Annotated in this window: 92 protein-coding genes, 1 tRNA gene and 2 pseudogenes (2 of these 95 cut by a window edge); 44 read left to right on the top strand and 51 right to left on the bottom strand. The window is 46.5% G+C overall.

What is annotated here, in order from left to right:
• Together H8S65_RS00700 and H8S65_RS00695 are read left to right on the top strand one after the other, a co-directional pair.
• Positions 1–239, top strand: the 3' end of a protein-coding gene (locus H8S65_RS00700; RefSeq protein WP_186928042.1) for a polysaccharide deacetylase family protein. Its footprint begins 562 nt before the window's first position; the window shows 239 of its 801 coding nt (coding positions 563–801); its start codon lies off the left edge, out of view; its stop codon occupies positions 237–239.
• 28 nt (positions 240–267) lie between these two features.
• Positions 268–6,585, top strand: a complete 6,318-nt coding sequence (locus H8S65_RS00695) for a glycoside hydrolase family 2 TIM barrel-domain containing protein (RefSeq protein WP_186928041.1) — start codon at positions 268–270, stop codon at positions 6,583–6,585.
• Here the strand turns inward: H8S65_RS00695 and H8S65_RS00690 are convergent.
• Complete coding sequence (locus H8S65_RS00690; RefSeq protein WP_186928040.1) at positions 6,575–7,999, bottom strand: methyltransferase RsmF C-terminal domain-like protein; 1,425 nt, start codon at positions 7,997–7,999, stop codon at positions 6,575–6,577. The two genes, H8S65_RS00695 and H8S65_RS00690, sit on opposite strands and share 11 nt — an antisense overlap.
• A 67-nt stretch (positions 8,000–8,066) precedes the next feature.
• Between H8S65_RS00690 and H8S65_RS00685 the strand changes: the two genes are divergently transcribed.
• Positions 8,067–8,768 carry an SAM-dependent methyltransferase gene (locus tag H8S65_RS00685; RefSeq protein ID WP_186928039.1) on the top strand — a complete coding sequence of 234 codons (702 nt, stop codon included), beginning with the start codon at positions 8,067–8,069 and terminating at the stop codon, positions 8,766–8,768.
• Positions 8,769–9,344, top strand: coding sequence for an acyltransferase (locus H8S65_RS00680; protein WP_186928038.1), 576 nt, complete (start codon positions 8,769–8,771; stop codon positions 9,342–9,344).
• Between the two features lie 158 nt (positions 9,345–9,502).
• On the opposite strand, the gene H8S65_RS20985 is transcribed toward H8S65_RS00680, so the two are convergent.
• The 3 genes from H8S65_RS20985 to H8S65_RS00665 all read right to left on the bottom strand — a co-directional run bounded on the left by H8S65_RS20985 (position 9,503) and on the right by H8S65_RS00665 (position 11,081).
• Positions 9,503–9,760: a DUF6722 family protein gene (locus tag H8S65_RS20985; RefSeq protein ID WP_255488994.1), complete on the bottom strand. Its 258-nt coding sequence runs from the start codon at positions 9,758–9,760 to the stop codon at positions 9,503–9,505.
• Between the two features lie 81 nt (positions 9,761–9,841).
• Positions 9,842–10,699, bottom strand: a complete 858-nt coding sequence (nadC, locus tag H8S65_RS00670; RefSeq protein WP_186928037.1) for a carboxylating nicotinate-nucleotide diphosphorylase — start codon at positions 10,697–10,699, stop codon at positions 9,842–9,844.
• 10 nt (positions 10,700–10,709) lie between these two features.
• Positions 10,710–11,081, bottom strand: coding sequence for a DUF4783 domain-containing protein (locus H8S65_RS00665; RefSeq protein WP_186928036.1), 372 nt, complete (start codon positions 11,079–11,081; stop codon positions 10,710–10,712).
• 90 nt (positions 11,082–11,171) lie between these two features.
• Here H8S65_RS00665 and rlmH point away from each other — a divergent pair, with 90 nt between their 5' ends.
• Positions 11,172–11,645: a 23S rRNA (pseudouridine(1915)-N(3))-methyltransferase RlmH gene (gene rlmH, locus H8S65_RS00660; protein WP_186928035.1), complete on the top strand. Its 474-nt coding sequence runs from the start codon at positions 11,172–11,174 to the stop codon at positions 11,643–11,645.
• Positions 11,646–11,687: 42 nt separating this feature from the next.
• On the opposite strand, the gene aroC is transcribed toward rlmH, so the two are convergent.
• The 7 genes and pseudogenes from aroC to H8S65_RS00625 form a co-directional block, all read right to left on the bottom strand.
• Positions 11,688–12,758: a chorismate synthase gene (aroC, locus tag H8S65_RS00655; protein ID WP_186928177.1), complete on the bottom strand. Its 1,071-nt coding sequence runs from the start codon at positions 12,756–12,758 to the stop codon at positions 11,688–11,690.
• Positions 12,755–13,333: an FKBP-type peptidyl-prolyl cis-trans isomerase gene (locus H8S65_RS00650; protein ID WP_186928034.1), complete on the bottom strand. Its 579-nt coding sequence runs from the start codon at positions 13,331–13,333 to the stop codon at positions 12,755–12,757. The genes aroC and H8S65_RS00650 overlap by 4 nt, the downstream gene beginning before the upstream one ends.
• A 74-nt stretch (positions 13,334–13,407) precedes the next feature.
• Positions 13,408–14,583, bottom strand: a complete 1,176-nt coding sequence (locus H8S65_RS00645; protein WP_186928033.1) for a MalY/PatB family protein — start codon at positions 14,581–14,583, stop codon at positions 13,408–13,410.
• Between the two features lie 138 nt (positions 14,584–14,721).
• Complete coding sequence (locus H8S65_RS00640) at positions 14,722–15,408, bottom strand: outer membrane beta-barrel protein (RefSeq protein WP_186928032.1); 687 nt, start codon at positions 15,406–15,408, stop codon at positions 14,722–14,724.
• Between the two features lie 167 nt (positions 15,409–15,575).
• Positions 15,576–16,679: a hypothetical protein gene (locus H8S65_RS00635; protein ID WP_186928031.1), complete on the bottom strand. Its 1,104-nt coding sequence runs from the start codon at positions 16,677–16,679 to the stop codon at positions 15,576–15,578.
• A 16-nt stretch (positions 16,680–16,695) separates the two neighbouring features.
• Positions 16,696–16,977 (bottom strand): annotated as a pseudogene (locus H8S65_RS21275) (DUF3244 domain-containing protein); the annotation flags it as partial.
• A 279-nt stretch (positions 16,978–17,256) separates the two neighbouring features.
• Positions 17,257–18,900 carry a tetratricopeptide repeat protein gene (locus H8S65_RS00625; protein ID WP_186928030.1) on the bottom strand — a complete coding sequence of 548 codons (1,644 nt, stop codon included), beginning with the start codon at positions 18,898–18,900 and terminating at the stop codon, positions 17,257–17,259.
• 986 nt (positions 18,901–19,886) lie between these two features.
• Between H8S65_RS00625 and H8S65_RS00620 the strand changes: the two genes are divergently transcribed.
• Positions 19,887–20,144 carry a hypothetical protein gene (locus H8S65_RS00620; protein ID WP_255488992.1) on the top strand — a complete coding sequence of 86 codons (258 nt, stop codon included), beginning with the start codon at positions 19,887–19,889 and terminating at the stop codon, positions 20,142–20,144.
• 94 nt (positions 20,145–20,238) lie between these two features.
• Here H8S65_RS00620 and H8S65_RS00615 read toward each other — a convergent pair whose 3' ends face one another.
• The 7 genes from H8S65_RS00615 to H8S65_RS00585 all read right to left on the bottom strand — a co-directional run bounded on the left by H8S65_RS00615 (position 20,239) and on the right by H8S65_RS00585 (position 27,257).
• Complete coding sequence (locus H8S65_RS00615; protein WP_186928028.1) at positions 20,239–22,683, bottom strand: FAD-dependent oxidoreductase; 2,445 nt, start codon at positions 22,681–22,683, stop codon at positions 20,239–20,241.
• A gap of 65 nt (positions 22,684–22,748) precedes the next feature.
• Positions 22,749–23,114: a MarR family winged helix-turn-helix transcriptional regulator gene (locus H8S65_RS00610; protein ID WP_186928027.1), complete on the bottom strand. Its 366-nt coding sequence runs from the start codon at positions 23,112–23,114 to the stop codon at positions 22,749–22,751.
• Positions 23,115–23,292: 178 nt separating this feature from the next.
• A complete protein-coding gene (locus tag H8S65_RS00605) occupies positions 23,293–24,270 on the bottom strand; it encodes a dihydroorotate dehydrogenase-like protein (protein ID WP_186928026.1) in 978 nt (325 codons plus the stop codon).
• Between the two features lie 85 nt (positions 24,271–24,355).
• Positions 24,356–25,024: a YggS family pyridoxal phosphate-dependent enzyme gene (locus H8S65_RS00600; RefSeq protein ID WP_186928025.1), complete on the bottom strand. Its 669-nt coding sequence runs from the start codon at positions 25,022–25,024 to the stop codon at positions 24,356–24,358.
• Entirely contained in the window at positions 25,021–25,527 is a 507-nt protein-coding gene (locus H8S65_RS00595) for a DUF4494 domain-containing protein (protein ID WP_186928024.1), read from the bottom strand. The genes H8S65_RS00600 and H8S65_RS00595 overlap by 4 nt, the downstream gene beginning before the upstream one ends.
• A gap of 288 nt (positions 25,528–25,815) precedes the next feature.
• A complete protein-coding gene (gene ndk / locus H8S65_RS00590; RefSeq protein WP_186928023.1) occupies positions 25,816–26,277 on the bottom strand; it encodes a nucleoside-diphosphate kinase in 462 nt (153 codons plus the stop codon).
• A 356-nt stretch (positions 26,278–26,633) separates the two neighbouring features.
• Positions 26,634–27,257 carry a master DNA invertase Mpi family serine-type recombinase gene (locus H8S65_RS00585; RefSeq protein ID WP_186928022.1) on the bottom strand — a complete coding sequence of 208 codons (624 nt, stop codon included), beginning with the start codon at positions 27,255–27,257 and terminating at the stop codon, positions 26,634–26,636.
• Between the two features lie 228 nt (positions 27,258–27,485).
• On the opposite strand from H8S65_RS00585, the gene H8S65_RS00580 reads away from it, so the two are divergent.
• Positions 27,486–30,332, top strand: coding sequence for a bifunctional fucokinase/fucose-1-phosphate guanylyltransferase (locus H8S65_RS00580; RefSeq protein ID WP_186928021.1), 2,847 nt, complete (start codon positions 27,486–27,488; stop codon positions 30,330–30,332).
• Between the two features lie 408 nt (positions 30,333–30,740).
• On the opposite strand, the gene H8S65_RS00575 is transcribed toward H8S65_RS00580, so the two are convergent.
• The gene (locus tag H8S65_RS00575; RefSeq protein WP_186928020.1) at positions 30,741–31,583 is read right to left on the bottom strand and encodes a CvfB family protein; all 843 of its coding nucleotides are present in this window, start codon (positions 31,581–31,583) and stop codon (positions 30,741–30,743) included.
• A 191-nt stretch (positions 31,584–31,774) separates the two neighbouring features.
• Between H8S65_RS00575 and H8S65_RS00570 the strand changes: the two genes are divergently transcribed.
• The 13 genes from H8S65_RS00570 to H8S65_RS00510 all read left to right on the top strand — a co-directional run bounded on the left by H8S65_RS00570 (position 31,775) and on the right by H8S65_RS00510 (position 45,390).
• Positions 31,775–32,584 (top strand): polysaccharide biosynthesis/export family protein, encoded by an 810-nt coding sequence (locus H8S65_RS00570; protein WP_186928176.1) that lies wholly within the window; start codon positions 31,775–31,777, stop codon positions 32,582–32,584.
• 8 nt (positions 32,585–32,592) lie between these two features.
• Entirely contained in the window at positions 32,593–34,191 is a 1,599-nt protein-coding gene (locus H8S65_RS00565; RefSeq protein ID WP_186928019.1) for a GumC family protein, read from the top strand.
• A gap of 3 nt (positions 34,192–34,194) precedes the next feature.
• On the top strand, positions 34,195–35,172 hold the full coding sequence (locus H8S65_RS00560) for an NAD-dependent 4,6-dehydratase LegB (protein ID WP_186928018.1): 978 nt from the start codon (positions 34,195–34,197) through the stop codon (positions 35,170–35,172).
• The gene (locus H8S65_RS00555; protein WP_148480344.1) at positions 35,165–36,304 is read left to right on the top strand and encodes a LegC family aminotransferase; all 1,140 of its coding nucleotides are present in this window, start codon (positions 35,165–35,167) and stop codon (positions 36,302–36,304) included. Before H8S65_RS00560 ends, H8S65_RS00555 begins: the two co-directional genes overlap by 8 nt.
• Positions 36,301–36,942, top strand: coding sequence for an acetyltransferase (locus tag H8S65_RS00550; RefSeq protein ID WP_186928017.1), 642 nt, complete (start codon positions 36,301–36,303; stop codon positions 36,940–36,942). Before H8S65_RS00555 ends, H8S65_RS00550 begins: the two co-directional genes overlap by 4 nt.
• Before the next feature lie 3 nt (positions 36,943–36,945).
• Positions 36,946–37,953 carry an N-acetylneuraminate synthase gene (gene neuB / locus H8S65_RS00545; protein WP_186928016.1) on the top strand — a complete coding sequence of 336 codons (1,008 nt, stop codon included), beginning with the start codon at positions 36,946–36,948 and terminating at the stop codon, positions 37,951–37,953.
• On the top strand, positions 37,950–39,104 hold the full coding sequence (gene neuC, locus H8S65_RS00540; protein ID WP_186928015.1) for a UDP-N-acetylglucosamine 2-epimerase: 1,155 nt from the start codon (positions 37,950–37,952) through the stop codon (positions 39,102–39,104). Before neuB ends, neuC begins: the two co-directional genes overlap by 4 nt.
• Position 39,105: 1 nt before the next feature.
• A complete protein-coding gene (locus H8S65_RS00535) occupies positions 39,106–40,146 on the top strand; it encodes a nucleotidyltransferase family protein (RefSeq protein ID WP_186928014.1) in 1,041 nt (346 codons plus the stop codon).
• Between the two features lie 7 nt (positions 40,147–40,153).
• Positions 40,154–40,840, top strand: a complete 687-nt coding sequence (locus tag H8S65_RS00530) for an acylneuraminate cytidylyltransferase family protein (RefSeq protein WP_186928013.1) — start codon at positions 40,154–40,156, stop codon at positions 40,838–40,840.
• A gap of 1 nt (position 40,841) precedes the next feature.
• Positions 40,842–42,101, top strand: a complete 1,260-nt coding sequence (locus H8S65_RS00525) for an oligosaccharide flippase family protein (protein WP_186928012.1) — start codon at positions 40,842–40,844, stop codon at positions 42,099–42,101.
• Positions 42,102–42,107: 6 nt separating this feature from the next.
• On the top strand, positions 42,108–43,217 hold the full coding sequence (locus H8S65_RS00520) for a hypothetical protein (protein ID WP_186928011.1): 1,110 nt from the start codon (positions 42,108–42,110) through the stop codon (positions 43,215–43,217).
• A gap of 4 nt (positions 43,218–43,221) precedes the next feature.
• On the top strand, positions 43,222–44,220 hold the full coding sequence (locus tag H8S65_RS00515) for a glycosyltransferase (RefSeq protein ID WP_186928010.1): 999 nt from the start codon (positions 43,222–43,224) through the stop codon (positions 44,218–44,220).
• A 66-nt stretch (positions 44,221–44,286) separates the two neighbouring features.
• The gene (locus tag H8S65_RS00510) at positions 44,287–45,390 is read left to right on the top strand and encodes a sialidase family protein (protein WP_186928009.1); all 1,104 of its coding nucleotides are present in this window, start codon (positions 44,287–44,289) and stop codon (positions 45,388–45,390) included.
• Positions 45,391–45,480: 90 nt separating this feature from the next.
• Here the strand turns inward: H8S65_RS00510 and H8S65_RS00505 are convergent, their stop codons facing one another.
• The 9 genes from H8S65_RS00505 to H8S65_RS00465 form a co-directional block, all read right to left on the bottom strand.
• Positions 45,481–46,560 carry a glycosyltransferase family 4 protein gene (locus H8S65_RS00505; RefSeq protein ID WP_186928008.1) on the bottom strand — a complete coding sequence of 360 codons (1,080 nt, stop codon included), beginning with the start codon at positions 46,558–46,560 and terminating at the stop codon, positions 45,481–45,483.
• Between the two features lie 7 nt (positions 46,561–46,567).
• Complete coding sequence (locus H8S65_RS00500; RefSeq protein ID WP_186928007.1) at positions 46,568–47,776, bottom strand: glycosyltransferase family 4 protein; 1,209 nt, start codon at positions 47,774–47,776, stop codon at positions 46,568–46,570.
• On the bottom strand, positions 47,757–48,560 hold the full coding sequence (locus H8S65_RS00495; RefSeq protein ID WP_255488991.1) for an O-antigen ligase family protein: 804 nt from the start codon (positions 48,558–48,560) through the stop codon (positions 47,757–47,759). Before H8S65_RS00495 ends, H8S65_RS00500 begins: the two co-directional genes overlap by 20 nt.
• Positions 48,561–49,255: 695 nt before the next feature.
• Positions 49,256–50,626 (bottom strand): GntT/GntP/DsdX family permease, encoded by a 1,371-nt coding sequence (locus H8S65_RS00490; RefSeq protein ID WP_186928005.1) that lies wholly within the window; start codon positions 50,624–50,626, stop codon positions 49,256–49,258.
• Entirely contained in the window at positions 50,619–52,349 is a 1,731-nt protein-coding gene (gene ilvD, locus H8S65_RS00485) for a dihydroxy-acid dehydratase (protein WP_186928004.1), read from the bottom strand. Before ilvD ends, H8S65_RS00490 begins: the two co-directional genes overlap by 8 nt.
• Before the next feature lie 59 nt (positions 52,350–52,408).
• Positions 52,409–52,975 (bottom strand): manganese efflux pump MntP, encoded by a 567-nt coding sequence (locus H8S65_RS00480; protein WP_186928003.1) that lies wholly within the window; start codon positions 52,973–52,975, stop codon positions 52,409–52,411.
• 15 nt (positions 52,976–52,990) lie between these two features.
• Positions 52,991–53,944 carry a glycosyltransferase family 2 protein gene (locus tag H8S65_RS00475; RefSeq protein WP_186928002.1) on the bottom strand — a complete coding sequence of 318 codons (954 nt, stop codon included), beginning with the start codon at positions 53,942–53,944 and terminating at the stop codon, positions 52,991–52,993.
• Positions 53,945–53,964: 20 nt separating this feature from the next.
• Positions 53,965–54,495 (bottom strand): DUF4199 domain-containing protein, encoded by a 531-nt coding sequence (locus tag H8S65_RS00470; RefSeq protein WP_186928001.1) that lies wholly within the window; start codon positions 54,493–54,495, stop codon positions 53,965–53,967.
• Positions 54,496–54,638: 143 nt separating this feature from the next.
• A tRNA-Thr gene (locus tag H8S65_RS00465) sits at positions 54,639–54,712 on the bottom strand.
• Positions 54,713–55,039: 327 nt separating this feature from the next.
• Between H8S65_RS00465 and H8S65_RS00460 the strand changes: the two genes are divergently transcribed.
• From H8S65_RS00460 to H8S65_RS00445, 4 genes are all read left to right on the top strand, one after another.
• Complete coding sequence (locus H8S65_RS00460; protein ID WP_186928000.1) at positions 55,040–56,446, top strand: amidophosphoribosyltransferase; 1,407 nt, start codon at positions 55,040–55,042, stop codon at positions 56,444–56,446.
• A gap of 112 nt (positions 56,447–56,558) precedes the next feature.
• Entirely contained in the window at positions 56,559–57,788 is a 1,230-nt protein-coding gene (pepT, locus tag H8S65_RS00455; protein ID WP_186927999.1) for a peptidase T, read from the top strand.
• Between the two features lie 17 nt (positions 57,789–57,805).
• A complete protein-coding gene (gene gcvT / locus H8S65_RS00450) occupies positions 57,806–58,891 on the top strand; it encodes a glycine cleavage system aminomethyltransferase GcvT (RefSeq protein ID WP_186927998.1) in 1,086 nt (361 codons plus the stop codon).
• Positions 58,892–59,056: 165 nt separating this feature from the next.
• On the top strand, positions 59,057–60,025 hold the full coding sequence (locus H8S65_RS00445; RefSeq protein ID WP_186927997.1) for a transporter: 969 nt from the start codon (positions 59,057–59,059) through the stop codon (positions 60,023–60,025).
• Here H8S65_RS00445 and H8S65_RS00440 read toward each other — a convergent pair.
• Together H8S65_RS00440 and H8S65_RS00435 are read right to left on the bottom strand one after the other, a co-directional pair.
• On the bottom strand, positions 59,961–60,473 hold the full coding sequence (locus tag H8S65_RS00440) for a GNAT family N-acetyltransferase (RefSeq protein WP_186927996.1): 513 nt from the start codon (positions 60,471–60,473) through the stop codon (positions 59,961–59,963). The two genes, H8S65_RS00445 and H8S65_RS00440, sit on opposite strands and share 65 nt — an antisense overlap.
• Position 60,474: 1 nt before the next feature.
• Positions 60,475–60,903, bottom strand: coding sequence for a GNAT family N-acetyltransferase (locus H8S65_RS00435; protein ID WP_186928175.1), 429 nt, complete (start codon positions 60,901–60,903; stop codon positions 60,475–60,477).
• 139 nt (positions 60,904–61,042) lie between these two features.
• Here H8S65_RS00435 and H8S65_RS00430 point away from each other — a divergent pair.
• A pseudogene (locus tag H8S65_RS00430) lies at positions 61,043–61,195 on the top strand (MmcQ/YjbR family DNA-binding protein); the annotation flags it as partial.
• Positions 61,196–61,236: 41 nt separating this feature from the next.
• Here H8S65_RS00430 and H8S65_RS00425 read toward each other — a convergent pair.
• Positions 61,237–61,734 (bottom strand): GNAT family N-acetyltransferase, encoded by a 498-nt coding sequence (locus H8S65_RS00425; RefSeq protein ID WP_186927994.1) that lies wholly within the window; start codon positions 61,732–61,734, stop codon positions 61,237–61,239.
• 85 nt (positions 61,735–61,819) lie between these two features.
• On the opposite strand from H8S65_RS00425, the gene H8S65_RS00420 reads away from it, so the two are divergent.
• Entirely contained in the window at positions 61,820–62,257 is a 438-nt protein-coding gene (locus H8S65_RS00420) for a DUF695 domain-containing protein (RefSeq protein ID WP_186927993.1), read from the top strand.
• A gap of 87 nt (positions 62,258–62,344) precedes the next feature.
• On the opposite strand, the gene H8S65_RS00415 is transcribed toward H8S65_RS00420, so the two are convergent.
• The gene (locus H8S65_RS00415) at positions 62,345–62,704 is read right to left on the bottom strand and encodes a DUF5856 family protein (RefSeq protein ID WP_255488989.1); all 360 of its coding nucleotides are present in this window, start codon (positions 62,702–62,704) and stop codon (positions 62,345–62,347) included.
• Positions 62,705–62,922: 218 nt separating this feature from the next.
• Here H8S65_RS00415 and H8S65_RS00410 point away from each other — a divergent pair, with 218 nt between their 5' ends.
• Positions 62,923–63,279, top strand: coding sequence for a DUF488 domain-containing protein (locus H8S65_RS00410; protein WP_186927991.1), 357 nt, complete (start codon positions 62,923–62,925; stop codon positions 63,277–63,279).
• A 217-nt stretch (positions 63,280–63,496) separates the two neighbouring features.
• Here the strand turns inward: H8S65_RS00410 and thrC are convergent, their stop codons facing one another.
• Genes thrC through thrA form a run of 3 tightly spaced genes read right to left on the bottom strand, consistent with a single transcriptional unit; the run spans position 63,497 to position 68,451 of the window.
• Complete coding sequence (thrC, locus tag H8S65_RS00405; protein ID WP_186927990.1) at positions 63,497–64,810, bottom strand: threonine synthase; 1,314 nt, start codon at positions 64,808–64,810, stop codon at positions 63,497–63,499.
• Complete coding sequence (locus tag H8S65_RS00400; RefSeq protein WP_186927989.1) at positions 64,807–66,009, bottom strand: cofactor-independent phosphoglycerate mutase; 1,203 nt, start codon at positions 66,007–66,009, stop codon at positions 64,807–64,809. Before H8S65_RS00400 ends, thrC begins: the two co-directional genes overlap by 4 nt.
• Before the next feature lie 3 nt (positions 66,010–66,012).
• Positions 66,013–68,451, bottom strand: a complete 2,439-nt coding sequence (thrA, locus tag H8S65_RS00395; RefSeq protein WP_186927988.1) for a bifunctional aspartate kinase/homoserine dehydrogenase I — start codon at positions 68,449–68,451, stop codon at positions 66,013–66,015.
• Between the two features lie 784 nt (positions 68,452–69,235).
• On the opposite strand from thrA, the gene H8S65_RS00390 reads away from it, so the two are divergent.
• The 3 genes from H8S65_RS00390 (at position 69,236) to H8S65_RS00380 (ending at position 74,205) form a co-directional block, all read left to right on the top strand.
• The gene (locus H8S65_RS00390) at positions 69,236–72,340 is read left to right on the top strand and encodes a SusC/RagA family TonB-linked outer membrane protein (RefSeq protein WP_186927987.1); all 3,105 of its coding nucleotides are present in this window, start codon (positions 69,236–69,238) and stop codon (positions 72,338–72,340) included.
• A 28-nt stretch (positions 72,341–72,368) separates the two neighbouring features.
• The gene (locus tag H8S65_RS00385) at positions 72,369–73,868 is read left to right on the top strand and encodes a RagB/SusD family nutrient uptake outer membrane protein (protein WP_186927986.1); all 1,500 of its coding nucleotides are present in this window, start codon (positions 72,369–72,371) and stop codon (positions 73,866–73,868) included.
• A gap of 148 nt (positions 73,869–74,016) precedes the next feature.
• Positions 74,017–74,205 carry a T9SS type A sorting domain-containing protein gene (locus tag H8S65_RS00380; RefSeq protein WP_186927985.1) on the top strand — a complete coding sequence of 63 codons (189 nt, stop codon included), beginning with the start codon at positions 74,017–74,019 and terminating at the stop codon, positions 74,203–74,205.
• A 427-nt stretch (positions 74,206–74,632) separates the two neighbouring features.
• Here the strand turns inward: H8S65_RS00380 and H8S65_RS00375 are convergent, their stop codons facing one another.
• On the bottom strand, positions 74,633–74,884 hold the full coding sequence (locus H8S65_RS00375; protein ID WP_186927984.1) for a hypothetical protein: 252 nt from the start codon (positions 74,882–74,884) through the stop codon (positions 74,633–74,635).
• Positions 74,885–76,586: 1,702 nt separating this feature from the next.
• Here H8S65_RS00375 and H8S65_RS00370 point away from each other — a divergent pair.
• Positions 76,587–79,838: a SusC/RagA family TonB-linked outer membrane protein gene (locus H8S65_RS00370; RefSeq protein WP_186927983.1), complete on the top strand. Its 3,252-nt coding sequence runs from the start codon at positions 76,587–76,589 to the stop codon at positions 79,836–79,838.
• 18 nt (positions 79,839–79,856) lie between these two features.
• Positions 79,857–81,356, top strand: coding sequence for a SusD/RagB family nutrient-binding outer membrane lipoprotein (locus H8S65_RS00365; protein ID WP_186927982.1), 1,500 nt, complete (start codon positions 79,857–79,859; stop codon positions 81,354–81,356).
• A gap of 88 nt (positions 81,357–81,444) precedes the next feature.
• On the opposite strand, the gene H8S65_RS00360 is transcribed toward H8S65_RS00365, so the two are convergent.
• The 5 genes from H8S65_RS00360 to H8S65_RS00340 are packed head-to-tail and all read right to left on the bottom strand — an operon-like array spanning position 81,445 to position 87,155.
• On the bottom strand, positions 81,445–82,365 hold the full coding sequence (locus H8S65_RS00360) for a DMT family transporter (protein WP_186927981.1): 921 nt from the start codon (positions 82,363–82,365) through the stop codon (positions 81,445–81,447).
• A gap of 11 nt (positions 82,366–82,376) precedes the next feature.
• On the bottom strand, positions 82,377–84,374 hold the full coding sequence (locus tag H8S65_RS00355) for a fructose-1,6-bisphosphatase (protein WP_186927980.1): 1,998 nt from the start codon (positions 84,372–84,374) through the stop codon (positions 82,377–82,379).
• A 3-nt stretch (positions 84,375–84,377) separates the two neighbouring features.
• A complete protein-coding gene (locus H8S65_RS00350) occupies positions 84,378–85,715 on the bottom strand; it encodes an MATE family efflux transporter (RefSeq protein ID WP_186927979.1) in 1,338 nt (445 codons plus the stop codon).
• Positions 85,712–86,473 (bottom strand): peptidylprolyl isomerase, encoded by a 762-nt coding sequence (locus tag H8S65_RS00345; protein ID WP_186927978.1) that lies wholly within the window; start codon positions 86,471–86,473, stop codon positions 85,712–85,714. The genes H8S65_RS00350 and H8S65_RS00345 overlap by 4 nt, the downstream gene beginning before the upstream one ends.
• 10 nt (positions 86,474–86,483) lie before the next feature.
• Positions 86,484–87,155, bottom strand: coding sequence for a peptidylprolyl isomerase (locus H8S65_RS00340; RefSeq protein ID WP_186927977.1), 672 nt, complete (start codon positions 87,153–87,155; stop codon positions 86,484–86,486).
• 127 nt (positions 87,156–87,282) lie between these two features.
• On the opposite strand from H8S65_RS00340, the gene H8S65_RS00335 reads away from it, so the two are divergent.
• The 3 genes from H8S65_RS00335 (at position 87,283) to H8S65_RS00325 (ending at position 93,409) form a co-directional block, all read left to right on the top strand.
• Positions 87,283–88,569, top strand: coding sequence for a DcaP family trimeric outer membrane transporter (locus H8S65_RS00335; RefSeq protein WP_186927976.1), 1,287 nt, complete (start codon positions 87,283–87,285; stop codon positions 88,567–88,569).
• Between the two features lie 138 nt (positions 88,570–88,707).
• The gene (locus H8S65_RS00330; protein WP_186927975.1) at positions 88,708–91,809 is read left to right on the top strand and encodes a SusC/RagA family TonB-linked outer membrane protein; all 3,102 of its coding nucleotides are present in this window, start codon (positions 88,708–88,710) and stop codon (positions 91,807–91,809) included.
• A 10-nt stretch (positions 91,810–91,819) separates the two neighbouring features.
• Positions 91,820–93,409 carry a SusD/RagB family nutrient-binding outer membrane lipoprotein gene (locus tag H8S65_RS00325; protein WP_186927974.1) on the top strand — a complete coding sequence of 530 codons (1,590 nt, stop codon included), beginning with the start codon at positions 91,820–91,822 and terminating at the stop codon, positions 93,407–93,409.
• A 70-nt stretch (positions 93,410–93,479) separates the two neighbouring features.
• On the opposite strand, the gene H8S65_RS00320 is transcribed toward H8S65_RS00325, so the two are convergent.
• The 4 genes from H8S65_RS00320 to H8S65_RS00305 form a co-directional block, all read right to left on the bottom strand.
• A complete protein-coding gene (locus H8S65_RS00320; RefSeq protein ID WP_186927973.1) occupies positions 93,480–94,391 on the bottom strand; it encodes a nucleotidyltransferase family protein in 912 nt (303 codons plus the stop codon).
• Positions 94,392–94,473: 82 nt separating this feature from the next.
• Complete coding sequence (locus tag H8S65_RS00315) at positions 94,474–96,012, bottom strand: alpha-N-arabinofuranosidase (RefSeq protein ID WP_186927972.1); 1,539 nt, start codon at positions 96,010–96,012, stop codon at positions 94,474–94,476.
• A gap of 103 nt (positions 96,013–96,115) precedes the next feature.
• Positions 96,116–97,537 carry a glycoside hydrolase family 30 protein gene (locus H8S65_RS00310; protein ID WP_186927971.1) on the bottom strand — a complete coding sequence of 474 codons (1,422 nt, stop codon included), beginning with the start codon at positions 97,535–97,537 and terminating at the stop codon, positions 96,116–96,118.
• Positions 97,538–97,547: 10 nt separating this feature from the next.
• The gene (locus tag H8S65_RS00305; RefSeq protein WP_186927970.1) at positions 97,548–99,887 is read right to left on the bottom strand and encodes a beta-galactosidase; all 2,340 of its coding nucleotides are present in this window, start codon (positions 99,885–99,887) and stop codon (positions 97,548–97,550) included.
• A gap of 158 nt (positions 99,888–100,045) precedes the next feature.
• On the opposite strand from H8S65_RS00305, the gene H8S65_RS00300 reads away from it, so the two are divergent.
• From H8S65_RS00300 to H8S65_RS00285, 5 genes are all read left to right on the top strand, one after another.
• A complete protein-coding gene (locus tag H8S65_RS00300; protein WP_186927969.1) occupies positions 100,046–102,091 on the top strand; it encodes a M13 family metallopeptidase in 2,046 nt (681 codons plus the stop codon).
• 52 nt (positions 102,092–102,143) lie between these two features.
• A complete protein-coding gene (locus tag H8S65_RS00295) occupies positions 102,144–103,100 on the top strand; it encodes a tyrosine-type recombinase/integrase (RefSeq protein WP_186927968.1) in 957 nt (318 codons plus the stop codon).
• Positions 103,101–103,773: 673 nt separating this feature from the next.
• Positions 103,774–104,109 (top strand): DNA-binding domain-containing protein, encoded by a 336-nt coding sequence (locus H8S65_RS20980; protein WP_255488987.1) that lies wholly within the window; start codon positions 103,774–103,776, stop codon positions 104,107–104,109.
• Positions 104,072–104,530: a DUF4469 domain-containing protein gene (locus H8S65_RS20975; RefSeq protein WP_255488986.1), complete on the top strand. Its 459-nt coding sequence runs from the start codon at positions 104,072–104,074 to the stop codon at positions 104,528–104,530. The genes H8S65_RS20980 and H8S65_RS20975 overlap by 38 nt, the downstream gene beginning before the upstream one ends.
• A 160-nt stretch (positions 104,531–104,690) precedes the next feature.
• A complete protein-coding gene (locus H8S65_RS00285; protein WP_186927967.1) occupies positions 104,691–107,966 on the top strand; it encodes a putative Ig domain-containing protein in 3,276 nt (1,091 codons plus the stop codon).
• A 104-nt stretch (positions 107,967–108,070) separates the two neighbouring features.
• Here H8S65_RS00285 and H8S65_RS00280 read toward each other — a convergent pair whose 3' ends face one another.
• Complete coding sequence (locus tag H8S65_RS00280) at positions 108,071–108,292, bottom strand: hypothetical protein (RefSeq protein ID WP_186927966.1); 222 nt, start codon at positions 108,290–108,292, stop codon at positions 108,071–108,073.
• Positions 108,293–108,394: 102 nt separating this feature from the next.
• On the opposite strand from H8S65_RS00280, the gene H8S65_RS00275 reads away from it, so the two are divergent.
• Positions 108,395–109,111: a nucleoside-specific channel-forming Tsx family protein gene (locus H8S65_RS00275; RefSeq protein WP_186927965.1), complete on the top strand. Its 717-nt coding sequence runs from the start codon at positions 108,395–108,397 to the stop codon at positions 109,109–109,111.
• Between the two features lie 31 nt (positions 109,112–109,142).
• Here the strand turns inward: H8S65_RS00275 and H8S65_RS00270 are convergent, their stop codons facing one another.
• The 4 genes from H8S65_RS00270 to H8S65_RS00255 form a co-directional block, all read right to left on the bottom strand.
• The gene (locus tag H8S65_RS00270; RefSeq protein WP_186927964.1) at positions 109,143–110,081 is read right to left on the bottom strand and encodes a calcium/sodium antiporter; all 939 of its coding nucleotides are present in this window, start codon (positions 110,079–110,081) and stop codon (positions 109,143–109,145) included.
• A gap of 200 nt (positions 110,082–110,281) precedes the next feature.
• Positions 110,282–110,491: a hypothetical protein gene (locus tag H8S65_RS00265; protein WP_186927963.1), complete on the bottom strand. Its 210-nt coding sequence runs from the start codon at positions 110,489–110,491 to the stop codon at positions 110,282–110,284.
• A 37-nt stretch (positions 110,492–110,528) separates the two neighbouring features.
• Positions 110,529–110,735, bottom strand: a complete 207-nt coding sequence (locus H8S65_RS00260) for a hypothetical protein (RefSeq protein WP_186927962.1) — start codon at positions 110,733–110,735, stop codon at positions 110,529–110,531.
• A 112-nt stretch (positions 110,736–110,847) separates the two neighbouring features.
• Positions 110,848–111,252 (bottom strand): hypothetical protein, encoded by a 405-nt coding sequence (locus tag H8S65_RS00255; protein ID WP_186927961.1) that lies wholly within the window; start codon positions 111,250–111,252, stop codon positions 110,848–110,850.
• 89 nt (positions 111,253–111,341) lie between these two features.
• Here H8S65_RS00255 and menA point away from each other — a divergent pair, with 89 nt between their 5' ends.
• Positions 111,342–112,241: a 1,4-dihydroxy-2-naphthoate octaprenyltransferase gene (menA, locus tag H8S65_RS00250; RefSeq protein ID WP_186927960.1), complete on the top strand. Its 900-nt coding sequence runs from the start codon at positions 111,342–111,344 to the stop codon at positions 112,239–112,241.
• Positions 112,242–112,250: 9 nt separating this feature from the next.
• On the opposite strand, the gene H8S65_RS00245 is transcribed toward menA, so the two are convergent.
• On the bottom strand, positions 112,251–113,192 hold the full coding sequence (locus tag H8S65_RS00245) for a DMT family transporter (RefSeq protein ID WP_186927959.1): 942 nt from the start codon (positions 113,190–113,192) through the stop codon (positions 112,251–112,253).
• A gap of 753 nt (positions 113,193–113,945) precedes the next feature.
• Here H8S65_RS00245 and H8S65_RS00240 point away from each other — a divergent pair.
• Together H8S65_RS00240 and H8S65_RS00235 are read left to right on the top strand one after the other, a co-directional pair.
• Complete coding sequence (locus H8S65_RS00240; protein ID WP_186927958.1) at positions 113,946–115,004, top strand: hypothetical protein; 1,059 nt, start codon at positions 113,946–113,948, stop codon at positions 115,002–115,004.
• Positions 115,001–115,343, top strand: partial view of a DUF4934 domain-containing protein gene (locus H8S65_RS00235; protein WP_186927957.1) — the start only. It continues 776 nt past the right edge of the window; the window shows 343 of its 1,119 coding nt (coding positions 1–343); it begins with the start codon at positions 115,001–115,003; the stop codon falls past the right edge of the window. Before H8S65_RS00240 ends, H8S65_RS00235 begins: the two co-directional genes overlap by 4 nt.

Genomic DNA, 115,343 nt, shown 5'->3' with positions numbered 1-115,343 from the left:
CGACCCTGCCCGCAATGACCGGATGCAAGGCCGGTGATCTGATCCGGTATGTACAGGATGCACTCGACAAACATGGATTAGGGATTATCGTATTCCACGGTGTAGGAGGCGATTACCTGACGGTCGATGCTGCCGAACATCAGAAGTTGGTAGACTTTTTGGCTGCCCATTCCGACGAAATTTGGGTTGGAACATTCTCTGAAGTGCTCGATTATGTAGCTGCTCAAGCGAAAAAGTAGAATTCTGTTTTTAATCTTGAAAAAACCAATGTATATACGATTATTCCTAATAATAGCAACCTTGTTGTATCCTGTTTTCCTACCGGGTTTCCGGGTATATGCTTCGGTCATAAGGATAACGGAAGAGATGGTAACGGACGAATCCGGGTCCGGCGAGTTTATGTCCTGGTTCGACGAGCAGGATTTGAATAAAACCCCTGTCACCCGTTGGATGACTTCGGGCAATGTGAACTGTTGGCCGGCAGGACTGGTCATTGACCTGAAACGGATGTACCGTATCGAAGCCGTTTATGTGTTCGACGCCCCGAAATCCTACCGGGTGGAAGGCGGCTACCTGAAGGTTTCGGGCGGGCGGCCTTTTGAATGGTGTGACTCGGTGGTGCAACCTCTCCGTAATACGGGGAAGTGGGTGAAGATAAACTGTCCGCTGAGGACACGCTATATCCGGTTGCAGAAGAACGCGACAGTCATGTGTAATCTGGATGGCCGGTATCCGGAGAATTGTGACCTGGCTATCAACGAGGTTTTGATAGAAGGGGAGCCGGATGGAGCGGTCGAGCCTGTTGTGAAGTCGGTCGGTAAGCGTCCCGATCCCTGTCCGATGGATCTTTTCATCGGTATGAATGCCTATATCGATACGCCCGACAAGGCACACGAAGCCGTAGGCTGCGTCCGTGAATACCGCCCTTGGGGGTGGAATGGCGTGACGGATCTTCAAACACCTGTTTCATGGGAGACCTTGCGGGATGGTAACAGCGATGACTATTACCGCAAACTGAAAGACATGGGTGTCGATTGCATTCCTTGCATACACCGCCACGTCGACGCTAAAAACGAGGGCGAACGCATCCCCGCTTTCGGGGGTGACCCCACGAAGCCGGAGACCTATCGCGTCATGGCCGATTACTCTTTCCAGTATGCTGCACGCTACGGTTCTCGAAAGATCCCCGACCGCCTGTTGCGCACTACCGAAGCTGCTCCGAAGAAGAGCGGCCTCGGCCTGATCCGTTATTTTGAGAACTGGAACGAAGGGAACCGGGAATGGGGCGATCCGCAGGAGCATTTCAATCCTTATGTCTTTTCCGCCTTTTGCAGTGCTTCGTATGACGGGCATTTGGGGACGATGGGAGAGGGTTTTGGCGTGAAACAGGCTGACCCGGATATGAAGTTTGTGTTCGGTGGTCTGGCCGGTTTGTCCCTTAGTTATATACAGGCGATGAAACTGTGGTCCGACTACTACCGCAACGGCTCCTTTCCTGCCGATGTCATCAATGTGCATCACTACTGTAACACGCGCGGCAGGCAACATCCCAAGGAAATCGCTTATGGGATCAGCCCTGAGGAAGACGGCTTGAAGGAGAAATTAGAGAAGCTGGTGAAATGGCGGAACGCCAATCTTCCCGACAAGGAGATCTGGCTCACCGAAATCGGTTGGGATACCGATCCGAACACCTACCAGTCCGCGGCAAAAGGGCATAAGCGCTATCCCGATGGTATCACGATGAACGAGATACAGGGACAATGGCTCGTCAGAGCTTTCCTGGCCGGTTCGGCTGCCGGACTGGACCGGATGATGATGTTCCTTGCCAACGATATAAAAGGATATACCTTAGGTGTGTATGGGAGCTGTGGATTCTTTACGGTGGACGGTGAGTATAAACCTTCCTGGTATTATGTGAAGACCATGAAGACGGCTCTTGCCGGCATGGTGTTCGATACCGAATCTCCTTCCGGCGATAAGGATGTCCGTATCTATCGCTATAAAGACCGGAATACGGGAAAGCTGGCCTATGCCCTTTGGTGTCCGACAAGCGATGGGACACGGAAAGACCGCTACCTGCTTCGCCTCGACTATCCGTCTGTCCGGGAAGTTCTTCGGATCACTCTTGAAGATAAGAAAGATTTTGGAGTGAAGGAGGTGCTCCCCGTGAAGGATGGAGTCGTAGAGGTGGCCGTAAGCGAACGTCCTGTCTTTATCGTTGTGGATCGTCCGGAAGAAGAGGCTCCTTTGGTAAAGGTGGATATGTCGGGCGATTTTATCACCTATCTCTCCCCGTATTATGCTCTTTCCTGGGCAAAAGATTTTCCGATGATGTCCTACTTCAACGTCGAGTCGGGTGGAAGAAACCGGCGTTATCAGGATAAGTCCTTGCTTCGTCCGGGCAAGGGAGGTTGCCTGGTCGGAAGGGGAGAAAGTTCTTTCGGTATGGCTTCGCCTGCCGTTTGCGATGGCTGGAAGACCGTTTATGAAGATGTCCCTTTCACGGAAGGAGGCCGGATGGACTGCATGGTGTCTCCTTCCGGTGACCGTAAGTTCAATGTTTCTGTCCGGAGCCGTTCGGAAGGTATCGAAGGTGAGTTTTTTCGCATTCATACCGCTCCGGATATATCGCCCGTTTCCGTATGGGCCGGAAAAACAACCCAGGAACCGTCCGCACAATATGACACGCCGGTTACACCCTTTACCCCCAGGATCGTAAAGGCGTCTTTCCGTCTCCCTGCCGTTTTGCATTTCCCCGACTGCGGACTGGTGAAAGTGGAGGCTGATGTTCCGGAAGTCTATCTACAGGAACATTTTGTTCCCGATTACGAGAATACCGGGCTATTGCTCGGTCCGTTCAACCGGGGAGGGCATGTCTGGCGTAAATCGATCCACATGGGTTCGGTTATCCTCTCTTTTCATACGGACAGACCGCTGAAAGAGGCCGGACTCACCTTTACGGTCTTAGAAGAAAACTATCCGCAGATTCCCGGCTGCGACTTCTCGGATTCCCGGTTTGACGGGTTGAAGCGTTGTTGGCAGAATGCTTTTACCGTCAACCCTGTTCATCAGACGATGGGCGACAATATCCTTCTCGAAGGCATCGGTCACCTGGCATTGGCGTTTAAGGCGGATATGATTCCCTTCACACCGCCGTTGTCCGGCACTTACTCCATGCGTGAAGCCTTGCGCACCTCCATCGAAGTCGCTTTGCGGGAACGGATCGGCGACAATGACCGGATAAAGGATTACGGGTGGGAGAGTACCGAAGTGACGCTCATCTCCCTCTATGATTACTTGCTGGCAACGAACGACTGGGCTTTTGTCCGCCGTTACCAGGAGGAAATTTGTCGCCTCGTACGTGGTGTTCTGGCGACAGATACGGATGGGGACGGTATTTTCGAATCCCCTTTCCACGGGAATTACATGGACCCGAAGCGCGAAAGCCTCAACTGGTGGGACGACTTCGCTTTCGGCCATAAAGATGCCTATGTCAATTTGCAGGCTTATCGCGGCTTGACGGGAATGCAAAAAGTCCTGACGCTGCTCGGCTTGCCGGAAGAGGCTGCGGCTGTCGGTTTGCAACTCGATAGGTTTCGTTCGGCTTTCGATGCTACCTTCTACAATCCGCATACCGGTATGTATGCCGGATGGGTGAGTCGCGACGGCAGGATGCATGATTATCAGTTTACGTTTATCAGTTCGATGGCGATCAACGAAGGACTGGTTGCCGGCAAACGTGCCCGCAGGATTCTTCGGAAGATGTTGAAGAAGCTCGAAGAGGAAGGATATGATTATGTCTACGGCATACCCGGCCCGCTCGTCCCCGTTGCCAAGGAAGACAAAGGCTCTTGGGAAGAAATGACTCGCTGGGGACGGTATGAGAACGGTGGCCTTTGCGGCCAGGCTGCTTATCATTTCATCCAGGCATTGTATAACGCAGGAATGCGTAGCGAAGCAGATAAAATCCTGTTCACGATGATGGCGACTTACGAACGCGAATACACTCATTCCGGCGTTTTCCCCGGTTACCTGCAAAGTGTGGACTGGCGGACGAAAGGGGGTGCTCCGACCGGTTATAACTATTTGGCGGATAATTATTATTTCCTGCTTGCCGCCGTTACCGGACATTACGGAATCGAATATCCGGAACTGAAAGCTCCGTCCACCGATCCCGCGTATGCCGCTGCTCTCTATGCCGACCGTCTGTTCGATGAAGGATGGAAGTTCTGTGAAGAGGCTCCGGCTGATGCCCTGGACGTCTCTTTTGACGATTCCTCCTGGCGGACACTCACTCTTCCGCATGATTTCAGTATCGAGCGGCGCTACCCGGACAACGGCAACTCGGCCGGCCCTTTCGTGAAGGGGCTTAAAGATTCGATCTCCACCGGGAATCTGCCAGGCGGGACAGGCTGGTATCGCAAACGTTTCACATTGGACGAATGGACTTCCCGCCAGCGGGTAGGTGTTTGCTTCGACGGGGTTATGGAGCGGTCGGATGTCTGGATCAACGGACATCATCTTGGGTTTCATCCGAATGGCTATATGCCTTTCAGTTATGACCTGACTCCTTTCCTGAATCCTGCCGGAAAGGAGAATGTGATGGTGGTCCGTGCGTTCAATCCCGGCGACAACAGTCGTTGGTATCCCGGATCGGGTATTTACCGCCATGTTCGGCTGACCGTTTCCGGCAACCTTTTCATCCCGGATGAGGAGGTACAGGTACAGACTCCTGTTGTCACGCCTGGACAGGCAAAGGTCGAGATTATCCTTCCCGTCCGCAATCGGATGGCTGTGGAAGCCGGTGTGACGGTTCGACTGACCTTGGTTCGTCCTGACGGTACGGCCATTGTGACGAAAGAATGTTCCGGTAACGTAGCCGCGGGCGGTTCTCATACGTTCCGGCTTTCTGCCGATGTCGGGCAGCCGGAACTCTGGTCGGTCGATCACCCGGATCTTTATGAGGCGCATGTCAGGTTGGTCTCAGCCGGTGAAATAACCGATTACTATCGGACCACCTTCGGCATCCGATCGCTTGAGTTTTCGGTAGGCAGGGGATTCCTGCTGAATGGTAGTCCCGTTAAACTGAAAGGCGCTTGTCTGCATCATGATAATGGCTTGTTGGGAGCGGCCGCTTATGACGGGGCGGAGGAACGCAAGGTGCGTCTTCTGAAAGAGAATGGTTTCAATGCCGTTCGCACCAGCCATAACCCGCCGTCCAGGCAGTTCCTCGATGCCTGCGACCGTTTGGGAATGTTGGTGATCGATGAGGCTTTCGATATGTGGGAACATCCCAAGCGCGATCAGGATTATCATCTTTTCTTCCCGGAACATGCCGTGTCCGATATGGCGGCATTTGTAAAACGTGACCGCAACCATCCCTCTGTCATCATCTGGAGCATCGGCAACGAGATTTACGAACGTGCCGACACTGCCGGGCTACGGATTGGCCGGGAACTGGTCTCTGTGGTCAAGTCTCTTGACGCTACCCGCCCTGTCACCCAGGCAATCTGTGCCTTTTGGGAACAGAAAGGACGTGCATGGGAGGAATCCGCACCGGCTTATGCCTTGTTGGATTTAGGTGGCTACAACTACGAAACGAAGCAGTATCTCTCCGATCACAAGGCATATCCCGACCGCATTATGGTCGGAACCGAAAGTTTCCCTCTCGAGACGCTCGAAAACTGGAAGGCGGCAAATCTCTATCCTTTCGTATTGGGAGACTTTGTCTGGACTGGGATGGATTATATTGGGGAGGTCGGAATCGGAAACTTCAGCTACGTTGATGACGACAGGCCGTATTCGACTCCGACCCGTTCATGGCCCTGGTTCCTGTCCAATTGCGGAGACTTGGATATGAACGGAGGCAAGAAACCGCAGTCGCTTTTCCGCGATGTGGTGTGGGGAAGGAGCGAACTGGAACTGCTTGTCCATGCCCCCGTTCCCGCAGGCAAGCGCGAGGTGCTTAGCAAATGGGGCTGGCCCGACGAACATCCGCATTGGAACTGGAAGGGGCATGAAGGGGAGACGCTAACAGTTCGTGCTTATTCCCGTTGTGATTCGGTCCGGCTTTATCTGAACGGAGAATGTCTGGGTACGAAAATTGTGTCTGCCCGGCTTGCCGCTGACTTCGAAGTGCCGTTCTCGGTCGGTTGCCTTATGGCCGTCGGTATAAGGGATGGTCGGGAGGTGGCTCATAAATCCCTGCAAACAACCGGACGACCGTGCCGTTTGGTCTTGCTTCCGGAAAAACAGATTGTGTCTGCTGATCCGAATGATCTGGCTTATGTCAAGGTCTGTGTGGCGGATGAGGAGGGGCGGATCGTACCTGACGCCACTGTCCGGTTAAAGATGACTGTCGAAGGGGATGGCATCCTGTTGGCTTCCGGCAATGCCGCTCCTGATGATATGCGAAGTTTCCGGAATCCGGCTTGCAGTACCCATCAGGGCAAGTGCCTCGCCATCCTCCAACCTGGTACAAAAAGTGGCACGATGCTGCTGAAGGTCGTGGCTGAAGGAATGCCTGCCGTGGAGACGGAGATCCGGATTGCTTCTGTGAAGTATGAACCGGCATTTATTCATTGAAACCGTGTGTTCTGTAGAAGGTGGAAAATGTCTTCACCTTCTCCGGAACATACCCGCTCCGGATGCGCCATTCCTGCGGATAAAGGTTGTTGGCGCGGTTGCCGAGATGTTTGGCGAAACCGAGCGGGAAACCTTTATGACAGACCAGGACGTAGCCTTTTTCCGTGCCATCGGGGAGGAGAAGGGCCTCTTTTTTCAGATATTTGATGGCATCCTCCCAATCGAGGTCTACCGTAGGAAAAGCCTCCCGGCTGAGAGCCGTGCTGAGTGCCAGCTCTTCGGCGGGGATGAAATCCTTCCCTTTCGCTTCGCCCATACAGATTCCGGCCGAAAGAATGCGCAGATGCTCGCGAAGCAGGGGATACACATCTTGGACGGGTTTAGGGTGCATCCGGAGGCGGCTTCCGTCCCATTCGGGTGCGAAAGAAGAGGTGTCCGACAGATAAGATTTGACAGCTTCCGGGATGGCAGGAGTTGTTTTCCCCTTTTCTTTTTTATTCTTGTTTTTGAACCGGATTTCCTCCGTCTCGCCCTCCGCTTTGCGCAGGGCGGCGAGGAAGAAACCTTCGCCCTTGGTCTTGTGCGGGAAAAAGCGGTAGACCGGATGGTCATATTTTAGCGGGCCGGTGATCTGCCATTCATCCTTTACGGGGATGGGTAATGCTTCGGCTTCCAATTCTTCCGTTATATAATGGATGTTCTCTTCGTCCTCCTCCGTGTTGTAGGTGCAGGTGCTGTAGATCAGCAGGCCGCCGGGCTTCAGCGCGTTCCAGATATCGTGGATGATGCGGCGCCCGCGCCCGGCACAGAGCGCGACGTTCGCAACACTCCATTCGCCTGTGCTGTCGGTATCTTTGCGGAACATGCCTTCGCCGGAACAGGGCACATCCGCGACGATCACATCAAAGAAATGCGTCAGGCGACCGATCTCTTCCGGATCGTTGCCTGTCACGATGCAATTCGGATTTCCCCATTTGGCGATATTCTCGGCCAGTATATGGCTCCGGCTCCGGATCACCTCATTGCTGACCAGCAGACTTCCTTCCGGCAGGCAAGCCGCCAGATGGGTCGATTTGCCTCCCGGAGCGGCACATAGGTCGAGACACCGGACAGGCGTTTTCACGTGACTGCGGATCGCCTGTTCAAGAAACATAGAGGATGCTTCCTGCACGTAGTAAGCACCGGCGTGGAAGAGCGGGTCGAAGGTGAACGAAAGCCTTTCGGGCAGGTAATAGCCAGTATCGCACCAGGCCACCCGGCTACCCGGCGCACCGGCAACAGGAGCAGGAGTGCCTTTTTTCTCGTTTATACGGATACTGACGGGAACATCGGCCTGCAACGCCGCCTCGAAACTGTCGAACTCATTTCCCAGCAATGCACGGGTACGTGTGATAAAATCTATCGGAAGTGCCATCTTATTAGCTTGTTTTCGGCAAAAATACTACTTTTGCGTAATCAATTATCAATTGTCAATAAAAAATATGTCCGCTCTCTACCTCATTCCCGTCACGCTTGGCGACGTCGAACATCGCCGGGTGCTTCCCGAATATAACCGGGAAGTCATCCTTTCCATCCGTCATTTCATTGTCGAAAATGTGCGTACGGCGCGCCGTTTCCTGAAAAAGACAGAGCCTTCCATCGTGATAGACGATCTTGTCTTTTATGAATTGAACAAACATACGTCGCCCGAAGCCGTTGCCGCTTATCTGGCTCCTTTGGCGAAAGGCGAGTCGGTCGGGGTGATCTCGGAGGCCGGTTGTCCGGCTGTTGCCGATCCGGGTGCGGATGTGGTGGCGATCGCACAGCGTAAAAATTACAAGGTGGTTCCGCTGGTCGGCCCTTCTTCGATCCTGATGTCGGTGATGGGTTCCGGTTTTAACGGGCAGAGCTTTGCTTTTCATGGCTATCTGCCGATCGACGCTTCGGAACGTACGAATACGATCAAGAAGTTAGAAGGGCGCATTTATTCGGAGAACCAGACACAGCTGTTCATCGAAACGCCTTACCGCAATAATAAATTGGCGGAGGAGTTGATCCGCACGTGCCGCCCTTCGACCAAATTGTGTATTGCTTCGAATATCACCTGCGAAGACGAATATATCCACACGCGTCCCGTCAAGGAATGGGCCGGAAAGGTTCCCGATCTGAGCAAGAAACCGACAATCTTCTTAATATATAAGTAAATGGCAGCATACGAAGCACACGGAACAGCCGTTATCGATCCCGGATGCACGATAGGCGACGGCACACGCATCTGGCATTTTTCCCATATTATGCCGGGGTGCACAATCGGCCGGAATTGCAATATCGGGCAGAATGTCGTGATCTCTCCGCAAGTGGTTTTAGGAAATAATGTGAAGGTGCAGAACAATGTTTCCGTCTATACCGGCGTGACTTGCGGGGATGACGTCTTTTTAGGGCCCAGCTGCGTTTTTACGAATGTGGTCAATCCCCGCAGTGCCGTTTCCCGTAAAGACCGATATTTGAAAACGCATGTCGGCAAAGGTGCTTCTATCGGTGCGAATGCAACGATCGTTTGCGGGCATACGATCGGCGAATATGCCATGATCGGTGCAGGGGCCGTAGTCATCAAAGATATTCCGCCTTATGCTTTGGTAGTCGGCAACCCTTCCAGCCAGATCGGCTGGGTGAGCGAATACGGACATCGCCTCTCCTTCAATGAAAAAGGTATCGCCACATGCCCGGAGAGCAATCAGCAATACCTGTTAGAGGGTGGCGTCGTAACGCGTATTTCGTAGGGGCGAGGTCGCTTGCCCCGGAATATGTATGATGGAGGTTTAATATTCTCCGTTGAACCATCTCTTTCCTTTCGGAGTCCGGATAAAGATGAGGAAAATAATCCCTGCCAATGACATAACACCGAATAGACCTGCTAATAAATAACTTTCTATCATAATTATTCCTTTCCTTTTTTGTATAGGATAAATCCTATTATTGTTAATACTATAATAGATATACATCCAATTGCAAATGTAATGATTCTATTTATATCTGCATTTGTGATCATTGTTAATATTACCCCGCCAAAGATTAATTTGGAGAGATCCAATGTGTATTGTCCAGCTTCTATATAGATTGCTTTTAACACTTTGGGAGAGATTCCTTTCGGCTGTTTCTTCTTGTGGGAAGAGGGGTTTTTTGGTAATTGTTTCATAGTTGTTCTGATTAGATATAATAATGGCGTAAAGATAAGTAAAAATCCTTACGCCATCTATTTTGTCGGAAGAAAATATCTTTAGCAAGCCTTGAAGCTCATATCCAACCCCTTGACAGAGTGTGTCAGTGCGCCGACCGAGATATAATCCACACCGCATTCCGCATAATCGCGAAGCGTGGCAAAAGTGATACCCCCGGAAGATTCCAGCTCATAACGTCCGGCAACCATTTCGACAGCTTTCTTTGTGTTCTCGATGTTGAAGTTGTCCAGCATGATACGGTCGATACCGCCGACACGCATCGCTTCCTGCAGCTCGTCGAAGTTGCGGACCTCGATTTCGATTTTCAAATCCTTGTTTTTCTCTTTCAGGTACTGGTGGCAACGTGTGATGGCCGATTCGATACCGCCGGCAAAGTCCACATGGTTGTCCTTCAGCAAAATCATATCGAACAACCCGATACGATGGTTGACGCCGCCACCGATTCTGACCGCTTCTTTCTCGATCATGCGCAGGCCCGGAGTCGTTTTGCGCGTATCCAGCACGTGCGTTTTCGTCCCTTCCAATGCCTTGACATATTTGCGTGTCGTGGTTGCAATACCGCTCATACGCTGCATGACGTTGAGCATCAGGCGTTCTGTTTGCAACAAAGACTGTACCTTGCCTTCGACAACGAAAGCGATATCGCCTTTCTTCACTTCGGCCCCGTCATGGATGAATGTCGTCATTTTCAGATCCGGATCGAATGTGTGGAAAATACGTTCAGCCATTTCGACACCGGCCAATACGCCGTCTTCCTTCACGATCAGCTGGCTCTTACCCATTTCCGTAGCCGGAATGCAACATAAAGTCGTATGGTCGCCATCACCTATATCTTCTACAAATGCCAGGCGGATCAGTTCCGCAATCAGTTGTTCTTTTGTTTCTTGTACGTTCATATCTTTTGATTTATTCTATTCTGATAGACTGTATAATCGCTTTGTTTCCTTCTGCACGGTATGTCACGTTTACGCGATATTCACCGGATGAAGTAGGCAGTTTGCCGACAAAGAAACCATTCTCTTTTTTATCAGCATGGTGGACGACTGTGAATCCTGTCGGTTTGTTCCCTCCGAAGAAGGTATTCAGCATTGAAACAGCGTCGTTTGCGTTGCACTTTTTGGATGAACCCGGTAGGGCCATGTCGACTTCCTTGTCCATTGATCCGCTGAGCGACGAGGCGTTGCCTCCTTTAAAAGCGTTCGATATAGGAACTATATCGGCAGCCATTACACTCAGAACCGAGAGAACCAATGCCAACGTCAGAAATAATCGTTTCATAAGCTTTCTCCTCTTTTTGTGAGTATTATCGTGCAAAGGTATGTATTTTTTCCTGTAATTTAGCGTCCTCAATCTCTAAAATGTAAACGAATGAAAATTGCACTGATTGTGATCGGTAAGACGGATGCCGGATATTTTGTGGAAGCGATCAATGAGTACAAGAACCGCTTGGTTCATTATATCCCTTTTGAAATGGAAGTGATCCCTGATATTAAGAACGTCAAAAATCTTTCCGAATCCCAGCAGAAAGAGAAGGAAGGCGAATTGATTCTGAAAACATTACAGCCTGGCGACTATTTGGTTTTGTTGGATGAAAAAGGAAAAGAATTTACCTCGATGCAGTTTTCCGCCTATATAGAAAGAAAGACGCATACGGTTCCGAAGCGCCTGGTTTTTGTTGTCGGTGGCCCGTACGGTTTCAGCGATGCTGTTTATAAAGCCGCCACCGAGAAAATATCCTTAAGCAAAATGACTTTCTCCCACCAGATGATCCGCCTGATCTTTATCGAACAGATCTACCGGGCGATGACGATCCTGAATAACGAACCCTATCACCATGAATAATATTAGGCACGGAAGTCCAAGACTTCCGTGCCTGAAAGAAATTTATTGTCTGACTTTCTGTATCAGTAGATAATCTAACAGCGTCATCGCCGTCATCGATTCGACGATAGGGACAGCCCGGGGTAAAACACACGGGTCATGGCGTCCGCGGGCTTTTAAGATCGTGTCTTCACCTTCCATATTGACGGTTTCCTGTTCCATCAGGATGGTAGCAACCGATTTGAAGGCGACACGGAAATAAATATCCTGCCCGTTCGAGATGCCTCCCTGTATGCCACCGGAATGATTCGTATGGGTGTTGATGTGTCCGTTATCGTTGAAGAAACGGTCGTTCCGTTCCGAACCACGATATAAAGCCGCTTCGAAGCCGTCGCCATACTCGAAACCTTTTACGGCATTGATTGTCAACATCGCATGTCCCAATGCCGCATGTAGCTTTCCGAATACCGGTTCGCCCAAACCAACGGGGACTCCCTGTGCCACACAGGTAATCACGCCGCCGATCGTGTCTCCTTTGGATTTCACCTCGGCGATCAAAGCCTCCATCTCTGCGGCAACAGCCGGGTCCGGACAACGTACGGCGGTGTCTTCCACCTTGCTCAGGTCGTAATCCGTATAAGAACCGTTTAGCTTGATGTTTCCAACCTGCGACGTAAATGCCTGAATCCGGATTCCTTTCTGGCGGAGGGCCAACTTGGCAATTGCCCCCGCCACGCAACGGGCGATCGTCTCACGTGCAGACGAACGTCCACCGCCGCGCGGGTCGCGGATTCCGTATTTGGTCTGGTAGGTATAATCGGCATGGGAAGGGCGATAGACACTCTTCATATTGTCGTAGTCAGCCGAGTGCTGGTTCTTGTTCCAGACGATAAAACCGATCGGAGTACCGGTAGTCTTTCCTTCGTAAATACCGGAAAGGAACTGTACTTCGTCGTCCTCCTTGCGTGGAGTGGTGATTTTGGATTGCCCCGGTTTGCGACGGTTCAGTTCACTTTGGATAAAAGCCGTATCCAATTCGATACCGGCAGGGCATCCATCTATTACGCCTCCGATTCCAGGACCATGCGATTCACCGAAAGAGGTCAGTCTGTATATGTTTCCGAATGTATTCACTTGCATCCTCCGCATCCGCATCCACCTTCGTGGTTGTGGTCGCCGCAATCGCTTCCGCAGTCGTCGCATCCGCAATCGCATCCACCTGCCGGAGCAGAGAGAGCTGCGATTTCTTCAGCAGTCGGTTCGTGCACCTCGATAACTTCACCGCTGAAATGCAGCGTTTCACCAGCCAACGGATGGTTGAAGTCCATCACGACTACATCTTCTTTTACTTCCAAAACAGAACCGTTCATACGGTTGCCGTTCGAATCCATCATCGGGACCGTGTTGCCTTCTTTGATCATTTCTGAGTCGAACTTGCCGTCTACCTCGAAAATATTCTTCGGAAGATCCAGTACGTGTTCTTCCACATACTCGCCATATGCGTCTTCCGGGGTTATGGAGAAGTTGAATTTGTCGCCCACTTCCAATCCTTTCAGTGCGTTTTCAAAGGCGGGGAGCATGGCGCCGGTGCCAAAGATGAACTTCAGAGGGTTCTCGGTTGTTGCTCTTTCCATCAACTCGCGTTTTTCGCCTTCGTCTACGGTCAGATCGTAAGTAACTGCGACGAACTTATTTACTGTAATTTTCATTTGTAATTGTATTTGTGATAAATAAAACGATGACAAATCTACGCATAATTTCCGACTTGTCTGCTTGGAAACTGTTATTTCTTGTCTATAACTTTCTTTAAAGTGTCCAATGCCGAAGACAGGACAGAACGCGGGCAGCCGATGTTCAAACGCATATATCCTTCACCCCCCGGGCCGAACATACTTCCGTCGTTCAGCAGCAAGCCGGCTTTATCCTGGAATAAGCTCACTAACTCCTGTTGGCTTAGTTTCAGGTCACGGCAATCCAGCCATACGAGGAAAGATGCCTGGGGAGGATAAACCTTGATCTTGGGATGTTTGGATTTGCAATATTCATCCACGAAGCGGACATTTTCAGTGATATACATCCGCATTTGTTGCAACCATTCGGCTCCGTATGTATAGGCGGCTTCTGTCGCCGTATAGGCAAAGATCGTTCCGGCATTAAATTCTCCTGCTTCCATGAAGGAATAGAATTTTTCGCGTATTTCCGCATTGGGGATGATCGAATAGGAGGTTACGATTCCGGCAATGTTGAAAGTCTTGCTCGGAGCCATAAAAGTAATGCCGCAATTGGCTGCTGTTTCTGAAACAGTCGCAAACGGATGATGGGTGTATTGCGGATAGGCCATCTCTGCATGGATTTCATCGGAGATAACGAGTATATTGTGTTTGGCGCAAACCTCCGCCAACTTGGCCAGCGTGTCTTTTTTCCAAACGACACCGCCCGGATTATGAGGGTTGCAAAGAATCAGAACCTTGCAATGCTCATCGATAACCGATTCAAGATTCTCAAAATCCATTTCATAAGCGCCATCTACCATTTTAAGCGGATTGTAAACAACCTCGCGGTGCATGCTTTCCGGGACAATACGGAAAGGGTGGTAAACCGGTGGCTGGATAATAACTTTGTCGCCCGGCTTGGTGAAGCATTGCAAAACGAAACCGATTCCCTTTACGATACCGGGGATATAACTAAGCCATTCACGCTGGATTTTCCAGTTATGTTTATAATGTACCCACTCGATAATACTATTATAATAAGAGTCCGAATCGTATGTGTACCCGAAAATCTCGTGTTCACAACGTTTCTTGATCGCATTCACAATAAAGTCCGGTGTCCGGAAATCCATGTCGGCTACCCAAAGAGGCACAAGGTTCTCATTGCCGAAACGTTCTTTCAGGTTGTCGAACTTGACGCAGTTCGTACCCCGGCGCTCGATGATCTCGTCAAAATTGTATTGTTTCATTTGTATATAAGTTCTGAATTGACAGGGGTCAAAGATACAAATTATATTTAGAAACTGTTTTGATTTCCGGTGGGTAGTTCTTGTCTGCAAAATCCGGTCTGTCTTCTTTAATATGCTACCGGACTTTTAATTGTGTTCTCATAACTGAAATTTATAACCGATAGCCAGTGTCGCATTACGGTTTCTTAACTGATGATAAAGTCCTGCATCCATGAATCCTTTCCACATGTCCTTTAAGCCTAAATCATAATTAAACGACATACTGACACGTCCTATTTCGGCATTTAGCCCGAAGCGTAGTCCAGTGTCGAAACGGTTAAATGCATAAGCGAGCTTTCTTTCTGATTCAGCTGTATTATAATAATGAGATTGAAAGGGATTCGACCATTCTGTTTGATTCATGGATTCATTGGGGGTATTGCTTATAGCACTCTTTTCAAACTCCCCGTATCCGTTAACCCCCCATGCAAAATAAGTCCCAATGGAAGGTGTGAGATGAATATTAGATGCTACCGGTATTCGATAGCCGACCATTACCGGCACTTCTAAATAGCCTAATCTGACAAGTATTTCATATCCGAGATCGTCTGCACAAATTGTGTTTGCTCCTTTCATTGTATGAAATACTCCGGTAGACAGATTGATACAGTTCTTGAAAGCATAATCGACCGTCAATCCTCCCTGTGATCCAATCTGCGTATGATTGGTTTTAACGTTAACACTTGACAGGTCAATACCTGCTTCTACTCCCAAACGCCATTGCGCCTTTGCCGGAAAGAAGCAGAGGCTTAGTAATGCAACGATCAATAATTTTGTTACTTTCATAATTTAAAATATTATTGTTTTATACAATGAAGACACGAATTTTAAATAATCCTCTATCGGGCTAAAAAGCATAAAGTTTATTTGAAAAACACGGGATAGTTTGATTGATACTTTCTACAAAAAAAGTAAGTCTCTCATATACCCCGTGTGTGACTACACATTAAAGATTATTTGCTATAAACATTTTGATGAAAAGGACAAATGCTTGAAACTCCCTTAATACAATTTTGCGGTATAATATATTTTCCTTTATAATAATTGTAGCCGACACCTTCAGGACTGGTTCCTCTTGTTTCTGCTTTGAAATGTATACAATCCGGTGCTTTTAAAGGATCTGACATATTACGGACAGAAAAATTCATTAAGTTTTTAGTATAAAATCCCATTTTACCTTCTCCTAATACGACTTTAGCAGGAACATCAAGGTTTATTGTACCATAAGATTTTACGTATCCGTTAGGATATACTTCGGTTGGTATCCCATTAAATATACATTTTATTTGTGATACAGTATAATCTGTTGAATAATGTTTCCATCCGGTAGGACGTTTCTTTTTGCCATCGACTTTTATTTGGAATTGTACCATTATTTGATTAGAACCATGACTGTCTTCAAATGCTGTATTCTTGATCAAATAACATTCGGCATAAGCTCGCTTCGTATTGTCACTTTTTGTGTAGCTGAACAGATCAAAGTTGATTTGTTCACTTCTTTCTTTTGATGAAATCGGATTTAAATAAGCTATTCTCTGGATTGATTTTGAATTATCAGTCGTTGCTAAAGTTATGTATTTACTATCGACAATATTCTTGATACCATTTATATAAAAAATTCCATTTTTATTGATGATGTTTTGATAGGCCCTTGATTGGATAGTGGAATATATAAGGCTATCTTCAGTCATATATACAAATTGTTTATTTTGATTTAATAGTTCAGTGACTTTTGATGGTGCATTGTCTATTGCAGTATAAATAGCTTCAATGATGTTATCTGTAAAAGTTCGGTACGATTCGAAATGGTTTGATGTTTCCCAGTTTCTAAACTCTTTCTCTGATAATTTTGACAAAGAATCAGATATCTCAAAATAATCTTTTGCGGATCTGAAGTTTAATGCACCATCATTTTCTACATGATAGGGTACATCTAATGAAATAGAGGGTGATATGCCAATGTTAGCAGATGTTCCTTCTATTACCTCTGTTTGTTCACATGATGCTAATGCTAATGTACTTGTACAAAACAATAAGATAATGTTTTTACTTTTCATGATTTTGTTTATTAAATTAGTTATTAAAAAGATTACCATAAATAATATTATTCCCATCTGTTATATATATTATATCATCTTCTCGTACATCTTTATTCAAAGAAATAGTAGTAAAAGATGTAGCTTTTGTATCAATAGACTGTTTATGTATCACGTTTCCTGTAAAATTTGTAACGATGACCTCTATTGACCCTAAATTGGATGAAAACTCTAACAATAAATCTTTATTGTTGTCTTCTATCCAGGCTTGGATGGGATATTGAGGAAGGTTAGATCTGAAACTTTTTCCCCATTGTCCTGATAGTGGTACTTTTTTTTAGCAAAGCTGGGCAATGTAAATGCCAGTGCTAATCCTATACACCATAATTTGTTTTTTACCATGATTTGTTCTTTAAAAAATGAATGATGCAAAAGTAGAGGGCTATGTCTTCTTGGCAAAGGGATTGATCGAAATAGGCATGGACAGAGAATATTTTATTGTATGATATTTATGGTTGAAACACAATGTGTTATGTGGATAAAGGATGGACATTGATATATTTTATCAAGACAATGTTGAGCATTAGCTTGTTTAAAATCAATAAGTTATAAGGTGGTCATAAATAGTTGTGTCTTGATTGGTCAAATTGAGCCTTTGGCGGGCTCTTTGCCTGTATTTACTGACAGAATTGGGGGTTATGTTTAACAGGATTGCTTCTGCTTTTACATCGAGTTGCAAGAAGCTGAGGTAACATATCTTTTTTTCTGTATCTGTCAGATTGTATGGGTTTTCTTTTATGAAGGTCGCAACGTTAGGATAAAGCATTTGGATAAGGGCAATTAGGCTGTTCCAATCTTTGTCTGTTAGTTTTTGCTCTTTATCGGGAGTCACATTCTTGCAAAGTTTTTTTATTCGCTTCGTGATTGATGCGGCTTGAAATGTATTGCGTCTTAAGGTACACAACTCTTCTTTCGTTTTTTTTGCTTCTATTTGAAGATCTTTTGTACCTTCGAGACTTGAGCTTTTTTGTTGTATTTCTAATTCCAACTCATTTAGCTTGATCTCCTTTTGCTCTAAAGCTTTCCGTTGATAATTATTTTTTGCTTGATAGAGCAGGTAAATAGTTAGAATTATTATAGCAGAGATGCAAAGCAGGATAATATAGAAGTATTCAGTAATTTCGAGGTCTTTGTATTGCTTGAGTAAAACAGTTAAATTGTGCCGTTTTTCTGCATCAATGATGTCTACTTGCATCTCTTTATTATATAAAGAATCTTTTGCTTCAATATATTGTTCTAAATAATTCAATGCCTTATTTGTATCTTTTGCATCTTTCTCAATTAAATATCCCATATATAAACGATCAATAGGCGTATCTTGATTGGAAGTCGGACAATCCGCTTTTTTTAGATAGTACCGTGCAGAGTCTAACATGTCATTATAATAATATAAAGAACTTAATGCTAAATAGTGAGGCGCAATATTAGTTCTATCCGATACCATTGATTTTAGAAAATATTGCTTTGCTTTCTCTTTCTCTCCTAATATTTCATATATATTTCCTAAATTATTGGCTATTTCTGCTTTTTCTGCTATACTACCGACTTCTGAGATAATAGAATCCGCTTTTAATATGTAATTTAATGCAGTAGAGGAAGAATTATCAAGATAATAAGTTATGCAGATGTCACGTAACGCAAATGCATAACTTCTGATATTCCCGGCCTTTTTGAAATAGTCAGCGGCTTCTTCAAACTTTCGTCTTTCTTCGCTTCTTTGCCCTGTATAGGTGTATAAATCTCCCATGTAGCTACAAATATATCCCGCTACATTATATATATGTCCGTTCAATGCTATTTCCAATGCTTCCGAATAAGCGTTGGTCGCCGGTATGAAAAGTTTGTCTTCTGCATAGGAACGGCCTAAATATAAACCGGTCCAAGCCTGTTGTTTTGTAGTCCCATGCTTGGTGTACCATTGCAAGGCGCGTGAGAGTTGTTCTACATAAGGCATATCTTTATGTAATTTGTCTGCGGTTTTACTCTGTAAAAAACACCAACGGGCAAAAAGTTTGTCATTTAACTTATCGGGCGTTTGTATGCTGTCTAAAAGAACTTGCGCACTGTCAGGTTGCGTTTCGACAAAAGATTCTGCCTGGTCAAGCAGATGGTGAGTTGTTTGATTGTTCCGGCAAGAGAAGAATACGACAAATAGTAGTATGAATAAAAGATTGTTTTTCATATTGAAACATTAGAGTGTGCAAATATACGATTTTATATCGATTGAATGGTCTTTTTTTAGTGGTCTTGATTCTGATTGAACAGAAATAGGGGACAGTTTTTTACTCGCAATAAAGTGCATAAACAGATAGTTGATATTTTTACTGAAACTGTATTGGAAGATTTGTGTCTTGGCAAATATAAACCAATACCTCGTCTCTATTGGTTCAAATCTTCTTAGATTATCCTCTAAATACCCCCTGGTTATTTTATTTAATTAGGGTTCACACTGTTCGGGGGACTCTATAGATCAGCATGTTGCTGTGAACCCTGTGAATGCAAGATAAAAAAAGGCGGGATTGACCGATAGGATTGGCTGATCGTAATCCGGTTTCACAGCCTTCACAACAAATTACTGGCCATTAGTCTTTTACCGCCGTGAACCCTGTTTTTTAGTTTTGTCATATAAGGGCTTGGATTGGCTCCTGTCCCATAAAATATAGGTTATAGGCTAAAAAATACAGCCTTTAGCCTGTCCGGGAAAAGCCTATAGGGTAGCAGGAAAAAGGTAGGCATCTATCCGGCAACCGATGCTTGTCTTTTCGGGAAGCGACAGGCATCTATAGGAACAACTTCACATACGAGGTTTGAGTCTATTAGACTCATATCTTGGCAGATTTGAACCAATTTTAGGCACGGATTACACGGATTTCACGGTTTAAATATGTTTTGAAAAAACTTCTTGCCGTGTAATCCGTGAAATCCGTGCCTAAAATATAGGTTCAGTTATTCTTAAAAACAAATCCCTCTTCTACCCTTATCAGGGCAGGGGGTTATTGTATAATATTGTTTCATTAACAACAAAACACATTCTTTGCAAATAACTGCAAATTCCGGTTCTCCATAGGGGGAAAAGGGCTTTCTTCCATGAGGTGCGCGGTTTTTCACCATGAAGACGGTCGCTATCGCCGTGGGTTGCCGGGGCCATGCACTACGAAGACGGTCGTCATGGCAACGAAGACGGTCGTCGCCGCGATGAAGACGGTCGTCATGCCGGCAAAGGGGCAAATCTCTTTTGGAATATTCAGGCCTGCGTCGACTTTCGTTTGCTACAGACGATTCTCCGGGAGTTTAGTTTTTCCACAATGTCAGGATTTTCTGCTTTCCGGTAACAAAGAAACTTTGTTTTTCCATTTCCTGCCGTCCTCGTTTTACCGGCTGCTTGTTAATCCCGACCTGAAAGAGAGAAACGTCAAACACGAATGATCCGCGATTTCATCCCAAATAGAAAAATGCCCCAATAAGAGTTATTGTCTGTTTTGGCAACCCCTTTGATTGGGAAATTTAGCAAGAAAGTATATCAGATGAACAGGTTCACATTCGCCTCCTCTGCCCGTTCGAGGTAAGAAGCCACACCGCCCAGCGTAACGTTGTCCATCAGTTCTTCTTTTTGCACGCCCATCACATCCATGCTCATGGTGCAGGCGATCATTTCCACGCCGTTGTCTACGGCTTGTCGGATCAGGCTTTCCAGGCTGTCGATCCGCTTTTTCTTCATGATAAGGCGCATCATCCAGCTACCGGCGCCTCCCATATTCATTTTAGACAGCTTGAGTTTTCCGCTGTGTGCCGGAAGCATCCAGCCGAACATCTTGCCGAAAATATCTTTGGAGACAGCCGGCTTGTGCTGTTTTTTGATCACATTCAGTCCCCAAAAAGTAAAGAACATGGTCACTTTCTTGCCGGTCGAAGCCGCTCCATTGGCAATGACAAAGGAGGCCAGTGCCTTGTCCAGGTCATCACTGAAGACGATCAGTGTCTTGTTGTCGGCATTGTTCCGCGAAATCTCGCAGGGAGCTGTTTTCTCCTGCTTGCGGATGGTGGCGGCAACCACCCCGTTTTTGTTTTCCAACGCAACCAACTCTGCGCCCGTCATCTTACACCAGGAAGCGACATCCTTGCCGAAAGCCTGGTCGGTGGCTGTTATCTGAAGTTGTTCGCCTGCCTTCAATGTCTCGTAGTTCTTTTTCAGTTGCATCACAGGTCCGGGGCACATCAGTCCGCAGGCATCCACTTTCAACGGGGCGACCTGGGTAGCGGGGCATCCGCAGCTTGTGCTTCCCGGTGATTCGGGCTTGCAGGGAACGACCTCTTTTACCGGTGCTGTCGCCACGCTCCACGTCTTGTATCCTCCGGACAGGTTGCGCACGTTCTTGAAACCATTCTGCACCAGGATGCGATAGGCTAAGTAGCCACGCAGTCCGACTGCACACGTTACGACGATCGGTTTCTCCTTCGATAGTTCGCCTAAATGTTCGCGTAATTCGTCTACCGGTATGTTTATAAATCCGGGGATCGTACCTAATTTATATTCGTCGCGTGTACGGACATCGATTCGAATCGTGTCGGCTGGAAGTTCAGCAAGTTCGCGCCACTGGATGATCCGGGATTTTTCGCTCAATATATTTTCTGCAACGAATCCTGCCATATTCACCGGATCTTTGGCTGACGAATAGGGAGGAGCATAGGCCTGTTCCAATTCCGCCAGGTCGTAGACTGTCCCGCCTCGCTGTATCACTTGTTCCAGCATCTCGATGCGTTTGTCTACTCCGTCGAAGCCGACAACCTGGGCACCTAACAGCTTGCCGCTTTCCGGAGCGAACAATATCTTGATAGACAATGGAACGGCATCCGGATAATATCCGGCATGCGACACCCCGTGAGTATAGGATGATATATATGCGATATTATTCCGCTTCAACAACTTCGCATTAGCTCCGGCTGCGGCAACCGTCAGGTCGAATACTTTGGCGATGGAAGTTCCTATTGATCCCGGATATTTCTCTTTGTTGCCGAATACGATATTGTCCGCCACGATACGCCCCTGCTTGTTTGCCGGTCCTGCCAGCGGGATGAGGGCCGGTTGCCCGGTTACGAGATGGCGTACTTCGACGGCATCACCGAGAGCATATATATTTGCATCGGAAGTTTGCATATAATCGTTTACCGCAATACCGCCCCGCTCTCCGATGGCGAGCCCTGCTTCTTTTGCCAGTTTGGTTTCCGGGCGTACCCCGATGCTCAGCAACACCATGTCGGTAGCGATCTGTTTGCCGCTGCGAAGGTGTACGGTCACACCACCGTCTTTTTCTTCAAAACGGCTGACGCCGTCTTCCAAGTGTAACCCGACTCCCTTATCGGTCAGTTGCTGGTGTACGATTGCCGCCATCGAAAAGTCCAACGGTGCCATCACTTGGTTTGCCATTTCCACCACGTCGACCTGGATGCCCAGGTCATGCAGGTTTTCCGCCATTTCCAGTCCGATAAAGCCGCCGCCCACAACGATAGCGTGTTTCGGATTCTCCGTATTGACATAATTCTTGATCGTATCGGTGTCCGGCACGTTGCGGAGCGTGAATATCTTTTTGCTTCCGATCCCTTCGATACCCGGCCGGAGCGGTTCGGCTCCCGGCGAAAGAACCAGTTTGTCGTATGTTTCGGCGTATGTCTCGCCTGTGGATAGGTTCTTGACTTCCACCTCTTTTTTATCCGGACGGATGGCGGTTACCTCCTGTTCTGTGCGGATGTCGATCCGGAAGCGTTCTGTGAAACCTTTCACTGTCTGTACGAACAGCTTTTCCCGGTTGTTGATCGTGCCACCTATATAATAAGGTAGGCCACAGTTTGCATACGATACATATTTCCCTCGTTCGAACAGGACGATATTGGCTTTTTCATCCATTCTGCGCAGACGTGCTGCAACGGTAGCTCCTCCGGCTACTCCTCCGATAATCAGGTAGTTCATGTTGTGAAATTTTTATTTGTATTATACATATTTGCTAATAGAAAATATTAGAGTAAAAAAGGGGTTCAACCTTTTTCCATACAAGTTTTCAGTTTCTCGAACAATCCGTCGAAACGTAGTTCTGCATTCATCATCTGCTGTATTTTCTCTTTTCCGCCAGGAGTGAGGGAGAAAAACATCTGCCGTTTATCGTTTTTGTTGATGTTGCGGCGGATATAGCCTTTATTCTCTACGGTTGTGATCACTTTTGAAACACGTGAGTTGGACAGACCTATATATTCGCAGATCATACCTGCGGATTTTGTTTCTCCGTCTTTCAGGCAGCAGAGCAGCATGGCCTCGTTGATCGTAATATCGTGTACTTCCGTAAAGGCTTTCTCGAACTGATATAAAGTTTTATATATATCTTTGATTGCACAAATTGATTCCATATTCTTCTATGTTGTTGATGGGTACAAAGATATATATTATTTTCAATGCAAATAGTGTTTAGTGGAAAATATTTTCGATGAAGAGGGTGCATGCTTTAAAGTAAAAGGATGCATGCTTTCAGAAAATAGCATGCATCCTTTTAAAATAATTTTCGTCGGACGACGGAGTATGGTTTGTTTAATCTCTGTTGGAGAAGTACTTCATGAACTGCGAGCGTTCATACATCGCCGGATTGGGGATGTTGGCATAGTTCAGTTTGCCTTTGAACTGGTCAAGCGACTGGTAATGTGCCTGGTGCATCCATTCTTCGATACAGGTAAGCACCTGCGTGATAATTTCTGCCCCGTGTGTATAGACGGCACTACACATTTGTACGGCATCGGCTCCCGCGAGCAAACATTTGATAACATCTTCCCAATCGTGCACTCCGGTAGAGGAAGCGATACTGATTCCGGGTATCTTGCCTGAAACGATTGCTGTCCAGCGAAGCGTGTCACTCAAGTCGGAATGGTTACTGAAGACGTTGCCTGAGACGATTTGCATATTGTTGATGTCGATATCCGGTTGGTAAAAACGGTTGAAGAGGACGATTCCGTCCGCTCCGTTTACAGTCAGCGTATGGGCGACAGCCGGAATGTTACCGACCATTTTGCTCATTTTGATCATGACAGGGATCGAAACCGTTTCTTTCACTTTACGGATAATACTGACATACAAGTCGCGCATGTTTTCGCTGCTGTATGTGAGGTCTGTTTCCAGGAAGAACACGTTCAGTTCCAAGGCATCTGCTCCTGCCAATTCGATCTGGCGGGCAAATTCTATCCACGCATCCGATTTATAGCAGTTGATACTTGCGATAACCGGGATGGTGCATAGTTCTTTCGTCTTCTGGATCAGTTCCAGATAGCCGTTTATCTGGTTTGCTTTTACATAGCCACGTATGTAATCGGCGGCTTCGGGATAGTCCGAATCCTGCATCAGTACGTCGCTTTGCATTTCAATCTGCTCTTCGAAGAGTGATTTCAGCACGATCGCACCGGCACCGGCTTTTTCAAATTCCTTATTTCGTTCCGCGTTGTTTGTCAAACCGGAACTTCCGACGATAAGCGGGTTACGAAGTGTCAGGCCCGCATATTGTGTTTTAATGTCAATCATGTCAGATTCAATTATGTTCAACGATTACAAAAATAGAGAATTATTTTCTACCTTATCCATTCTTGCTCTTTAAAATGGTTAAAACTCAATATTCCCGTTCTCCGAAAATGCTGGTTCCTATGCGTATCATCGTACTGCCTTCGCTGATGGCGATCGGGTAGTCATGGCTCATTCCCATCGATAATTCGCAAAAATATTCGTCACTCTTGAATACCGAGTTTTTCAGTTCAGTGAAAAGTTCATGGATCTTATGGAACTCATCTTGGATCTGCGCAGTGTCGTCAGTGTTTGTCGCCATCCCCATCAGTCCGCATATCCGGATGTTGGGAAGGGCATCGGTCGACAAACTGTGCAGCAGTTCACGGCATTCGTCGGGGCTGAAACCATGCTTGGCTTCTTCCTGTGCGACATGTATCTCTATCAGGACACGGACGATACGGTCATGTTTGGCCGCTTGCTTGTTGACCTCCTGCAAAAGTTTCAGTGAGTCAATGCTGTGTATCGTGTGGATGAACGGGGCGATATCTTTCACCTTGTTGCTTTGCAATGGACCGATAAAATGCCATTCGATGTCACCGGGCAAGACTTTTTGTTTAGCTGTCAGTTCTTGGGCCCTGCTTTCACCGAATACACGTTGTCCGGCGTTGTAGGCTTCCTGCAAAGCCTCGGCGGGATGGAACTTGGAGACCGCCACCAGCGTGACACCTGCCGGCAGCGATGCTTTCAGTCTTGTTATATTCTCGGTGATGCTCATGCTTCTCTTGTTTCCGCCAGTTTTTTCTGTTCGGCAATCAGTTCTTCCTCGGATTTCTTTTCCGCAGGGACACTGTTGGCGTCAAAGGGGAAGACATCCATTAGCTGGGTCTCTGCGACGGATGCGATGGTATAGTCGGCAAGCGTACCCTTCATGCCGTCTTCCAATACGGCGATGGCATCTTTCAGGTTAGACGCCTGTGCCAGCATTTGTGCGGCAGTTTTCTTTTCGGCTCCGCTCTTTTCGTCGAGGGTGATGAAGTAAACTTTGATCTTATAGAAACGGTCGCCGTTTTCGTTGAAGAACAACTCTGACAAGCGGGCGCGTTTGATGTCTGTCACTGTAAACTCCCCGGAGATGAAGGGACGTATTTCTTCGATAATGCGGGCTTCCGCTTCCGTGAACGACAAGGCGTCTACCAGATAAGGTTCCGTCACTTTCTTTTGCATTCCATTCTCCAAGACTTTTTCGTAGGAGACTTTGCATTCAAACCAGTTATGCATATTTATACGTTTTATAATGTCTGTATTCTTGTTCTAAACAAGGTACAAATATAACGGCAATTCGGGAATTAAACAACCGGAACGGATTTCTTTGTCAATTATTGGAATCGCCGTGAACCTTTTGGCGGGCGCTCCGGTTATATAAGCGTAGTGTGTTTTTTCATGGTATTAGATTTTTAGATTAGTAATTAGGTTGTTTTGTCCGGTTCGGGAGGGATAGGGCAAAGGTTCTAAAATATCAGAGCCGGAGGTATAGGGATTTCCCATACATTCCGGCTCTTTTACGTTTTAAAACTCGTCGTTGGCATAGATAGCCAACAAGTTATTCATTTTGTAGTCGAACAATTCGTCGTCATTGAAAAAACGTTTCAATTCGATGGCTGCCGTTTCGGGCGAATCGGAAGCATGCACGATGTTTTCCTGTACGCTCATGCTGAAGTCGCCGCGGATCGTTCCCGGCTGTGCGTTCCTTCCATTGGTGGCACCTGCCAACTGGCGAACGACGTGTATGGCGTCCACCCCTTCCCAGCAGCATACGATGACGGGACATACCGACATGGCGTCTTTGATGCGTTGGAAGAATGGTTTTTCTTTCAGGTGTGCATAATGTTCACTGAGGATCTTATCTGTCAGCCAGATCATTTTCATGCCTGCCAGTTGCAAGCCCTTTCTCTCGAAGCGGGAGATTATTTCCCCAATCAGTCCTCGCTGAATGGTACAGGGTTTCAGGATAACAAGTGTCTTTTCCATACTGTTTATGTTTATAAGATTCGACGTATCTGCCAAAGATAAAACAATTATTTCTAATAAGTTAATTTGTAGTATAATATTCAATAAAGATTTTGAAACGGAGGGGAGCCGGAAGGGAGACGTGTGGTTCATAGCTGTGTGGAAAAGGGAATATCCGTTTTACCGGAGGAAAGAATAAAGCACACAAAACCTGCCGCACACTGGTGGCACAGTGTGCAGGAGTATTGGATTGTTTAGTATGCGGTTCATCTCGCCCCGTCGGACATGCCGTATTGACTGATAATAAATTACCTCAAAAACAATTTATTAAGGTTACATAGATTAACATTCAGACAATTAAAGCCCTGAAGGTCCGATTACTTAATATATCTATATTTCCTCCAGTCCGGAAATGTATCCCGGAGGAAATCGCGGAGAGTTTGGCGGTTTACTCCGAATTTCTCGGCGATTTCATTCATGGAACATTTCTCATTGATCATTTTCCGGATGATATTTTCTTTTCCGGATAACCTGACCTGCATGGTCTTTTTGCCTTTCGGACGACCGAGTTTCGTGCCTTCCGCTTTTTTACGCGCAAGTGCCTCGCGAGTGCGTTGCGAAATCAGGTTACGTTCGATTTCTGCACTCAGGCTAAAGGCGAAGGCCAGGATTTTACTATTGATATTATTCCCTAATTCATAGCGTTCTTTGACTGTAAGGACGATGATGTCCCGTTCCATGCACTGGTGAAGGAAACTCATGACCTGCATCAAATTACGTCCAAGCCTTGATAGTTCTGTTGTTACAAGTGTGTCACCTTTACGGATTTGTTTTAATAGTCTGCCGAGCTGGCGATCCGATACATTTGTTGTTCCGCTGATTGTTTCGTCTACCCAACGTTCGATACGGAAACCTTTCGCTTTTGAATAGTTTTCAATCTCGAAACGTTGATTCTCAGTACTCTGTTTATCCGTACTGACTCTTACATAACCGTATATCATACCATCTGAATATTAAGTGAATAACTAAAGATACTTCAGAAATAGAAATGAAAAGGCGGGATTAGTATTTACCAACTTTTTTTATTGTCGTATGATTATAAGAGAGCATTCCCTCTACAAAGGTGGATATAATAATTTAAACGAAACAGCCTCTGAAAGTGAAAATTAAATTAAATTTTACGCAGTGAAAGGGGAAAGGAGTACATTTGCCGGAAAGAATTGTGAGATATGAAGAAATTATTGTCGCTGCCGCCTAACCTGGTTGGCAGTTTCCATGAGATAGCGAATGCCGATCCGGCAGACTGGTTTTGTACGTCCGACCCTGTAGGCGCCCGTCTGGGATCAGGCGGAGGAACGACTTGGTTGCTTGAGGCTTGCCGCCGCGATGACGATGCTGCCGGGACGTTGACGACCGGAGAATGGCTGGCGTGTGAAAAACGGATATTACTGCATGCCGGAGGGCAGAGCCGGCGTTTACCTGGGTACGCACCTTCGGGTAAGATATTGACGCCCATCCCGGTGTTCAGGTGGGCGAGGGGACAGAAATTATCTCAAAACCTCCTTTCGCTCCAGCTTCCGCTGTATGAGGAGATCATGCGCAAAGCGCCGGATTCGCTGCATACGCTGATTGCCAGTGGTGACGTTTACTTGCGCAACAGCGAGCCGTTGCAGGAGATTCCTGAGGCCGATGTTGTTTGTTACGGCTTGTGGGTAGATCCCGCACTTGCCACTCGCCACGGAGTGTTCGTGTCGGACCGTAAGTCTCCCGACCAGCTCGATTTCATGCTTCAGAAACCCACTCTCGATGAGTTGGGACGACTGGCGGGCACGCACCTTTTCCTGATGGATATAGGAGTCTGGCTGCTCAGTGACCGGGCGGTGGAACTGCTGATGAAACATTCCTACGACCCGGACGGAAAACAGATGAAGGAATACGACCTGTATTCCGAGTTCGGTCTTGCTCTTGGAGCTCATCCTCGTATAGCCGACGAAGAGTTGAATGCGTTAACCGTTGCTATCCTGCCGTTGCCGGGAGGTGAGTTTTATCATTATGGTACGAGCCGCGAACTGATCTCCTCGACGCTGTCGGTGCAGAACCTTGTACGTGACCAGCGGGCGATCATGCAGCGCAAGGTGAAACCACATCCTGCCATGTTTGTCCAGAACGCCGAAGTTTGTTGTCCGCTGACTTCCGGCAATTCCGAGCTGTGGATCGAAAACAGTTTTGTGGGGAAACGGTGGATACTTGCCGATCGGCATGTAATTACGGGGGTTCCGGTGAACGATTGGGAGTTGCACATTCCTTCCGGTGTATGCATTGATGTCGTGCCTACCGGTGACGAAGGCTGGGTGGCACGCCCGTACGGTTTCAATGATCCTTTCAAAGGAAATACGATGGATGAGTCGACGCTCTTCATGGGGCGTCCCGTTGTGGAATGGGCTGCGGAACGGGGTGTTTGCCTGCCGGAGTGTGCCGACATACAGAATGCGGCCTTGTTCCCTGTCTGCCGGAGTATGGATGAGTTAGGTATTGTGCTGCGCTGGATGGTCTCCGAACCCCATCTGGATGAAGGGCGCAGGGTGTGGGAAGCGGCTGGAAAGATGTCCGCAAACAGGCTTTCCGACTGTGCGGATCTCCGTCGTCTGTTTGCCCAGCGCGAAGCGTTCAGGAAGAAAAACTGGCCGATGCTTGCGGCCAATCATGATAAAAGTATTTTCTATCAGTTGGATCTGGCGGATGCCGCTTCCGAATTTGTTACCGGAGGGATCGCGCTGCCTGAGGCTTTGCCGGCAGAAGCCCCGCTGATGAAGCGCGTGCATGACCATATGTTTCGCGCCCGTGTCCTGCAACTTTCGGGAGATGACCGGGGCATGGTGGAGCAACAGCAGGCATTCTCCCTGTTGCGCGAGGGACTGATCAGTACGATTGCCGATGAGAAGCAGTCGCCCCGCCTCAATGTCTATCGCGACCAGATTGTCTGGGGGCGCAGCCCCGTGCGTATCGATTTGGCAGGAGGGTGGACGGATACGCCTCCTTACTGCATGTATGCCGGTGGCAATGTCGTGAACGTGGCGATCGAATTGAACGGCCAACCTCCCTTGCAGGTCTACGTGAAGCCGGCCCGCGAGTATCGTGTCATTCTTCGTTCCATCGATATCGGGGCGATGGAGAGCATCTCGACTTGGGACGAACTGCGTAACTTTAACAAAGTCGGATCTCCTTTCTCTATCCCCAAGGCGGCACTGGCTCTGGCCGGGTTTGCGCCTGAATTTTCAGCAGGCCGTTATGCTTCGTTGGAAGAACAACTGAAAGCATTCGGCTGCGGGTTGGAAGTGACGTTGCTGGCTGCTATTCCTGCCGGTTCCGGTCTGGGAACCAGTTCGATCCTCGCGGCTACGGTATTGGGCGCATTGTCGGATTTTTGCGGCTTGGCGTGGGATAAGAACGAGATTGGCAACCGGACTCTGATACTCGAACAACTGCTCACGACCGGAGGTGGCTGGCAAGACCAGTACGGAGGCGTGTTGCATGGATTGAAACTGTTGCAGACGGGCGAAGGCTTCCACCAGAACCCGTCGGTGCGCTGGCTGCCGGAATATCTTTTTACCGAACCCGAATATCGCGCTTGCCACCTGCTTTACTACACGGGGATTACCCGTACGGCGAAGGATATCCTTGCTGAAATCGTACGCGGGATGTTCTTGAACAGCAGTACCCATCTTCGTCTGCTCTCTGAAATGAAAGCGCATGCATTGGATATGTACGAGGCTATCCTTCGGGGTGATTTCGCCTCTTATGGCCGGTTGGTCGGCAAAAGTTGGGAACAAAACAAGGCACTTGATGCCGGGACAAATCCGCCTGCTGTGGAACGGCTTATCTCTCGCATCAAAGATTACACGCTGGGCTATAAACTTCCCGGCGCCGGCGGAGGCGGTTACCTTTATATCGTAGCCAAAGACCCGGAAGCCTCTTTGCAGATCCGCCGCCTTCTCACGGCCGACCCGCAGAATGGCAATGCCCGTTTTGTTGAAATGAGCTTGTCGGATAAAGGTTTGCAGGTGAGCCGGTCGTAAGCCGTTGCGATGCTCTGCTATGCGCGTAGGCCGATCCCGGTTCGGGATGGCAGTTTTCGGCTCGAAAAACAGCCGTCCCAACTTGGGACGACCACTTTCAGAAAAAAAGTGCCCGTCCCAAGCTGGGACGACCACTTCTGTGACAAAAAGTACTCGTCCCAAGTTGGGACGACCACTTCTGTGACAAAAAGTAGTCCTCCCAAGTTGGGACGGCTACTTTTGTTACAAAAAGCTGTATTCCCAAGTTGGGACGGCTACTTTTGTTACAAAAAGCTGTATTCCCAAGTTGGGACGACTGTTTTTGTGACAAAAAGATATTCTTCCGGATTACGCTTCAGATTCCGGCGACGGGGTGGTCGCATACTCATTTTAAGTCTGCTGATTTGGCTAAAACGATAACAGTATTTGTTATTTGTCTTTATTGATTAATCGGATTCCTTCAGTTTCGATATCGATTATCTTTTGTTTGTAAAGGGTCCCGATTGCCTGTTTGAATGCTTTCTTGCTACAGCGGAATAGAGAATAAATAAGTTCCGGTTCACTTTTATCATGAACGGCAACGTATCCTCCTTGGGCTTTGAGTGAATCCAGAATTGTCTTGGCAATACCTTCGACCTTTTGATAGCCTAAAGGAGTGAGGCTGACATCTATCTTTTCGTCTTCCCTGACTTCTTTGATGTACCCTTTTAGATGTTCCCCTTTTTCCAGACGTTGAAAAACCTCATTGTGATAGACCAATCCCCAATGAGCATTGTTGATAATTACTTTATACCCTAATTCAGTATCTTCTGCGACCAGCAAATCGACTTCCTGATTAAAGGAATAATTCGGTATTACATTGTCCAGGTATTTTTCGATTCTTGCAGAGGCAACTATACGTCCGGTAACATGATCTACATGCACATATACAAGATACCATTTCCCTTCCCGCATAGGCATTTTTTGTTCTTTAAAAGGGACTAATAAATCTTTCATTAATCCCCATTCGAGGAAAGCGCCAGTATTATTAACTGATTTCACTTCCATAAACTGAAATTCTCCTGCTTGCGCAAGAGGTTTGGCCGTCGTTGCGATCAATCTCCCTTCATTGTCATGATAAATAAAAACCTCGACTTCATCTCCCGGTTTTACATTCTTGGGCACATAACGGGCCGGCAAAAGAATTTCCACTCCGTCTCCACCATCCAGATAAACCCCAAAGTCCAGATCTTTTACGATCCTTAGTGTATTATATTTTCCTATTTCTACCATCTTCCTATTTATTTTAAGGCAAAAGTACGGGAAAATAGCCTAATATCCTATATTTTTTATTTCTCAAGCAGCAATATACCCAAATTTGCATCGTTATAGTTGTAATAGTTTTTATAAGGAGTTTTTAGATGGATGGTTCCTCTGAAAGTTGTATCTTTGCAGTTCTAATTTTTGAAATACTTATTAAAAGCATGAGATTGAAATATTATTTGTTTGCCCTTTTTTGTGGATTGATGTGTGCGTGTTCGGCGCCAAAAGATGTGATTTATTTTCAGGGTATAGATGATTTGACACCAGAGCAATTGGCAAAGATGAGTCAAACATATACTACCAAAATAACAAGTGATGATTTGTTATCTATCAATGTTACTGCATGGGACCCTGCTGCTGTAACCCCCTTTAATCCGCCTGTATATGCCTATTCGGCACAAGGCGAACAACCTCTTGCAGCCTCTCAAAGTTTATATACCTACTTGGTAGATCCCAAAGGGAATATAAATTTCCCGGTTCTTGGTGAAATTCATGTTGCGGGTTTAACCAGGCAAGAAGTTGCAGCCAAAATGGAAAAAATGATATCTAAGTATGTAGAAAACCCGTTAGTAAATGTTCAACTTTTGAATTTTAAGATTACAATGATGGGAGAAATTTCTCGTCCCGGATCTTTCACTATTAAGAATGATAGAATATCAGTTTTGGATGCTATTGGCATGGCTGGAGATTTACCTTTGACAGCGAATAGAAAAAATATATTAGTAATACGGGATAATAATGGCGTAAAAGAAACATATCGGGTGGATATAACAGATCCTGCAATATTTGCATCTCCGGGATTCTATCTGAAACAAAATGATATTGTTTATGTAGAACCAATCAAGAATAAGCAACGTGCTCGTACGAGTTCAGATCGGCAGTTTACGATGTCATTGTTGACTTCAATAATTAGTTCTGTATCAATTATCACAAGTATGGTAATTACAATTGTGAATCTTAATAGAAATTAATATAAGGTATGAATACAATTCAGCACGATAATGAGACGATTAGTCTGAAGAAAATAATAATATATTATATTCGCCATTGGAAATTATTTGTTCTTGCTGCTATTATATCTTTGATACCAGCATTGTTGTATTTGATATTTACACCTCGTACTTATGAAATAGCGGCAAAGATACAATTGATAGAGGATAAGAGTAATTCGAGTAATGGCTTTAATGTCGGGGATGCTTCTGGATTAATGAAGTCCTTTGGTTTAGGTGGAATTGGCGGAGGAAGTATAAATTTGGACGATGAAATGGCTAAGCTCACCTCAAACTCGATATTGAAAGATATGGTATTAAAATTGGGTTTGAATATTTCTTATTATAAGCCATATGCCTTTAAGTATAAGATGTATGAGGATATTCCTCTGATATTGTATGCGGATTCTACTACGGAATGCAATTTGGATTGTACAGTGACCTTTGATGTTGATATAAAGAAAGATGGTAAGATCAAAGTTAAGACAGAAGCTTTAAAAGAAAAAAAAGTATTTGAATTTGCATCTTTGCCTGCAGAAATAAAATTAAAAGAAGGTGATTTTATTTTAGCTTATAGAGATGAGGCGATTAAACCTTTGTCATTGACTTTGGATATTTCTCCTGCAGGTTGGGTCGCAGAAAATATATATCAGGATTTTACATTTGACGAATATTCCAAGAATGCAAATGTTATTGAAATTTCATATGTAGATTATGAAAGGCGCAGAGGACTTAATATGTTAAATACTTTAGTTGATATTTATAACCACCAGGAGGATTCGATTAAGCGAGCCGAAGGAATGAAGTCATTGGCTTTTTTGGAAGAACGCATTCAACATGTAATGACTGATTTGAGCGAAACAGAGGTCTCTATAGAACGTTATAAATTGAAAAATAGAATGACTGATATTGAGGCTGATGTTCAATTTTATGTAGAGCAATTGAAAGAACTACAAAGTAAGATTATTGAATTAGAGGCTCAAGATCGAATAGTTGAAATGTTGAATGTATATATTAAAGAACCTCAAAACATGTATAATTTGATACCCTCCTTGCTTTCTACAGGAGAGGGAGATAAGGCCGGTCCTATAACTACATATAATGAAGCCTTATTGGAGCGAGCTAAATTATTGCAAACAACGAAAGGAAATAATCCTCTTATTGAACAGATAAATAAGCAGGTAGACCAGCTTAGAGGAAGCGTTTTTCTTGCTATCGAAAATTCTCAAAAAGCAATACAGTTTACTTTGAACGATTTAAAGGCAAAAGAAAAACTGATAATGGATAAAATGGGAACAGTTCCATCTTTAGAAAGAGAATATATTGATTATAAGCGTCAACAAGAAATTTATCAAGCTGTTTATTTAATTCTTTTACAAAAAAGAGAAGATATAGCTTTATCTATAGGAGAGTCTAAAGATCGGGCGAGATTTGTGGAAAAGGCATATGTGAAACAATCTCCTATCGGTCCTAGGAAACTTTATGCGGCAATAGGAATGTTGCTTTTTACTTTGATTATTCCGGTTGCATTTTTATTTGGTCGGGAACAATTTAGTGCGTTAAGAAAAGAATATAAAGAAACAAAGTAAGATATGCAAAAGGTATTAGTTACAGGTGCAGATGGTTTTATCGGATCTCATTTGACAGAAATGTTATTGGAGAAAGGTTATGATGTTAAAGCTCTTTCGTATTATAATTCTTTCAATGATTGGGGATGGTTGAATGATATTAAACATCCTAATTTGGAGGTTGTTACAGGTGATGTGCGTGATCCATATTTTTGCAAGCATATAACAAAGGATGTTGAGATAATCTTTCATTTGGCAGCTTTGATTGCCATACCTTATTCCTATGTAGCACCAGACAGTTATGTTGATACCAATATAAAAGGTACATTGAATATTTGTCAAGCAGCGAAGGAAAATGGAGTAAAGAGAGTTCTTGTTACGTCTACTTCCGAAATTTATGGTACTGCTCGTTATGTCCCGATTGATGAGAATCATCCAAAGCAACCGCAATCTCCTTATTCGGCAACAAAAATTGCTGCAGATGCTATAGCAATGAGTTTCTATAATACTTTCAGTTTGCCTGTTGTGCTGGTAAGGCCTTTTAATGCATACGGTCCTCGTCAGTCTGCTCGAGCTATTATTCCTACCATTATAACGCAAATAGCAAATGGGAAAAAAGAAATAAAATTGGGGGATTTGACTCCGACTCGTGATTTTAACTTCGTAAAAGATACATGTAAAGGTTTCATTGAACTGTCTAAGTGTGATGCTGCGATCGGACAAGAAGTTAATGTGTGTAGTAATTCTGAAATTTCAATGCGTGATACTTTACAATTGATTGCAAAATTGATGAATTCAGATGTTAGTTTTATCGAGGATCATGTTCGTATTCGCCCCAAGAATTCAGAAGTTTTTCGTTTATGGGGAGATAACACAAAGATAAAATCATTAACCGGTTATGAACCATCTTATTCATTGGAAGAAGGTTTAAAAGAAACTATAGCTTGGTTTTTGGATAAAGATAATTTGAAGAAATATAAAGCAGATATATATAATGTATAAGCCTGTTGTTGATTTTATACATGGACTATATCATTCGGATGACTTTGTACCCCTTCATGCTCCTTGTTTTATCGGCAATGAAAAGAAATATCTGAATGAGTGCATCGATACAACATTTGTTTCGAGTGTCGGTAAGTTTGTAGATCGGTTTGAGGAGATGGTTGCCGATTATACAGGGGCGGCAAAGGCTGTTGTCTGTGTAAATGGGACAAATGCTCTTCATATGGCTTTGCTATTGGCGGGGGTAGAGCGTGAAGATGAAGTTATATCTCAGGCTTTGACATTTATAGCTACTGCAAATGCAATTAGTTATATAGGTGCTTATCCCGTTTTTATAGATGTAGATCGGGAAACGATGGGCTTGTCTCCCGACAGTTTAAGAAAATGGCTTTCTACATTTGCTGAAATAAAGGATGGCGTTTGCTATAATAAAGAGACAGGGCGGAGAGTGAAAGCTTGTGTTCCGATGCACACGTTCGGGCATCCTGCCAGATTGGCGGAACTTGTACAAATATGTGAACAGTATCATATCGAGTTAATAGAGGATGCTGCTGAAAGTATCGGCAGTTTGTATAAGGGTAGGCATACTGGTACTTTGGCTAAGATTAGTGCGCTAAGTTTTAATGGCAATAAAACGATTACGACCGGGGGAGGTGGTATGTTGTTGTTCCAGGATGCCGAATTGGGCGCTTATGCAAAACATTTAACGACGCAAGCAAAGGTGCCTCATCGTTGGGAGTTTATGCATGACCATATCGGTTATAATTATCGTATGCCTAATATTAATGCGGCGTTAGGTTGTGCACAGATGGAGAATCTGGATCGTTTTATAGAGAATAAGCGTGAAACAGCTGAAAAATATAAGTTCTTTTTCAAGGATACACCAATTGAGTTTTTTTCCGAACCGGAAGATTGTCGTTCCAATTATTGGTTGAATGCGGTTTTATTGCCTGATAAGTCGGCGCGTGACGAATTTCTGACCTATACAAATGATCATGGAGTTATGACACGACCGATTTGGGGATTGATGAATAAGCAACCCATGTTTGCAGGTTGCCAGACAGACGATCTGACGAATACGTATTGGTTTGAGGAACGTGTTGTAAATATTCCAAGTAGCGTTAGGTTATGAGCGATCCCGGTAATATAGTCTTGGTCGGTGGCGGCGGACATTGCAAATCGGTGATAGATGCTGCTGAGAGTGCTGGTTATACGATACTCGGCATACTTGATATGCCGGAATATGTCGGTAGTTCTGTTTTGGGATATCCGGTTGTCGGGACGGATGAAGATCTGGTTAAATATGTCGATAAGGCCTTGTTCCTTGTGACGGTAGGACATATAAAGGATGCAAGTCTGCGAATCCGGTTGCACGAACGTATTCTATCGGTTGGTGGTTGTTTGGCTACGGTTGTGGCTTCTACAGCCCGTGTTTCCCGTCATGCGTCCATTGGCGAAGGAAGTGTGGTGTTACACCATGCAATGGTTAATGCAGACGCCCATATCGGGAAGGGTTGCATAATTAATACATTTGCCAATATAGAGCATGATGCGGTTATTGGTGACTTTTGCCATATTTCCACCGGAGCAATGGTGAATGGTAATTGTACAGTTGGCCAGGGAGTCTTCTTAGGAAGTCAGTCTGTGATGGTGAACGGTGTTGGTATTATGGAATCTTGTGTTATTGCGGCCGGCAGTGTTGTGCGTAAAAATATAGTGAAAAAAGGCATTTATTCCGGAAATCCGGCTTTATTAAAGATAAAATTGTAAGATATGAAACATACTCTTGTTATAGCAGAGGCAGGTGTAAATCATAACGGCTCGCTTGAAATGGCGAAACAGTTGATTGATGTGGCAGCAGAGGCAGGAGTTGATTATGTTAAGTTTCAAACATTTAAAGCAGAGTTGCTGGTATCAAAAAATGCTGTCAAAGCAGAGTATCAACAAAGAAACCTGCATGATGGTAATGATTCCCAATACCAAATGCTGAAGCATTTGGAACTTACTTGGGAACAGCATTTGATATTGATAGACTATTGTAAAAAGAAAGGAGTAAAGTTTTTCTCTACTGCTTTTGATTTGGATAGTATCGATTTCCTTGCAGAACTTCATTTGGGATTGTGGAAAATCCCTTCGGGAGAAATTACTAATTATCCTTATTTAAGGAAGATCGCCCAAAAGGGAGAACCTGTAATCCTGTCTTCAGGAATGAGTGGATACCGGGAAATAGAAGAAGCGTTGGCTGTCCTGGTGGAAAATGGTGTCCGGCGTAATGATATAATAATACTACATTGTAATACCGAATATCCGACCCCAATGGAAGATGTGAATTTGCGGGCTATGCAGTCTATAGCCGAGAGATTTCATGTCAAAGTCGGATATTCCGATCATACAAGAGGTATAGAGGTCCCTGTCGCAGCTGTTGCATTGGGGGCTTCTGTTATAGAAAAGCATTTTACTTTGGATCGGAATTTGGAGGGGCCGGATCATAAAGCCTCTTTGGAGCCGGATGAACTGAAGAGAATGGTTTTATCGATTCGGAATATAGAAAAAGCTTTAGGAGATGCTGAAAAAAGGATAAGCCCTTCGGAAGCTAAAAATATAGAAGTTGCCCGGAAAAGCATTGTTGCGGCATCCAAAATAGAGAAAGGTGAGGTTTTTACAGAACAGAATCTGACTGTAAAACGTCCGGGAAACGGCATTTCTCCCATGAAATGGTTGGATGTGGTAGGGAAAACAGCAACAAGATTATATGAACCGGATGATCTGATTGAATTATGAGAAAGATATGCGTTATAACCGGCAGTCGTGCTGAATATGGCTTACTGAGTGGCCTTATGAAGCAAATAGATGAATCAGAGGATTTAAAACTACAGATCATAGCAACCAATATGCACCTTTCTCCTGAGTTTGGCTTGACGTATAAAGAAATCGAGAAAGATGGTTTTGTTATTGATAAGAGGGTTGAGATGTTGCTTTCGTCGGATACATCAAATGCTACGGCTAAATCCGTAGGATTAGGCATGATTGGTTTTGCTGATGCCTATGAAGACTTGCGTCCTGACTTGATTGTTGTTTTAGGTGACCGATATGAAATTCTGGCAGCCGTTTCCACTGCCTTGTTTTTTAAGATTCCTGTAGCTCATTTACATGGAGGAGAGATAACGGAAGGTGCCTATGACGATGCGATCCGCCATGCGATTACCAAGATGAGCCATTTGCATTTCACCTCGACGGAAGAATATCGGAAAAGGGTGATCCAGTTGGGAGAAAGCCCGGATCGGGTGTTTAATGTAGGGGCTATTGGAGTTGAAAATATAAAAAGAGGTTCTTTCCTATCGAAAGAGGAATTGGAGAATAGTTTGGATTTTAAATTAGGCGACAAGTCTTTGCTTGTCACGTTCCATCCTGTAACTTTGGAAACGTGTACGGCACGGGAACAATGTGACAATTTGTTGGAAGTCTTAGCTAAACATCCGGAATATCGGATCCTTTTTACACTCCCGAATTCAGATACGGACGGGCGTGTCATAATAGACTGTATAAAAGATTTTGTCGCAAAGAATGAAGACCGGGCAATCGCTTTTAAATCTTTAGGCAAGCTCCGTTATCTTTCCGCATTGAAATATGTCTCGGCTGCGATAGGAAATTCATCAAGCGGTATCTTGGAAGTTCCGAGTTTCGGAATACCAACTCTGGATATTGGAGACCGTCAAAAGGGACGTCTTGCTGCAAAAAGCGTGGTGCATTGCGGAACGTCGACGGAAGAAATAGAACAGGGTTTTAGATTAATTTTCTCTGAAGCAATTCAATCAGCTTCAAAATTGCGGAGTAATCCGTATGAAAAGGAGGGAACTACAGACATGATTGTTTCCCAGTTGAAAACTTATCCATTGGAAGACCTGATTCAAAAATCATTTTATAATTTGTAATATGGATGCAAACTCAAAATATATTATAGATGAGAGTCTAAATATCGGGGAGGCTTTAGTTTCATTGAATCAACTATCTAATGATATCTTGACTCTGTTTGTTGTAGATGGCCAGGGAAGAATGGTTGGTTCGTTGACAGATGGAGATATTCGTCGGTGCCTGATTAATGGGGTGAAATTGGATGCCCCTGTTTCTATGGCTATGAATCGAAATTTTCATTATTTACAATATGGCAATATTTCAATTGATGAAATAAAAACGCTAAAATCAAAGAAGATAGTTTTATTGCCCTATTTGGATTGTGATAGGCGTATAATTAAAATATATAACCTTCAGAAACAGAAGTCTATTTTACCGGTAGATGCGGTTTTAATGGCGGGAGGAAAAGGATTGCGTTTACGCCCGTTGACGGAAACAGTTCCTAAGCCTCTGTTGAAGGTTGGCAATAAACCGATTATAGATTATAATATAGATCGTTTAATCGAATACGGCGTTGATCATATTTCAATAACTGTAAATTATTTAAAGGAACAGATTGAATCATATATTGCCGAATCCCGTGTGGATTCTAATATATGTTGTGTTCGTGAACCACAGTATTTAGGAACGATAGGGTCGATCAGATTTGTGGAACATTTTCATCATGATACGGTATTAGTGATGAATTCGGATTTATTTACAAATATAAATTATGAAGATTTCTTCTCTCATTTTTCGGAACATCAGGCCGATATGTCTGTGGCTGCAGTTCCTTACTCTGTCTCAGTGCCGTATGGGATATTTGATTTGGAAGGACGGGAAATTAAAGGCATAAAAGAGAAACCGACGTTCAATTATTATGCTAATGCAGGTATATATTTGATAAAGAAAGATTTATTGAAACTTATTCCTTCAAATACCTTTTTTGATGCAACGGATTTTCTTAATTTGTTAATTTCAAAGGGTTATAAAGTTATACGTTATCCTATTACCGGATATTGGCTGGATATCGGTAAGTTTGAAGATTTCGATAAAGCTCAGGAATTAGTTAACCATTTATAATTGAATAATGAGATTGTTATATTTGATACCGGCGAGAGGGGGAAGTAAAGGTATTCCTCATAAGAACATAAAGCAGTTATCAGGGAAGCCTTTAATTGCCTATTCGATTGATGTGGCTCGTCAATTGACGGACGACAGTAATATTTGTGTATCGACCGATGATGATGAAATTATGCAGGTTGTTACATCTTATGGTCTGACAGTACCGTTTAAAAGGCCTGATTTTCTTGCGACAGATTCAGCCGGTACATACGAGGTTATTTTGCATGCAATCGATTTTTACGAGAACTTAGGGGTTAGCTATGATGCGGTAGTCCTTTTGCAACCGACTTCTCCGTTGCGGACAGCTCGGCAGGTAACGGAAGCGATCGGATTATACGATAAATCTGTTGATGCAGTTGTTTCCGTATGCGAATCTCCTCAGAATCCATATTATAATTTATTCGAGGAAAACAGGGATGGATATCTTCGTATCTCAAAGGGCGATGGCGCTTTTAGGAGACGCCAGGATACTCCTCCTGTCTGGATGTTTAACGGGGCTATTTATGTATTTAACGTAGAATCATTGCGTAAGGGGTATTTTGATAGTTTTAAGAAAATACGCAAGTATGTTATGCCGCTGGATATGTCAGTCGATTTAGATACCCTTACTGATTGGATGTATTTGGAAGCTGTAATGAATAAAAGAAAGTAGCATGTCTTTTGCTTTGATAAATAAGATACGTACTAATACGTTGTTCAGGAATGGAACGCTATTTGCTTTCTTCTCTTTTCTGAATAGCGGTATTGGCTTCTTGCTGTTATTGGTATTAGCCAGTTTTATCCCTCCTTCTGAATATGGTGAGCTGAATTTGTTTAATACGTTTGTGACATTGCTGTCTATTTTTATTTCACTGAATGCAACAGGTATTATTGCTGTCGATTTTTTTTCTGCGGAGAAAACGCAACTTCGGCGGATGTTAAGTACGGTTTTATGCTTGTCTTCCGCTTCATTTCTTATTTTTTCATTACTGCTCTTGTTCTTTTCCGCTTTTTTTGAACGAATAATCGGATTGTCTGCTGAGTATCAATGGTTGGGGCTGTTGGTTTGCTATATGCAAGTCTTTTCCACTGTTAATCTGGATATTTGGCGTTTGGAAGAAAACCCTCTTTCCTATGGAATATATAGTGTCGCAACGGTTCTTGCAAACTTTATCTTGACTTTAATTCTGGTTATTGGTTTCCATTGGGGGTGGTTGGGACGAGTGTATGCACAGGTTGCCGTTAGTATGCTGTTCTTTTTTGTCAGTATCTACTTTCTGATAAGAAGAGGCTATCTCCAAAGACTGATACCAAATAAAGAAACCGTAAAGTCTGCTTTGGCTTTTGGTATCCCCTTGATTCCTCATAGCGCTTCTGCCTGGATTCGTCAAGGCTTGGATCGGTATGTGATTAATTACTTTTATATGGCAACCCAAGTCGGAATATATAGCTTTGCCTACAATTTTGCTAATATTATTCAGATTATAGGCTTGGCTTTTAATGCAACAAATTCGGTGTATATATATAAGAACCTTGCAAATATAGAGGCAGATACATCCAGCCGCTTATTGAAGCAAACTAAAGTCATGACTTTGTTTTTTGCAATCATTACATTATGTGTTTATGTCGGAACTTCTATCTTTATACCGATATTTGTCCCTAAATATGCAGATGCAGTACCCTATTTGTTCCCGTTGTGCATGGGTGCTTTTTTCCAATGTGTATATTATTTGTTTGTGAATTATCTGTTTTATTATAAGAGAACAAAAAAACTAATGTATATAACATTTTCAATGTCTCTTTTTCATGTGTTGCTATCCGTGTTGTTAACACGGTATTCGGTGATGTACACGGCTTATGTAACGATGATTATAAACATGATGATTGTATTGGGAGTTTTTTTGTATAGTCGTCGGGTTTATAAATTAATATAGGTTGGCATGAAAAAAATAGTGATGATTGGCCATGAGCCATTAACTAAAAGGACTAAATCTATATTCTATATAGAAGATTTTATTCAAGCCGGCGTTGAGTTTGAATATTGGGATATTTCTCAGTACATATTTCCTGGTATGCGGTTGATCAAAGAAGTAGAAGCCCCTTATATAAGAAAATTTTCTCAATTGTGGCAGGTCCGACAGCAATTAGTGTCTGCCGATATTGGCAATATAGTGTTTATAATAGAGGTTCGTAAAAATTGGCAGTCGAGGAGGTTTTATAAATTGTTGTCGGATCATCATTGTTTCACGGTGAGAATTGATATGTATGGGAATACGGTATTGAACATTTCTTTATGGCAGAAGTTGAAGAATGTACAGTTGGAGAGGATTGTAAAGATGCTATCAAATAGATTAGAGGAATATGCCTTGAACATCTATAAAACAATAAATAAGGTGAAGGACTTTGATATCGTTTTCTCTTCATCAATTTTATTTCCGGGTAGGATTCCTATCAATCATCCTGATTATGAAAAATATTTTGAAAATCAATTGTCCATAAAGGGGGGATATGCGGTTTTTTTGGATATCTATTATCCTTTGCATCCTGATTTGCTTTATATGATGGGGATGAAAGCAGTTTCTCCTTTATCTTATCAGGAAAGTTTAAGGACTTTTTTTGACAAGGTTGAGGATAAATATGGTATACCGGTGGTAATTGCTGCTCATCCTAAGGCTAAATATGTAGGATCAGAGTTTGGAGATAGGAAGATTGTTCAAGGTGAAACGGATTCTTTAGTAAAGGATGCCAATATGGTATTGTTGCATACAAGTAACTCTGTTTCTTATTGCATTTTATATGACAAACCAATGGCTTTGATCGCGAATAAGGAATATTGTAAAAATCGTGATTTGTCATCAACTCAAAAGAAGTTGTCCATATCATTAAAAATACCGATATTTGATATTGATCATATTGATATGACTGATTTTAATCCTCGAAAATTGAGTCATGAAGAACGGAATGAGTATATATATTCTTATTTGACATCCAAGAATACGGAGATGAAAAGGAATAAGGATATCTTGTTGGATGAGTTGTTAAAGAAGTAATGCTATGAAGGAACTATCGATAATAATACCTGTCTATAATGTCCAAAAATATTTAGAAGATTGCTTGCTTAGCATATACAAGCAATCATTGTCTTTGGAAACATTTGAAGTCATTGCCGTGAATGACGGTTCAACGGATAGCAGTATCGATATTCTTAGGGAATATGGGGAGATATATCCGAATTTGACTATAATATCCCAGGAAAATAAAGGGCAATCGGCGGCCAGAAATAACGGTTTGGCTGTGGCAAGTGGCAAATATGTCTTTTTTATGGATTCCGATGATTTTCTTTGCCTGGATTCATTGGCTTCTCTTTTGTCAAAGGCTGTGGAACATGATCTGGATGTTTTGAGGTTCGACTATAAGTTTGTTGACGAAAAAGGAAATGAATTGGATAAAAAAACGAATCGGGATAAGAGAAAACGATATAGTGATTGGTTGGTAGACGGAAAATTTTTATATGAACATCTTTATCAAGGCGAATTTTTCTGCTTGTCTTTATTAAAGAGAATTTTTTTGCTAAAGTATTCTATCCTATATAAAGAAGGAGTCTTTTTTGAAGATGTGGAATATGCCCTAAAGGTTGCTTATCATGCTAATAAGGTTATATATATAGATTCTTGTATTTATGCCTATCGCCAAAGAGTAACTTCGACAATTTATACAATTGATAAAAAGAAAGTAACGGATATAATAGGAGCTTCTACTTCTATTTTGAAATACGTAAATGATTCTTCTCTTGGTAATGGTTTTAAGTATGTGATAAAAGATACGGTGACAAATCTGATGGTTTTTGCTTTATTGCGTATAGCTGAGTTGAAGGAGAAAGAAGAACAGAAAAGCTTATGTGCTTTAATTCATGAATCCGGTGTCTCTCATTTACAGCCTGGTAGGGAAGTGAAAGAATACATCATATCCTGTGGCTTTAATATCTTGGGTGGATGGCATGTCGTGCGAATTTTGTATCCGGTTGTTTGGTTGAAAAAAAAGTTAAAGGGGTAAGAAATGTTTTTTTTGTGATGTGGTTCTTTTATATTTGATTCCATAACGACAAAATATTCTGTAAAGATGGGAAGGGTTGGTTATTATTATGGAATAGGTGTATTTTTGCTGTTACTGTTCTCCCGCTGTTCTTCTGACGTGGTGGAAGAAGAGATTCTTCCTTATGCATTTAAATCGAGTACATTGTTTGTCGAATCGTCCTTGGATATACCACGAAGGAGCGAGGGGGATATTTTGTTGCTGGCCGATGGAGGGCTGCTGTTGGTCTATACAAAATTTGTGGGAGGATATGAAGACCATAATTATGCCGTGCTAGTGAAGCGTATTTCAACGGATAAGGGACAAACGTGGTCCGATGAAATGGAGTTTATTGATCAAAAAGGTCGGTTAAACGTGATGTCTGCCTCTTTATTGCAATTGAAAGAGGGAGGTTTGGCATTATTCTATTTAGTCAAAAATAGTAATAGAGACTGTTACCCTGTTGTCCGGTTTTCTGCTGATAATGGAGATAGTTGGTCGGAACCTACGGCTTGCATTTCGCCCGGAAGCGGCTATTATATCATGAATAACTCTCGTGCCATTCAGTTGTCTACAGGCCGGATAGTCATACCTGTTTCCCAACATATCGTTGATAAAAATGAAACGTTTTCGGAAAGCGGCATAATTTTTTGCTGTTATTCGGATGATGGCGGGAAGACATGGTATAAAGGGAAATCATTCGTTTCACCGAATCGATCTTTGGTATTGCAAGAACCTGGAATAGTGGAACTGTCTGATGGCAAAATCCTCATGTATATAAGGACAAACAGTGGATATCAATATTATTCTTATTCGGAAAATAGAGGGTATTCATGGGGTAAACTCTCTCAAAGTTCTTTGGAATCCCCATTGGCTCCTGCTTTGATAGAAAGGAATCCTTATACAAAAGCTTTGGTTGTCGTATGGAATAAGAGCAAAAGTGAGCGGATGCCTCTTTGCATAGCTACGTCGACTGATGAGGGGGTGACATGGGGCCATAAAGCTTTATTGGAAAAACTGAATGGCTATTTTGCCTGCTATCCAGCGATAGAATTTTTATCAGCCGATGAGGCGCTTGTTTTATACAGCATCTCGGAAAAGGAGCAATGGGGATTGGGTAGCTTGAAATTAGTACATGTTAAGTCTTATTGATGATTTGTGGGTTTTTGTTAAATCATGTTTTTTAGAAATCTCTCTCCTAATGAAAATAGAAGACAAGAAAAAGAAGTTTCAGACAATATATCATTTAAGTGAGCGATATATCTGTTTAACTTGCAGACCAATATTTTTCCATGTATATTCCTTTAATTGATATTGTTCCTGTTTGAAGCTACAGCATGTTTTTTCTTGAATACATTGGGCTAAATCTAAAACATTACCAACTTTGAAATAATCATTTTCATTTAGTTTTAGCAAAAGATTTGCTTCTATATTGCTGGCTAACAATGGCAACCTATAACTCATTGCTTCAAGAAGGACTAATGGAAAACCTTCGTTATAGGATGGCAATACAAATAATCGGGCGTGTGAATATAATTGCTGTAAATTCTTACCGTCGGTATATCCGGGCATGATGATTTGGTATTGCCTTGCTTTTTGTAGTAATCGTTCTGCATAATCTGATTTATGATCGATTCCTCCGGCAATGACAAGTTTAAGGTTGGGTATTTGTGCTTCTATGAAAGCATCGATCAGATAATCAAACCCCTTTTCTTGAGTGATCCTGCCAACGCAAAGAATATATTCTTGGGGGATGAGTCCCAGTTGTTCTATATATTCTGAATCAGACAAAATAGGCTTTATGTGTACTCCATTCGGGATGTAGGATGATTTTTGTTGTATTGTGTGATTGAAGCGCATCATTTGTTTTTTATTGACAAATATGATGGCAGAAGCAAAGTGGGTAGCCAGCCATTCGCTGAGTTTTAATATTTGTTTTGCCATGTAGTTCCACTTTTTGTGTTCGTAATTTGGGCTGTGATATGTGAGAACTACTTTTAGGCCAAATAGTCTCAATAGGGGGGTGAACATACCAGGTCCGATGTTATGTATATGTACAATATCCGGCCTTTTAATGAGGCAATATAGTGCACACAATAAAGAATGAATAAAAGTTTCAACCCCTTTTACCTTAGTGGAAGGTAAATCAATAAAATGAATCTTGTCAAAATTATCCAAGCAGGTATCTGGAAGATATGATTTTCTTCTGAAGACCGTTATATTATATTGATCGGATAATTCTGTGTATAAATATTCACAATGTTTTTCAACACCTCCTTGGATGCCGGGGAATCCTCTTGTTCCGAATACATATATTTTCATAGAAAATTTAGATGATAGAATTATATACAGACATTAGTTTTTCATAATGTGCATCTTCTGAAAAGTTATTAGAGGCAAAATTAAAAGCTGACTCTACTATTTCCTTATATTTTTCATCTGAAACAGATTGTGCATCGTATAATACTTTTTGCAGACTATCTACAGAACCAGTATTGAATAGAAATCCGCTTCGTGTGTTATCTATTAATTCAGGGATACCACCGATATTACTTCCTATTATAGGTGTTCCTATAGTTGTAGATTCGACAATAGCCATGGGATTGTTCTCATAGCACTCGGATGGAACCACAACATACATTGCATTTTTGATATAGTCTCTTAATTCTTCTCCTTGTTTAAAACCCAAAAATTCGATATTATCTGTTGCTTCTCTCTTTAACGATTCTAATAGAGGTCCTGTTCCTAATACTTTTAATCTAATAAAAGGTGATTTTTTCACAGCTTTGACTAACGTTTCAATTCCTTTTTCTTGTGAAAGTCGGCCAAAATAGATGAAATAATTTCCTCTTTCTTTCTTGCTCTCGCGTTTCATGGGAGTGAAGTTGTATATATATGTTGATTTTTGCTTATATAAAGGATCAATGTCTATGTGTTTGTTTTGTGAAAATTTGCTGACAAAAATAAATTTGTCAACGAGTTTTATTGGCTGATAAAACATTGATCTGAAATAACTATCCATACTTAGTAAAATACTATTTGCAATATTGTTGTTGGAACATTTATGTATTATGCAATTATAATATGAACCTGTACGGCATTTCTCACAAAAGTTACCTTTTCCATCTTTAAAAGTATATGCAGGGCAGACTAATCTATAGTCATGTACTGTCATCACAATAGGAATATTGTAGCGTTTAAGAACTGGAAGAATTGAAACAGACATACTATTAAACATTAAATGTATGTGTGCTATATCCGGCCTCTCTTTGGATAGTAGTTCCTCTAATTGGGATGCCGCTTGTTTATTATAAATGAAATTCGGAATATTTTTGATTTTGGTAAAAAAATTAGATTCAGACAATTCGGGATAATCAACAAAATATTTTTCATATTCCGAAAATAAATTCTTATCGCTTTTTAAACTAAACGGGATAACCTTATGCCCTTTTCTTTCTAAAAGGTCAATAGTGTTAAAAAAGACAGTCTCTGCGCCGCCTTTAAAATAAAAATATTTATCAATTTGTAAGACTTTCATTTTTCAACTCTTTATTGTTAGATATTTTTGTTTCAGATAAAACAAGACCTAAAAACATTAATATAAAAAAACCACGGTGTGTAGTAAATGTAGAATCAGCAATTCCTTCGATTCCCATGAAAGAAACTATCAATAAAGTTAAGATCAGCTGTTTAGCCGATTGTGATTTAAATGATTTTTTTAATATATGAATCCAAAATGCGCTATAGAAATATAAGCCGACTATCCCAAACTGTGCAAGTGAAGGATAGAAAGTATCTGCAATAAAACTATGAGCGTTTTTTGTCATTCCCCATACATTGTCGATACCATATTTGGCATATATATTAGAATAATATTCTCCTGAATAAAATGTACCAAAGCTGGCAAATCCGCTTCCGAATGGAACATAGTCCTTGAATATATCTATAGATGTTGCATATAATACATATCTTGCTATTTCATTTTTATCTAAGTCTCCTACAATTCCTTGCATAAAATAAAGTTCGATTTTATTTCGTGCCACAAAAAGCATGATTCCAAATGTAAAGAAGAGAATTATGATATTTTTAAAATTCAGTTTGATATGGTTTACATTAGAGAAGTATACTATGATAACGATAGCCAAAACAAAAAAACCATAAAATTTGGAACGTCCTGAAATGAGCCCTAATGATAGAAGAATCAAAAAAATACATTTGTCTTTTGTTGTAAAATCGCTACAAAATAGATAGGTCAAAGAGACCGCTATGACTGCTGCAGCAAAATAGGCAGGGACTCCCATGATATCTATCAAGTATTGCATATTGATTAATCCTAATAAGCCTATAGGTAAAAGGCAGAACCATAAGATCAATGATATCTTTTTCAGTAAATCTTTTTGTATCCGAGAAAAGTTTGGAGCCATTGAATAGACACAGAAAAAGGCCAGATAAGGTTTGATCTGGACTGTAAAGTCAGCTAAAATAGCAGTTTTCGAATTGCTATTAATGGCAAAAGAATAGCATAAGTAGAATATAAATATACATATCGTTATTAAGAAAGCTTTGTTTATCCTCCAATCTGGAGTACGGAACATCCAAAAAATGAATAAAATGAATAGAGCTAATGCGCATAACTCATCTGTGTAATCGAACCCTATGAGATCATATAGTATGATTCCGAAGATAAGTGTGAATATTAGCAAGTTGAAAAAGTATTTGTTTACGAATTCTTGTATCATGTTATGTCATTTGTACGTATGAACTAAAAATCCAATATTACCAAACCATGTTGGAGATAAATTTGTAATTTCGAACAAAGATACCATTTTGTCAAGAATCAGGCAAAATAGAAAAGATTAATTGCGGTATTTTTATTGTTGATAGTTTATTTTATCATCTTTACTTCATTCTTTGATTTTTGTTAGGCTATATCCAGACTTGGACATTATTCATACAATGTCCAGTATTGGTAGGGGCAGGCAGACAAGGAAGACTTTATCCTATAAGACTCTTCTATCTATACAAAGAAACTGAACAGCAACGCGAATGCAAACCCGCCGAGCGCAATGATCGTCTCCATGACTGTCCATGATTTTAGTGTTTGGATTTCCGTTAGTCCCAGATATTTGCCTACCAGCCAGAAACCGCTGTCGTTTATGTGGGAGAGGATGGTGGCTCCGGAGGCGATAGATATGACAATCAGTGCACAATGCATATCTGACAGGGCGTAGGCATCCAGTATAGGCCCGACAATCCCTGCCGCCGTGATCATCGAGACTGTGGCGGATCCCAGGATGATACGGACTGCCGCAGCAATGATGAAGGCGAGGATGATCGGAGGGAACTGTGTTTTCGAGATCAGTTGAGCCAGCACGTCGCTTACACCACTGTCGATCAACATCTGCTTAAATGCACCACCCGATCCGATAATCAGGATGATCATACCCGCCGGAGCCAGAGCTTTCGTGCTGATGTCGAGCAGTTCCTTGCGTGTGTATCCCCGTCGTGTGCCTAACAGCCAGGCGGCGATCAGTGTCGCAATGATCAGGGCTGTAAACGGATGGCCGAGGAAAGACGCAACTTCATAGAACGTTCCCTCATGCATATACCCTAATTTGATAAATAACTCGATCATCGACTTGACCACCATCAGGAGCAACGGAATACCGATGATGGAAGATACTATCCAAAAGGAAGGCAACGGATGCGCCTCGTCTGTCTCGTCTCCCTTTGCCAGTTCCTCGGTCACGTGAGGCGGAGGAGAAACTAGTATCCTGTTTCCGATATAAGTGCCGAACAAAGGCCCGGCAATGATCGTAATAGGCAACCCGATAATCGCACCGACCAGGATCACCCATCCCAAGTCGGCCCCTAACATGTCGGCGACCGCCACCGGACCTAGTGTAGGCGGTATGAACGTATGTGTCACGGCCAGTCCTGCCAATAACGGAATGGCATAATATAAAGTAGACTTTTTCGTATCTTTCGCCAGGGCGTAGACCACCGGGACCAAAATGATGAAACCGACATCGAAGAACACCGGTATCGCGATCAGGAAGCCGGCAATCGACAAGCTCCAATGCGCCCTTTTCTTCCCGAACCACTGGATCAGCGTCTTGGCGATAGCCTCTGTGCCCCCCGACGTTTCCAGAATCTGGCCGAAAATACTGCCGATCCCGACAACTGTCGCGACAAATCCCAAAGTTCCGCCTAACCCGTTCTGGATAGCAGCGCTTACCTTTTCCAACGGCATACCCGAAGCAATCCCCAGAAACATAGCGGTGATCAAAAGGGCAAGGAACGGATGCAGTTTGACCCATAGTACTAACATGAGCAACAACCCGATTGCCAGGATGGTGACTAACAAAAGCGTTGCGGGATCAGCCATGACGCGTATCCTCCATATAAGCACCCTTCATTGGCGAAACGCTATTGCGAGTGAAAATACTAAGAATGCCTGTGTTAAAGCGGGGAGCTGGCTTTGTCCAACGCCCGCGCCGTTTGGAGAGTACATCTTCCATCTCTTCGGGACTTTTGGGAATACCGGCTACACCGGTGATGTCAAGCCTGCGTGCCGGAATGTCGATACGGATCAAATCACCGTCTTCAACGAGAGCGATCGGCCCGCCTTCGGAGGCTTCGGGTGAAACGTGCCCGATGGCAGGACCACGTGTGGCTCCGGAAAAGCGACCGTCTGTAATTAGGGCGATAGTCTCAATCAGTTCAGGATCGGAAGCTATGGCTTCTGTCGTATAGAACATTTCGGGCATACCGCTGCCCTTCGGTCCTTCGTAGCGGATGAACACGGCCTCGCCCGGATGAATATGTTTGGTGAGGACAGCCTGGAGCGCCTTTTCTTCGCAGTCGAATACGCGTGCTTTCAGTGTGGCCTGCATCAGTTTGGGGGAGATGGCTGCATGTTTGACAACAGCCCCTTCCGGAGCGAGGTTGCCTTTTAGGATGGCAATGGCTCCTTGTGCCTTGATCGGGCTACCGACTGGTTTGATAATGTCGGACACTTTCATGCCGAGAGTCGGCAGATATTTGCGGCAATGCACGTAAAAACCGTTTTGTTTCAGTTCGTCCAGGTTCTCGCCTAACGTCTTGCCTGTAACGGTCAAAACGTCGAGGTGCAGGAATTCCCGGATTTCTTCCATGATTGCCGGGACACCCCCGGCATACCAGAAATATTCACCCGGCCAAAAGCCACTGGGACGTATGTTCAGCAAGAACGGAATCTTGCGGTGGATTTCGTCGAATAGTTCCGGTGGCAACTGGATGCCCAGTTCGTGGGCGATCGCTGGCAAGTGGAGGAGGCTGTTGCTGGAACCAGCTATGGCGGCATGTACCATGATTGCGTTTTCAAAAGCCTTGATCGTCATTATATCCGATGGCTTAAGTTCCTCTTTCGCCAGTTCCGTAGCCTGGTGACCGGCCTGGCGTGCCATCTCCTTCAGATCCTGGACTTGTGTCGGGATCAGAGCCGAACCCGGCAGGGCGATCCCCAGCGCCTCCGCAATGACCTGCATGGTCGAAGCGGTTCCCATGAACGAACAGGCACCACATTCAGGGCAGGCATCCTGTTTGTAGGCCATAAACTGTTCTTCGCTGATTTCCTTTCGTTCGTACTGTGCACTGTAGGTCCCGATCTGTTCAAGAGTGAGTAAGTTCGGACCCGCTTTCATGATCCCGCCAGGAATGAAAACGGCAGGCATGTCAAGACGGGCAATTGCCATCAAGTGGGCGGGAACGGATTTATCGCAGCTGGCGATATAGATGCCTGCATCGAACGGAGTCGCTTTCACATGGATTTCCATCATGGCGGCCATGATGTCACGGGAGACAAGCGAGAAGTTCATGCCGTCGTGCCCCTGCGCTTCGCCGTCGCAGATATCGGTGACGAAATAGTTGGCAGCCCGTCCACCTCTGTCATTTACCCCCTTGCCGGCTTCGGCAACGAGTTGGTCGAGGTGTGCGCTGCCCGGATGACTGTGTCCGTAGCTGCTTTCCACAATGATCTGCGGTTTGCTGAGTTCTTCGATGCTCCATCCGCTGCCTAACCGTAGCGAATCCAGTTCGGGAGCTAATTTTCGTAATTGTTGGCTTTTCATGGTATGTATTTTTTACAATGTCTAAATAAATTCCACCGGGAATGTGTGTCGCCTGCGACTTATCCGTTAAAATAAAGATGCTCTATCAGAATCTTCGTCCCGATGCCGATCAGGATCAATCCGCCTATCAGGTCCAGTTTGAGATCGATCTTGCGGCCGAAGTGGTTTCCGAAGTAGACTCCGAAAGCCGAGAGAAGGAATGTGACGATCCCTATTGTCAGGGCTTCCAGCGCAATGGCCGATTCGATGCAGGCCAGTGATATGCCGACTGCCAGCGCATCGATGCTTGTCGCAATGCCCAGACCGCACAGTGTCTTGTAGCACAACGGATTTGTCTTGCAATCCTCCTCCTGTTCCTGTGCGCTTTCGTATATCATTTTACCTCCGAGGTAAAGCAACAGCAGGAAAGCGATCCAGTGGTCGAACGCCGTGATGTATTTTTTGAAGCTCATCCCTGCCAGGTAACCCGCTATGGTCATTCCTGCCTGGAAAACCCCCATCACACAGCCGATCTTCAGCATGTGGTGATGTCTGTAGTTTTGTATGAGAGCTCCGCCGGTGACAGAAACTGCGAGACTGTCCATCGACAATCCCACAGCCAGTAACACTATTTCTATAAATGACATATTATATTAGAATGTTCATAATTCCGTTTCGATTTTATATTTGTTTCGATTAGGCGAGTCCCTTGAAATCAGTTCTCCGATGAATCCCGCGAGGAACATCTGCGTCCCGAGGATCATGGCTGTCAGTGAAACATAGAAGTAGGGCGAATTGGTGACCAGCGGCCGCAAATCTCCCGTACAGATGGAAATGAGTTTCGCACTCAGCACGATGATCAGTGCGATGAAACCGATGAAAAACATCACGCTTCCCCATAATCCGAAGAAATGCATCGGCTTCTTGCCGAATTTGGAGGTGAACCAGAGGGTGATCAGGTCCAGATAGCCGTTCACGAAGCGGTTCAGCCCGAACTTGGTCGTCCCGTACTTGCGTGCCTGGTGCTGCACCACCTTTTCGCCGATCTTGCTGAATCCGGCGATCTTGGCGAGGTAGGGGATGTAACGGTGCATATCGTTATAGACTTCTATATTTTTGATAACGATGTTCTTGTAGGCTTTCAGCCCGCAGTTGAAGTCGTGCAGGTTCGTAATGCCGGAGAATTTGCGTGCCGTAGCGTTGAACAGCTTGGTCGGAATGGTTTTCGACAGCGGGTCGTAACGCTTTTTCTTCCAACCGGACACAAGGTCGTAACCGTCTTCGGTGATCATCCTGTACAGTTCGGGGATCTCGTCGGGGCTGTCTTGCAGGTCGGCGTCCATCGTGATGATCACGTCTCCCTTGGCCCGCTGGAAACCGCAGTTCAGGCCGGGGGATTTGCCGTAATTGCGACGGAACTTGACCGCGTGTATCACTTCCGGGTTCTTGCTTTTAAGCGCTTCGATCACTTCCCAGGAGTTGTCCGTGCTCCCGTCATTGATAAAGATTACCTCGTAACTGAAATTATGTTCTTTCATTACCCGCTCTATCCACGCAAACAATTCTGGAAGAGACTCGGCTTCATTGTACAGTGGTATAACTACTGATATGTCCATTATTTGTTTTTATTTTCTTCTTATTTTTCTTCAGGCACGGGGCTTGCTGTTTGTTTGCGGCAAACCAGTGCTGCTACCGGTATGGATAATATGATTCCGTAAAATATATTATTGAAAATACCCTGGATAGCCATGTGGATGGGTGTGAAGTTGGTCCGGCTGATGGCATCGATCACTTCGCTGTTGAAATTAGCACTCTTCAGCGCGGCTATAGCCTGCGTCATCGTGTTACTCAGGAAATCGGGCGGAGCGATAAACTGGAAGAATATGAAATGCTCGATCGAAACGATCAGGGCAGCGAAGAAATACAGCATGATGCCGAACCGCCACGCATGGAAGAAACTGATGCTTCCACCGATCTCCTGCCGGTAACGTTTGGTCAGGTAGTAGGCGATAAAAGGAACGGCGATGCTCAGAACTTCATAAATATAGATAAGCGAGGGGATGGAATACCCGAAAATAAGGAACAGATATTTAATCACCCAATAGATACCCATAGCCAAGCCATAAGACATCGCGCACTTCAACAGTAAACCTTTATTCTCTTCCATGATAATGCTGTTTTTAATGTTCTCATCAGCAAAATTAATCCTTTTGCGAGAATATACAATATTTATAATTGAAAATGGACAATTGAAAATTGATAATTATTCTTTTTCAGCTAATTTTCAATTTCCAATTGTCCATTTTCTTGAGCCTCTTGTCGGATTCGAACCAACGACCCCGAGATTACAAATCACGTGCTCTGGCCAACTGAGCTAAAGAGGCAGGTGGGTAAGCTTACTACATCGCGCCGCTACAACCAAGTACCCTTGCTGCGGTCAAGCCCTGGGGGATTCCGAGGGAGCATGCCGTGTAGGACTTACCCGGGTGCAAAAGTAGATATTATTTTTTACAATGCAAGCGTTTTCTGCCGGTGTGAGCGTTATTTGTTTGTAAGTGGTTGGAAACCTTTTGTTTTTGGGCATGTTAAAAAATGTATGCAATAGCGGAAGATTGGAGGGCAGAGTTTGTTTATAAGGAAGGGATATTTCGGATTTCTAAATAATCTTGTACCTTTGCAACCAAATTCAAAAATCAAAAACACTATTTACAATGGGTGGTTTTTTCGGAACTATTTCTAAGTCGGCCTGTTCAACTGATTTATTCTATGGCACCGACTATAATTCTCATCTGGGGACTCGCCGGGGAGGTATGGCAACATACGATAAGGAAGCCGGTTTTACTCGTTCAATTCACAATCTGGAAAGTTCTTATTTTCGTACGAAGTTTGAGCCTGCTCTCGATAAGTTTGTGGGAAATGCCGGAATCGGTATCATCAGCGATACGGATGCGCAGCCGATCGTCATCAACTCCCATCTCGGCAAGTTCGCTATCGTGACGGTTGCCAAGATCAATAACATCGATGAGTTGGAACGGGATTTGCTGAAGGCGAACATGCACTTTTCCGAACTGAGTTCGGGCAAAACGAACCAGACGGAACTGGTGGCGCTGCTGATCACGCAGGGAAATGATTTTGTCGAAGGAATTGAAAACGTATTCGATCGGATCAAAGGTTCCTGTTCCATGTTGCTGCTGACGGAAGACGGCATCATCGTGGCCCGCGACAAGTGGGGGCGTACACCTATTATTATAGGTAAGAAAGAGGGGGCTTTTGCCGCTACCAGCGAATCGAGCAGTTTGCCTAACCTGGATTATGAAATAGACCGGTTTGTCGGACCGGGTGAAATCCTCCGCTTGCGTGCCGACAGCATCGAGCAGATGCGCCAGCCGAACGAACAGATGCAGGTGTGTTCCTTCCTGTGGGTATATTATGGTTTTCCCGTTTCCTGCTATGAAGGCCGGAATGTCGAGGAAGTCCGTTTCCAAAGCGGCTACAAGATGGGAAAGAAGGATGAGTACGAAGTGGATTGCGTCTGCGGTATTCCTGATTCCGGCGTCGGTATGGCTTTGGGCTATGCCGAGGGGAAAGGAGCGCCTTACCATCGGGCTATTGCCAAATACACGCCGACCTGGCCGCGCAGCTTCACTCCGGCCAACCAGGAAATGCGTTCGCTCGTTGCCAAAATGAAGCTGATCCCCAACCGGGCCATGCTGGAAGGCAAGCGTATCCTGTTTTGTGATGACTCGATCGTACGCGGGACACAGCTCCGCGACAACGTGAAAATATTGTATGACTACGGGGCAAAAGAGGTGCACATGCGTATTGCTTGCCCGCCCCTTATCTACGGCTGCCCGTTCCTCGGCTTTACTTCGTCGAAGAGCGACCTCGAACTGATCACCCGCCGGATCATCAAAGAACTGGAAGGAGATGAGAACAAGAACCTGGACAAATATGCGACGACCGATTCGCCGGAATATCAGAAGATGGTGGATATCATCGCCGAACGTTTCGGCCTGAGTTCGTTAAAGTTCAATACGCTGGAAACACTCGTGGAGGCGATCGGATTGCCGAAATGTAAAGTTTGTACGCATTGTTTCGACGGAAGCAGTTGTTTCTAAAGAGATATGATCTGATGGAATAAGGAAAATCATGTGCAGAAATGCGCATGATTTTTTTGTTGTTAGTGACACTTTGATTACTTTTATGGCTTGTAACATTAATAATAAGCTTATGACTGTAACAGATAGATTTTTGAAGTACGTGACGTTCGACACGCAGTCGAGCGAAACCACGGGTGTGACTCCCAGTACGCCGGGACAGCGTGTGTTTGCCGAAGCATTGGTAAAAGAGTTGGAAGAGGTTGGATTGGAAGACATCACCCTCGATGACAAGTGCTACCTGATGGCTACCCTGCCTGCCAATACGGCGAAGGAAGTTCCGGTGATCGGCTTTATCGCCCATTTGGACACAAGCCCCGATATGTCGGGCAAGGATGTCTCGCCCCGTATCGTGACGTATAAAGGAGGCGACATCGTGTTATGTGCCGAAGAAAACGTGGTGCTCTCGCCGCTCATGTTCCCCGAACTGAACGATTATAAGGAACAGGATATCATCGTGACCAACGGCAAGACCCTGTTGGGGGCGGACGATAAGGGAGGCGTGGCTGCTATCATCGCCGCCATGAAATACCTGAAAGACCATCCTGAAATCGAACACGGCAAGATCCGTATCGGGTTTACGCCCGATGAAGAGATCGGGGCCGGAGCCGACCATTTCGATGTCGAAAAGTTCGGTTGCGAATGGGCTTATACGATTGACGGCGGTCAAATCGGCGAACTGGAATACGAGAACTTCAATGCCGCTGGCGCCAAAGTCCTTTTCAAAGGGCTGAACGTGCATCCGGGGTATGCCAAAGACAAGATGCTGAACGCATCGTTGCTGGCAGTGGAATTTGCCTCCTGGCTGCCTGTCGCACAGCGTCCCGAACATACGACCGGCTATGAAGGGTTTTTCCACCTGACCGGCATGAGCGGAACGGTCGAAGAGGCTTCCCTTTCCTATATTATACGCGACCATGTGCGCACCGCTTTCGAGCAAAAGAAAGAGTTGCTGCACGAATTGGTGAAGCGCATGAACGAAATGCATCCGGGCAGCACGACGCTCGAAATGCGTGACCAGTATTACAATATGCGTGAAGTGGTCGAACCGAAGAAGTTCATCGTGGACTTGGCTTTCGAAGCCATGAAGGAAGCCGGTGTCACACCTCTGGTGAAGCCGATCCGCGGAGGAACGGACGGTGCGCGCCTCTCTTTCATGGGACTGCCTTGCCCGAATATCTTCGCAGGCGGGTTGAACTTCCACGGACGGTATGAATTCCTTCCGGTCAAGTCGCTGGAAAAGAGTATGGAGACAATTATTAAAATAACCGAATTGTTAGTTAAAGGCAATTATAAATCATAAATCACAAATCATAAATCATGAAAACAACTCCGTTTACCGACGTGCACATCGCACTCGGTGCCAAAATGCATGAATTTGCAGGTTTTAACATGCCGATCGAATATACCGGTATTATCGATGAACACATGACCGTTGTGAACGGCGTAGGCGTGTTCGACGTTTCCCACATGGGCGAGTTCTGGGTAAAAGGCCCGAACGCGCTGGCATTCATCCAGAGCGTCACCTCGAACGACGCTTCCGTGTTGCCGATCGGCAAGGCTCAATATACTTGCTTCCCGAATGACAAGGGCGGTATCGTGGACGACCTGCTGGTCTATCATTATGAACCCGAAAAATACCTTTTGGTTGTCAATGCGGGCAACATCGCCAAGGATTGGGACTGGTGCGTAAGCCATAACACGGTAGGTGCGGAACTGGAAAACTCTTCCGACCGTACCGCACAGCTCGCTATCCAGGGCCCTAAAGCCGTTGAGGTTTTGCAACGCCTGACTCCGGTCGACTTGTCTTCCATCCCTTACTATTCGTTTGTGACGGGCGAGTTTGCCGGTTGCAAGAACGTGATCATCTCCAATACGGGATATACCGGAGCCGGTGGTTTCGAACTGTATTTCTACCTGGACGATGCCATGACGATCTGGAATGCCATCTTCGAGGCAGGCAAGCCTGAAGGTATCAAGCCGATCGGCTTGGGTGCACGTGACACGTTGCGTCTGGAAATGGGCTTCTGCCTGTATGGAAATGACCTCGACGACACCACTTCGCCGATCGAAGCCGGTCTGGGTTGGATCACCAAGTTCGCCGAAGGCAAGAACTTCACCAACCGCGCCGAACTGGAACGCCAGAAGAAAGAAGGCGTTACCCGCAAGTTGTGTGCTTTCGAACTGGCCGACAAAGGTATTCCCCGTCACGGCTATGAAATTGCCGATGCCGAAGACAATATCATCGGTGTGGTAACATCCGGAACCATGTCGCCTGTCTTGAAGAAGGGTATCGGTATGGGATATGTGAAACCTGAATTTGCGAAAGTAGGGACGGAAATCTTTATCAAGGTCCGGGGTCGCAATCTGAAAGCTCAGGTCGTAAAAACGCCGTTCCGCAAGTAAGGCGAGATAGATAGGAAAACCCATAGGGTTAGGAGGTGCAAAGCTATGCTTTATGACCCGTAACCCTATGGGTTTTGTTGTGCTTTGGATTTTGTTGTGATTATAGTGGGGGAAGTGGGAGATGTTTTGTAAGTTTGCATCCCGAATAAAAAATAGGATATTTCTATGTTGAATTTTCTGAAAAACTGGACATTGCCTGTTGCGATGCTTGCCGGTGCATTAGGGTATTTTATCTTTGCCAACTTCGCTTTTCTGGGGCCGATAAAACCGTTTATGAATTCTTTTGTTGCCTATCTGACTCCTGCTCTGATCTTTGCGCAACTATTGCTTACGTTTTGTAAGGTGCAACCGCATGAGTTGATGCCTTCTCCCTGGCATGGGTGGCTGTTGTTGTTCCAGCTTGTTTCGGCTTCGCTGGTAGCTGCTTTGTTGATATTTGTACGCATGGATGGTGCTTATAAGGAGGTTTTCGAGGGCGCGATGGTCTGCCTGATCTGCCCGACGGCTACGGCTGCGGCTGTTATCACCGGCAAGTTGGGGGGGAGCGCGTCCAGCCTGACGACTTACACGTTGTTGTCAAACATTTTGGCGGCGATAGTCGTCCCGTTGATGTTCCCGTTGGTAGAGCCTCATGCCGATATAACCTTTATGACCGCTTTCCTGAAGATATTGAGCAAGGTGTTCCCTTTGCTGCTCTGTCCGTTTTTCCTGGCGTTGCTGTTCCGCTATTTCCTGCCGAAGCTGCATCATTTCCTGTTGGGCTTCCGTGATCTTGCTTTCTATCTCTGGGGTGTCGCGCTTGCCATCGTGACGGCCCAGACCGTGAAGTCTCTTGCCGAAAGCAATGCTCCGGTAGGAGTGGAGGTGTTGATAGCCTTAGCCGGATTCGTGACCTGCGCCGTTCAGTTCTATTTAGGTAAACGGATCGGGACCCGTTATTTCGACCGCATCAGTGCCGGGCAGGCACTCGGCCAGAAAAACACCGTACTTGCCATCTGGATGGCCTATACCTATCTGGACCCCCTTTCATCGGTCGGCCCTGGGTCCTACGTCCTCTGGCAAAATATTTTTAACAGTTACCAGCTTTGGAAAAAGAGGAAGAATGATCCCATTCCTTCGCCATCCAAAAATTAGTGAGAGAAAGCTGATTGGCTTTGCGCTTTTGTTCTTCCTCTACTATATAGCCTCTTTTTTCAAAGAATGGGCGGGCTGTTAAACTTACTTCTGATGTGATTCGCGTAATTCCTGCTGTGATAGCATAACGCTCTATGTCATTTAAAAGTATCGTCGCGATACCTTTACCCTGGAAATCCTTATGAACAAACATGGAATGTAAATATCCCTGCGCAGTAATGGATGAAAAACCGACAATCTGTGACAGCCGGTTAGTAGCCACAATAAAATAATGTGTCTGGATCATCTCTTTTATACGAGAGAGATCGTTCCCGCACGATGCCCAATCTTCCACTTCTGCCTGTGAATAATCACGCTTGTTTATTGTGAGAACCGTCTCTCGAAATAAATCTCTGAGTTCAGAGGCGTCAGACAGCCGGGCTGTTCTGATTGTGTAATCTGTTTTCATATCATTCTTTTATCATCGGAATACTCATTATCCCCCTATTAAACGCTCCCTCGCCGACTTTTTTGAAGCCTACGTGTTGGTAGAATGCCTCTCCATACGTTGAAGAGTTGACCGTTATCTTTGTAAAGTTACAATCATTTATCATATGATTGAAAAGTGATTTTCCTATTCCTTGCCGATGATATTTCGGTTGGATGAAAAAGAGTGATATATGTTGCCTTTTTCTATTGATACCGATAACTCCTATCAACAGATTATTATCAAAAGCCCCATATAGATCAAGTTCATTCATTAATGATGTGTCATAGATGAAACTTTTAAAGGTTTCAATGCCTTCTTGGGTAAAGTCGCTGATACCACATTCCATACAGACTTGGTAGGATAAATCTGCGGCATCGTTGTATTCCTCTTTTGCTAATTTCCGTATCATGCTAATATCTTTAAGTAAGATTTGCAAATATAATCTTTTCATTTTTTATTTTGCTATTTTTGTGTCTGAGTAGGAACAAAATAGGTTTCAGCCATACAGAATTTAAAAGAAACGGTGATGAATGTAGAGGAATTTAGAGATAAAGCCGGGATGGCACATGAATAAGCGGCATTGGATAAGTGTTCACTTTAATCAGGATGTTCCCGACAATACGATTAAGGAACTTGTACGGCAATCTTATGATATCGTTTATCGTTCCCTTTCTAAAAAAGAGAAAGATTTATTTCTTTAGAGATTCCGGATTACACCCATTGACGACCGGAACAGCGTCGTTCAGTCGCAGGCCGGAGTCAGCAGAAGTTCGTAGTCTACGACATCCAGCCAGCGGTTGAACTTCAAACCGACCTTTTTGAAGCGGGAAACCTGTTTGAACCCAAGTCTTTCATGTAAGATGTTACTGGCTTCGTTCCCTTCCGTGATGCAGGCAATCAGGGCGCGGTAGCCATTTTCGCGACATGCTTCGATCAGCTTTTGCATCAGGAGCATTCCGATTCCTTTTCCGGTATGTCCGGGAGACAGGTAAACAGTCGTTTCTAACGTATAGCGGTAAGCGGAACGCTCTTTCCACGTATGGGCATAACAATATCCGGCGATTTCCTTGCCCTCCTCATAGATGAAATAAGGAAAGCGGGAAGATATTTCAGCAATCCGGACACGCATCTCCTCTTCCTGCACCGGCTCCGTGTCGAAAGTCGCCACGCTATGCTGCACATATTCGTTGTAAATATCCGTGATCGCTTTCGCATCCTGGAGTTCCACCTGTCTGATCATATCTCTTTTATCTTGTATTCTTGCCGCAAAAATAATGTATTGGTAGGAAAATAATCCCTATTTTTGTAAAATAATTGATATTGATATGAGATTAAGCAACGAGTGGTTTACAGCTCTTTCAGAGAATGAATCCGGACAACTGGTCACCGTTTCCGGTCGTGATGAATTAACCGAATTTATTCAGTCGGGCAAGTTCAAGGAGCGGGTGGAAATCACCTGGAAATATGAAGGTGACGACAAAGGAATGCCTTCCGAAGCGCTTGCCGGAAAGATGGAGGAGGTGCAGGAAGTTCTGCGTAAGGCGATGGAAAAAGACAAACTCTCGATCCTGACCGGGGTTTATACCGGAGGCGAGGAGAGGATATGGGTCTATTATACCCGTACCGTCCGCGTCTTTGGTGAACGGTTGAACGAAGCCCTGGCTCCGTTTGAAATGTTGCCGCTCTCTATCTATACGGAGGTGGACCCCGAATGGGAGGAATACCTGGATATGTACGAGATGAAGGAATGGGCTATTGAATGACGTCTCGCCCGTACGGAAAAAATAAAGGGACTGCCCCGACACTGGGACAGTCCCTTTGCTATAGGTGAAAAAAAGATCAGATATTGTCTATTCCAATCTAACCAGCCTGTAGATCAATTGCTGGATAGCTTCCTGGTAGTCGTCGATGATGGACTGTGAGAAGGCTTCCGGGAAAAGGTCCCTGTGTTTCTCTACATAATTGTAGAACTCGGAAGCATGTTTGTCGATATCGCCCGGAGTTTTTGTTTCGGGGATGGAAATATGCAAATCGCCGACTAAAGCGTAAGTCGTTTCGGTGATTCTGTCGATAATATCCAAAAGGGAAGCGATTGCTTCGTCCAGCGCCATATGTTTGGCATAGCTGCCGGTGCCGGTAACACTCCAGTGATAAAGTTTCAAGCTACTGTTAAAGGAGAAAAGTTCTCCGATAAATGTTGCTATCTCCATGTTTGAAGAATTTGTCATACTCTGTTTCTTCTCAGATTTTTTTACTGTTGCTGTACTCATAGTGAATCTATTTTGTGTTTCTTGTTTCTGTGTTTTAAACAGTTTCTCTTTCCTGAAAGTTTAGAAACCGAATGCTAAATATGTTTATTTTGGAGGGGATAACTATTTGCCGATAGACATTGTTTATATCTGAAAATGGACATATAAATAGGAAAGATATGGTACAGATTAAATTGAAACGTGTTTATGATGATATGGATCCCTCCGACGGTCTGCGTGTTTTTGTAGATCGTTTGTGGCCGAGAGGCATGAAGAAAACGTCTTTCCATTATGATATCTGGGCAAAAGATATCACGCCTTCCCCGGAGTTGCGCACCTGGTTTCATCAGGACCCGGAGAAAAGGTGGGACGAATTTGCTTCCTTGTATAAAAAGGAACTGGCAGGATCGGGGGCTGTGAAAGCCTTTATCGAATCGATCCGTACGCATCCGATCGTGACTTTGTTGTATGCTTCTAAAGAAAAGGAACATAATCACGCAAGAATATTAAAAGAGTTTTTAGATTCGCTTATTTAACAGGCGACAGCAGAATCTTTTGGGGGGATGTGTCAAAATGTACTTGTCCCCGCGTCAAGCGCGGGGCTGCAAAAGAACAGGCCTTATCAATCAGATATTTATACGGCCAGTTTTCATGCGTTCCCGCGTCAAGCGCGGGAACAAGTCTGTTTTGACACCTCCGGTTCCGCCTTGAATTTTTGATTACTTTTAGGTTAAGCCAAAAGTAAAAGACAAATTATTGTTTCATCAGATATGATTTGAAACTTTCGAAGTCCTTTCCCATCCCGACGCTTTGCTTTTCTCCTTGCATGAAGGCTTTCAGTTTGGCGGGGATTTCGATGTCGGCATTTAGGATCTTGTCTACGGTCCCTTTGAACTTCGCAGGATGGGCGGTTTCGAGGAACAGGCCGGTTTCGTTCGGGGCCAGTTTATTCTCGATTAAAGCCTGGTAGCCGCAAGCACCGTGGGGGTCTAACACGTAACCCGTTTCGTTGTAAACCTGCTTCATGGTTGCCCCGATCTCTTCGTCCGTGAAACGGTAGCCGCTGATCAGTTGGCTGATTTCGCCGTGTGGATTGCCGTTCTTGCCGTACAAGTCCAGGATGCGGGCGAAGTTGCTCGGATCGCCGACATCCATAGCATTGGCGATAGTCGGAACGGAAGGACGCGGCGTGTAGACACCCGTGCGCAGGTATTCCAGGAATACGTCGTTGCGGTTGTTGGCAGCCACGAAACGTTTGATCGGCAATCCCATCCGGTGGGCGAACAACCCGGCTGTGATATTGCCGAAGTTCCCGCTGGGGACGGATACGACCAGTTGGTTCGCTTTGCCAGCTTTATCCAATTGTGCATACGCGTTGAAGTAGTAGAAAGATTGCGGCAGGAAACGTGCCACGTTGATGGAGTTGGCAGATGTCAGCTTCATGTGGCGGTTCAGCTCTTTGTCCATAAAAGCGGACTTGACCAATGCCTGGCAATCGTCGAACGTCCCGTCTATTTCCAGCGCCGTGATGTTTTGTCCAAGCGTGGTGAACTGGCATTCCTGGATCGGGCTTACCTTCCCTTTCGGATAGAGCACATACACGTGAATGCCCGGCACGCCAAGGAAGCCGTTTGCAACGGCACTTCCTGTATCACCGGAAGTGGCCACTAATACGTTCACCTGCTTCAACCCCTCTTTTTTGATGAAATAGCCTAACAGGCGGGCCATGAAACGTCCGCCTACATCCTTGAAAGCCAGTGTCGGGCCGTGGAAAAGTTCAAGGCTGTAGATATTGTCGCGTACAAGGACGACCGGTGTCTCGAACGACAGCGTGTCCCGGACGATTGTATCGAGCGTTTCCGGTTCTATATCTTCCCCGAAGAAAGCCCGTGCTACCGTGCAGGCGATTTCATGGAACGATTTGTTTTTGAGACCGGAGATCACATCTTTCTCCAAAGGCCGGATGTGTTCCGGCATATATAAACCTTTGTCACCGGCAAGACCTTTTACGACGGCTTCTTCCAGCGAGGCGAGCGGAGCTTGTTTGTTTGTGCTGTAATATTTCATACTAATTCTTTTATAAATTCGTCTTTTTCTAATATGCCATATTTCCCTTCCAGTACGGAGAACTCGTCGAAACGCGTCACGCTGTCAGGCTCTTGTCCCGGTTTATAGATCAGGAAAGGGACAGGCGTGTTTGTGTGCGTACGGATGGAGCAAGGAGTCGGGTGGTCGGGCAGTACGGCAATCGCTACCGGTTCATCCCATTTCTTCAACTCTTCGAAGATGATGCCGATAGCCCGTTTGTCCAGGTTTTCGATGGTCCGGATCTTCAGGTCGACATCCCCTTCGTGTCCGGCTTCGTCGCTGGCTTCGACATGGAGGTAGACAAAGTCGTTTGTCTTCAAGGCTTCGAGGGCGGCATGCGCTTTTCCTTCGTAGTTCGTGTCGTAGAGCCCGGTAGCCCCTTCGACGTCAATCACTTTCAGCCCGGCATATACGCCTATGCCCCGTATCAGGTCGACGGCCGAGATGACGGAACCCTGCTTGAAGCCATACATTTCCTGCATGGTCTGCATAGCCGGACGATATCCAGGCGACCAGGGCCATATGCTGTTTGCCGGGTCTTTCCCGGCTGCGATGCGCCGGCGGTTGACGGGATGGTCTTTCAGTATCTCCTGCGATTTCAGGATCAGGTCGTTCAGCATATCAGCTGTCTCCTGCGCTTCGGGAACTTCCGGTTTAATCATCAAGGGGCGGAAAGGATGGAGAGGCACATCGTGCGGGGGAGTGCAATCCAGACGTTTGTCGCCTCCTTTCACTACTAACAGGTGGCGGTAAGACACACCGGTATAAAAATGTACGCGATCGGACCCCAGCTGCTCGTTCAGAAAGCGGATCAGTTCGTCTGCCTCCTCCGTGGTGATATGGCCGGAAGAATGGTTCTTCAGGACATCGCCTTCCACGCAGATCAGGTTACAGCGCATGGCCATTTCCCCCGGTTTCAGGTCATATCCGATACTGGCTGCTTCCAGCACGCCCCGCCCTTCGTAGACGGTCGGAAGGTCGTAGCCTAATACTGCCATATTCGCCACTTCGCTACCCGGATGGAAACCGTCGGCAACGGTCTTCATACGTCCGGTAACGCCCAGTTCGGCCAGTTTGTCCATATAGGGAGTGTCTGCATATTGCATCGGTGTCTTGCCGCCCAAAGCCTCTATCGGCTCGTCGGCCATACCGTCTCCCAAGATGATTATACTTTTCATAATTTATCGAATGTTAGCGATCGAAATAATATCAGCGAAGACTCCGGCTGCCGTGACGTCGGCTCCGGCTCCATATCCTTTGATGATCATCGGATACTCGTGGTATCGTTCGGTAGAGATCATGATGATGTTGTTGCTGCCTTCCAGTTCGTAGAACGGGTGGTGCGCATCGACCTCCTGCAAACCGACTTCACACGCCCCGTTTTCCATTTTGGCAACGAAACGGAAACGCTTGTCTTCCGCTTCCAACTGCTGGCGCTTTTCTTCGAACCGGGCATCCAGACCCTGTATGTTACGCCAGAAATCATCCAGCGAGCCTTCGAAGTAGCTTTCGGGAATGAAAAGGTTACGCTTCACATCTTCCTGCTCCACCTTGTAACCGGCTTCGCGTGCCAGGATCACTAATTTGCGTATCACGTCCTTCCCGCTCAGGTCGATACGGGGGTCCGGTTCGGAGTAACCCTCTTCTTTCGCCATCATGATCGCTTTACTGAAAGGAATGTCCGCACTTAGCGTATTGAAGATATAGTTGAGCGTGCCGGAAAGGACAGCCTCTAATTTCAGGATATGGTCGCCGCTGTTGATCAGGTCGTTCATCGTGTTGATGATCGGCAGTCCGGCCCCGACGTTTGTTTCGAACAGGAACTTGATGCCGCGGTGACGGGCCGTTTCTTTCAGCTTGATATAGTTTTCGTATGAAGAAGAGGCGGCGATCTTGTTTGCCGCAACGACCGATACGTTGTTGTTCAACAATTCCTCGTAAAGGTCGGACACCGCCTGGTTGGCCGTGCAATCCACGAATACCGAGTTAAAGATATTCATCTTCAGAATTTCATCTTTCAGATGTTCGGGCGAACTTTCCTGCCCGTTCTTTTTCAGTTCGTCGATACAGGTTTCCAGGTTCAGCCCTTCGCGGCAGAAGATAGCATGCATGCTGTTGGCTATGCCGACAACATTCAGTTTCAGCCCGTTCTGTTGCATCAGTTTCGGTTGTTGGATGCGGATCTGTTCCAACAGGTTTCCTCCGACCGTACCGACACCCGCGATGAAAAGGTTCAACACCTTGTATTGGGAGAGAAAAAAGGAGTCGTGGATCGAGTTCAACGCCTTGCGCAGGTATTTCAGCTTGATGACGAACGAAATATTCGTTTCGGAAGCCCCCTGTGCACAGGCGATCACGCTGATACCTGCGCTGCCCAGGGTCCCGAACAGCTTACCGGCGATACCCGGAGTGCGCTTCATGTTTTCACCTACGATAGCGACGGTAGCCAGGTCCTTTTCCGCCACCGTGTCGCTCATGTCGCCCTGTGCGCGTTCGAGTGCGAATTCTTCGTCCAAGACCTTGACCGCCAGGTCTGCGTCCGCATTTCGGACGGCAAATGTCGTATTGTTTTCCGAACTGGCCTGCGACACCATGAACACGCTGATGCCGTTCTTCGCCAATGTCTTGAAGATACGGTAGTTGACACCGATAACACCCACCATGCCCAAACCTTGCACCGTGATCAGGCAGGTGTCGTTGATGGACGAGATCCCTTTGATGATCGCTTTGCTGTCATCTTGTACCCGTTCTTTGGAGATATAAGTACCCCTTGCGGTCGGGTTGAAGGTGTTCAGGATACGGATCGGTATGTTTTTGTGATAAACCGGGTAGATCGTTGGAGGATAAATCACCTTCGCACCGAAATTACACAGTTCCATCGCTTCCGTAAAGGTCAGCCGGTCGATGACGTAGGCCGAACTGATCACACGCGGATCGGCTGTCATGAAGCCGTCCACATCCGTCCATATCTCCAGCCGGCGTGCACCTAAGGCCGTCGCCAGGATGGAGGCGGTATAGTCGGAACCGCCTCGTCCGAGGTTGGTCACTTCTCCTTCTTTGCTCGAAGAGATGAAACCGGGAACCAACGATACTTTGGGCAGCGGGTCGAATGTCTCTTCGATCAGTTTGTTAGTCGATTCGAAATCGACGATATGCTTGTTGAATTGTTTGACCGTCTTGATGAATTTGCGCGAGTCGAACAGTTTGGCTTCGTTTATCACATTCGAAACGATCAGCGAGGAGATACGCTCGCCATAGCTGACGATCGTGTCGGAAGTCTTGGCCGACAGGTCGTTGATGAGGTACACACCTTTGTAAATATTACCCAGTTCGTCGAGCAAAGCCATCACTTGCTTCTGCACTTCGATCCGCTTTGTTTTGTCGGGGATAACACCTTGTATGACGTCGAGATGGCGGGTTACGATTTCGGAAAACTCTCTTTCGTAGGCTACATCTCCGTTTGTTGCCATCGAGGCTGTCTTCAGCAGTTTGTCCGTGATCCCCCCTAAGGCGGATACTACGACGATTACAGGCTCTTCAATGGCCTCTACTATCTTCTTTACACTCAGAATGCTATCCACGGAACCTACGGATGTTCCGCCGAATTTCAATACTTTCATCGATATGTATTTATTTAGTTGACAATCTACAATCGACAGTTTAAAAACAAAACTGCATACCGGTTTGCGAATGTCAGTTATTTACTAATTATTGATTGATTTGGAAAAAAGAAACGCAAGTGCAATGTGAGAATTGCAACAAAGCGGGACGTGGTCTCCGCACTTGTTTATTTGTATATGCTAAACCCCCCAAGGGGTCATTGTCAGTGCCCAGGTATGATATGTGAAACCTGTTAATGTCATTTGCGATTTTCCTTGTGTTTATATTTACGTCGGCAATATTACGCATTATTTTTCAAATGCAAGCATTTTTTTAGTTGAAAGTTGAAATTTGACAGAAAAAAGTTCGATATCACGCCAAAAAGAAGGACGTAGTTCTAACAGGACTTGGCGGGTTGGTTCCTTTCTGCTAATATTGTTAAATGCGGAAAGGCATTTGCAGCCGGCCTCCCAAGCCGCTGGAACAGGAGAGGCAGAGTCGTATGATTTATATTCTAAGGTATAGACTCGGTAGAAAAAAAACATGAAAACAGTTGTTTCGACCGTCTTATTCTTTTATGATCTGAATATTTTTTAGCCTTTCCGATTAAAAAATATCTTATTTTAGTTTGATTAATTATAAATTTAATATATTTGCGGCTATTAGTGTGTCGAATACAATGTCCTGTTAGAACTACGTCCTTATAATAAGGGATCGTTATTGTTTTATTCACCTTAATTAAAAGGGAACGTTTTTACAGGTCAATGTAGCTCTACTTGAATGTATCATTTAAATCTATTGATTATGAAGAGGTTCTTTTGGATTCTTTTTGTAATGTCCTTATGGGGGCATTTGCTGTTAGCACAAGAAAAGACAGTGTCTGGTATCGTAATTTCTACCGAAGACGGCTTGCCGATGATCGGGGTCGCTGTCGTAGACAAGCAGACGATGAATGGTGTAACCACCAATGAAAAGGGAGAGTTTTCGATGGCAGTCTCTCCACGTACTAAAACACTCCATCTCTCTTATTTAGGGTATAAAACGAAAGAGGTCTCCATTACCGGTCGAAGTATGAAGATTGAAATGGAGCCGGATATGGTTGCGATCGACGAGGTGATGGTTGTTGCCTACGGTACAGGAAAGAAATCGACCTTTACAGGATCGGCCAGCGTGGTCAAGAAAGAATCGCTGGAAAAAATCAAAGCATCCAACATAACCCAGGCTTTGCAGGGGCAGAGCAGCGGTGTGCAGGTGTTGAATAATTCCGGTGAGCCGGGCGAAGATGCGACGATCATGATCCGTGGTATCGGTTCCATGAATGCATCCAGTTCTCCGCTTTATGTGGTGGACGGGACGGCTTACGACGGGTATTTGAATGCGATTAACCCGAACGATATCGAGTCTATGACTATTTTGAAAGACGCTTCGGCTACCGCTTTGTACGGTTCTCGTGCTGCTAATGGCGTCGTGATGATTACAACGCGTAAGGGTTCCAGCGAGAAAGGCCAGATCAATTTCCGCTCGACTTGGGGATTCTCTTCTTTGGCGGTAGGATTACCGGATCAACTGTCGCCGGATCAACTTTCACAATTGACTTGGCGTGCTTTGTATAATGGCTATCTGGATTCAGGTTATCAAGATGAAGATTCCCGTTCCTATGCCTCTTATTATGTAATGGGCGAATTCGGTAATAATCCTTATAGTATCGATATGCCGGTCGGGACAGATGGGAAGATGGATCCCAATGCCAAATTGAATTATTCGGGAGATTGGAGAAACGCTTTGTTGAAATCCCGTTTGCGTCAGGAATATACAATAGACTTCAGCGGTAAGAATAAAAAAGCCGACTACTTTATATCAGCCGGTTACCTGAACGATAAAGGTGTATTTTCTATACAGCGTTTCGAGCGCTATTCTACACGTGCTAACTTGAACTATAGTGTAAACAAATGGTTGAAGGTCGGAACCAACATCAGTTTGTCTCACAGTGTGCGCGAAGGGTCTGCCGGTGATCAGACCGTATGGCTTTTGCGTACGATGCCGACATTGTATCCTATTTATGAATGGGACGGCGCGACGAATGCCTACAGATTGGACAAGAACGGCAATCGTATTTTTGACTATGGAAACTACCGTACTTCCTGGAGTGGAACTAACCCGTTGGCTGATGATACCTATAACAAGGCTCCTTGGACACATGACGATGTTTCCAATCGTACCTATTTTGAAATAACATTCATTCCGGGATTGAAATGGCGTACCAATTTCAGCGTGGATTTTTATCAGTATAATTATGATGGTTATGTAAACAGCGAATATGGTTTTGCTGCCGGTTATAAAGGTTCCGCTTATAAAGAAAGCGACCGGAATCTATCTTATACGATCAATAACTTGTTGACTTACGAGAAGTCTTTCGGCGATCATTCTTTATCCGTTTTATTGGGACAGGAAGCCTATGCTTTGGAATATAAACAGTTGTCTGCAGAAAAGCAAGGATTTCCTTTTCCTGGTGTTACGGAGATCGGTTCGGCAGCCGTGATGAGCAGTATGAATTCTTATACCAACAAATACCGTCTGTTAAGCTGGTTGAGTCGTGTCGAATATGATTATAAAGATCGTTACTACGTTTCCGGTAGCTTCCGTACAGACGGTTCTTCCCGTTTCCACCCGGATAACCGCTGGGGGCAGTTCTGGTCTTTGGGTGGTTCATGGAGAATATCCAATGAAGAATTTATGAAACCTTATAGTTCCTGGTTGGATAATTTGAAACTGAAAGCCAGCTATGGTGCAGTAGGTAATGATAATCTGGGAACCTATTATGCTTATCAAGGCTTGTATGCGACAGGCATGAACAACTACCGGGATCCGGGTGTGATGATCAGCCGTTTGTCAAACAAGGGTTTGAAATGGGAGACGAATTTGCAGTTCAATGTCGGGTTGGATTTTGCCGTGTTCAATAAACTGAGCGGTAGTGTCGAATGGTTCAGCCGTAAGTCTAAAGACCTGTTGTTTACATTGCCAATGGCTCCGTCTACCGGTATGAGCGGTATTGACCGTAATATCGGCGACGTTAAGAACCAAGGTGTCGAATTCTCTTTGAATTATGCTGCCATATCCAATAAAGATTTTAAATGGACCATCGATTTGAACGGAACGTCTTATAAGAACCGTATAACCAAATTGCCGCAGGCCGAAGTGAATGCCGGTGTCTTCAAATGGCGTGAAGGTGAATCCCGCTATAATTTCTGGGGAATCGAATATGCCGGCGTCAATCCGGAAACTGGAAACGACCAGTATTGGAAAACGATTTACGAAACGAACGATAAAGGCGAGAAAGTCGTGAAGGAACGGGTAAAGACTGAAAACTATAATGAAGTAACGAGCGACAGCCAGCAAAAATACTTAGGCGATGCCATTCCTAAATTGTTCGGGGGCTTTACCAATAACTTTTCATATAAGGGTATCGATCTTTCTTTCATGATCTATTACAGTATCGGCGGCAAGCTGTATGACAGCGACTATGCACAATCCATGTATTACAGGAGAGGCTATAGCATGCACCCGGATATGCTGGATTCCTGGACACCGGAAAATCCGAATGCCGAGTTCCCTCGCTTGACCACCTACTATAATTATGCGAATTATATGAGTTCCTATACTTCCAAATTCATTTTCAACAACTCTTTTGCGAGGTTGAGGAACGTGACGTTGGGATATACGTTGCCTAAAAACTTCACGAAGAAGTTCGAAGTTAATTCATTACGCTTGTTCGTGCAGGGCGACAACTTGGTTACGATCGGCAGTGCAGCCCGTCGCGGCACGGATCCGGAACAAAGCATATCCGGTACGACTGCCAACCGGTTCCCGGTGACAAAGTCCGTTTCATTCGGTCTGCAACTTAATTTGTAAAAAGTCTAATTAATAAATGATGAAGAAAATGAAATCAAAGAACTATATATTGTCGGTTTTGGCTACAGGCCTCATAGCGGGGAGTTTGGTTTCCTGTAGTGATTTTTTGGATACGAAACCATCGACATCTGTCGACGATACGGATGTCTTTCAAACGACTTCCGGCGCACAGTCAGCTTTGAATGGTTGTTATTATCAAATGCGTGCCTATGGTAGCGGGGGAGCTAACCGGGGTGACGACTACGGTATACCTTCCATCCAGATGATTTCGGACATGTGCGGTGAAGACGTGATGAGTAATGGTAGCGGTTGGTATGGCTTTGTTTATAATTATTGGGGAGAAACCCAAGCCAATATTTTCCGGGCCAGCCAGTTGTGGACCTTCCATTACCGGTTGATCAATAACCTGAATTCCGTAATCACCTATGTCGACGGTTCGGAAGGTGAAGACATCGATAAACAGTATATCAAAGGGCAGGCCTTGGCTTTGCGCGGATGGACCTATTTTAATCTGGCTCGCTTATTTCAGCAAACTTATGCGATAGCGAAAGATATGCCGGGTGTCCCTATTTATACAGAACCGACCATAGATAGTACACAGGGTAAACCTCGTGGGACATTGGAAGATACATATCGGCAAATCTTGTCCGACCTGACGGCTGCCGAGCCGATGTTGGACGGCTTTGTACGTAGTTCCAGCTATCCGAACGTATTTGACCAAACGGTTGTACAAGGCGTTTTGTCTCAGGTTTATCAAGTAATGAACAACTGGCCGAAATCAGAAGAATATGCAAAGAAAGTGCTGGCGGCTTATCCTTTGACGACGGCGGAAGAATATGCAAACGGGTTTAACGACCATCTGGCCAAATCCTGGATTTGGGGTATCAAACAGACGGAGGAACAAAATATGGGCGACTATTCTCCTTTTGCCATGTGGTATAATGGAGATCGTAAGTGCTGGACTTTTGCCTGCTTTATTCTTTCCGACCAGTTTGCCGATCTGTTTGATGAAGGCGATATCCGTTTCAAGCAGTTCGAACGCTGGGCCGTCGGTTCGGGGGAAACGAAAAAAGAATTCTGGATATCTCATAAGTTCCGGGATAATGAAGATTGCCGTGGATCGATGGTGGTCATGCGTTCCGACGAAATGTTGCTGAATGCGGCGGAAGCCTGTGCGCATCAGGGCAAAGACACGGAAGCGAAAGCGTTGTTGTGGCAACTTCAAGACTTGCGTAACGCTAAGCGTACGGAAGCAAGCGGCAGTGAACTGATCGAAGCTATCCTGAGAGAAAGAAGAAAAGAACTCTATGGAGAAGGTTTTTCTTTGTTCGATATGCTTCGGACTCAGAAGGGGCTTGAGCGTACTGGCAACCATCTGGATTGGGGGGGCTTGATCACATTACCTGCCAATTCATGGCGATTTATTTTCCAGTTGCCGGGAGCCGAAATGAAGAACAACAAATCTTTAGTTGATGAAATCTGGCCTGCCGGTGACCAGAATCCGTTTGACGGAGTTTATGAACCATAAAATTGATAGAATATGAAAAAGTTGGAATTTGTTTGGATTATATTGTCTCTTTTGGGATCGATAGGGACTATAAGTGCTCAATCCTATCCATATATAACTGGTAAAGGAAGCAGTGCGGATGCGACAGTCCACACGTTGGCGAAAACAGGTGAAACATCTACATATTAGTCTGGTGCAATATGAATTGTACCGGATGGAAACGGGAGCGTTGGTCAAGAAAAATTCGTTGCCTGTTTCCGGTGGCACGATCAAGGCATCAGGAGTAAGCAATGGTTTGTACCTGTTGAAAATAGTAACGGGAGAAACTGTAGAATCTCATAAGATCATACTGAAATAGTTTGTGACGTGAATAGAAAAAAGGGGTTATCTTCCAAAATTGGGATAACCCTTTTTTTGATTGAATGAACGGTAAACAGAGGTGAAATCGACATTTTTGAATCCGTAAAACTATTTCCTTTGAACGGATATTTGATTAGAACAACGAATACGTAAAAGTCAACTGAACGAACCGTTACAACCCAATTGTCCCGTGTCCCAATGCTTATCTTGATATATTCCAAACCGCCCCTTACATCGGCTGACAGGCGGACTTGGGGCGAGAAATAATAATAAGTTTGGAAATAGAGCTCGGTCACCGATTCGATACGGCCTTTCTCGATACCCAGGGAAACGTAACCGCTGAAATCTTTTGATTTGTATTTTTGATAAGAAGGTTGGCCCTGTTTATTGCCGTTTGCATATCCGGACAGTCTTCCGGATAAAGATCAGAAACGTTTGTTCGTTTTGTAGAACCGGTTGTCGGTGTAGTAGGAGAAAGAAGTCTGGTATTCGTTCGCTTTGTAATCATTGGATTTGTCGCGGGCGTATTTCCCGTTAAGAAGTATCCGCCCTTCCTGTTTGCCCCAATAAGGACGTGTGTTCTTGATCCGGTTGAATGCCGTGCCGAAGTCTCCTCCTAAAGACGAGTGATCCCGGCTCGATCCTTTTTCGTCCTGGATACGGCCGGATGAATTCATGGCTTGATCCAAAAGTAACAGATAAATCAGTATTTACAGTTCAAATTTATCAATACTACAATGGATTTAAAAAACAACTATCATACTATCATGTTTCTTATGTATAATTTGAATTTCATTATGTGTAGCAATGATAGTTTCCTTTTTAACTATCATTCAACTATCATAAATCAGCTGTTTAACCATCATTTTAGCCGTTTTACCCGAAATAGACGTACTCCGAAAGTGTTAAAAATGGAATGTTTTGCGGAAAGCATAAGCCTTTTTTGCCGGAACACGTTACTTTTTTAACAAAAAGACGTTAGATCTTTTCCTCAAAATGCCCGTATCAGGGCCATTCATGATGGTATGATAGTTGAAAAACCATCCATCATGCCTACTGACATACCATATAAGTGTTGATATTCATAACTTAAAAAGTGAAGCATGATAGTATGACAGTTGTTTTCGCAATCAATAACATGTTTACAGAATAATAGGACAATTGTAAGAAGATTTGAACATGCTAAGAATGATAATTCCAAAAACAAGAAAGATTGAATATCCATTATATAATAAAATGACAATAACCCCAGATTGGCCCAGATTCTATTTCAGGTAAAATTCCGGATCGTTTTGATTTGACTTTTTGCCGGCTTATAGCCGGAATTGGTAACGATTAAAAAATGTCGTAAGCGGGAAATGAAAAAACGATGTCTCTTTGTAATCAGAATAGGAGAAAGTACGGATATTGTGGAAAACCTAAACTCTCGGAGAATCGCCTGTAATAAAAAAAGTCGAGTCATTTCCCGTATATCTCAAACCGATTCCAGGGCTTTCCCGCCACGACGACCGTCTTCGTTTCCTTTACGACCGTCTTCGTCGCCATCAAGACGGTCGTCATGCTATATACACTGCGCACCTCAGGGCAATTATGACCGTCTTCGTGGCAAAAAACTGCGCACCTCAGGCGATGAAGCCCTTTTTGCCCGCAAAAAAGCTGAATTTCAGTCCTATTATTAAAGATTGTATTTTGTTGTCAAGGAACCGGTATTATACAATAAGCCTGCTGCTTTACCACACATAAATGCTGATTTATATGTGAGCTAACAGATAAACCTGCATTTATGTCCCATTAAAAAAGGGCTGATGTCACGTGTACGTAGCCAGACGTTGCTCCGTCTGTTAAATGTTTTTTATAGCTTGAATGAAGAGGAATTCAAGTTGCTTTGTTGCGAGTTGATCTTTTTATTGATTTATTTTTTATACGAGGAACGAAAATACTTTAAAAAGGCGATCGAAACGAATATTGCTTAAAAATAGAGTGTCTATTATTAAATTTAGAATGTTGAAGGTTGATATTCGTTAATATAAGGATTGCGTTCTAAGAGAACTATGGTAAAAGTAGATATAAACATCCTCCCTCTTATAACTATTTTTGCCTGTATTAAACAAATCTTGCTTACCAAAAACTATAATTTGTTAATTCTGCTGCAAATATATGAATCGTATTTTAAATATACAATTTTTTAGGCAAAAAATATATCTTCAAGAGAAGAATATGTCATTTTGTTTGGGAAACCATCTTTGAAAAAACTTTATGCCATTCCCTGTTTACATCTTTTCTTATTAATACCTGCTCTTAAATGGCCATAGTTCTCTTAGAACTACGTTCTTTGATCGTGTTGGCTTTTTATATATTAACAATTAATAAATAGTGTCTATGAAACGAGTATTATTTCTTATGTTATGTTTGGTAACAAGCATGAACATAGTATTGGCTCAGAATCGCAAGATTACAGGGACAGTTGTCTCTGCGGAAGACAATGAACCTGTGATTGGTGCAGCTGTAGTCGTGAGAGGAACCCAGATCGGTATCGTTACCGATGTGGACGGAGTTTTTTCGTTGGAAGTGCCCGCTTCTGCCAAAACGTTGGTTATTTCTTATTTGGGAATGAAAACGCAGGAAGTAGCGATTAAAGACGGATTGAAAATTATCCTGGAATCCGATTTACACAGTCTGGACGAAGTGGTGGTGACGGCAATGGGGTTGAACCGCGAGAAGAAGTCGTTGGGGTATGCAATTCAGGAAGTAAAATCGGATGAGTTGACGAAGGCGGGAAGTGCGTCTCTTACGAGTTCGTTAAGCGGTAAGGTTGCCGGTGTACAGGTGAATCAGTTCGGTGGGTCGGTCGGTGCGTCTTCACGTATCTCCGTACGTGGCAACTCCTCGTTGAGTTCGGACCAGCAGCCGTTGATTGTCGTGGATGGCGTGCCTATCGCCAATGACACTCAGCGCTCAGGTGATAACGCTTATAACGGTGTCGACTACGGGTCAGGTCTGAACGATATTAACCCGGAAGATATCGAGTCTATTTCCGTATTAAAGGGTGGGTCGGCCGCGCTGTATGGCATGCGTGCCGGTAACGGCGTTATCCTGATCACGACCAAATCAGGGAAGAATTCGAACGGCGTGACGATCTCTTATGACCTGAATATGACGATGGACCGGGTAGCTAATCTTCCCAGATTCCAAAACTCGTATGGCCAGGGATTGTATGGTGAAGAATACTATTGGAAGTATGGAGAACATTCGGATTTGAGTTATCAGGATTATGCTGTCAGATATGGCTATGACTATAATACGGGTGTTGGCCAGGAAGATATGTCATGGGGACCTCGTTTGGATGTAGGCTTGAAGATCAGCCAGTTTGACAGTAATGGCGAATATGTGGATTGGGTTTCCCGCCCGAATAACGTAAAGGATTTTTTCCAAACCGGTTTGACAATGAACCATATGGTTTCCGTACAAGCAAAAGGAGACCGGATTACGACTCGCGCTTCTCTTTCTTATCGTGACCAGAAGGGTACGATTCCTAACACGGATCAGAAGAAATATTCAGGCCAGGTAAATACGGAGATGAAATTGAACAAGTATATATCTTTCAACCTCTCCGCCAACTACACCCGTACGGAAAGCGACAATCTTGTCGGTCAGGGATATGGTAGTAATAACCCGGTCGTTTCTTTGGTAACGTGGGCCGGTCGCCAGGTCAATATGAAATCGTTGAAGGAAAACTGGGCACAAAAGGATGCAGCTGGCAATTACACTTATTATAACTGGATCGACCAGTGGCATGTGAACCCCTATTTTACGGTTAACGAAAATACGAACAGCTATCAGCGTGACCGTGTTTTTGCAAAAACTTCTTTATTTTACCAGCCGTTCGAATGGTTGAAGTTCGAAGGCCGCGTGGGTATGGATTATTACAATGCCAAAACGTTCGAACGCCATTATTATGACCGTGGCGACTATCCGGATGGCGCGTTTTTCCAGCGCAATACTACCAATACGGAGTTGAATGCGGATATTATCGGAACGGTCAACAAGACTTTCGGCGATTTTAACCTGAGTGGAATCGTGGGAGCCAATTATCGTGATTTGAATTATGAAACGCATCGGATCGGAGCGAATGCCCTGACGGTTCGCGGTGTTTACACATTGGCGAATAAGTCCGGGGATGCTGTAGCCGAAATGGATCACAGCCATATCCGTTCAAACTCTGTTTACGCAAATGCTTCTTTGGGTTGGAAGAGCCAGTTGTATATGGATGTCAGCGCCCGTAATGATTGGAGTTCCACGATTCGTGACGCATTCTTCTACCCGTCGGTAAGTTTGAGTTGGATTCCGACAGCTTCATTCGAGAACCTTCAGAATGACGTGTTGTCTTTTTGGAAATTACGTGGAGGTGTCGCACAGATCGGTTCGGCAACCAGCGCTTATCGCAACAGCTATTATTATTATGCGGAGTCCGCTTCTTTTAACGGCGTTTCGCAGATGTACAAAAGTTTTGGCTATCCGAATTATGACTTGAAACCGGAAAGTATCACGACTTGGGAAGTCGGCACGGAAGTCGGTTTGTTCGATGACCGTTTGCACTTTGATTTGGCTTATTACCAGAAACAAACAAAAGACCAAATATTGTCTGTCTCTACTTCTAATGTAGTCGGATTCGGTTCGATGTTGGTAAATGCCGGACGGATTGACAATAAAGGTGTCGAACTTCAGGTAAGAGGCGATATCTTCCGTAGCCAAAAAGATGGTTTCACTTGGAGCTCTACCTTGAATTTTGCTAAAGATAAGAGCAAGGTCGTGGAATTATATAATGATCCGGAAACCGGAAAACCGCTGTTGGACACCTATGGGTTAGGTTGGACCTGGGGCATTGCGACCCAGGCAAAAGTAGGTGAAAAATGGGGTGCTTTAGTTGGTGAGGGCTTTAAACGTGTGGATCAGGATGACGTGAATGCAGGAAACGCTACGGCAGACCAGATCGGCGCGATCAAGTTGCTTGCGAACGGTGCTTTGGATAAAGATGCTTCGAAAGTGATGGGAAATGTAACTCCCGACTTCATGATGGGATGGCGTCACGACTTCACGTATAAGAATTTCGGATTCGGTTTCTTGCTTGACTTGCGCATAGGCGGCGATATCTGGTCTCAGACGATGTCACATTCTTATCAGACCGGTGTAGCCAAAGTAACGGCTGAAAACGGTATTCGTGAACGTCCGATTGTTGCCGGTAAAGATGTTTTGACAAATGAGCGCTTCGTCATGCCGGATGCAAACGGGAATTGGGTGGAAAACACGATCGAAACAGATGCTTTTTCATGGTTCAATAGTAATAATGTCGCCGAAATGTACGTGTTCGACGGTTCGTTCTTGAAGTTGCGCGAGGCTTATATCTCTTATGACGTACCGAAATCGATCTTGAATAAGACGAGGTATTTCAATCGTGCGACAATTTCTTTGATCGGGACAAATTTGGCATTGCTCTGGGTACATTCTTCCAATACGTTGCGTATTGATCCTGAATCAGGTGGTGTGGCAAGCGATAGCCGTGGTGTCGGCTTGGAACAAAGTTCTACGCCCGGTTCACGCAGTTTCGGTCTTAAATTAGGTTTGACATTTTAACCAGTAAATTATCGAGTTATGAACAATAAATATAAAATATGGGCAATCTCGTTGGCTACGATGTTTGCCACAGGATGTACAGGATCCTTTGAAGAGATAAATACTGATCCGGACGCCTATAGTAAGGTTCCTTATACGAATATGTTGGCAGATGTGTTACGCAGAACTGCCGATCAGTATGGTGGTGACTTGGATATCGCCCAATGGGCCGGATATGTATCGGAAGTTCAGTATCTGAATAATTACGGTGGATATATCCCTTCTAATAATACGTATGGGAACCGTTGGTATCAGACCTATTGGGGACATACGCAGTTGCAGGACATCTTGGACCAGACGGAAGCAGAACCAGATGGCAACAAGAATATGCGGAATGTCTGTACTGTGATGCAAAATTATCTGATTCTGATGTGTACGGACTGTTTCGGCGACATACCCTATTCGGAGGCTTTCAAGGGGGCGCCGGAGGCTGGAGGAATATTAAAAGCATCTTATGACGCCCAATCGGATATTTACCCTAAAATATTAGACAATTTGAAGGCTGTAGCCGATAGTTGGGCTGATGGTTTGGGCAGTGATGATTTGGGCGAAGGTGATTTCCTGTATGACGGAAAAGTGGAGAAATGGCAGAAATTCTGCAACTCCTTGCGTTTGCGCGTGGCAATGCGTATTTCCGGGGTTTATTCCGGCTCTCAAAGTATTGTAGAGGAAATTCTTTCGAATCCTTCTCGATATCCCTATATTACCGAATGTGATGATAATGCTTATTTCTGGTGGCAGGGTTCAGGAGATTATTTCGAACGTTATTATAATAATTTCAGAACACGTGACGACGACGGTATGGCGGAAATCTTTATCGATCATTTGAAGAAAATGGAAGATCCCCGTCTGGCTGTTGTGGCAAAGCCTGCGAGAAACGATGGCGAATACCGTGGTTTCGAGAATGGAGCTGCTGCCCCTCCCAAATCGATCCATGACATATCCCGAATGGGTGTCAAATATCGTGAAGATCCGGCTGGCTTTTCTCCTTTCTACCGGGCTTGCGAGAACTATTTTATCATGGCCGAAGCTGCATCGAAAGGTTGGAATGTACCGATGACCGCTGCTGATGCCTATGAGCAAGCCGTACGTCTATCTATGGAAGATAATGATTTGGATGCCGCCGCCGCCGATGCTTATTTGGCTGGAAAAGGAAAGTGGGACGGGACGTTAGACCGTTTGTATTTCGAATGGTGGGTCGCTTTGTTCAAGCAGAATATCGAAGCTTGGTCATTGTATCGCCGGACGGGCTATCCGACTTACATCCATACGGCAAAGGCCGCCGACGGCGTTACGCCGCAATATCCAGGTGCACGTTCGACTTATAAAGGCATTCATAATGATGTACCGTTCCGTTTCCCGTATCCGCAGAATGAGTATTTGTATAATGAAGCAAACGTAACCGCTGCCGCTGCCGGTATTCAGGATTATGTTTGGGGCAAACAGATGTGGTGGGACACGCGTACGGATGTGAATTGATTTTATACGCAATAGATTATTAGTGGATTACACATTCTTAGAGAGACACACTTTTGTGTATCCTTTTCAGACCGGTGGCTTGTGAAAGTCACCGGTTTTCCTTTTCCATATCTGCCCTGCTTTTGCTCTGTGTCACGAGGTAAACGCCCGTGAAGACCAGGATCGCCGACAGGAATTTCTGCCAGGAAAAGGTGTCTTGCCCGATCATGACGGCGATGAACGAAGCGACGATCGGCTGCACGTAGTTGTACATGCTGACCGTTGTCGGGCGGATTCGCTTCAAAGACATCGGGATGAGCAGGTAGGGGAGGAACGTTGCCCCGAAAAGGACGTAGAAGATCGCACCTAACTCTACGAAATCCAAAGTCTCACGGTGGAAAGCGGGAGCGTCGAGCACATGCCGGAAGGTGAAGGGGACCAGTGTCAGTGTCGTGAACAGGAACATCCATTTCATCATCGTGACCGATGAATAGCGCAGGGAGAGCGGCTTCGACAGAACTAGGTAGATGGCGTACATCAACCCGCTGACGATCATCATCACGTCACCGTCGAGGCTGCTGATGCTGTCGGCGGCATGTGTGGAGCTGAAGACAAGCAGCAACCCGCCGCTCACCCCCATGAATACCCCGAACGATTTCTTCCGGGTGATCGGCTCCTTCAGGATGACGGCGGCCAGCAGCAGGACGAAGATCGGCACGGCGGTGGCGATGATGGAGGCATCGACAGGAGAAGAACGGTTCAGCCCGACGATAAACAACCCTTGGTTGATCCCCACCCCGCAAAGGGCGCAGACAAAAAGCATCCCTAAGTCTTTCAGCGGCACTTTCTCTTTTACCGTGAAGAGAGACACGATCCAGAACATCACGCAGGCGAAAGCCATGCGCATGATCGTAAGACCTTCGGGGGGAACGTGCGCCGGCAGCAGATATTTGGATATCGGCATATTGACGGCAAACAGGATATTGGTTATCAATATCAGGATGTGACCTTTCAGTTTCTCGCTATTCATAATAGGTGTTCTTATTTATAACGCTCTTTTTCTTTGATAAACCCGTTGCGGAAGGCATAAAGGAGCTTTTCCAGGTCGTGGATCTGCTTTTGCAGGTCCGCCCCCTTGTCCGTGTCCTTGACCATCTGGCGGTGGGAGTTCAACTCCACGACGATGGTGGTGGAACGGATGTCCTTGCCCTCCTTGATGGCCTGGTCGGTCGACAGGAACGGCTCGTGCTGCACAAGCTGGAAACCGCGCGAATGGTAGACCAGGGTATAACCGGCGATGCCCGTCTCAGGGTGGTAGGCTTTGGAGAAGCCGCCGTCGATGACAAGCAGTTTACCGTTCGCCTTGATCGGGTTCTCGCCTTTGATGGAGCGTACGGGGACGTGTCCGTTGATGATGTGGCGGTGCTGGCCGGTGACGCCGAACTCGTCCAACAGCATGTCGCAGACTGGTTCCTCTTCGCGGAGGGAGTAGTAGGCGCCTTTTTCCTCCTTCTGTACCGATTTGTCGTCGATGAAGCAACGTTCGAAAGTCGCCATCCGGCTCTTGTCGAAGAGGGGAGAGTCCTTGCCTTCCCAGAGATACCAGATGTAATCCATCGCAAAGTCCTTCTCCGGGCTGTCGTCGGCGTCGAAGTAGGCGGTGCGTACCAACTGGTCCACTTTGTCCAGCAGGGCTTTGCCCTTATACTCCGTTCCTTCGATCCGGATCGCCTTGAGCGTGCCGTCGGGGTTCATCGGGACGGAGGCGTGGAAGAGCAGGTTGGAGTTGCAGACCTGGTACATGCTGCCGTGCGTGAACAGGCAGCGCATGTGCTTCTTCAGCTTCTCGCTGTACTCGAACGAATGTTTGATGCGTCGCATCAGTTCCTCCTCCTCGATGGAGAGAGCATAGGGGTCTTTAGCGTTGAGCGTCGGCCAGTTCTTGTCTTTCAACTCATATTCCTTTCCTTCGATGCGGATCGTTCCGCGCCGGAGGTCGATGTGGTGGAGCAACAGGCGGTCGTCCATCCCGAATTCCGGACGGCGGCGGATGATCTCGCCTTCCACCTTGAACTGTATGACGGTGATCGCCTTGTGCATGCGGGCGATCAGCTGGGTCGTCTTTTCATCGAAAGTCGCATCCGACGCGTTGGTGCGCGGGATGAACAGTTCGCAGGGATCGTCGCCATAGACTTCCATCGCGAATGTCGCTAAGGGCAGGAGGTTGATGCCGTAGCCGTCCTCCAGGGTCGCCAGGTTGCCGTAGCGCAAGCACATGCGGATCACGTTGGCGATGCTCCCCGCATTGCCGGCGGCGGCTCCCATCCAGAGGATGTCGTGGTTACCCCACTGGATATCGAAGTTATGGTAATTGCAAAGCGTGTCCATGATGATGTGTGCGCCCGGTCCGCGGTCGTAGATGTCGCCGATGATGTGCAGCAGGTCGATCGTGAGGCGTTGGATCAGGTTGCACATGGCGATGATGAAGTCGTTGGCCCGGCCGGTCGAGATGATCGTGTTGATGATCTGGTCCACGTAGGCGGACTTGTTTGGCTCGTCGCTCGACTCGTGGAGTAGCTCCTGGATGATATAGGAGAACTCCTTCGGCAATGCCTTGCGCACTTTCGAGCGCGTGTATTTGGAAGAGACGTTCCGGCATACGCGTACCAGTTGGTTCAGCGTGATCAGATACCAGTCGTCCAGGTCTTTTTCGCGTTGCCGGATCAATTCTAACTTCTGTTCCGGGTAGTAGATCAGCGTGCAAAGCTCTTTCTTTTCGAAATCGCGTAGCGTGTTGCTGAATATCTCGTTCACCTTGCGTTTGATCGCACCGGAGGCGTTCTTCAGCACATGGTTGAAAGCCTGGTGCTCGCCGTGGATGTCGGAGAGGAAATGCTCCGTCCCTTTCGGCAGGTTCAGGATGGCTTCGAGGTTGATGATTTCCGTGCTGGCATCTGCCACCGTCGGAAAACTGCGTGCCAATAGCGTCAGGTAGCGCAGGTCGTTTAATACGTGTTCTGCTGTTATGTCTTTAGTCATACACTAATTTTTTATTGTCAATCGATTGAAACGTCTCCAAAGCAACAGGCCGAGAACGGTCAGGCTGACCGGAAAGCCGCACCAGATGCCGATAGCTCCCCAGCCGAAGGTGAATCCGCACAGGTAACCGATGGGGAGCGCCAGCCCGAAGTGGCAGAAGAAGGCCATATAGGCCATGTATTTGACATCCGAGATGCCGCGCAGGGCATTGGCGAAAAGGATTTGCAGCCCGTCGCCCACCTGATACAGGATCGCCGACCAGGCGAGCAGGGCGACCAGTTCGACCACCTCTTTTTCCGGGGTGATGATATAGCCCATATTGTTGCGGAACACCCCGATCAGGAGTACCACGACGATGGCCGTCCCCATGACCAGATGCAGGCCGGCAAAAGAGGCATGCCGTATGGCAGGCCAGTCGTTCCACCCCCTGAAGCTGCTTACGCGTATGGTGACCGCCGCCGCTATGCCGTAATAGACCATGAAGCCGAGCGTGGTGATCACGCCTAACACCTGGTGGGCGGCGAGCGCCGTGCTCCCCAGCCAGCCCATCATGATGACACTCAGGCTGAACGAGCCTGTCTCGACTCCCATCTGGAAACCGACCGGCAGGCCGAGGCGCACTAAGTTGCCTATGTTCGTATGGTTGACCGTCCCTTTCCTGAACCCTTCCAGGTAGGGTTTGTAGCGAGAATGCTTGGCAAACAGGAGGCAGAACACCCCGAATGTCAGGATGCGGCTGGCAAGTGTCGAGATGCCGGCGCCGGTAAGCCCCAGTTCGGGACATCCGAACTTGCCATATATCAGCAGGTAGTTCCCGATGATGTTGAGCACATTGGCCCCCAACATGACGCACATCGGGGTGACCGTGTCGGTCGTGCCGTCGCTGAATTGCTTGAACGAGTTGAACAGCATGGCAAAGAGGATCGAGATGAGCTGCAATATGTAGTAGGGCACGATATAGGGCATCAGTTCTTCCGGCTGCTTCAGAATCCGGATGTTCAGGAGCAATATCAACATGCAAAGGCTGAGCAACACTCCCACGATGAAGTTGATGCAAAGGCTGTTTTTCAGCGTTTCGCCTGCCCGGACATATTTTTTTTGGGCAAAGAGTCCCCCGATGATGGGGGTAAGCCCGTAGGAGAATCCCATCCCGGCAATGAAGACGAGGTTGAAGAAGTTGTTGACGAAGGAGGCGGCTGCCAGTTCGGCTGTGCTGTGATGCCCGACCATGATGTTGTCGGCAAAGCCGACAACAATAATGCCCAGCTGCCCCAACATGATCGGGACACCCAGGCGTATCGTTTCTTTGTAATGTTCCTTGTAGACCGAAAACTGCATCATTCCAAAACCTCTACCGACTTGATTACTACATTTTCCGTCGGGCGGTCTTGTTTGTTGGTCTTTACTTGCTGGATGGCGTCTACGACATCCAGGCCTTCCACCACTTCGCCGTACACGGTGTACTGGTTATCGAGGAAGGGCACGCCGCCGACCGTTTTGTAGGTCTCGCGCAGTTCGGCAGGCATCTTCGTCTCGTCTTTCCGCTTTTCGGCTTCCAGTTCGGTCTTGCCGATCAGGGTGTCGCGGAGCACGGCAAGCTCTTCTTTGTTGCCGCTGCGGTAGAGTTCCATGATCTTGGGCTTGTTCTCCGTCTGGAGGCGGTTGAAGATGGCTTGCTTCAGGCGTCCTTCCAGTTGCTTTTCCATCTGGCCGAGTTCGTTTTCCGAGTATTTCTTACCGGTGACGATGTAGAACTGCGAGGCTGACGAAGCCTTTTCCGGGTTTACTTCGTCTCCGGTACGGGCGGCGCACAAGGCTCCCTTTTTGTGGAAATATTTGGGATAGTTGAACTCCGCCGGAACGGTATAGCCCAGGTCTCCGGCTCCTAACTGCTTGTTCATCGGGGCGTCTTTGGAGGTGACGTCGCCACCTTGCACCATAAAGTCCTTGATGACGCGGTGGAACAGCAGGCCGTCGTATTGCCCGGCTTTCGCCAGCTTGATGAAATTGTCGCGGTGCTGCGGCGTATCGTTGTATAATTTGATTTTTATCTTTCCGAGGGTGGTATCCATCACCACTAATGTTTCTTTCGTTTCCATTCTTTGTTGTTTATTTGTTGACTATCTTCATTGACTTGATCTTGATGTTTTTGACGGGACGGTCATCTGCGTTCGTCTCGGTGAACTGGATCTTGTCGACCGCCTTCATGCCGCTCACGACTTCGCCGAAGATCGTGTATTTCCCGTCCAGGTGGGGCGTGCCGCCTTCCAGCATATAGGCTTGGCGCTGTTCGGGGGTGAAGGTGACGCTCTGTTCCTTCTCCATCTTGTCGAGTTCCATTTCTGTAAAGAACTTGCCGGTGACGATATAGAACTGGGTGGCCGACGAGGCGCGTTCGGGGTTCTCGTCGTCGCCTGTACGGGCGGCGGCGAACATGCCGCGTTTATGGAAGTATTTCGGGTAGACGATCTCCGCCGGGATGGTATAGTCAGGGTCGCCGTCGCCTAAGTGTTGTTCCATCGGGGCGTCTTTGGAATTGATGTCGCCCGCCTGTACCATAAACTGTTTGATGACACGGTGGAACAACAGCCCGTCATAGAGGTGCTCCTTCACGTTTTTGATAAAATTGTCACGATGCTGGGGCGTGTCGTTAAAGAGTTTTACCTTGATTTTTCCCATATCGGTATCGATCAACACCAGCGTTTCAACCTCTTGCGCTTGCAAATGGACGGATATCAGAGCCGAGAGGGCCACTAAACATATAGCAAACAGCTTTTTCATCTTCATCTTATTTTTGTATTATGGCAACAAAAATAGTGATATTTACTCGTTAAAGCAACCATTTAACACAACCTTTTCCGCCGGCATCTGTTCAAGTTGGTAATTCATCTAAACAAAAAGCACATTTATGAAAACATTGTTGAAAAGCGCAGTTCTACTGCTCGGAATGGGGCTGGTTTCAGTCCATTCCCAGGCTCAGAAAGTTGTGGTTGAGGATAACGAACCTAACTCGATCATGTTTGTCACCATCGACAAGGCTGGCGACGAGATTATCCGGATCATGAATGAGACACAGAGTCCCCGTTTCCACGAACCGAAAGCGCCCCGCTTCCTGTTGACAGACCGGAAAGGCAAGTTCGCTCTCGGTATCGGTGGTTATGTGAAACTGGCTGCCGAATATGATTTCGGCGGTATTTCCGATAATATAGACTTCTATCCGGCATTGATCCCCGGCAGGGGGCAGTCGTATGTACGGAACCAGTTCCAGATGGACGCCACTACCAGTACCATCTTCCTGAAGCTGGTCGGGCATACGGACCTGTTAGGAGATTTCGTTGTCTATACCGCTGGTAACTTCCGTGGGGGAAGCGGCAAGATATTCGAGTTGAGAAACGCCTATGTGTCGGCACGCGGCTTTACGGCAGGGTATGACTACGGCTCGTTCATGGACTTGGGCAATGTACCCGCAACGATCGACTTTGCAGGCCCTAACGGGATGTCGATCTATCATGCCACCCAGATCCGCTACGAACATGCGCTTGCCAAAGGCTTGAAAGCAGGTATCGGTGTGGAAATGCCGGTTGTGGACGGCCTGACGAACGACCATGTCAGCATCGCCAAACAGCGGATGCCGAACTTCCCGGTCTACGTGCAGTATGGCTGGAATCCTAAAAGCCATTTCCGGGCAGCGGCGATCATCCGCAGCATGACCTACGACAATCTGACGGCCCATAAGGCGGAGTCGGAGATCGGATGGGGCGTTTTGGCTTCCGCCACCTTCAACCTGACGAACCGTTTGCAGGTCTACGGACAGGGCGTTTACGGCAAGGGGATCGGGCAGTTCCTGAACGATATGAGCATGCTGAATGTCGATGTCGTCCCGAATCCGGAAAAGGAGGGGAAGATGCAGGTGCTCCCGATGATGGGCTGGTTTGCCGGCATGCAGTATAATTTCTCTCCGAAGGTATTTGTCACCAGCACCTACGGGCAGTCACGCCTCTATAGCCATGACGGTTATCCCGCTACTCCTTCCGATCAGTACCGCTACGGGCAGTATCTCAACGCCACTCTGTTCTGGAACATTACTTCCGACTTGCAGGTCGGAGCCGAATACCTGCGCGGCTGGCGTACGGATTTCAACGGCGACACTCGTCATGCCAACAGGATGAACTTGGCGGTGCAGTATAGTTTCTAAGGTATTTGCCAAATCGCCCTGTCCTCGTGTCAAGCATGGGAACGGGGCGGTTTGGCACATCTTCCCGGTTCGTAATTATTTGATACAGTTCTTTTTTTATATATCTTTGCCCTTGTTAATAACTAATGAATAAGCGAGATGAAATTTTTGCCGGGAAATTATTTCCTATTGTTTCTGTTGCTTGTATCGGTATATGCACATGGGGGTAACGATTCGATTTTAACGGATTTGCGGACATCAGGGACTCAGGTGTCCAAAGTGAAAATATCCGGTAAGGTTGTCGATGAAAATGAAAAACCATTATCAGGGGCCAATGTAGTGGAAGAGGGTACGACGAATGGCGTTATAACTGATGCGCACGGAGATTTTACAATACTTGCAGCCGACAGTTCGATATTGAGGATTTCTTTTATCGGGTATAAGCCCCAGGCAATATATGTCCGGGGGCAACAATCCGTCTATGTGAAATTGTCGGAAAATGCTTTGCTGCTTGATGATGTCATTGTGACCGCACTGGGGCTCAAACGCAAAGAATCGGCATTGACCTATTCGGCGAAGCAGGTCGGCGGGGAAGAACTGACACGCGTGAAAGAGCCGAATATGATCCTGTCGCTGGCGGGTAAGGTGGCGGGGATGCAGGTAAACAAAACGTCTTCCGGCCTCGGCAGCTCCGCCAAAGTCTTGATGCGAGGAATCCGTTCCGTGGCGGGGAATAATCAACCTTTGTATGTGATCGACGGGGTTCCGGTGCTAAACACTTCCAACGAACAGGCTTTTACCGCTATTGGCGGCACGGCGGATGCCGGTAACAGGGACGGAGGCGATGGCGTCTCGAACCTGAATCCGGAGGATGTGGAAAGCATCAGTGTCCTGAAAGGTTCGCCCGCGGCAGCTTTGTATGGCAGCCAGGCGGCGAACGGCGTGATCCTGATTACGACAAAGAAGGGGAGGAGCGATATGCGGAAAATAACCTTCTCCACTAATCTTACCTTCGACAAGGCTTTCTGCCTGCCCGAATTTCAGAATACCTATGGAGAAAGCAACGGGGTGGAAAGCTGGGGCGAAAAACAGGAGATGCCTGCCTATGACAATGCCGGCGATTTCTTCCGCACCGGACTGACCTCTATCACTTCTTTGTCCGTCAGTACCGGCAACGACCGCTATCAGACCTATTTCTCGTATGCCAATACGACCGGCAAAGGGATTATGGATAATAATAAACTGAGCAAGCACAATATTAACTTCCGTGAAACGGCCAAGCTGTTCGACGACCGCTTGAAATTAGATGCGAACATCAGCCTTTTCCGGCAGACTATCGAAAACCGCAATCCGAGCGGGGGATTTTATATGAACTCTTTGGTGGGCTTGTATCGTTTCCCGCGTGGAAAGGATATATCGGAATACCGGGACCGGTTTGAGGTATGGGACGACTCCCGTAACCTGAATGTCCAGAACTGGCATTCGGGAACCGAGGATTTCGAACAGAATCCTTATTGGGTGGTGAACCGCATCCGGAGCAAGGACCTGCGCAACCGGACGATGGCTTCGCTGACGGCCGATTTCATTGTCACGAACTGGTTCCGTGTGCAGGCTCGCGGAAGTGTCGATAACGTGTCGGACAAGATCAGGCAGAAGTTCTATGCCTCGACCGCCCCTGCGCTTGCCGGAAAGAATGGTCGCTATATAGAGATGGATTATCAGGAGACGATGTTTTACGGGGATATTATGGGGATGTTCGAAAAGAAACTTGGCGTTTTCTCCCTTCAGGGGGCTGTGGGGGCGAGCATCAACGACAAGACGGTCAACTCGCTCCGCTACGATTCGAAGACAGCTTCGCTAAAGTATGCGAATGTCTTCAATATCGCCAATATCAACATGAACGGTTCGGCTTATATCGACCAGCAGATAGACGCCCGCAGGCAAATGCAGTCGGTGTTCGCGACGGCCCAGGTCGGGTATAAGGAGAGCCTGATCCTCGATCTGACCGCTCGAAACGACTGGGCGAGTACGCTGGCTTATACTCCGAACGAAGGTTCCGGCTTCTTCTATCCTTCGGTAGGGGCGGCCTGGATCATGGATAAGATGCTGCCGTTTCCCCGGTGGGTCTCTTTCTCTAAGATACGGGCGGTGTGGAGCAAGGTCGGGAACGATATACCGCTTTATGTGACGAACCCCGTGTCGCATGTCGGGGCGGGAGGCGAGATCGAATATGCCGATGCCGCCCCGTTTGAAGATATGAAGCCGGAGATGACTACCTCTGTAGAGTTGGGGACGGAATGGCGTTTCTTCGGTAGCCGGTTGAGTTTCAGCGGAACCTGGTACAAGACGAATACGCGCAACCAGTTCTTTAAACTGCCTGCCAAGTCCGGCGACCGTTACGCCTACCGCTATGTGAACGCCGGCGATATCCGGAACATGGGGTGGGAACTGAGCATCGGCGGCTGGCCTGTCCAGGGAAAGGAGGTCAGTTGGAAAAGCGAACTGAACTTGTCTACGAACCAAAATAAGGTCGTCAAGCTGCATGAAGAACTTCCGGTGTTTGTCTACGGCCCCAGTGGTTTCTCTTCCAGCTACGCCATGAAGCTGAGGGAGGGAGGCTCTTTCGGCGATATCTACGGGAAAGCGTTCCGACGGGATGAAAACGGACAAATCTTGTACGAAACGGAAGGAGAGAAGAAAGGGCTGCCGCAAGTAGAGGGAGAAGGTAACCTGATCAAAGTTGGCAACTGCAACCCTAAACTGGCAATGAGTTGGAGCAACACGATCGGTTATAAGGATGTGACCCTTTCTTTCCTGATCGACAGCCGTATCGGCGGGGATATCCTTTCGCAAACCTTGGCGGATATGGATCTGTTCGGGGTGACAAAAGAAACGGCTGCCGCCCGCAATGCCGGATTTGTGATGCTGGAAGGGCATAAGATCGAGAACGTGGAAGGTTTCTATAAGAACGTCGTAGGAGGGCGAGCCGGAGTGACGGAATATTATATGTACGACGCCACCAACATCCGCCTGCGCGAACTCTCGTTAGGTTACCGCTTACCGCAGAAATGGATGGAGGCGACACGTGTGTTCAGCCAGGTGAACTTCTCGTTCGTGGCGCGCAACCTGTTCTTTATCTATAAGAAGGCTCCTTTCGATCCGGACTTGATCTTGTCTACCGGAAATGACAACCAAGGGATCGAAGTGTACGGGATGCCGACTGCCCGCAGTTTTGGATTTAATATCAAATGTGAATTTTAATCATTGGAATATGAGAACTCTTTATACGATCCTGTCCGCCTGCTTGTCGGTCGTTTGTCTTCTGTCCGTCTCCTGTACCGGAGACTTTAAGGATATCAATACGGACCAGACCGGTATTACCGACGAAGATATGGAGATCGATTTCAACAATCTGGGTATTCCGTTGGATATTATCCAGCAGGGTATCTATTTCAACTACGACTTCGGGAAAGGGAAGAACTGGCCGTATCAGTTGATGCAAAACCTGAATGCCGATATGTTCAGCGGCTATATGCACGATTATAAGCCCCACAACGGCGGGAGCAGCAATTCCGACTATAACCTCCAGGATGGCTGGAACGGGACGGATTGGGGATATACCTATGCCTATGTCATGCCGCAGATTAAAAAGCTCGAAGATTCCACGCGGGTGGATTATCCCTCGGTGTATGCGGTGACCAAAATCCTGAAGGTGGAGGCTATGCACCGTATTTCGGATATCTACGGCCCGATCGTCTATACTTATTTCGGCAACGAGGCGGAAGGCTACAGGCCGGAGACGCAGCAGGAGGCGTACACGGCTTTCTTCCGGGATCTGGACGAGGCGGTCGGAATCTTGCATACATATATGGACTCCAAAGTGAAGGGGCCGGACATTTCTGATTTCGATCTCTTGCTGGATGGCCGCCCTGTTTCCTGGATTCGTTTTGCCAACTCTCTCAGGATGCGTCTGGCTGTTCGTATTGCGATGGCCGATCCGGTGAAAGCGGAAGAAGAGTTCCGGAAATCATCGGGCGATCCGGCCGGTGTTTTCGAGCAGTCTTCCGAGTGTGTGAAGGTTTCCACCCGCAACGGTTATCAGAATCCGTTGGGAGAGATCAACCGGGTATGGGGGGAAGTGTTCATGAATGCATCAATGGAGTCGATTATGACCGGCTATGGAGATCCGAGGCTGGAACGTTATTTCGAACCTGCTGCGGATCAGGCTGCCCGGTATAAGGGAATCCGGCAGGGCACTTGCTTCTCCCATTTATTATATGCCTCCCATTCGAAGATATATGTGAACCAGACTACCGAACCGATCCTGATGACAGCTGCCGAAATTTGGTTCCTGCGAGCCGAAGCCGCCTTGCGGGGATGGACGGACGAGGAGCCGGGTGTCTGCTATCGTAACGGGGTGGTCGCCTCTTTCCGGCAATGGGGTGCGGATGGTTTGGACGAGTATTTGCAGTCGGACCGGACAGGGGCGGATTATGTGGATGCCTTTGATCCGGCGAATAATATCGAGGCACGCTGCCTGGTTTCACCCAAGTGGGAGGACGATGCCTCAAACGAAGTGAAACTGGAAAAGATATTGACGCAGAAATGGCTGGCTGTTTTTCCCGAAGGCGATGAAGCCTGGGCTGAGCAGCGGCGTACGGGCTATCCTCGTTTGTTCCCGGTGCGTTTCAATAACAGCAAGGATGGCTGTATCGATACCGAGATTATGATCCGCCGTCTGAATTTCCCTGCTGACTTGGCCGATACGGATGCTCCTTTATATGAAAAGCTGGTCAACGCTTTCGGCAAACCGGATCATGCCGGAAGCCGTTTATGGTGGGATACGGGGCGGAATTTTTAGGGGGAGTTCTGTGCATAAAAAAGGGCGGTCTGTGAACCGCCCTTTGTACGAGATTTATTAGATGTTGTTCTTAGAACAATTTGTCCGGATATTCACCTGCATTGACTAATGCCTGGATCTTGTCTACTACTTCCTGACGGTCTTCCGGATAAGTTACGCCGAACCATTTGCTGGCTGTATCTAAGACTTCGACCGTGGCGGTCTTGTCGCTGATCAGTTTGTCGACCATCAGAGGAATGAAAAATTCGCTCTTCAGGTTTTCCATGTTCTTCGGATCGCTCAGGAAAGTCTTGAAGAATTCCTGGCTGTATGCGAAGTAATCAGGAGTGAAGCCCCAGAAGTTCATACTTACCGGAGTCGTGTCGGGAGTAGCTGTCCATTCGCCGTTGTCGTCGATGTATTTGACTTCTCCGTCGATACGCTGGATTTTAGTACGTTCGACAACAGAGGTCAACAGGTTGTTTGCATCTGTGCTACAGATACCACGTGAAACCGTACCGCTTTCGCTCAGTGTGTTGCCTACGCGGAAACCTACCATCGAGTACACATTTTTGGAACCTTCGGGCAGTGCAGCCAGGAATTTACCCATTGTCTGGAAAGAGTCGCGTCCGTAGAAGTCGTCGCAATTGATAACGGCAAACGGTTCTTTGATCACGTCGGCTCCCATCATGACAGCATGGTTCGTTCCCCACGGTTTGGTACGTTCTGCCGGGCAGGTGAATCCTTCGGGCAGGTTGTCCAATGCCTGGAATACCAGTTCGCAAGGGATGTGACCTTCATATTTGGAGATGATTTTGTCGCGAAAATCCTGTTCGAAATCTTTACGGATAACGAAAACGAGTTTACCGAAACCGGCGTGGATAGCATCGTAGATAGAATAATCCATGATTGTTTCACCGTTAGGACCCAGTCCGTCCAATTGTTTCAAGCCTCCATAGCGGCTTCCCATTCCGGCAGCCAATAAGAATAATGTAGGTTTCATAATCTTTAAGTTTATATAGTGTTTTTGTTTTCTTCGGACAAAAGTAGGAATTAATTGACAATTGACAATTGACAATTGACAATTAATTTACTTCTAACACGACAATTGACTTGGCTGGCAAGTTGATCTTGAGCTGTCCCTTTTCGATTTTCGCACCGTTGAAGGTAGCCGGTTTTACGACATCCGGTTTCTCGAAGGTGTTGTGATCGTTGATGGAGGCGGAGGTCAGGATGCGGCCGTTCACACTCTTGATCTTCTGTCCTTGCAGGTCGAGGGTGATGTTTTGGGTGTTGTCGACATCGACATTGGCCAAAGAGATATGGATACGTCCGTCCTTGTCTTTGGAGGCGGAGGCGCTTACCATCGGCACTTCGCGGTTATCGCGTACTTTGGCTTTGTCGCAGATCAGGTCCATCGGCAGGAAAGTGGCATCCTGGTGCACGTTGTACATCTGGAATACATAGTAGGTCGGCGTGAGCAACATTTTCGGGCCGTTTGTCAGGATCATGGACTGGAGCACGTTGACGATCTGGGCGATGTTGGTCATTTTGACGCGGTCGGTATATTTGTGGAACACGTTCAGGGTAAGGGCTGCCACGAAAGCATCGCGCATGGTGTTCTGTTGGTACAGGTGGCCGTTGATCGTTCCCGGCTCTTCGTCCCACCAAGTGCCCCATTCGTCCACCATCAGGCCGATCTTCTTCTGCGGGTCGTATTTGTCCATGATCTGGATATGTTTTTTGACGACATCTTCTATTTCGAGGCATTTGCCCATTGTCCAGTAATAGTCGTCCTTGTTGAAATCCGTGGCCGATCCTTTGCTGCCGCTCCACCCCGTTACCGTGTAATAGTGCAGGGAAAGTCCGTCCATGCGGCCGCCTACGTTTTTCATCAGTGTTTCCGTCCAGTTGTAGTCGTAGTCGCTGGCTCCGCTGGCGATCTTGAAAAGGCGGTTCCCGTCGTAGTTGCGGCAATAGGTGGAGTAGCGGCGGTAGAGGTCGGCGTAATATTCGGGGCGCATGCTTCCGCCACATCCCCAGCTTTCGTTGCCGACACCGATGAATTTGACTTTCCATGCCTTATCGCGTCCGTTCTGCCGGCGCAGGCGGGCCATCGGGCTGTCGCCTTCCGAAGTCATATATTCGACCCATTTGGCCATCTCTTCAACGGTTCCGCTACCGACGTTGGCACTGATATAAGGTTCGCAGCCTAACAGTTCACAGAGGTTCAGGAACTCGTGCGTGCCGAAACTGTTGTCTTCGATCGTGCCGCCCCAGTTGTTGTTCACCATCTTCGGACGGTTTTCTTTCGGACCGATCCCGTCCATCCAGTGGTATTCGTCGGCAAAGCAGCCGCCCGGCCAGCGGAGGTTGGGGATTTGCAGGTCTTTCAAGGCATTCAGCACATCGTTCCGATAACCTTGCGTATTGGGTATTTCGGATTCGGGGCCGACCCAGAGCCCGCCATAGATGCAGGTTCCGAGGTGTTCGGCGAACTGTCCGTAGATATGTTTGCTGATCTGTTGGTTCCCCTGCTCTGGATAGATGCGGATGCTCGCGTCTTTCTGGGCGAAGAGGGGCAGTGTGGCGGCTGCCATTAAACTCACTAATACTGTTTTCATGTTATTTTTGTTTACTATGTGTTGTTTGAATGAAAGTTATGTTTTGTTTGAATGAAAACTATGTTTTGTAAATGCGAAACCTGTCGTTTGTAATGGAAACATCTTATTCCAGGTCAATCACGAATGTCGTCAACGATTTGGCCGGCCGGGTATAATCCAGCTTTTTCCCCTTCGCTTCGACAGACCGGAAAGACCGGCAATCCTCCGTTTCGCTTGTGCGCCAATTGCTAACGGAAGCGATTTTGCCGGAGAGCTTGTTCAGGTCGATGACGAAAGGACGCTCCGAGCCGGTCGTGTTCAGAACGGCGATGACCAATTCTTTTCCCGTAGGAGAGAGGGCGGCAAGCGTCTCGGCGTTCCCCGTTTCGATAAAGGTGTAGCCTTGTTTGAAGAAGCGGGTGATTTGCATGCGGACATACAGGTTCTTGATCGCCTTGTATTCCTGTGTCTTGAAATTGCCGCGCAGAACGCACCATTCGTTGTTGCCCTCTTCCATCAGCTGCCAGTCGAGCCAGGCTTGCGGGCGCATGATCCGCATGTCGTCGAATAGCTTCTGGGCGAGCAGCAGGTTGCTTTCCAATCCTTGCCCTTTACTGGGGCCTGTTTCCGACTGCCAGAAGGGTTTGCCGGATTGCCGGACGAGCCTTCGTACTTCCTCCCGTTCGGCGTTCGTGCCGGAATAGGTGTGGGTGTTGAGCTGCCCCAATTTATCCCAGATGTCTCCGGCTGCCTGATAGGATTTCTGTACGGTCAGGAATTGCCGGAGGTTGGTTTCGTCGGAGGCCGACAGCACGGTGTTGAGGCCCGTGGCTTTCAGCTTGGGATATAGCATCCGGATGATTTTCATCTGGCTTTCCGGTTCGAAGTGGCAACCTTCCTGGCTTCCTTCCGCATACCAGTAATCGGAAAAAGACTCGTTGAAAGGCTCCAACGTCTTGAAATCGATCTGATAGGCTGTTTTGTAATGCTTGCAGACATCTAACAGGTAGTCGCAGAACATCTCGTAATATTCCGGTTTTAGGTTGTCTTTCAGCGGGTCTGCATTTCCGGCGGCGCAACCGCTGTAGGTCATCCAGTAGGGTGCGGAGTTGGAGAATGCCTCGAAAACGGCATCCGGGCGTTTTTCTTTGATCTTCAAGAGGATCGTGCGTTGTCCTTTATCCGCCTCCCAGTTGTAGGGGGCGGTGGGAGAATCCTTGAATCCTTCCATTTCCGCCCGTTTCCCTTTTCCTTTGACCATGTGGCCGTCTGCATGTGCCGGATCGTCGCCCCCTCCGATATTATAACGGAAGATATTCATGTTGAGTTTGTCGGGAGAGGTGATCAGGTCGACGATCTCGTCCACCTTCTTCTCGTCCCAGTTTCCGACTTGGGCGGCCCACCAGCAAAGGGAACTTCCCCAGCCTTCGAGTTGCTGGTAACGCTGGGACGGATCGATTACGGCAAGTTCGCTTTCCGTCGCTTCCGCCTGTGCGAACAGGGGAAGCACGACGGCAGCCATCAAACTTATGAATGTGTTTTTCATGTATATCGATTTAAAACTTAAACGGGTTCATCTTGGCATACGCCTTGTATTCTTTGATCATTCCCGGATATCCTTCTTCTGCACGGGGCAGGTAGCGGAAACCGGAGATCGTAACATCCTCACGCAGATCGATTACGACCTGGTGCGGGTATCTGTCTCGACGGGCAGTGCTCCAAAAGGTCGATTCCTGCAGGTCGAAAATCTTATCGGCTGTGAAGTTGCCACCCCGTGTCTCTTCACTGTCGGCATACGCAATCTGCCAGTGCTGGCGGGAGAGCGGCTTACCGTTTTCACCCAGCAGGTAGAACTCGGCGATGGCTGCATAGTCCCTGCCATCCTGGGAATTCAGCGCTTCGAGGCAGAAGAAACGGGCTTTGACCGGAGCGTCGAACTTGACTTCCTGCCATCCGTTGCCGGCTTTCAATGCACCGGCAGCAACCGGCTTCTCGTTTTTGAGATCGAGGCTTTCACCCTCTTTGCGGTGCGTCATCGGCGCTTCGGCACGAAGCATGTCCAGGATCGGTTTGTTCAGACCTGTGATCGTCGCCTTTTCCGGGCCTAACAAGTCGAGTACGATGATTTCATTTTCACCCTTCTTCAGCCAGCAGCCCGGCATGAAAAGCGTTTGCTGCGGACCGATTTTCCAGAAGCGGCCCATAGCCTTTCCGTTTACCCAGACCATACCTTTTCCCCAGGTCTGCATATCGAGGAATACATCGCCTGTTTCTTCCAGGTTGAACGTCGCACGGTAATAAGCCGGTCCGTCCAGTTTCTTGCCCGGAGCGTATTTTTTGTCTTTTACGAACGGGTAATCCACCGGGAAGCTGTACACCTGCCAGTTTTTCAACTCTTGGGTGGAACCTTCGTTCAGCAACTCCACTTTCTCGGTGATCCCTTTGCGGTCGTGGATCGCCTTGTCGAAGTTGACGCGTCCCATAGCCTCTATCAGGATATCCAACCGGGTTCCGGCAGTTAGGGCCGGCAGTTTAAGGGAGTTCTCACCGCGGCGGCGGTCCAGGCGTCCCAAGAGTTTTCCGTTCGCATAGACCTGTGCCCAGTCATGTACTTCCGTAATCAGGAGGGTAGTGCCGGATGTCACGGCGGGCAGAGTGGTCCGGTACAGGATCGTTCCCCAACCCTGGTCGAACTGTTCCATCGGTTTGATGTCTTCGGAAGTCTTCGGTTCCGGCAGGTTACCGAATAAAGGAGCGACCTCCTTTATCTCGAATTCGGGTATTTCGATGATCGGTTTTGCTGCCGGTACCTCTGACTGTGTCTTTTCTTCGTCCATATAGCCCGCAAGAAGTTCACGCAATTTGAAATATTTGGGTGTCGTCCATCCTGCTTCGCTGATAGGCGCGTCATAATCGTAAGAACTGCACATGGCCGAGTAGGCAGGGCTGTTGGCGCCTCCCCAATGACCGAAAGTCGTTCCTCCGTGTGTCATGTAGAGGGAGAACGAGATGTTGCGGTCGAGCATGTCCTTGAGGCCGGAAACCATCGTTTCCGCATCGCGTGTTTCGTGCTTGCGTCCCCAGTGGTCGAACCAACCGCTCCAGAACTCGCTGCACATCAACGGGGTGTTGGGGCGGACTTCCTTCAGTTTCTTGAATTGTTCGTCGATATTGGCTCCTGTGCCGAAGTTGACGGTCCAGACCAGGTCGTCGAGGGCGTTGTTCAGGAAGTTGGAACTCCAGTCGCACTGGAACAGGGGTACGTCTGTAAATCCTGCTCCCTTCACGATATCGCGGATGTTAGCGATATATTCCTTGTCTGTTGCATAGGAACCGTATTCGTTCTCGACCTGTACCATAATAATATTGCCTCCTTTTGTGATCTGGAGGTCGGCAAGTTGTTTCCCGATTTCATTCATGAACAGTTTGGTCCGTTCCAGGAAATAAGGATCGTTGGTACGCAGTTTGATATCTTCTTTTTTCAGCAACCACCAGGGCAGTCCTCCCATTTCCCATTCGGAGCAAACGTAAGGGCCGGGGCGTAACATGATATACATACCATATTTCTGTGCCAGGCGGCAGAAAGCGGCAATGTCGTTCTGTCCGCTAAAATCGAACTCGCCGGGCTTCTGTTCATGGATGTTCCAGAATGCATAGATGCAGATCGTATTCATGCCGAGCGCTTTGCAAAGTTGGATTCGGTGCTCCCAGTATTCGGCCGGAATACGGGTGTAATGGATCTCCGCGGCTTTGATCACAAACGGCTTTCCGTCTAACAGGAATGTCTTGTCGCCGATCGCGAAAGTGTGTTCTCCCGCCGGCTTTTGGTTGCAGCCGGAAAAGACAATAAGAAACAGGGCTATCAGCCATGTGGCTGTGTTCTGTAGGTACTTCATGATATAAAATTAGTTTATAAATATTTTCCGGGGATAAAAGTACATAAATTACACTTATGTGCGGGTATATTTATAGTTCATAAAGGGGAAAATATAGTTCCATTTACCTCGATTTGTGTACCTTTGCCGGATAAATGAATGATTAAACGTTGAACAAAATGAAAAAGTTAATGGTGATACTGCTTGTTGCCGCCGGAATGACCGCAATGGTGGGATGCAGCAAGACTCCTGTGAAGGAGGCTGCAAAGAATGACGCTATCAATCTGGCAAACCTGGATACTGCCGTAGCTCCGGGGACCGATTTCTATCAGTACGCTTGTGGCGGCTGGATGAAGAATAATCCGCTGAAACCTGAATATGCCCGTTTCGGTACTTTCGACCAGCTCAGGGACAATAATCAGGAACAGATCCGTACGCTTATCGAAGGTCTCAGTGCGACTCCTGGGCAGGAGGGAAGCGTCGGACAGAAGATCGGCATGCTGTTCGCAATGGGAATGGATAGCGTGAAACTGAATGAAGACGGTTATACGCCGATCAAGGATCAACTCGCTGAAATCAATAAATTGGGTACGAAGGACGAACTGACCAAGATGGTGGCTACCCTGCATAAAGAGGGGATGGCTCCTTTCTTCGCCTTGTATGTCGGGGCCGACGAAAAGAACAGTTCCATGAATATCGTGCAGTTGTACCAGGCTGGCCTGGGGATGGGCGATCGCGATTATTACCTGCTGGAAGACGAAAGCAGCCAGAAGATGCGCGAAGCCTATAAGGACTATATTACCCGCCTGTTTACCCTGATCGGAAGCTCTCCCGAACAGGCCGAAGCTGCTGTCGATGCGATCATGAAGATCGAAAAGGGCATTGCCGAAGTCTCTTTCAGCCGTGAAGACCTGCGCGATTCCCAGAAGAACTATAATAAGATGTCTATCGAAGAGTTCAAAGCCAAGAACGACCCGTTGAACTGGGATATTTATTTCGAAAGCATGGGGATGATGGAGATCAAATATCTGGATGCGAAGCAGCTTCCTTTCTACGAAGGTCTGTCCGCCCTGATGAAGAATACGACTTTGGATGAACAGAAATATTATCTGACATTCAACCTGCTTAGCTCTGCCGCTCCTTACCTGAGCGATGAGTTTGTTACGGCAAATTTTGACTTCTATGGCAAGACGATGTCCGGACGGCAGGAACAGCAACCGCGTTGGAAACGTGCTTTGTCTACGGTCAACGGCGCCTTGTCGGAAGCTGTCGGCCAGATGTACGTGGCTAAATATTTCCCGGCTTCTTCCAAAGAAAAAATGTTGAAGATGGTCGGTGACTTGCAGAAAGCGTTGGGCGACCGTATCGCCGGCCTGGAGTGGATGAGCGATGCTACTAAGGCGAGGGCGCAGGAGAAACTGGCTGCCTTTATCGTCAAGATCGGTTATCCAGACACTTGGCGCGACTACAGCGGTCTGGAGATCAAAAATGATTCTTATTGGGCGAACGTGCGCCGTTCCAATATCTTTGAAGTCAATTATATGTTGGCGGATGTAGACAAACCGGTCGATAAGGCTCGTTGGGGAATGAGCCCGCAGACGGTAAACGCTTATTACAATCCGACAACGAACGAGATTTGTTTCCCTGCCGCCATCTTGCAACCTCCTTTCTTCAATCCGGAAGCTGACGATGCTGTTAACTATGGCGCTATCGGTGTTGTAATCGGCCACGAAATGACGCACGGATTCGACGACCAGGGCCGCAACTACGATAAGGAAGGTAACCTGAACGACTGGTGGACGGCCGAAGACGCCGCTCTCTTTACGCAACGTGCCGACCGCCTGGCCCGGCAATATAGCGATATCATTGTTGTGGACAGCGTTCATGCCAACGGCCGTTTCACTTTGGGTGAAAACATTGCCGACCAGGGTGGCTTGATGGTCGCTCACTTGGCTTACCTCAATTCCTTAGAAGGTAAAAAGACACCGGCTCCGATCGACGGCTTTACCAACGAACAGCGTTTCTATTTAGGCTACGCCAACCTTTGGGCTCAAAACATCCGTCCCGAAGAAATCCTGCGTCTGACCAAGATAGACCCGCACTCATTAGGCAAATGGCGTGTCAACGCCGCCCTCCGCAACATCGATGCTTTCTATACAGCATTCGACATCAAAGAAGGCGAACCGATGTACATGCTGCCGGCTGACCGGGTGGTGATCTGGTAAACCCCTCTTTCCCCTTCTTTGTTGTATCTTCATTCTAAAAACAGAAAGAGATATGAAAAAGAAGAATGTAAAAAGACTAACGTCAGTTGTTCCGGTGTTTCCTTATATGGATAAGCTGATATGCCGGAAACGACTGGACGGGAAAGAATCGACAGCCGATCTGTATCGCGCTTCCTGCAACTGGCTGCGGAAGTTCAGGGGAGGCTGTCAATTGCTTTTCTCCCACATCACTCCCTCACTGGTAGACCACTTCTGTAGTTTCCTCAATTCGCAGGAGCACCTGGCTACCAATTCAATCAACAGTTACATTAGCAATTTCCGTGCTATGTATAATACCGCTATCCGCGAAAGTATAATTTCCCGGCCTGCCATCCACCCGTTTGAGCACCTTACCCTCCACCCGGAAAAGACGGCGAAACGTGCCGTCCGCCTGGAAACAGTCAAGGAGATAGCCGGTATGGACTTGAAGCACGACCCCAGCCTGGCTGCAGCCAGGGACTTCTGTCTCTTCTCCTTCCTCGGTTGCGGAATCCCGTTTGTCGACCTTTCCCATCTGACGCATAATAATATTGTAGGGGAAGAACTGGTGTACAACCGTATTAAAACCGGAACATTTATCCGGGTTCGGATCACGCCGGGGATGAGGCATATACTGAATAAATATGCGTCGCCCGAAAGCCCGTATCTGTTTCCCGCCCTTACGCTGATAGACGGGAAATCATCTCATGAAGCCTATAAGCGCGATTTGCGGCAGTACAACCGTAACCTTCGGATTCTTGGCGAACGCTTAGCCGCTCCGGTGTCCCTGACCTCGTATGTCTTCCGCCATACCTGGGCGACGGAAGCCCTTCGGAAGCATATACCGGTAGCAGTTATCAGCCAGGCGCTCGGCCATACGTCGGAGAAAACGACGCGTAATTATCTGGCCGCCCTCGACCAGTCGGAATTAGATGCAGCAAACAGGATGATCACACAGGAAATAGAAGGGGTGATGGGGGCGAGGGCGTAACCCTTATTTGCGATATAAGGGAGATCGGATTCTAAAATATCTAATACCGGTAAATATTATCTATTCTGAAAAACCGAACGGAACAAAGATAAACAAATATTCATGAAACAAAGACAAACTTTTCTGCTTATATTAGGTGGATGGCTTATTTTATACCTTATGCAAGGGAAATCCTTTTCATTTAGAGGTTCTGTGGTTGCTGTTTTCAATTAGACATACTCTACTTCATTAAGGATTTGTTTGCCAATAAAAGGGCTAAGTAAAGACATAACAGATTGGGATATCCGAAATTGAATATCCAATTCGATGGCGGGTAAATGCTGGTTTGTCGGTGTGTTTCTATTGACGGTGTCTTAGGTAGCAAGCTTTGTCTTATACCGCAGGCCCTCTTTTGCCGTCTGCTTCAGCAGACGGTTTAAAAGGTTTGGAGGCAAAGCCTCTTCCTCTGTGGACTTCAGTCCCTTTCATCTATTGTATTAAAAGGGGTTAAAACCCACAGAGGAACCGGCAAAGCCGGAACAATCATCTATCCGTCTGCTGAAGCAGACGGCAAAAGAGAACCTACGGCACAAGGTGTAGCCTTGTCTGTTAGTTCACCGGCAAGTAAACATTTATCTTCTCCCTTATATCGCAAATAAGGGTCAACCTAATTATTCATTTAAACCATACAATCATGGCAGAAGAAATTATTTTAAGTGCGGATCTGTACAACAATGCTGTTACGGAGCGCACGGACGATTATACCGCCAAGCCCCGTGTGACGGGAGCGGTAAGGAATCGTCAGGTTGCTGAAAGGATTGCTGCCCGGGGATCCGAGTTTAGGGTCGAGACGGTCGAACACATCCTTAATATGGCTGATCAGGAGAAGGTGTTGGCTATCGCCGAAGGAAAAAGCGTGATAGACGGAGTCGGTCAGTTTCTCGTAAATATCATAGGATCCTTTATCGGTGAGAAAGCTCCTTTTGATCCAAATGAAACACAAGTTGGGGGTAACGTACACAATCGGTAAATTGTTGCGTGAGACTTTGAATAAAGTTAAAGTCGTCACTTACAAGGCCACTACCGGCCCGGTGATCAACGACATTATCGACTCTACTACCGGTGAGATGAACCAGCAGTTGACTTCTGCCAGTGCCGCCATCATTAGCGGCGAGAATATCAGAGTTTCCGGTGACGATGCCGCTAACGGCGTATTCTTCACCAAGACAGGCGGCGAGCCGTTGAAAGCAACTCTGTTGATCCACAACAACCCTTCGCAACTGACCGTCCTTATGCCCGCAATGGAAGATGGCGAATACACCTTGAGTATCACCACCCAGTACGGACACGGCGGCAAACAGGTAAAAGAACCCCGCACCTATACGTTCCCCACTTTGCTCTATGTCGGCAATAAGCCGGGCGGCGAAGAAGAGCGTCCGGGAGAACTCTAAACGGAGAGCCTGTCTCCCTGTCTTTGGAGAGGCTCCCTCTCCAACGTTAGGGAGAACCTCTCTCCAACATTAGGGAGCCGCCCTCTCCAACATTGGAGAGGCGGTGCGCCTAACAAATGTTAAAACGCCCGGTGCGCTTAATCAATAAATTATTAGAAATATGAAACAAATGAGGGTAAAGGCAATATGGCTAATCGCTATAATTGCCTTTTTTTCTACAGAAAACATGCAGGCTCAAAACCTGGTAGTGAGCAATGGAACAAGCGGTGTCGATTATGATTATGACGCTAACCTGCTGACGGTAAAAACGGCTATACCTCTTGAAATAACAAGTAGCAGCGAACCTGTAACCGACCGGATTATGATTACATCCGGTATTAAAGCCCAGATCACATTGAATAATGTCAAGATCGATTTAAGTGGGCAGGATAATGTTTGTGCATTCGATATCCTGGGTAATGCTTCCGTCGCCCTGACACTTAGCGGGGAGAATAGCTTGAAGAGCGGTAAGGATTGTCCCGGGCTTCGTTGTACGGTAACGGGCCAGGATACAGCGGTTGTTACTATACAGGGGAGTGGCAAGCTGGAGGCAACAGGCCTTAATGAAGGAGCCGGTATTGGAGGAGGAGGTAAACAGAAAGCCGGTATTATCACAATTGAAAGCGGTGTGATACATGCAACGGGGGGGAATGGGGGAAGCGGTATCGGTAGCGGAATAGACGCTGAAGGTGGTAAGATTACCATCAAAGGAGGAGAAGTGACAGCTATCGGCGGAAAAGATGCTACAGGTATTGGCAGTAGCAGATATGGAAATAATAATAGTTGTATTGTCCGGATAGAAGGCGGGAAGGTGACTGCTTCAGGTAGTAGCGGTATTGGAGGTGGAGCAAGCCGGTCGGGAGGTACGATTATAATTACCGGAGGTGACGTAACTGCTACCGGCGGTACCGGGATAGGTGGTGGAGGACGTATGGGAGGGTATACCAATCCAACAGCCGGATCCGGTGGAAACATTACTATTTCCGGAGGCCATATTGTCGCAACCGGTGGCCAGGGAGCCGGCATTGGCGGTGGTGGTGCCTGTAAAGGGCACGGCGGAAACATCACGATTACCGGTGGAACAGTAATTGCTTATAGCTCGTCGGGAGCCGGTATAGGTGGTGGTTATGGCTATAGTTCCGAAAGAGGTGGCGACGGCGGCACTATCGTGATTTCCGGCGGTACGGTGACGGCTATTACCGGAAATAGTGGAGGTGAGGGTATCGGTAGAGGAAAAGGAGAAAGACTTGACGGAAATAACGGCTCTTTTTCTACCGGAACTAACGGCAATGCCTTTATCAAGGCGAACGGGATCAGCGACCAGTCAAAAAAAGGCTCTTGGTCCGGAGTCATCATTAATAACAATACCGGTGTTGTCTATGGCAATACCGTTACACTGACTACCGATGCCACAATCCCGAAAGATACCACGCTGACGGTAAATGCGGGGCAGAAGCTACAGATCAAAGATTGCACCTTGCATAACGACGGGACGGTTGCGAACAACGGCGAAATATGGATTGTCGGGAACGGGAAGTTTACAGGTAATGTCCCCAGCCCGAATACCGTAAAGGCAGGCTATGAAGTGACCTTTAACCTGAATTACGACAATGCCGGGGAGCCGCCCGCTTCACAAATTATAGAATCGGGGAAAAATGCGATTGCACCGGATCCCGCTCCCGAGCGGTTATATTATACCTTTGAAGGTTGGTATGATACGAAAGGAACATCCGGCGGAACCGTCCTTTCCGGGAAAACAATAAACGAGGCAACCCTCTTTTATGCCCGCTGGAAGCTGAATACGTTTAGCCTTAAAGAGGGGGTGAACAAAGAGTGTGTGACGGCTTATGGCGAGGATGAGCGCTATTCTCTTTCCGCTTTGTTGAGCGACGGTGCTTTAGAGGCTTGTGGCGCGATGACATACACGGTGAGCGGTGATAAACCCGATTGGCTGACATTGGATGCTTCTACCGGTCAAATTACCGGTTCGCCGAGAGATGCCGATGCAGGCGGTACGGGTACGCAACTCTCCTTTACCATCACCGCCGCCAATGGGTCGGACCAGACGGTTACGATCACCTTTAAGAGGAACAGGAAGGCGCTGGTTGTCACTCCTGAAAGCAACCAGTTCGTCTATACCGACGAAGCAGAGGCCTACGAACCTGTCTTTTCCTACAATGGAGAAATCAGCGATGAAGTGCCTGCCTTTACCGGAAAGTTGAGCTGGGAACAGGGCGGGGCTGGTGCAGACAGAAATATCACCGGCGGCACACTGGCACTTGCCGATGCAACCGGCAATCCCGGTTTCAAGGCCGCCAACTATGACTTGAAACTACATGAAAACCCTGTCACCATTCATGTTTTCAACCAATCGCTCGGGGAGGCTTATGATGGAGAGGCTTCGAAATTGGCAAGCAATGTCCCGGCGCAATGGACCAATGCCGACATCACGTTGGAGGCTTCGGCTGGCTTCAAGCTTCAAGTTGTTGCCGGGTTGCGCACAACCGGCGATTGGAAAGAGCGCCTGAGCATTATGGAAGAGGGAAGCTATGATTTCGAGTACCGGTTGCTTCGCGATGGAAGGCCGGAATCTATAGCCTCCGAAGTGAAGTCTGTTGCGGTGAAGCTGGATAAAACAGCTCCGGAGTTGAAGGCTGGTTCGCCCGTCGTTACGAATCTGACGGCCGCCTTTACGTTGGCAGACACCGGTAGTGGCATTGTTTCCTATAGCTACAAACTGGATGACGTGGACAAGGGCACTACGGCTGTAGACGGCGCACCTGGCGAACACACCTTCCAGATAGAAGGTACGGCCGGCGAACACACGATTATCCTGGCCGTGAAAGATGCGGCAGGGAATACGAATGAGTTCGCTCCGGTTGTTTTCATGTTGCATAGTTCTTATATCCCGCCTGCCGTTACCTATTACACCGTCACCCTCCCCTCTGTCGAAGGCGTCACCCTGAGCCGGAAAGCCGGAGGCTACACGGTGGAAGAGGGCTATAGTTTCTCTTTCGGCCTGACATTGGATGAAGGTTACGGCGCTTCCGTCCCGGTGGTGAAAGCCAACGGTGTGGAGATAACCCCGCGTGAGAGCGACGGCAAGTATGTCATCCGGAATATAGAGGAAGACATCCAGGTAACCATCGAAGGCATCGTGAAAGACGATCCTACGGCGAATGCCGTTATCGATGGGGGGAACCGTATTTATGCCGTTCGGAACATCGTTTATATCGAAAGCCCTGTCAAGGCAGAGGCACAGGTCGTTTCTATCGGCGGGCGTGTTATCCGGCAATTGCATCTCCAGCCGGGAACCAACCGGGTGGAAGACCTGCAAGCCGGCGTTTACGTCATCCGCCTGTCCGACGGACGGAATGAGAAGGTGAGCGTCCGGTAATTTGAAGTAGAGTATATATATATGAAAAGAGATGTATGAGCACAATGTGTTTTCATACATCTCTTTTATTCAGGTAAAACGGTAATTAACGCTTCGTCCAGTTTTCAATCTTCTCGAATGAGCTTGATTTCTTCTTCTGCCGGTATGTCGTCTTCCCAGGCACCGGAAAGTGTATTGAAGAAATCTGAAGAATGAGATACAGACTTTGCTGATATCTTTTCTTTCAAGGATTCAGAAAGTTTGCTGATTAAATCAAGTTTTATATCCGGACTTAACGGCGATAATAATTTCATATACCACTCCGCAGGAGTCAATGTTGTTGCCATAATATTTCCTTTTATTTTATGCTGCATAGCAAAAGTAACAATAAATAGAATATATCTTTGTAATTTTGCACCTTTCTTTTATACATTAACAACTCGGATAAGATGAAAAAGCTTTTGGTGCTGGCGGCTTTGCTGGCGGTTGTTTGTTGTGGGGAGGCGCAGAATGTGCAATTGCATTATGATTTCGGGGGTGCGCTTTATGATAAGGATCTGGACGGGCGTCCGGCGCTGACCTCGACGGTGGAAATGTTCAAGGCGGATAAATGGGGGAGTACCTATTTCTTCGTCGATATGGATTACACCAGCAAAGGCGTTGTTGCCGGCTATTGGGAGATTGCCCGTGAGTTGCGTTTCTGGCAACCGCCTTTTTCCATACATGTCGAATATAACGGGGGAGCGTCGAATCGTTTCTCTTACAATAACGCCTACCTCGGCGGTGCGACCTATACCTGGAACGCCCCGGATTTTACGAAAGGTTTCACCCTTGCCGCCATGTATAAATATATCCAAAAACATCAGGAACCCAACAACTTCCAGCTGACGGGAACCTGGTATATCCATTTTGCCAAGAACGGCCTTTGCACATTCAGCGGTTTCGCCGACTGGTGGAGGGAACGGACCGATTATGCGGACGGCAACCGCCGGAACTTCATCTTTTTGTCTGAACCCCAGCTTTGGGTGAACCTTAACAAACTGGAACATGTTGATGATAAGTTCAAGCTAAGCGTAGGAAGCGAGGTCGAGCTGAGCCAGAATTTCGGTGCACGTAAAGGGTTCTATGCAATCCCGACACTGGCGATCAAGTGGTCATTCGATTGATCCGGTTGGAAATGCTGAAGAAAAAATGCCGTCAGATGGTATCCCGAAGCAGCCAGAACATGTAAATCACATAAAGGAGAATCAGGACGAGCCCTTCTGTCCGGGATATTTTTTGCCCGCTTTTCACCAGTGGCAATAACAGGACGGATATGGCTGACATGGCCAACAAGTCGATGTAGTTTACATTTTTGGCCTCGATGGGATGTATTAGCGAACAGGAACCGGCTATAGCCAGCAGGTTGAATAAGTTTGAGCCGACGATGTTCCCGATGGCAATATCCGTCTTGTGCCTGGAGGCCGCGACGATAGAGGTAGCCAGTTCCGGCAGGCTTGTCCCGGCGGCAACGACCGTAAGTCCGATAACCGCTTCGCTCACTCCGAGCTCTTTGGCGATGGAGACCGCATTGTCCACCAATAACCGGGAGGCAAAGACCAGGACGACCAGGCCGCCAACGATGGCCAACGTATCGATGGCCCAATGCTTAGGCTGCTCTTCGAGTTCCAGGCTCGGCCCTTCTCCATGTTTGCGGGAGTAGAACAGGCTGAATAATGTGTAAATGATGATGCCTGCCAGGAAGGAAAGTCCTTCCGTCCGGCCTAATGTCCCGTTCCAGAACAGGATGGTGAACAGGATGGTTGCGACCAGCATGACCGGGATATCGATCCGGAGCAATCGGGTTTTTACCTGGAGCGGGCAAATGGTAGCCGAAACTCCTAATATGACCCCGATATTGAAGATGTTCGAGCCTACGATGTTTCCGATCGCTATGTCACCCTGCCCGTCGAGCGTGGCGTTCAGGCTTACTACCAGTTCGGGTGCGCTTGTCCCGAATGCGACAATGGTCAGACCGATCACCAATGGTGAAATTTTGGCTTTGAGAGCTAAAGCGGAACTCCCCTGGACCAACCAGCCGGCTCCTATGTAAAGCGCCGCCAGCGAGAGAATCAATAACGTCAGACTTGTTATCATGGCTCTTTTCTTACTTATAGTTTGTTAATCTATTAAAATGTCTGGCTTCCTGTTGCCCGGCAAAAAATATTTGCCATAACCAAGTAAACAGCAAGTTGTTTTATAGGCAGAAAAACGTACCTCGGAAAACCTCGAGATCACCACGAAGTGAACAACAGGAAGCTAATAGACATTCAGTTAGGGTTGTTAGGAATTATTCTTTAATATTCGTATTCTTCTTGCTTCGGACTATTAGCTTCCTGCCGCATTTGAATGACCCGTAAAGCAATCATTGCTACACTCAGCAGGGCAAGACCACCCATTGTTATTTCTTTTAATAACAGATTAGAGAAGTCGGTTGTTCCGATTAATACCAGAATAATGAATGACAACATCATAGTTGCATCCACAAGATCTTTATTTATTTTCATGTCTGTGCTTATTTTCAGGTTGTTAAAACGATCCTTTTTATTTCTCATCGATAGCCGTTTCTTCCGTAGCGGAAGGAGTGCTAAGGCCTCTCATGATGCCATACAGGCCCGTACCGAGGGCTCCCATGACGACCACCAGTTTCAGATAATCGTTCGGAATGATGGAGCTACAAGCGAGTACACAACCGATAATCGTAATAACGACATAAATATAGATGCTGATTTTATTCTTTTTAGTAGACATAATTATTTAATTTTTAAGTGAATAATGAATTGTTTGCATTCCGGGGGAATGCAATAAGGAAACGGTATGGAATCCATATCCCATACGAAAACGACGAATTATCCGCTTGCAATCAAATAATGATTTTCCGCAGGCCATACACATGGTATCCCATGCGGCAAAGGAGGGTTGAGAAGTTAATGGTTTGACATATTGTTACCCCTTCGGATACTTTCCGGAGAAGGTTGATTTCTTTCAGGCGAAAATACTGGATTGCTCTTTCTTCAATCTTCAGCAACCGTATGTTTAATGTGTTGCCGGGGCTTTGGGCGGTCCTGCGCGGTGTCAGGCAATTGCTGCCTTTCAGGTCGCTACTCAGGATTTCCAGGTTATGTTGCATGTCGGCAACCCCTTTTTCCTTCATGACCGCCTCTTTCTGCGCCTCAAAAACGGGCGTAGTATCGTTGTTTTGCACCTCTTCGGGTACAAAAAGCAACATACCGAACAGCAGAGTCAATATGAATAGGAAATTCTTCATGCTGCAAAGATATATGAATTCTTGCGTAAAAAACAAATATGTGCCCTTTTTGTTTTTACTTTTGCATGCAAATTATGCATATGACAGATATGGAAGATAAAAAATCTCTTGCCGGGGCTTGGGTGGAGGCGGCACGTCCCAAGACTTTGCCGGCCTCTGCCAGCCCGGTTTTGCTGGGATGCGCGTTGGCCTATTATGACGGGGCGTTCGACGTGGTGCCGGCCTTGTTGTGTTTCCTGGTGGCGCTCTTCGCCCAGGTTGCCAGCAACTTCGCCAATGACTATTTTGATTTCAAGAAGGGAGCCGACGGGGAAGGCCGGTTGGGCCCCGAGCGGGCGGTCGCGCAAGGATGGATCACGCCGAAGGCCATGCTGGCGGGCACGTTCGTGGCGTTGGGGCTGGCTTGCCTGTTCGGCTTGTTGCTGGTCTGTTTTGCGGATTGGAGGCTGATAGGGGTAGGGATTGCGGTCGCCATAGGCGTGCTGGCCTATTCTGCCGGGCCTTTCCCCTTGGCTTATAACGGGCTGGGGGATGTCTGCGTATTGTTGTTCTACGGGGTCATACCGGTTTGTTTCACCTATTATATACAGACGTTGAGCTTCTCCTTATTGTCTTTTTTATTATCGGTGGCTTTGGGGCTTTTGTCCGTAAACATCTTGGTCGTCAATAATTACCGGGATTACGGGCAGGATAAGGTTGCCCGCAAACGGACGACGGTCGTTTTGTTCGGCCGCCGCTTCGGCCGGGTGTTTTATGTCCTGAATGAATGCCTGGCGTTCCTCCTGGTCCTTCCGCTTATCCTGGATGCTCCCTGGTGGATCCTGTTCTTATTCGGGATCCTGTTCGCCCTTTGCTTTTACACGACACGGGAGCTGTTTACGCTGGAAGGAAGAGCGTTGAACGGCACGTTGGGGCGTACGGCGCGCAATGTATTCCTGTTTGCGCTGGTCCTTTCCCTCCTGTTCGTATATGCAGGCCGGGGCGGATAGCGGGGAGGGCTATTTCAATGCTTGCAAATGGGTCGCTTTCCTGTAGATTTTCCGCAAGGCGCCCTGGATCGACTTGGACAGGATTATCAGGGTTACGGCGACGATGATAAGCAGGATGCCCATCGCCAGGTTGGGGGTGAAAGGTTCGTTGAAAACCAATACCCCGACACATACGGCGGTGATAGGCTCCACGGCTCCCAATACGGCGGTAAGCGTCCCGCCGATATTATGCACGGCAAGTACGAGGGTGATGTTGGAGATAACCGTCGGGACAATCGCCAACAGGACCAGATTGGCAAAAGACATCAGGTCGGGGACCGGTTGTATGCCTTCATGGGTCCCGGCCTTGACGGCAAACAGGATCGTGCTGACGATAAAGACGTAGAAGGTCAGTTTGCGGCCGGTCATCTTCAGCCCGCGGGTCGACCCTCCGGCAAAGGATTTATTGACGGTCGTGATATAGAGCGCGTATCCGACCGCCGACAACAACACGATGAAAACGCCTGATGCGCTCAGCCTCGTATCCCCTTCATCGATCGAAAGGCGAGCCACCCCGCAAATGGCCAGCACGATCGCCATCAGGGTAATCCGGGAAGTCTTCTCCTTGAAGACCAGCAGCATGATCAGGGTCACGAATACCGGATAGGTGAAATGGAGCGTCGTAGCGATCCCGGCCGACATGAAGCTATATCCCCAGAACAGGAACATGGCGGAAGCCGTATAGAAAAAACCCAACAACACCAATACCGGGATTTCCCCCCTTTCCACATGGAAAGATTCTTTCTTTGCGGCCATAATCCCTGCCAGGGCCAATGCCGCAAACAGGAAGCGATAGAACAGGATCGAATCGAATAGCATCCCTTCCGCCATCAAAGGCAAGGTAAACAACGGGATCAACCCGAACGTCGCGGATGTCAGGATGCCAAAGGCGAACCCTTTTAAATTACTCATAGCACTACTACTTCTTTTTCTTTTTGATAAAACCGCCGGCAAAGGTAGTTGAAATGGTCAACCTTACCAAAATTTACGTCCGCTATAAATCATCATTCGGATAGTTCACATCTTCTCTCATTGGTATATTGTCCAATTGATTCGTATTCTTATTTTCAAACTCTTTTTCAAACGACCGATTTGGCTTCACTCTTTCTTAATACATTTTGATTATCAATGTATAAAAGGGTGAAGCCAAGCACCACAGGACTGCCTTCATCTTAAAAAATTTACTTTCACCCTGTCTTGTCCTGATTCAAATAGGCTATATCCCCTCCGGCCTCTCATCCAAAGCAACATATTCAGGTGAAAAATAAAGAGGTTGTCTGGCTTTTTAATATTCTAATATATAGTGGATTAAGTCTTATCTTATAACTCTTTTTATTATCGTCCTGAGCCGAATATCTTTTTGGCTCTTGTCGAAAGTCTTTTTCTGTAATTATCTGTTTTGGACCGATCTGTGTAACCGGTTTCGCCCTTGTGTTTATCCCCAATGATTATCGGATGAACCTTAACCTCCCTAAAGCTATGCTTTGTCGTAACTGTCCAAATATTGGACAATCTGCTTGTTTGTTCTTGTTAAATTGTCCCTGAATCCTATTTATGTCCGGTTACTGTTTATTTTTACCTGAAAAGAGAGGTATTATGAAAAAAGTGCTTGTTCTGCTTTTTATTATAAGTTGTTTCTCATGTGGGAAAAAACAACTTTTGCCGGTGTTGGATATTGAGGAACTGCAAAATGCCAACTGTATCGTAATAGATGATTCTCCCGGCTATCAGATCCAAAATTATGGAGCTGCGTTCTTGGACAGTACGGGTGGTTTCCAGCCGAAAGATATTTGTAAGATGACGGCTATGGGGGAATCTTTATATGTATTGGCAGACGGTGAATTGCGTTGTTACGAATTTCCGTCCGGGAAGTTAAGACATCGCTTTCTCTCATCGCACTGTTTCAGCTCTTTCGCCCTTGACACGCTGACCGGCACGTTATACGGGCTGGACGGGAAGAGGGCGGAACTGGTTTCTTTCTTGTCCGATGGCAGGGAGAATGGACGCATGCAGCTCGATCGAGCGTATACCTATACGAATGTCGATTGTACGGGAGGCGGACAGCTTGTCCTGTTGACAGATGAATTTCCTGATCCGGCAGTATTCAAAATGAAGACTTTCGGTGGGGAACTGATCCGTTTACCTGTCCGGGGAAAAGGGCGGAAACCTATGGCTCTGCCTGATAGCCTGGCTTGCCCGTTGCAGGTGGTCGGCAATGGGGCGGAAGGCAAGTTCTATAAGTATTTGCTGAATGATACGCTGTACTTGTTGAAAGGGGATAGCTGCCTTCCGGTTTTCATCTGTAACATGGGAAAGGACGGGGCACGGTTTGGAAGTAAGACGCATGCATTGAAAAATAACAGACGTCTGTGTATAACCGGTCTTTGGGAAACCGGAGACTATTGGTGGATACAGTACCGTTCCGACTATCTCGTGAAAGAGAAGCTGTACAGGTGCACCACGATGGCTATCCTCTATAAGGATTTAAAGATAAAGGATTCCGGCTATGAGTTTTTTATCCAAGGGAAGACGATTGCAATGGATACCCGGTTTCCTGTTTTTCTGAACGAGGAGGGAACCTGTTTTTTACAGATATATGACCGGGCTGACCATCTTAAAGAGGAGAAAAAGGAACTTCCGTATAATTTGGAGAATGCCCCGGATCGGGATAACTTGGTTTTAAATTACTTCTATTGGAAACCTATAAAAAATAAAAAGAGATGAAAACATTAGATTGGACAGGACTCTTGTTGGGGTTGCTGCTCTGTTCCTGCCAGCAGGAAACAGACTCAGGCTTATTGTCTTTGACATTGAATGATGTAGGGCTGATTAATCCGGGTCAGGAACTGTCTCTTGACGCTTTGGGAATGAAGGTCGATGCGATACCGCTCGAAACGACGAACGATTGCCTGATCAAGAATATATCGGTCTTGGAGGAAAGTCATGATTTCTACTGGCTGATATCTGATAATCTGATTTATAAGTTTGACAAGTCCGGTCACTTCCTCCAGCATATAGGTGCAATTGGGCAGGGACCGAAGGAATATGTGTCTGCCAAAGTTA

This window comes from Parabacteroides hominis (assembly GCF_014287585.1).
Lineage (GTDB): Bacteria > Bacteroidota > Bacteroidia > Bacteroidales > Tannerellaceae > Parabacteroides > Parabacteroides hominis.
Note: the sequence above shows the minus strand (reverse complement) of the source record. Positions and strands in the feature narration are given on the sequence as shown.

Coding starts and splice junctions, on each gene's coding strand:
- H8S65_RS00650 (WP_186928034.1), bottom strand. CDS start 13,333: ATGAAAATTACAGTAAATAAGTTCGTCGCAGTTACTTACGATCTGACC.
- H8S65_RS00345 (WP_186927978.1), bottom strand. CDS start 86,473: ATGGAAACGAAAGAAACATTAGTGGTGATGGATACCACCCTCGGAAAG.
- H8S65_RS00390 (WP_186927987.1), top strand. CDS start 69,236: ATGAAGAGGTTCTTTTGGATTCTTTTTGTAATGTCCTTATGGGGGCAT.
- rlmH (WP_186928035.1), top strand. CDS start 11,172: ATGAAAATTGCACTGATTGTGATCGGTAAGACGGATGCCGGATATTTT.
- H8S65_RS00370 (WP_186927983.1), top strand. CDS start 76,587: ATGAAACGAGTATTATTTCTTATGTTATGTTTGGTAACAAGCATGAAC.
- H8S65_RS00515 (WP_186928010.1), top strand. CDS start 43,222: ATGAAGGAACTATCGATAATAATACCTGTCTATAATGTCCAAAAATAT.
- H8S65_RS00685 (WP_186928039.1), top strand. CDS start 8,067: ATGTCCGCTCTCTACCTCATTCCCGTCACGCTTGGCGACGTCGAACAT.
- H8S65_RS00270 (WP_186927964.1), bottom strand. CDS start 110,081: ATGATAACAAGTCTGACGTTATTGATTCTCTCGCTGGCGGCGCTTTAC.
- H8S65_RS00595 (WP_186928024.1), bottom strand. CDS start 25,527: ATGCATAACTGGTTTGAATGCAAAGTCTCCTACGAAAAAGTCTTGGAG.
- H8S65_RS00470 (WP_186928001.1), bottom strand. CDS start 54,495: ATGGAAGAGAATAAAGGTTTACTGTTGAAGTGCGCGATGTCTTATGGC.
- H8S65_RS20975 (WP_255488986.1), top strand. CDS start 104,072: ATGAAACACAAGTTGGGGGTAACGTACACAATCGGTAAATTGTTGCGT.
- H8S65_RS00555 (WP_148480344.1), top strand. CDS start 35,165: ATGTATAAGCCTGTTGTTGATTTTATACATGGACTATATCATTCGGAT.
- H8S65_RS00255 (WP_186927961.1), bottom strand. CDS start 111,252: ATGAAGAATTTCCTATTCATATTGACTCTGCTGTTCGGTATGTTGCTT.
- H8S65_RS00505 (WP_186928008.1), bottom strand. CDS start 46,560: ATGAAAATATATGTATTCGGAACAAGAGGATTCCCCGGCATCCAAGGA.
- H8S65_RS00355 (WP_186927980.1), bottom strand. CDS start 84,374: ATGACTAAAGACATAACAGCAGAACACGTATTAAACGACCTGCGCTAC.
- H8S65_RS00480 (WP_186928003.1), bottom strand. CDS start 52,975: ATGTCATTTATAGAAATAGTGTTACTGGCTGTGGGATTGTCGATGGAC.
- H8S65_RS00285 (WP_186927967.1), top strand. CDS start 104,691: ATGAAACAAATGAGGGTAAAGGCAATATGGCTAATCGCTATAATTGCC.
- H8S65_RS00625 (WP_186928030.1), bottom strand. CDS start 18,900: ATGAAAAACAATCTTTTATTCATACTACTATTTGTCGTATTCTTCTCT.
- H8S65_RS00410 (WP_186927991.1), top strand. CDS start 62,923: ATGGTACAGATTAAATTGAAACGTGTTTATGATGATATGGATCCCTCC.
- H8S65_RS20980 (WP_255488987.1), top strand. CDS start 103,774: ATGGCAGAAGAAATTATTTTAAGTGCGGATCTGTACAACAATGCTGTT.
- pepT (WP_186927999.1), top strand. CDS start 56,559: ATGACTGTAACAGATAGATTTTTGAAGTACGTGACGTTCGACACGCAG.
- neuB (WP_186928016.1), top strand. CDS start 36,946: ATGAAACATACTCTTGTTATAGCAGAGGCAGGTGTAAATCATAACGGC.
- H8S65_RS00645 (WP_186928033.1), bottom strand. CDS start 14,583: ATGAAACAATACAATTTTGACGAGATCATCGAGCGCCGGGGTACGAAC.
- H8S65_RS00570 (WP_186928176.1), top strand. CDS start 31,775: ATGAGATTGAAATATTATTTGTTTGCCCTTTTTTGTGGATTGATGTGT.
- H8S65_RS00385 (WP_186927986.1), top strand. CDS start 72,369: ATGAAATCAAAGAACTATATATTGTCGGTTTTGGCTACAGGCCTCATA.
- H8S65_RS00350 (WP_186927979.1), bottom strand. CDS start 85,715: ATGATGCAGTTTTCGGTCTACAAGGAACATTACAAAGAAACGATACGC.
- H8S65_RS00315 (WP_186927972.1), bottom strand. CDS start 96,012: ATGAAAACAGTATTAGTGAGTTTAATGGCAGCCGCCACACTGCCCCTC.
- H8S65_RS00320 (WP_186927973.1), bottom strand. CDS start 94,391: ATGAAACCTACATTATTCTTATTGGCTGCCGGAATGGGAAGCCGCTAT.
- H8S65_RS00425 (WP_186927994.1), bottom strand. CDS start 61,734: ATGATCAGACAGGTGGAACTCCAGGATGCGAAAGCGATCACGGATATT.
- H8S65_RS00260 (WP_186927962.1), bottom strand. CDS start 110,735: ATGTCTACTAAAAAGAATAAAATCAGCATCTATATTTATGTCGTTATT.
- H8S65_RS00365 (WP_186927982.1), top strand. CDS start 79,857: ATGAACAATAAATATAAAATATGGGCAATCTCGTTGGCTACGATGTTT.
- H8S65_RS00610 (WP_186928027.1), bottom strand. CDS start 23,114: ATGGAATCAATTTGTGCAATCAAAGATATATATAAAACTTTATATCAG.
- gcvT (WP_186927998.1), top strand. CDS start 57,806: ATGAAAACAACTCCGTTTACCGACGTGCACATCGCACTCGGTGCCAAA.
- H8S65_RS00440 (WP_186927996.1), bottom strand. CDS start 60,473: ATGAAAACAGATTACACAATCAGAACAGCCCGGCTGTCTGACGCCTCT.
- H8S65_RS00420 (WP_186927993.1), top strand. CDS start 61,820: ATGAGATTAAGCAACGAGTGGTTTACAGCTCTTTCAGAGAATGAATCC.
- H8S65_RS00415 (WP_255488989.1), bottom strand. CDS start 62,704: ATGGAGATAGCAACATTTATCGGAGAACTTTTCTCCTTTAACAGTAGC.
- H8S65_RS20985 (WP_255488994.1), bottom strand. CDS start 9,760: ATGAAACAATTACCAAAAAACCCCTCTTCCCACAAGAAGAAACAGCCG.
- H8S65_RS00295 (WP_186927968.1), top strand. CDS start 102,144: ATGAAAAAGAAGAATGTAAAAAGACTAACGTCAGTTGTTCCGGTGTTT.
- H8S65_RS00330 (WP_186927975.1), top strand. CDS start 88,708: ATGAAATTTTTGCCGGGAAATTATTTCCTATTGTTTCTGTTGCTTGTA.
- H8S65_RS00325 (WP_186927974.1), top strand. CDS start 91,820: ATGAGAACTCTTTATACGATCCTGTCCGCCTGCTTGTCGGTCGTTTGT.
- H8S65_RS00600 (WP_186928025.1), bottom strand. CDS start 25,024: ATGAGCATCACCGAGAATATAACAAGACTGAAAGCATCGCTGCCGGCA.
- H8S65_RS00490 (WP_186928005.1), bottom strand. CDS start 50,626: ATGGCTGATCCCGCAACGCTTTTGTTAGTCACCATCCTGGCAATCGGG.
- H8S65_RS00280 (WP_186927966.1), bottom strand. CDS start 108,292: ATGGCAACAACATTGACTCCTGCGGAGTGGTATATGAAATTATTATCG.
- H8S65_RS00580 (WP_186928021.1), top strand. CDS start 27,486: ATGAAGAAATTATTGTCGCTGCCGCCTAACCTGGTTGGCAGTTTCCAT.
- ilvD (WP_186928004.1), bottom strand. CDS start 52,349: ATGAAAAGCCAACAATTACGAAAATTAGCTCCCGAACTGGATTCGCTA.
- neuC (WP_186928015.1), top strand. CDS start 37,950: ATGAGAAAGATATGCGTTATAACCGGCAGTCGTGCTGAATATGGCTTA.
- H8S65_RS00245 (WP_186927959.1), bottom strand. CDS start 113,192: ATGAGTAATTTAAAAGGGTTCGCCTTTGGCATCCTGACATCCGCGACG.
- H8S65_RS00460 (WP_186928000.1), top strand. CDS start 55,040: ATGGGTGGTTTTTTCGGAACTATTTCTAAGTCGGCCTGTTCAACTGAT.
- ndk (WP_186928023.1), bottom strand. CDS start 26,277: ATGGAAAAGACACTTGTTATCCTGAAACCCTGTACCATTCAGCGAGGA.
- H8S65_RS00340 (WP_186927977.1), bottom strand. CDS start 87,155: ATGAAAAAGCTGTTTGCTATATGTTTAGTGGCCCTCTCGGCTCTGATA.
- H8S65_RS00525 (WP_186928012.1), top strand. CDS start 40,842: ATGTCTTTTGCTTTGATAAATAAGATACGTACTAATACGTTGTTCAGG.
- H8S65_RS00565 (WP_186928019.1), top strand. CDS start 32,593: ATGAATACAATTCAGCACGATAATGAGACGATTAGTCTGAAGAAAATA.
- thrA (WP_186927988.1), bottom strand. CDS start 68,451: ATGAAAGTATTGAAATTCGGCGGAACATCCGTAGGTTCCGTGGATAGC.
- H8S65_RS00695 (WP_186928041.1), top strand. CDS start 268: ATGTATATACGATTATTCCTAATAATAGCAACCTTGTTGTATCCTGTT.
- H8S65_RS00375 (WP_186927984.1), bottom strand. CDS start 74,884: ATGAATTCATCCGGCCGTATCCAGGACGAAAAAGGATCGAGCCGGGAT.
- H8S65_RS00640 (WP_186928032.1), bottom strand. CDS start 15,408: ATGAAAGTAACAAAATTATTGATCGTTGCATTACTAAGCCTCTGCTTC.
- thrC (WP_186927990.1), bottom strand. CDS start 64,810: ATGAAATATTACAGCACAAACAAACAAGCTCCGCTCGCCTCGCTGGAA.
- H8S65_RS00530 (WP_186928013.1), top strand. CDS start 40,154: ATGAGATTGTTATATTTGATACCGGCGAGAGGGGGAAGTAAAGGTATT.
- H8S65_RS00575 (WP_186928020.1), bottom strand. CDS start 31,583: ATGGTAGAAATAGGAAAATATAATACACTAAGGATCGTAAAAGATCTG.
- H8S65_RS00445 (WP_186927997.1), top strand. CDS start 59,057: ATGTTGAATTTTCTGAAAAACTGGACATTGCCTGTTGCGATGCTTGCC.
- H8S65_RS00510 (WP_186928009.1), top strand. CDS start 44,287: ATGGGAAGGGTTGGTTATTATTATGGAATAGGTGTATTTTTGCTGTTA.
- H8S65_RS00475 (WP_186928002.1), bottom strand. CDS start 53,944: ATGGACATATCAGTAGTTATACCACTGTACAATGAAGCCGAGTCTCTT.
- H8S65_RS00550 (WP_186928017.1), top strand. CDS start 36,301: ATGAGCGATCCCGGTAATATAGTCTTGGTCGGTGGCGGCGGACATTGC.
- nadC (WP_186928037.1), bottom strand. CDS start 10,699: ATGAACGTACAAGAAACAAAAGAACAACTGATTGCGGAACTGATCCGC.
- H8S65_RS00520 (WP_186928011.1), top strand. CDS start 42,108: ATGAAAAAAATAGTGATGATTGGCCATGAGCCATTAACTAAAAGGACT.
- H8S65_RS00265 (WP_186927963.1), bottom strand. CDS start 110,491: ATGAAAATAAATAAAGATCTTGTGGATGCAACTATGATGTTGTCATTC.
- H8S65_RS00495 (WP_255488991.1), bottom strand. CDS start 48,560: ATGCAATACTTGATAGATATCATGGGAGTCCCTGCCTATTTTGCTGCA.
- H8S65_RS00615 (WP_186928028.1), bottom strand. CDS start 22,683: ATGAACTACCTGATTATCGGAGGAGTAGCCGGAGGAGCTACCGTTGCA.
- H8S65_RS00680 (WP_186928038.1), top strand. CDS start 8,769: ATGGCAGCATACGAAGCACACGGAACAGCCGTTATCGATCCCGGATGC.
- H8S65_RS00435 (WP_186928175.1), bottom strand. CDS start 60,903: ATGATACGGAAATTAGCAAAAGAGGAATACAACGATGCCGCAGATTTA.
- H8S65_RS00500 (WP_186928007.1), bottom strand. CDS start 47,776: ATGAAAGTCTTACAAATTGATAAATATTTTTATTTTAAAGGCGGCGCA.
- H8S65_RS00360 (WP_186927981.1), bottom strand. CDS start 82,365: ATGAATAGCGAGAAACTGAAAGGTCACATCCTGATATTGATAACCAAT.
- H8S65_RS00335 (WP_186927976.1), top strand. CDS start 87,283: ATGAAAACATTGTTGAAAAGCGCAGTTCTACTGCTCGGAATGGGGCTG.
- H8S65_RS00605 (WP_186928026.1), bottom strand. CDS start 24,270: ATGATTGACATTAAAACACAATATGCGGGCCTGACACTTCGTAACCCG.
- H8S65_RS00560 (WP_186928018.1), top strand. CDS start 34,195: ATGCAAAAGGTATTAGTTACAGGTGCAGATGGTTTTATCGGATCTCAT.
- H8S65_RS00400 (WP_186927989.1), bottom strand. CDS start 66,009: ATGAAAAGTATAATCATCTTGGGAGACGGTATGGCCGACGAGCCGATA.
- H8S65_RS00585 (WP_186928022.1), bottom strand. CDS start 27,257: ATGATATACGGTTATGTAAGAGTCAGTACGGATAAACAGAGTACTGAG.
- H8S65_RS00275 (WP_186927965.1), top strand. CDS start 108,395: ATGAAAAAGCTTTTGGTGCTGGCGGCTTTGCTGGCGGTTGTTTGTTGT.
- H8S65_RS00635 (WP_186928031.1), bottom strand. CDS start 16,679: ATGAAAAGTAAAAACATTATCTTATTGTTTTGTACAAGTACATTAGCA.
- H8S65_RS00620 (WP_255488992.1), top strand. CDS start 19,887: ATGGCAACGAAGACGGTCGTCGCCGCGATGAAGACGGTCGTCATGCCG.
- H8S65_RS00300 (WP_186927969.1), top strand. CDS start 100,046: ATGAAAAAGTTAATGGTGATACTGCTTGTTGCCGCCGGAATGACCGCA.
- H8S65_RS00535 (WP_186928014.1), top strand. CDS start 39,106: ATGGATGCAAACTCAAAATATATTATAGATGAGAGTCTAAATATCGGG.
- H8S65_RS00305 (WP_186927970.1), bottom strand. CDS start 99,887: ATGAAGTACCTACAGAACACAGCCACATGGCTGATAGCCCTGTTTCTT.
- H8S65_RS00665 (WP_186928036.1), bottom strand. CDS start 11,081: ATGAAACGATTATTTCTGACGTTGGCATTGGTTCTCTCGGTTCTGAGT.
- H8S65_RS00690 (WP_186928040.1), bottom strand. CDS start 7,999: ATGGCACTTCCGATAGATTTTATCACACGTACCCGTGCATTGCTGGGA.
- menA (WP_186927960.1), top strand. CDS start 111,342: ATGGAAGATAAAAAATCTCTTGCCGGGGCTTGGGTGGAGGCGGCACGT.
- H8S65_RS00310 (WP_186927971.1), bottom strand. CDS start 97,537: ATGAAAAACACATTCATAAGTTTGATGGCTGCCGTCGTGCTTCCCCTG.